Genomic DNA, 100,601 nt, shown 5'->3' with positions numbered 1-100,601 from the left:
CGCTGGCTGCGCGACGCGGCGATCGGCCCGGCCTTCATCGCGCCGGGAAGCCCTTGGCAGAACGGTTTCGTCGAAAGCTTCAACGGCAAGCTGCGCGACGAGCTGCTCAATCGCGAATGGTTCCGCAGTCGCACCGAAGCGAAGGTGCTGATCGAGCGCTGGCGGCAGTTCTACAACGAGCAGCGGCCACACAGCGCGCATCGCTACAAGACTCCGGCCAGCGTTCGCCAGGCGTGGCAGGAACCCGATACCATTCAATCCGGACTCACCGCCTGATTGGCTACAAGATCCGTACGCAGGTCAGCACGATTCGAGGAGATTCATCCGTGGGACAAGTACGCGCGGTGTTCACCTACGTTTTCTTCGGCGCGTCCATCGCCGTTTCGGGCGCGACCGCCGGCGGATCCGCTCCCTATTTCAGCCTCACGGATCTGGATACCCATAGCTTTCGGGACACGGCTTCGAGCGGGCTCGTACGGATCGAGAGTACGCAGGCAGGCTTACAGGATCTGGCGTTCAGCGTGCTCGCGCACGACACGTTTCTTTTCGTGGTAGGGCGTCGCGATAGTGAAATGCCCATCCTCAAGCAACAGATGCGGCTACCCGATGACGGCAGCCTGGTACGTGTGCTGCCAGCCCCCGGCTTAGGTTACCGCACCGTCCTGACGGTGGGCAGAGGTGGGGTGGCTCGCGAGTACGGCGGCGAACCTCTGGTCGAACGGCGTCAACTTCCCATCGTCCCCGGAGCGAGCGCTGCCGGAGCCGGAGATGTCGATGGCGACGGCATCGAGGATCTCGTCGTGTCGACTCAAACGGGCGTTTTCACGTATCGCCTGTCCGACGGCGCTTTGTCGCGTACGTACGCGTTCGCTGGCACGCAGGATCTGGCTCTGGCCCAACTCGATGCCGATCCGGCGTTGGAAATCGTGCTGGCCGGTGCGGCCGGTCGCGTGATCGACGGCGCCACGCAGGCCTTGGAATGGCAGTACATCGACGGATTCGGGTCGAGACTAGCGATCGGATCACTCGGTGGGATGTCCGCGGATCGATGGGTGTCGGCGGGTACCGGCAGTGCCTTTACGGCGTTTCGCTCGGGGCCCTGGTCACCCTTGTGGACGGCCTACACACCCTTCGAGGTATCGTTACTGGCGATCGCACCGTTCGGCGCTCAGGGCCATGGCTCGGTCTTCGTCGGCGACACGGTGTGGTCCGGTGTCGGGGTTCACGATGCCGCCACCGGTGCCGAGCTGACCCGGATTACATCGCCCAGGCCGACGGCGGTCAGTGACGTGTCGATGTTGGAGGTCGACAGGGCCGACTTGGCCATCGCCTCCCAACCGGTCGATCCAAATCCGGCCTTACTGCTGGCCAGCAGTCTGGACGGCAGCACTTTGTGGGGGTTGCGTGGATTGTCCGGTGCCGATCGCACCGCGATCCTGGACGACGTCGACGGCGACGGGCACCCCGAGCTGCTCACCGGTGGCTCCGCGATTACGACACTACGCGACGCGGCGAGCGGGCACATCGAGTGGACGGCGGAGGAGCGCGAGACGCTCACTCCGTTCCAGATCGCCGTGACGTCAGCGAAGGCCGACGCGTCCCGCCGCATCGCATTGGCCGGCAACGGTCCGGCCGGCGTGCTGATCGTCCTCGACGGCTCGACGCGCGAGCAGATCTTTCGCGTGGCCGATCCGTTCACCGGAAAAGGTGCATTCGGCTATTCCACGCGTGGACTGGTGGTTTCGGATGTCGACGCAGACGGCCTGGAAGATTACTTGTTCGCATCCCAATCCAACGTACTGGGAGGGTCGCCGGCGAAGCTGACCGCCGTGTCCGGCATCGACGGACACCAGCTGTGGATGACCGACGTACCGGGAAGCCCTTTCAACAAGATGAGCGGACTGCTGCTGATCGACACCGATGCAGCGCCGTCCGGAAAGGCAGCCGTGGTAGTCACGCGGCAAGCGTTGAATGCCTACGACGTAGCGACCGGGGCCGAATTGTGGACGATGCTCCTGGACAACCATGGTGCGTCCTACGTGTCGCACGGAGTGGATGGACGTCCGGAACTGGCCGTCTTCACGAACCACAGCAAAATGACCTACTTCGACGCCTCGACGCGTGCCGTTCTACGCAACTACCCGACCGGCGCTTCGGATCGCCTGGCATTGGCGCTGGGCGGCGACGTGCATCGCATGCTCATCGCCACGCAGGAGACGCTCGTCCTGGTCGACGGCTCAACCGGACAGACCTTGGCGACCAGCCCGGATCTGGGGCCGGTGCCTGAGGAAGGATTTGGACTTGCGGCCGCACCGATGGGCCGCAACGCATGGGTGCTCGGACTGTCGACCGAAAATGGACTCTATCGACTGCGCCTGGTTCTGGATGAGCAGCTGTTCTTCGATTCGTTCGAAGGACCCTGAGTGCGGTGACATCGCAACTGCTGCATTCCGGCGCGCTCAGGTATGGCCCAGGCGCGGATCGTCGTAGTAGTCGTTGACCTGGTTCGGGTTCGCGCAGCCGCCGGTGGTGCCGAGCATGCGCTCGTCCTCGACGCGCTGGAACGCCGGGTCCTCGTTGTAGACGTTGCGGTAGCTCGCGGTCAGCGCCAGCGGATCGGTCTCGAACGCGGCGGTCTCGCCGTCGTACTCGGCCGCGTCGCGCGCCGCGGTGTCGCCCGTGTCGAGGATGAAGTGGAGCAGCGTGTTGGTCGTGTTCGTGAAGCGCAGGTTGCGGTCGCCGTCGTAGAGCGCGGTCTCGAGCACGACGCCCTGCGGACCGGCCGCGTGCATCGTCAGCTTGGCGCCGCCGACCAGGATCGAGCGCCGCGAGCTGTCCCATTCGGGCTCGCCGCCCCAGTCCTTGATGTGCTTGCCGTTGAGGTTCTCGTGCGGATCGCCCCAGTGCTGCACGGTGTTGCGGCCGTGCGGATCGGTCACGGTGATCGTGTGCAGGTCGATCTGGATCGTGTAGCCGTCGTGCGTGACGTACCTCATCGGCGTGCCGGCACCGGCCGGCTGCGCCAGCGTGCCGCGCTCGAACGCATCGCGGAACACGAACGCCGGGCATTCGCTGCCGAGCATCAGCGGCACGCCGCCGAGCGGCAGCGCCAGCGTCCAGCTGTCCGGTGCGTCGGAAGCGTCGGCTGCCGCTGCGGTGCCGCAGCCGGCCGCCGCGATCAGGCCGATCAGCACGGCGGCGGACCGCGTCCGGCTACGGCGCTGCGCACGGCACAATTCCGCTCCGGCCGCGGCGGCCTCAGGTTCGGCAACGGCCGGCCGCGCGCCGGCGCAGACTGCGCCAGCGGGGTGCACGGCAACGGGCGGGCGTGGGGTCTTCATCGGGCCGATCCTCCGGGCAGGATGCGCCGTCGAGGCGCGGTCGGTCTCAATGCGCAAGGCGGCGCCCGATCGGCTCAGACCACGGCTGCGCCGCGCCCGTCGCGGCGGTGCGCGCTCAGCGCAGGGCGATGACGATGGCCGCCGTCACGGCGACCAGGGCGAGCGCCAGCACGCGCTGGCCCGGCGACAGCCGCGGCACGCTGCGCCGGTCGACGCTGCCCAGCTGTGCCGCATCGGGCCGGTCGGCGCCGGCCGCGAACTGCCACAGATACGCCGCACCGACCGTCATCGCGAACAGCACGCCGGCCACCACCGTGAAGTGCAGCGGCATCCATCCGCATTGCGCGGCGACGAAGGCGACCAGGCTGACGGCATGGCCGGTCAGCGTCGCGCGCAGCGCAGCGACGGCACCGATGCGGCGACTGAACAGAGCCAGCACGAAGACCGCGACCAGCGGCGGCGTGACGTAGGCGAAGGTCTGCTGCAGATAGGCGAACAGGCCCTGGAACCGGTCGATCATCGGCGCCCACAGGGCCGCCAGCGCGACCAGCCCCATCGTCAGCATCCGCCCCAGCCGCGCCATCGCCTGGGTGTCCATGCCGGGCCGGCGCGGCCGCACGAAATCGACCGTGATCAGCGTGGACGCCGAGTTGAGCGCCGAATCGATGCTCGACATGATCGCCGCCAGCAGACCGGCCAGGATCAGGCCGGCGATGCCGACCGGCGCGTAGCGTGCGATCAGCGTCGGAAATACCAGATCGGCGCGTTCCAGACCGCCCAGCAGCGGAATCGCCATGACGCCCGGCAGCACCATCAGGAACACCGGCAGCAGTTTCAGCGCCGCCGCCAGCAGCGATCCACGCGCGGCCGCGGTCAGATCGCGCGCGCCGAGCAGCCGCTGCGACACGTACTGGTTCATCGTCCAGTAGTAGAAGCCCAGAATCGGCAGGCCGAGCAGCGTTCCGGTCCACGGCAGGGATGGATCGTCCGCCGGCCGGATCAGCGACAGCTTCTCCGGCGCCACCGCCGTGCGCACTGCTTCCCAGGAATAGTCGAACTGCCCCCAGACCAGGACGAACAGCAAGGCCGATCCCAGCAGCAGCACGATGCTCTGGACCACGTCGGTATAGGCGACCGCGCGCAGGCCGCCGGCCGCGGTGTAGAGGCCTGCGAACAGCGCGATCGCCGCGCAGGTCGGCGCCAGGGCCAGCCCCGGAAAGAACAGCGTCAGAACCAGGGCGCCGGCGTAGAGACTGCCGGCGGTGTCCAGGACCAGCGCCAGGAACACCGTCACGCCCGACAGGTAGCGGCGCATGCCGCGGTCGAAGCGCTGCTCGAGCAGCTCCGGAACGGTGGTCAGGCGGCGCCCGATGAAGACCGGCACGACGAACCAGAGACTGAAGATCAGAACCAGCGCGGCCATCCACTCGTAATTGGCTACCGAGATGCCGTGCTCCCACGCCGCACCGGGCAGCCCGATCAGCGTGGTCGAGGAGATGTTGGAGGCGAACAGCGACAGGCCCACGACGCCGGCCCCGAGCGAGCGGCCGGCCAGGAACAGTTCGTCGGCATCCGGAGCCCGCCGCACCGTGCGCGCGCACACCACCAGCACGATCAGGACGTAGGCCGCCAGCACGGCATAGTCCAGTGGATGCAGCGACACCCTCATCCGGTGCGGTCTTCCCTCGAAGCGGTCGTCGGAGGCCGCAGGAAAACACGCTCGGCCGGATCGATCAACCCACCGCGTCGCCGGTTGCGGCCAGACACTGCTCGGCGAAGCGCGCGACGGCGCCGGACAGCAGCTTCTTCTCGTGGTGGATCACCGACAGCTTCCGCGACAGGCGCGGCAGCGTCGTCGGCAGCACCGTCAGCCGGCCGAGGTCGAGCAGATCGCGCACCACGCTGCGCGACAGGCAGCTCACGCCGAGCCCCGCCGCGACCGCGTTCTTGATCGCCTCGGAACTGCCCAGCGTCATGTCGGCCGGCAGATGGTGCAGATGCGGCAGCAGCGCCTGCTCGACCGCTTCGCGCGTGCCCGAGCCCGGCTCGCGCAGCAGCCAGCGCAGCTCGCGCAGCCGGCGCAACGGCAGGCGCTCGCCGCCGCGGGCCAGCGGATGATCCGGCGCCGCCACGATCACCAGCTCGTCCTCGCGCCACGGCCGCACGCGGATCGCATCGGCGTGGCACGGCCCCTCGATGAAGCCCAGATCGACCTCGAACGCGGCCACCGCCTCGACCACCTCGCGCGTGTTGCCGACGCGCAGATCCAGCCGCGCGTCCGGATGCGCCGTCCGGAACCCGGCGAGCAGGCCCGGCAGCACGTAATGGCCGATCGTCGTACTGGCGGCCAGGCGCAGGTCCGCCGCGCTGCCGCCCGGACCGAACGCGGCCTCGATGTCGCGCGCATCCTCGAGCAGCGCCGTCGCCGCCGGCAGCAGCGCGCGACCGCGGTCGTTCAGCAGCAGACGCCGTCCGACCCGGTCGAACAGCCGAGTCTCCAGCGCGCGCTCCAGCTCGGCGAGCGCCACGCTGGCCGCCGACTGCGACAGCGCGACGCGCTCGGCCGCCGCCACGGTGCTGCCGGTCTCGGCGATCGCGCGGAAGATCTGCAGCTGGCGCAAGGTCAGGCGCATCGGGGCTTCATCGAGCGGTGAGGGCAAGCGGTCCGGCCGTTCGTCCCGTTCATGACCGCAAGCTCAAGGCCCCCATCCGCCGCCGCGACCCGCAGCAGACCGTCGGCCTCGGCGTGGACGGCTGCGCCGGCCCCGAGCGGCAGGCCGGCGACGGACGCCGGCTTGCACGATCGGTTCGCCGCCGCAGCAGGGGGACCGATGCCGGGCACGACGCGTCCTTTCTATTCAATAACCGCATCGATTCTATTGGAATAATCCGTTTCATGTATAGACCGTGGGCGCGCAGAGTACGCGCCTCGTCCTCGCCACGCCCCTGATCCGTGCGTCCGCTCGTCCCCACCCTGATTCGTCCGTCGATTCCCGCCCGCCTGCCCGGCCTGCTGCTGGCCGCCGCGATCGCCGCTGCCGGCATCGCCGCGGCCGCCCATCCGCTCCTGCAGAGCCGCGGCATCGGTGCGCTGACGCTGGCGATCGTGATCGGTATGGCGCTCGGCAACCTCGCGTCGGCGCGCTGGCTCGACGCGGCCGCTCCGGGACTAGCCTTCGCCAAGCAGACGCTGCTAAGGCTCGGCATCGTGCTGTACGGCCTGCGCATCGGCTTGCACGACGTCGCCGCGATCGGCGTCGCTGGCGTGGCGATCGACGCGCTGGTGCTGGCCGGCACGTTCGCGCTGGCGGCGCGGCTCGGGCCGCGAATGTTCGGCCTGGACAGGGCCACCTCGATGCTGGTCGGCGCCGGCGGCGCGATCTGCGGCGCCGCCGCGGTCATGGCGACCGCACCGGTCGTGCGCGCACGCGACGAGCAGGTGGCCGTCGCGGTCGCGACCGTGGTCGTGTTCGGCACCGCGGCGATGTTCCTGTATCCGGCGTTGTACGCGCTCGCCGTCGCACTCGGCATCGGCGCCTCGCCGCTGCACTACGGCGTCTATGCCGGCTCCACCGTGCACGAGGTCGCCCAGGTCGTCGTCGCCGGCCGCGCGGTCGGCGAGCAGGCCGCCGACATCGCGGTCGTCACCAAGATGGTCCGCGTGATGATGCTGGCGCCGTTCCTGCTGCTGCTCTCGGCCTGGCTCACGCGCCGCGCCGCGCAGCCGGCCGCCGACGCGCAGCCCAGGCGGCTGCACGTCCCATGGTTCGCGCTCGGCTTCATCGCGGTCGCCGCCGTGCATTCGACCGGCGTGCTGCCCGAACGCGCAGTCACAGTCGGCATCGAGCTCGACGGCCTCATCCTCGCCACCGCGATGGCCGCACTCGGCGCTGGCACGCGCCTCGACGCGATCCGCCGTGCCGGACTGCGGCCGCTCCTGCTCGCCGGACTGCTGGCCGTGTGGCTGATCGTCGGCGGGCTGGCGATCAATGCGGCGGTATGGGCGCTGCTCGGCTGAGCGGCCGACCGGGGCCTTGGCTGAGGCCACGCGTCATTTGCACGCTGTGTATTGCCATCTGCGCCATGCATCCCGCGTCCCCGGGTGATGCCAGGATCCTCCGCGCGGCATTGCCTGGCGAACGCTGCGCGAAGTCGCCGCATCCGGCGACGCCGCTGCACGACCGGGCCAATTCAGTATGCCGGTGAAGCCCTCGACGCGTGCGCATCCCGGGTCGCCCTGCGAGTAGAGTGGCGCGATCGAACAGCCAGTCATCAAGAGGAAATCCCGGATGGGCGTCACCCGCTTCATGCTTGCCAGCGTCGTCCTCGGTTTCGGTGTAGCGGCCGTGCCACTGCTCGCAACAGACCTTCCCAAGCCGACGTCTTCGACCGAAGTTCCGGACATCGCGTTGCCGGCGGAACTCGACCGCGTGCTCCGTGACTACGAGCGCGCCTGGCGCGCCGGCGACGCCGCGGCCCTCGCGGCGCTGTTCACCGAAGACGGCTTCATCCTGCAGAGCAACCGTCCACCGACGCGCGGACGCGCTGCGATCCGCGCCGTCTACGAGAGCCAGGGCGGCGCGCCGCTGCGGCTGCGCGCACTGGCGTTCTCGGCCGGCGACACGATCGGCTACATCATCGGCGCCTATGGCTACGGTGCAGGTCCGGGCGACACCGGGAAGTTCACACTGACACTGCGCCGCGAGCCGGGCGGGTCGTGGCTGATCTTCTCGGATATGGACAATGCGAATGCAGCACCGCGACGGCCGAACACGCCAGCGTCAGCTGAGCCGCACCAGGCCGCTAAGCCGGCGATCGGCTGATCCTGGTCGAGTCCGACGAAGAATATGAAGCTTTCGAACGTCGACGTCTCACTCGAAATGCGAGTAACCGGCTTCATCGCGACCGCTACCGCGCTCCTTGCACTCGCGCTTGTCGCGGTCGGCCTAAACCAGATCGCTGCCCTCGTCGCAGGATTTGGCTTTCTCGCGATCCTCGAACGCCTGCGTCAGCTCTTTACTTTCTTCCGTAGCCAACAGCGGCACGTTGCGTGCGTGGTCATCGCATGTGTCGCCTTGTGCGCTCTTGCCGCCGTGTGCTGGACATCCTATCTCGGCTCTCCGCTGTACAGCCGCAGATCACCATGATCCCTGTCACGCGCGCAGCCGGCTGATCCCGCGATCGCTCAGTCTACGTAGCGACTCTACGGATCTCGTGATTTGCTCATTCTTTGTGAGGTACACCATCCTGTCCCGATGCGACGGAAACGTCATTGGAGGTCCAATTGCATCCGCAGCGCGGGCAGATTCAGTACTAGACAGGCGTGAGGCAACGAATCCGCGATCAGCTATCGCCGATCCCCGAGACGGATGCCCTCAGGCAATGTACTCGTAGACGTACTGACAATGGTCGAGCACGCCGTTGACGTAGCCGCATCGCAGGCGTCCGGCGAGTCCGCCTGAAGGCGGCCCACTTCCGCCGCTCCCGCTGCCGGTACCGCCAGCGGGCGGCAGCTGCGGCACCCGAGTTCCGCCTGCGTAGGTCCCATTCGCGTTCATGGTGTAAGGAACGCAGTAGGAGTTGTTGCAGATGATGAGGATATCGCCAGGGCTGACCGGGAGGTCGGGATAGACCGCGTCCCAGTTCTCCTGGTTGCTAATGAGACTATTGTTGGTTTGCGGATCCGGAATCGGTGTCGCCACTCCGCAGCTGGGGCATAGGAAGATGCCGATGGTCCGCCCCGCCGAGACTGGGCAGGACAATGCGAGGCCACATACGAGCGCCAAGAAAGGAGCAAGCTCAAAGACTTTCATCCTGGTTTCCTTGTCATGGTCGAGAGGGGGCGCAGCAGCGACGCTGCAGTTCCATCGCGAGTTGCTGGCCCTGCAGAATCTGTTCGTGCGTCAGCGTGGCTCCTGCGGCCTGGACGATGGCCGGGGTAGTTCCTGAGATGCGATTGGCGAGATAGGCGTAGGCATAGGCCTTGACGGGATCCGGGGCCACGAGTATCCCCGCACGATAGGCCGTGCTGAGTTGCACCATGGCCGATACATCGCCGCGGTCCGCGAGCCCCGTAAGGAATCTCAGCGCCTTCTGCCGGTAGTCTTCGACGGCGCGCGGGTTCGCCAGCATCTGCGAGGCACCGCCAAGGATCAGGTCCGAACTGACCGCGTAAGTCAGTTGCGCCAGCGGGTCTCCGCCCTCTGCTGCCAGGGTGAGCCATTTCACCCGCGTGGCGATGAGCTCATCGGTGAGCCCCTCGCAGTCTTCGAGCTTCCGCAAGGTCTCGGTCATCCACGCTCGTTGTGCAGCTCGAATCGCTTCGTCCTTTGACGATTGCGCGGAAGTCGCTCCTTCCATGGCCCACTTGCAATCGTTGATCTTGATGAAAAGCTGATAGGCCGCCTCCGCATCGCCACGCTCGGCTTTAGGGACCAGCTCCATCAGCACATCGGACAGCTTGCCGGGAACAGGCGCCTGGCGACTGATGAGCTCTTCATCCGTCAGGGGTCGACGTGAATGGGCTCGAGTTTCTGCAGCAGGCGAATCGCGCCCGGTTGCGACCGGACTTTCGACCTCGGGCAGGGTCGATGCGAGCGGGTCGGCCTTGATTGCCGGATCGTCCGCGAGCGACCTGTCATGCCTGGATGCGTACCACACGACCGCGATCAGAATCAGCGCCGCTGCCAGTGCCCGCCATATCCAACGTCTCACGCTTCATCTCCTATGGCGCTTGTCGTTGCGAACGCTGTGCCGGATGCACCTGCATCGGGGTATCGGCACATACGAGCTGGACGCGCTTGGCCCGATTCGGCAATCCCTTAAATGCTGCTGGCGCAGCGAAGGCTCCGGCAGCGTACGCTGGGCGACGACCTTGTCAACACTGAAGATCGTGAATCTTCGCTCGCTGACTGAACGCAGCGTGCTCAAGGAGCAGCGCGCTACCTCTTTGCTTCGAAGCAGCCCGGGTCGCAATCCACCATCACAGTCGACTCATGCGAAAGCACCTCACCTGTGTCCCTACACCCGCGCCAACTTCCACCGCCCCCGCGTAAACAGCCACAGCGTAAACAGCCCGACCGAGGTCTCGGACACGAACACGCCCCAGAACACGCCGAGCTCCTGCCAGCGGAAGTGGATCGCCAGCAGGTAGCACAGCGGAATCTGGATCAGCCAGAAGAACACCAGGTTGATCTTGGTCGGCGTGATCGTGTCGCCGGCGCCGTTGAACGCCTGCACCGTCACCATCCACCAGCCGTAGACCCACAGCGCGTAGGACAGGATACGCAGCCATTCGGCGCCGACCTTGATGACCTGCGCGTCGCTGCTGAAGAAGCCGACCAGCGGCTGCGGAAACGCGAAGAACAGCACCGATACGCCGACCAGATACGCCATGTTGTACCAACCGATCCGCCATACGGCGGCCTCCGCGCGATCGGCATGGCCGGCGCCGAGGTTCTGACCGACCAGGGTCGCGGCCGCGTTGGACATGCCCCAGGCCGGCATCATCGTGAACATCATCAGGCGGATCGCGATCGTCGCACCGGCCACGGCCGCGCTGCCGATCTCGGCGAGGATGCGCATCAGGAAGATCCACGCCGTCATCGCGACGATCATCTGGCCGACGCCGCCGAGCGAGGTGCGCACGATGTTCCACAGCATCGCGCCGTGCCAGGCCAGCTGCGCCAGGCTCACGCGGATGTGCTTGCCGCCATGGAACAGCATCCACAGCTGGTACAGCACGCCGCAGCCGCGGCCGATGTTGGTCGCGATCGCCGCGCCCTCGATGCCGAGCGCCGGTATCGGTCCGAAGCCGAAGATCAGCAGCGGGCACAGCACGATGTTGAGGCCGTTGGACAGCCACAGCACGCGCATCGCGATCGCCGCATCGCCGGCGCCGCGGAAGATCGCGTTGATCACGAACAGCAGCACGATCACCGCATTGCCGCCGAGCATCCACTGCGTGTAGCGATAGCCGTGCTCGATCGCCCAGGCGTCGGCGCCCATCAGCCGCAACAGGTCCTGCGCGTAGAAGATGCCGATCAGCGCCGGCAGCACCGAGACCAGCAGCGCGACGAAGATCGCCTGCACGGCGGTGATCGCGGCCTCCTCGCGCTTGCCCTCGCCGATACGACGCGCCACCACGGCGGTGACCGCCATCGACAGCCCCATCGCGACCGCATAGAGCAGGAACAGGTAGCTCTCGGTCAGGCCGACCGTGGCGACCGCCGAAGGCCCGAGCTTGGCGACGAAGAAGATGTCGACCACCGCGAAAGTCGACTCGAGCACCAGCTCCAGCACCATCGGGACCGCCAGCAGCAGCACCGCGCGGCGCAGCGGAATCCGCGTGTAGTCGGCGTCGGTGCCGCATACCGCGTCGCGCAGCTCGCGCCACAGCGATTGCGGCGGGTGGACCGCGGCGGACTCGGTCGTATCGGACGTCATGGCAGGCTCCTGGGTGTCGGTCGCGCCGGCGCAGGCTGGCGCGCCGGGGGAGAATCGTCGGTATCGGCCACACGACGATCCACCAGGGGCGAAATCGACAGGCGTGCGACGACGCGCATTCTCGCCGACCCTGCTGCAGGGTTGACCTGCCGCGCTAAAAATCATGCCCGGACCGCCGTGGCGACGAAACACCACGGCGGCCGGACGGTGCCGCGGGCCGGGGCGGCCCGCGACGCCGGACGCCCGATCAGGCCTGAGCCGAGGGCTTGACGTCGTTGTAGTTGACGACCGTGTAGTTGTAGTCGTAGTCGTAGTGATCGGTGCTGACGCACATCACCTGCACGAACCACTGGCTGGTCTGGGCCGATGAGTACACGTACTGGAAGCTGGTGATCGGGACGTCGAGCACCGGCATCAGCGAGATCAGTCCGATCACGGTACCGAAGTTCTGGGTGACCTTGCTCTGCCGGGTCTGCACCTGCAGGTCGCCCATCAGCGGCGCCACGGCGCTGATTCAGAGCCGTGCCGTGGAGAGGGGCGCGGAAACTGCTATCGAGCGGGTAGCGCCTGCGCCGCTGCTGAAGCGCTATCCGAGGCTTTGCAACCGCCGGTTGCGTTCTGCGCGTCGAGTATGGCTTTCAGGATGGCTTCGGAGCGGCGCTGGCCGTAGCCGTGCCCGTAGGCGGAGGACGTGACTGCCACGACGAGGCGACAGGTCGGCACGACATAGATCTTGTTGCCGCCATTGCCCGATGCGAACGACACCGGTATGCGGACATCGGCGACGCGATATTCCTTGCGATACCAGAAATAGCCGTATCCGTCCGCATAGGGATCGTCGGCCGCGATGTTCACTTTCGGCGCGAGCATGTCGGTGATCCATTGTGCGCTGACGACGCGGCGACCACGCGACTGCCCGCCGTTCCGTACCATTTCGCCGATCGCCGCCAGGCCGCGCGTCGCCAGCCACAGGTTTCCCTGCCCCTTCGTCACGCCGGCAGCATCGGCGTCCCAGCGCCAGCGCGTGATTCCCAGCGGCGTGAACAGACGGAGACCGGCAAAATCGCTCATGCGCATGCCCGTCGCCTCGGCGACCACGACGCCGGCCACGTAGGCGGTCACCGAGTTGTAGCGATAGCGCGAACCGGGCGGATCGCCGCGCGGCACCGCAAGCGCGAACGCGCGCGGATCGGATGAAGCGTCCATCAGATCCTCGTTGCCCGGCGATGCGGGATCATCGTCGAACGCGTCCAGTCCGGAGCGCATCGTCAGGACGTCGGCCAACGGCACCGGGCCAACGGCACTGTCTGCCGCTGCCGCCCAGTAGCGGGCAACCGGATCGTCCACCGATTGGATCGATCCGCGATCGATCGCGATGCCGACCAGCAGCGCCGTGATGCTCTTGCCGGCCGAGCGGATGTCGTTGAGATCCTCGGGCGTCGCGCCGTTGTAGTAGCGCTCGGCGAGCGGCTGTCCGTCCCACAGCACGACGACGCCCCTGAGGCCGGGATGCTCGTCGTGGTCCCAACGGGTCAGGACCGTGCCGATGTCCTGGGCCGCGAGCTGCGGAGCGGCCGCGACGATCAATGCAGCGGTAAACAGTTTCGCCAGCGCAGGTGTCGCCATGCCACCGTGTCTCCTTCGTCATCCGGAAGCGACGCGCGTATCCGAGGTCCAAGAAAGCGCGCCGCATGTCCGAGCAGAGTGGAACACAACCTGATGCCCCACGAACGAGAAGTCGGCAGGCGCCGCGCAACCCGATCCGCATCGGAGCCGGCCTGCAGGCACGTGGGACGCCCAGGTCCGGCATAGAGGGGGCCGAGTCAGCTTCTCTTCGAGCGTCGCATCAGGCCGATTCGAGAGCTCGCTGGCGGGCTGTTCCATACGAGGTCTGGACGACTGATTTCCCGTAAGAACCGATCGTCATCGCGCAATCAGACAGGCCTAAGAGGGATGGGTCAGCACGCCGAAGCACTTGGTCGTCGGCACGCACTCGCTGAGCCGGTCCTCGATCATGCGCCACGGAGACCAGCGGCTGGCCGACGGAATCCAGTCCCTTCCATAGATCGTCGTGCGCTCGTAACCACCGCCGGTCTGGTGGTAGGTCACGCGGCTGACCCCGGACGGCGTATTGCCGGGCGGCGGGTCCGGCGTCTCGGGCGGCAGACTTCCATCGCCATTGGTGACGACGCTGGAAGACGACCGGAAACTGTGAGCGGCCGCATCCATGTAATAGGTCTCGGAAGACTCTTTTCCGTCCGGCAGTATCGAGACCTCCGTCACCTTGATCGCGCCGACGGCCTGCTTCGATTGGATACCGCTGCTTCCTCCCGGCTGGGCGTCGACTTGAGAGGCGCTCCCAATCCCCGACAACGCACTGACCACCAGCGCGAACAGCCATCTCGCTGTGCTCATCGTCGGTCCTCACGTGTTTGATCTGCTCGAGCTCACCACGATGACAAAGCTAATGACCGGTCTCGGGACACGCGAGTACCCAAGCCCTCCTACTGATCGAAATATGCAGCGTGTTCAGTTGATTGTGCCTTTGATGCGCCCGCCTCGACCGCAGCCGCGCACGTATCGGGTAACGCTCCTGGAGTCGAGCGATGACTCGACAGCGAATGCGGCGCAGAAACCCGGTACTCAGATCGGTATTCGCCCGACGACGATCACCGATGCCGGCCGCCCGGTCGCCGGATGCAGGGGCTCGCGCAGCGCCTCCAGCATCAGGCCGTGACGCAGAAGCAGTCCCACCCAGCTCTCCAGCGTCCGGAAGTACCACGGCGGCGCATCCGTGAAATCACCATCGATGCCCGCCCAGGACCCTTCGCGCCAGCCGTCGCGATACGGCCCATCGCCGCAGGCGATCAGCGGATGCAGGGTCTGCACGATGCAACGGCCGCCCGGCACCAGCAGGGCCGGCAGCGCCGCGAAGACCTCCTCGACCGACTGCTCGCCGAGCAGCGAGAAGTTGCAGACCACCGCGTCGAACGGCGCGCCGGGCACGGCGGCGGCGAGCTGCTCGTAGGCGACGACGTGGAACGCGCCGCCGCCGTGGCGGCACGCGGCCTCGATCAGCTCGGGCACGGCGTCGACGCCGGTGACGGCGATGCCTTCGGCGCTCAGCGCACGGGCGAGCCAGCCTTCGCCGCAGCCGAGGTCGAGCACGCGGCGCGGCGCGGCGTCCTTGACGGCGGCGACGATCGCCTGGTCGGTGACCAGACGGCGGCTTTCGATGCGCTGCTCGCGCACGGCCGCTTCCCAGGGCGCGGCGTTGCGCAGCCAGGCGGCCAGGATCGCCGCATCGGGGGATGGATCGCTCATCGCTCGCTCCGGCGGCCGTTGCGGCCGGTCTGTCCAGGCCGCCGAGTCTACTGCGCGCGACCGGCGCCAAGCGCCGGCTAACCGGACCGCTTCGGGGTGCATCCTAGGGGCATGGCAGACGACGAAGCCGCCCGGCTGGAACGGGCCGTCCAGGGAGACACGCAGGCATTCCGGCAGCTGATCGACGCGCACGTCGACCGGCTGTATCGGGTCTGCGTGCGTGTCGCCGGCGATGCCGGGCTGGCCGAGGACGCGCTGCAGGAGGCGTTCTTGAATGCGTACCGGCACCTGGGCACGTTCGACGGGCGCTCGGCGTTCTCGACCTGGCTGCACCGGATCGCCGTCAATGCCGCCCTCGAGCAGCTGCGCCGGCGCAGCCGGCACGAGGTGCTGCAGTCCGACAGCGACGAGGACGACGTGCTCGCGGTGAGCGAGGCCGCGCCGGGCCCGGAACGCCACGCGGCAAGTGCGCAGATCGGCCGCGGCATCCAGGCCGTGCTGGCGCGCATGAGCGCGACCGAGCGCACGGCCTTCGTGCTGCGCCACCACGAGGGCCAGTCGCTGGAGGACATCAGCGCGACGCTCTCGCTCAATGTCAACGCCTGCAAGCAGGCGATCTTCCGTGCCGTGCGCAAGCTGCGCGCGGCGATCGAACCCGCGGGGTGAACGCGATGCCGCCGATCAGCGACGAGGATCTGATCCTCTACTACTACGACGACGGACTCGATCCGGCCGAGCGCGCGGCGATCGCCGGCGCGCTGTCCGGCTCGCCCGAGCTGCGCGCACGACTGGCCGCGCTCGAAGCGGTGCTGGCCGCGGCCGACGCCGCACCGCCGCCGACGCCGGACCCGGGCTTGCGCGATCGGCTCTGGCTCCGGCTGGAACCGCAGCTGCGCGCGGAAGCGGTTCCGGCGCGCCATCCGCCCCGCGCCGCGCGGCGCACGCATTCGGCCGCACGGCCGAGGCGGCTGGCCGCCTGGAGCGCGGCGGCCCTGCTCGCGCTGGCGGTCGGCGTCGGCTTCATAGCCGGACGCCACAGCGCGCCGGAGGTCGATGCGCAGGTGCAGGCACGCGCCGACGCGGCGGCGCTGCGCGTGCTCGAAGCCTATGTCGCCGCGCATCTGCGCAGCACCGAGGGCGTGCTGCTGACCGCCGGCAACGGCGGCGAGGCCGGCATGCTCGACGGCAATCGCGCCTTGGCCGCGTCGCTGGTCGAGTCGAACCGGCTCTACGCGCGCGCGGCCGAGCGCGCCGGCGATGCCGCGCTCGCCGATTTTCTGCGGCGGCTGGAACCGGTGCTGCTGTCGCTGGCTAACCAGACGCCGGCCGCCACCGTCGAAAGCGACGAGGGCCTGCGTGACTACCTGCGCGAGACCGACCTGCTGTTCCAGGTCCGCGCCTTGCAGACCCGTCTTGACCACTCGCGCGTGCAGCGCCTTTGAACGCTTTCCCGAGGACACCCGGCATGACCTTCATCCGACCTTCCCTGCTCGCTCTGGCGCTGGCGTTCACCGCCGCGCCGGCCTTCGCGGTCCTCGACGACGGCGCGATGGCGCCGTCCGACCAGGCCGCCAATCGCCTGTACTGGCAGGCGCAGTCGGCGCTGCGCGAGGCCGACTGGTCGACCGCGCTGCAGCGCTTCGAGCAGCTCGAGCAGCAGCTGCGCGAGCGCGAGCCGCAGAGCGCCGACGCCGCGCTGTACTGGCGCGCCTACGTGCTGGTGCAGCTGCGCCGCACCACCGAGGCGCGCACGCTGGTCGAGCGCCTGCACCGCGAATATCCGTCCAGCCGCTGGGGCAAGGACGCCGACGCGCTGCTGACGCCCGGGAAGCCGGCCGCGGCGGCCGCCGGCAAGACCGCGACCAGCGGCGAGGACGACCTGGCCGACGCGGCGGTCGAGGCGCTGCTGACGGCCTCGCCGGAGCGCGCGATTCCGCTGCTCGACAAGGTGCTCAAGAGCCAGCGACCGCTGCGCACGAAGCAGCGCGCCCTGTTCGTGCTGAGCCAGATCGGCGACCCTCGCGCGCTCGATCGCGTGATCGAGGTGACGCGCAGCACGAACGATCCGGCGCTGCGCGCCGAGGCGATCCGCATCCTCGGCATCGGCGGCGATGCGCACGGCGTCGAGCGTCTGCGCGAGATCTACGCGAGCAGCCAGGATGCGAGCGAGAAGCGCCAGGTCATCGACGCCTGGCTGATCGCCGACCGCAAGGACCTGATCCTGGCGGCCGCACGCACCGAATCCGACGCGACGCTGCGCGCGCATGCCGTGCAGATGCTCGGCGCGCTCGGCGCGACCGACGAGCTCGGGCAGCTGTTCGACGCGACCGCCGATGCCGAGTCGCGCGCCGCGATCGTGCGCGCGCTCGGCATCGCCGGCGAAGGCACCCGCGTCGCCGCGATCGCTGGCGACGCGAAGCAGCCCGAATCGGTGCGCGCCGCCGCGCTGGAAGCGGTTGCGTTGTCCGGCCACGGCGCCGAGCTGCTCGGCGGCCTCTACGCGAAGGCCGGTAGCGAGGCGCTGCGCGACGCGACGCTGCGCGCGATGCTGATCGCCGGTGACAGCGCCGGACTGCGCCGGCTCTACGGCGAGGTCAGGACGCCCGAGGAGAAGAAGGCCGTGCTGCGCATGCTCGGCACGCTCGACAGCGACGCCACGCTGGACCTGATCGAGCGCGCGCTCGGCGACTGAGCGCCCGGCGCGGGCCGCGCTCTGCGGACCGGGGCCGATCGCGTCGTCTGCACGGACTCTGGCGCAGGCCGGGCAGAGGCCTCGCCACGGCCCCTGATCGCAAGCGGGCGCCCTGCCGGCCCGGCCGTGGAGACGCGGCGTGCGATCGCATCGCCAGCGAAAGCGGCGCGAGGACCCGGCGACGTACGCGCAGCAGCCCAATCGATACCCACCGACACGACGGCCGCGGCACTGCGGCCGGAACCCACACCGGCGGCCGTGCCGACACGGCCGCTCCACACGAGGAGAACGACGATGAACCTTTCCAAAGCCGGCCTGTGGTTGCTGGCCGCCCTCTGCACCGGCAGCGGCCTGGCCGCCGAGCCGGACCTGAAAGCCCGCATCGCCGCGGCCGACGGCTGGGTCGGCTACCGCATCGCGGCGGCGGCCGATGCCGGCGAATCGTGCTGCTACACGATCGCGCGCGGCGGCCAGCGCACGGCCGGCTGCCGGCTCGACGGCAAGGCCGCGCACGGCAGCACGATCGACACCTCGGCGCGCTCGCCGGGCAGGGAGACGCTGGCAGTCTATCTGCACGTGACCGGCGGCACGATCGACCAGGTGCGCGCCTGGTCGGCAAGCTGCCCGGTCGAGGATGCCGATGCAGTGCGCTGGATCGATCCGGTCGAGCCGGCGCAGAGCGTGGCCGTGCTCGACCGCGCGACCGATCGTGACGGCGACGTCGGCGAGCAGGCCCTGGTCGCGATCGCCCAGCATGGCGACGCCGGTGCGACGGCGGCGCTCGAACGCAACGCCGGCCCGGGCCGGCCGCGCGAGCGGCGCGAGCAGGCGCTGTTCTGGCTCGGCCAGACGCGCGGCGCGGACGGGCTGACGGCGATCCTGCGCCAGGCCAGGAATGATCCGGATCGGAAGCTGCGCGAGCACGCGGTGTTCGCGGCCTCGCAGTCGCGCGCCGACGGCGCCTATGCTGCGGTACATGCGATCGCGCGCGAGGATGCGGCCGCATCGGTGCGCGGCCGCGCGCTGTTCTGGATGGCGCAGATGGATGCGCCGGGCGCCGATCGCGACATCGTGGCCGCGCTGTCGCGCGAGACGTCCGAGTCGGTCCGCGAGGAGGCCGTGTTCGCGCTGTCGCAGCTCGACGACGGACGCGGTGAAGACGCCCTGATCGCGGTGCTGCGCGGCGACCAGCCGCGCGAGGTCAAGCAGCGCGCGCTGTTCTGGCTCGGCCAGTCCGACTCGCCGCGCGCCCTGGCGTTCTTCGACGAGGTGCTGCACTAATCGACGCCGCGGGCGGCCAACGCCGCCCGCGGCGCCGAACGCGGACGCGTGCCGCTCCGGTGGTACGCGCAGGGCTTCATTCCGCTGGTGATGGCGCCGGGATCCTCAGGTTTCCCGTCCGCGCGGCTACGCGGCTACGTGGTCAGGCTCAGTCAGTCGTGTGCAGGCCGTTGCCGCTCCAGCGCGCGCCGGGCAGGGTCCACATCGGCGGCAGCTTGGCGAACGGCGGCCGCCGATGGATCGCCAGCGCCGCGGCCAGCCGGTCGTCCACGCCCAGCTTGTCGTAGACGATGCGCAGATGGCTTTTCACCGTGTCCAGGCGGATGCCGAGCAGCTGCGCGATCGATTCGTTGGACTTGCCTTCGGCGATCCAGCGCGCCACGTCGCGCTGGCGCGTCGTGAGGTCCGGACACAGATGGATCAGCCGTTCCACCGGCGGCATCGTGCGTGCGGTCCGTTCCAGCGCCTGGCGATAGAGCCGGGCCACATGCCCGCGAAGCTCCTGCATCCGGTCGCGCTCGGTGTCCGAGAACGCCGGCTCCCCGACCACCCGGTGGGCGGACACGGACAGCGCATAGCCTTCGTTGACGACGAGGAAGGCCATCTGCCGGTGTGCCCCGCTCGGCAAGTAGGCCTCCTGCGCGATCGGCAGCGCCATGTACTCGGCATCGCTGAAGAAGTCCGACTCGCGCAGCACACGCTCGCCGAAGAACGCCGGGTCCCGGGCCCAGAAGGGGTGGCTGCGGGCATGCCGCATGTAGGCGGCCGCCAGCCGTGCGCGCCGTTCCGGATCGGGGTCCGGCCGCGAGAACTCGGCGCGGAACTCGCCGGAGCCGGCATGGAACTCGGTATAGGCGACGATCTCGCTCCGGGCCGCCACGGACACGCAATCGAACACCTCGCGCGGCAAGGCATGCAGGTCCGGCTCGGTCGCGTACAGCGCGACCACCCGGCGCATGAAGCCGGCCTCGGTTTCACTGTGATCGGCTTCTGACTTCGTCATCAACTCACCCCAACGTGTGATAGCCCGGATCGCCGTGTAGGCCTACCCTCGCCTCCGTAGTCGATGCCGCATTTGCGCGGGTTTCCACATTCGCACCGGGCAGCCGCTGTGCGGCGTCGCCGTGGGCGCTCGCGGGGCCGCGGCGTGCCGGCGAAGCGTATCGGCATTCGGTTGCGGCCGGATTCGAAGTCGGTCACGGCTTCGCAACGGTTGCCCGGTGCCGCGTTCAGCCTGGGGCCGCGGTCCGGGCCGAGGGTGTGATTTCCCGTTGACCCGGTCCCGAGGAAGCCGACGATGGCCGCGCCGAACACCCGATTCCTTCGACGTGCCCCGCTGAGCGGGGCCCTGCTGCTGGCGCTGGCGCCGCTGGCCCCGCCGGCGGCGACGGTACCCGTCACCTCGCCGCCGCCCGGCCCGAGGGCGCGCACTGCGACATCGGCGCCGTCGAGCCGGACCTGATCGTCCGCGACGCCTTCGACGGCGCGAACGCATGAACCCCAGGACATCCCCCATGAGATCGATCGCGCTCCTGCATGCCGTCGCCGCGCTCGCGGCCCTGGTTTCCAGGCCGGCCCTGGCCGACTACGTGATTGCGCCGTCGGGTGGGGACATCACCGGCGCGCGCCTGTCGGCGCTTCTGGCCGGTGGTGACGTCACGCTCACCGCCGCGTCGGGCGATGTCGTCGTCAACGATACGGTGAGCTGGAGCGCGCACACGCTCACGCTGTCGGCGCCTTCGGGCAACGTGAACGTGAACGCGGTGATGACCGCCGCAGGCTCGGCCGGCCTGTCACTTGAAACCGACGCGTCGGAAGCCGACGGCGGCGTGGCCATGGCGCTGACCGGCGGCGGCTTCACCGGGCGCGTGGATTTCACGGGAACCGGGCAAAGCTACCGCGTCAACGGCACGCCCTACACGCTGATCCATACCATGGCCGAACTGGAAGCCATTCGTCCCGCCAGCGGCACCATCAACGGCGCCTACGCGCTGGCGGCCGATGTGGACTGGAGCGATGTCATCAGTACCACGCCGCTCGGTATTCTCGGCGGCAGCGATCGGTTCGACGGCCTCGGCCATCGGCTGCTCGATCTCGTCATCCCCGGGAATACCGACGATACGGGACTGTTTTCCAGCGCTGACGGGGGCGCCGTGATCCGCAACCTCGGCGTGCGCGGCGGCAGCGTGTCGGGCGGCGGGTGGGTCGGTACGTTGGTCGGCAACAGCTCCGGCGTCATCGCCCGCGTCTATTCCACGGCCGACGTCTCGGGCACTCTGTTCGTCGGCGGTCTGGTGGGCTTCCACAGTGGCAGCGGCAGCCTGATCGCCGATGCCTGGGCCGGCGGCAATGTGACCGGCACGGGCGCGGTCGGCGGCCTCGTGGGCACCACCTATCCCGGCAGTGCCGTCGACAATGTCTGGGCCAGCGGCAACGTGACGGGCACCTCGTCCAGCATCGGCGGGCTGGTGGGAGCCGCCGACGTCGGCAGTACCCTGCGCAACGCCTATGCCACTGGCAATGTGGCGGGCAGCCTCGAGGTCGGCGGCCTCGTGGGCTACAACCGGGGCCTCGTCGAGCATGTCTTTGCCACCGGCGGTGTTTCGGCCAGCAGCAACAGCTATGTCGGCGGTCTGGTGGGCCACACCCCAGCCGGTGCCGGCGGCAGCGTCAGCGACGGTTGGTTCGCCGGCGACACGCCCGGCGCGCACCCGGACAATGGCGCCGGCACGGCGATTCCCCTGGCGAACCTGATTTCGGCGTTGCCGGGCGGTTTCGACGCCGCCGTGTGGGCCAGCCAGAACGGCAAGACCACGCCGTACCTCAAATCCGTGCCCGGCGCGGTGTACGTGAAGGCGGAAAGCGCCAGCGCCGGCAGCGCGCGGGTCTACACGCCGGTGACCACGCTGGAGCAGTTGCAGGCGGTCGGCAGCGATCTGGCCGGTCACTTTGCGCTGTTCGACGACATCGACGCCACGGCCACCCGCGACTGGAACGGCGGCGCGGGCTTCGTGCCGATCGGCAATTGTGCCGGCGGCTTCACCGGCCGGTTCGACGGCCTGGGGCACGTGGTCGGCAACCTGACCATCGACCGGGGCGACACGCTCTGCGTGGGCCTGTTCGGCGCCATCGACGCCGGCAGCGTGGTGCGCAACATCGGCGTCGATGGCGGTTCGGTTACGGGGATTTCCATGGTCGGCGGCCTGGTGGGCTACAGCGCGGCGGGGATCATCGACCATGCCTTCGCCACGGCCGAGGTGGCCGCGGACATCCAGTACGGCGGCGGCCTGGTGGGTTTCACCACCGGCGAGGTGAGCGACGCCTACGCCACCGGCCGCGTGACGGTCGCGGGCGACGGTGCCGGAGGACTGACCGGCGGCAGCCGCGGCGCCATCAGCCGCACCTGGGCCAGCGGCCGGGTGACCGGCGGCACCTACGTCGGCGGACTGGTCGGCCTGGCCATGGACGGCACCGTCAGCGACGCGTACTGGGACCGCTTCAGCACCGGCCAGGACAGCGCGGTCGGCTTCGTCAACGCCAACGCCAGCGTGACCCGCCTCAACCCCGTCACCAGCGACCCGGCGCAAAGCGGCGCGGCCGACTACGCGTTCAGGCAAAGCGCCTATGACGCGGCTTCGGGCCAGTTGCTCGGCACGTTCGGCGGTACGCCGGGCAGCGCGACCTGGACGATGGTGGACGGCGCCACGCGTCCGTTCCTGCAGATGGAATACGCGACGCGCATCGGCACCGCGCATCAGTTGCAGTTGATGCACATGGCGCCGGATGCGCACTACGCGCTGGCGCGCCACGTCGACGCCGGCGAAACCGGCCGCAACGACGGCACGCCGGCCAACAGCGCCGGCATGTGGCCGAGCACCGGCTTCGTGCCGGTGGGCAGCGACGCCACGCCGTTCAGCGGCAGCCTCGACGGCCGCTACCGGGTGGTCGGCGACCTGCGCATCGCCGCGCGCAGCGCGGCCGACTTCGGCGTGGCCGGCCTCATCGGCGAACTGAACGGCGGCACGATCCGCCGCATCGGCCTGCTGCGTCCGCGCATCGAGCTGACCGGCAGCGGCAGCTACGCGATGGCCGGCGCCCTGGTGGGCTATATCAAGGACGCGGGCGACGTGGAAGAGAGCTTCGCGCTCGATGCCGACGTCAGCGCCGTCAGCGGCAACCCCTATGCCAACGTCGGAGGGTTGGTCGGCCACAACCAGGGCACGATCCGCAATGCCTATGCCACCGGCGTCGTGCGGGCGACCGCGGCGGACATGGCGGCGGCGGGCGGCCTGCTCGGGGTGCACCAGGGCGCGAGCCTGGATCGCACCTATTCCACCGCCATGGTGTCCGCGTCGAGTGCCACCTTCACGCCCTACGTCGGCGGCCTGGTCGGCAGAAACCTCGGCGGCGACACCACCGACAGCTTCTGGGACACCGACGCCAGCGGGCAAGGCGCCAGCGCGGGCGGTACCGGCCTTTCCACGCTGCGCTGGCTCTCGCAAGGCCCGATCGCCACCGGCCTTTGGGACACGGCCACGACCTGGGTGACCGGCTATCCGTATCCGGTGCTCAAGGGCTTTCCCCACGTGCGCCTTGTCGCGCAGGGCGCGCACGTGATGCAGGGCGTAGCGGCGGTGAACGTGGATGCATACGCCGTCGTCGACCAGGACGACGTCGATGCGAGCACGCTGGTCGACGGCACGCCGTCGTGGTTCGCCGATCCGGCACTGGCGGCCGGCGAGACGGCCAACGTCGGCGGCACCGGCGTGACGGTGCGCGATTCGGTCCATCAGCGGACCTACATCGGCTCGGGCGTCGTGACCTCGACGGCCCACACGGTCGGCGGCACGGTGACGGGACTGGCGAGCGGCCAGAGCGTGCAGGTACAGATCAACGGCGGCGATACGCAGCTCGTCTCGGCGGATGCGCCGGTGTTCACGTTTGCACCGCTGGCCGACGGCACGGCGTGGACGGTGACGGTGTCGCAGCAGCCGGCCTCGCCGCTGCACCGCTGCGCGGTGACGTCAAACGCGAGCGGCGTACTGGCGGGCGCGGACGTGGGCGACGTCGGGGTGACGTGCACGACGGCTGCCCTGACGCTCACGCTGACGCAGGCCGCCCCTGGCTACGTGACCTACGGCCGGATCGTCGACTACATCGTCACGCTGTCCAACAGCGGCAACGGCCCGGCAGTAAATGCCGCCGTGAACGCCCGCTTCGGCGGCGGCGCGGACGTGGGCGCGGCGACGTGGCAGTGCATCGCCGGCAGCGTCAATGCGCACTGCACGCCGTCCGGCGGCGGCCCGATCGACGACAGCGTGACGGTCCCGCCGGGCGTGTCGATGACCTGGCTGATTCACGTCCCGGTCGCCATCCACACCGCCGCCGGAACGCTGGACTTCCGCTTCGAGGCCGAGGGACTCGATCCGGTCACCGACGCGGCGACGATCGTGCTGTTCCGCGACGACTTCGAGGGCGCGCCATGACCCGCCCCGTCGCGAACCCCGTGTCCGGCCGTCCCCTCCACGCATCGATCCGGGAGCATGCCATGCACCTCGCCGTCCGCGCCGCATTGATCGGCTGCACGCTCTGGATGCCTGTCGCCGCCGCGGGCGAGCCGACGCTCGTGGCGACCATCGACGACGCGCACGACTATGCGCGGTACGGGCAGACGATCACCTACGTCATCACCTTGACCAACGAGGACCCGGCGGCCGCGGCGACGGTTCCGGTTGCCGTGACGCTGTCGCCGGCCTTCGATGGCGATGCGGCGACGTGGCAGTGCTTCCCCGGCGTCGACGGCGTGGTCTGTGCGTCTGCGGGCTCGGGCCTTCTGGCCGATAACGCCGTGCTGCCGCCCGGTGCGCGGGCCACCTGGCTGTTCAGCGTGCCGATACAGGCCACGCCCAGCGAAACGACGGCCACGCTGACGTTCGCGGCCGGCGACATCGCGCCGCTGACGGATACCAACACCTTGGTGATCTTCAAGGACCGCTTCGACGTGCCCTATGCCGACGGCACCGAGGCCCTGCCGCTGCAGGACGGCGTGCGCGATGTCTTCGCGCTCGCGCCGGCGCAGGGCACGGCGATCGAGACCGTGCGCCAGTGGCGTCTACCGGACGACAGCCGCGTTCGGGTCGATCGCCTGCGGCTCGATACGCAGGACCTCGTCCGCCTTCGCCTCGCGCCGCGCGCGGGCGCGGCACGGGGCAGCGCCTGGGCGGCCGTGCACCCGGGCGCAGCGCTCGCGTTCGTCAGCGTCGACGGCCTGGTGGTGCTCGAAGGCGCCGAGCATGCGCTCCTCGTCGACCGAGGTGCCGAAGCGCGGCGGTGAGGTGCATCCATAGAAGGGGCGTTCCGGCAGGGACCGGCCCGTGCAAAAAAGCCGGGCCTGCGTGCGCTGGCTGACCCCGCGTACGGCCCCTGCCGCACGCGGGGTCACGCTCAGGAGCGCGTACCGATCAAGCGGAACGAAAAGTCCTTACCCTGCTGGATCGCGCCGAGGCAATAGGTCAGCGTGTTCCAGGTCGGGCACGGCGCGACCTGCGCCAGCACGCCGCCGCCCGGGTTACGCCAGACCGCCTGGCGGCCGCTGATCGGCAGGTTCGGCTGCCAGAACGAGTAGTCGTTGACGAACGAGACGCCGAGCCAGTAATCGCCCGGCGCGAGCATGCACGGCATGGACAGCGGTGCCGAGACCAGTGCGCGCGGGCCGTCGCTCGGATACGTGAACGGCGTCGCCGGCATCGCGCAGGCCGGCGTGTCGCCGGGCAGGCCGCCGGCGTCCGGATAGATCGCCATGTCGACCAATTGGCTGGCCGCGCCGCCGATCAGCTGGATCTCGGTGATCGTCCAGCCGGCGCCGTCGACGCTGAAATCGTCGGCGCCTTCGGACGACCAGTCCGGGCCCGGGCCGACGCCGGCGTCCCAGCGCACCGCATAGGCGCCGCCGCCCTCGCCGATGTAGCGGATCTGGTCGTACAGCACCGGCGAGACCAGCGCGGGTCCGGCAACGAATACGGTCGTCGCGGTATGGCCGTTGCCGCCGTTCTGCGTGTGCACGCTGCCTTCCGGCACCGCGATCGTATGGCTGCCGGCCTGCGTCGCACGGATCGCGAACTCGATCGTGCAGCTCATCTCGACGGGCACGCGCACGCCGGCGCGGACCTCCACCTGGCCGGCACCGGGATCGGCGCGCACGAACGCATCGGGACAATCGCTGTGCACGGCCGGTACGTCGGCGACGCCGACCGAGGCGGGCAGCGTGATCGTCCACGGCTCGGTCAGCACGATCTCGCCGCTGCCGAGGTTGCTCAGGCGCAGCAGCAGCGGCGTGGCTTCGCCGGCCGGCACGGCGGCCGGCTCGGCGATGTCGACGCCGAGGCGGAAGTCGTAGGCGTCCGCGCCGTTGAAGCCTTCGGCGAACAGCACGTCGGGGCCGCGGTTGGCGTCGGCGATCGACAGGAAATGCACGTTGACCAGGCCGGCATCGCCGACCAGCGTGCCGCGCGCGGTCTGCCGGTCCAGCGTGAACGCGTAGCTGTGGAAGTGGGTCGAGGTCGGATCGGTCTCGTAGTCCCAGCGGGTCGCGACCAGCCACAGCGTGCCGTCGGCCGAGAAGCCGAGATCCGCGCCGGGCAGCATGACGCCTTCGGGTATCGTCGGCGCGAGGTCGAGCATGCCGATCGTCTCGTAAGCACCGCTGCGCTTGTCGATCTCGAGCAGGCGGCCGCTGAGCTCGTCGTAGCCGACCATGCGGCCATGCGGGTCGATCGCCATCGGCCGCACGATCGTGCCGGGCAGCGGCTCACCGACCGGATGCGCGGTGCCGGCGACGGGGTCGATCGTATAGACCCGGCTCGAATACGGCGCATTCCACGGATCGATCGCCATCGCGAACAGCGTGCGCGTGGTCGCGTCCCACTGCAGCGAGGACCAGCACGGCGTCGCCATCGTCTGGTAGCACCACAGCCACGGCTGGTCGGCCGGCTGCAGGCGTTCGTTGAGCGGCGTCAGCGCGCCGTTGCCGGTGTCGAGCGCCGCGAAGCGTCCGCCCGGTCCGAGCAGGAACTGCAGCCCGAAGCTGTCGTCGATGAACGCGCCCATGCCGTAGTTCTGGAAGCGCTCGGCGGCCAGCCCGATCGGCAGCGACTCGACCACCGTGAAGCCGGTCGGCCAGTTCGAAAGAGAGCGCAGGTCGAACGAGGCGTAGGCGTCGTCGAAGGTGGCGCTGCGGTCGTCGTCGATGCCGGCATAGGCGCGCAGCGCCGGCGGTGCGCCGAGCTCGGTGGCGGTACAGACGGCCGATGAGCCGGCGGTCAGCCCCGCCAGCAGCATGATGATGGCCTTGTTCATGGCACTCCCCAGTAGATGTCGTTCGTGGATGTCGTTCTTGGAAACTTCGCCGGCCGCCCGGCCTGCCGCCGCGCGGTGGTGCGGCGCCGGCCTGCCGTGGCCATGCGTCAGCCTGCGGTGGCCGCACATGACAGTCATTCGGTGACGGCGACAAACCAGTGACGGTGCGGTGACACGGCGGCACCGATGGCCGCCGGGGCGCGGTCTGCGGCGGCTGCGGAGATGACGCGGGACGCGCGCCGGTGCGCGGTCGCTGCTCGGCCGGGCACGGCGAGGGCGACGTCACGGGCAGGCCTGCGACGGCCGCGCGGCGGCACGCGACGAATCCGGATGCCGCCGCTTTGCGCCGGCGGTCGCGGCCTGTCATGCGACGCCGGCGATCAGGTGCTGCGGCGCCGCGTGCCGAAGCGCATCCGCTTGCGCCGCGTCGACGAGAACGGCCCCCCGAGCGGCCGGCGCTACACGCCACCGGGTGTCGGCAGGCGGCCGACCCGGCGCGTCCATGCCGCGCAACCGGCCGGTCGCCGCGGCTCAGCGCGCCGACGCCGCCGTGCCGTCGGCCGGCCAGGTCGCCCAGGCGGCCGGCACCACGCGCTCGCCGGCCAGCCTCTGCGCCGTCGCGAGCGCGTCGCGCCAGGCCTCGTGCGCGTCGCGCGCCTGCCACAGCGCGACCTGCAGCACGGCGCAGTCGTAGTCCTCGCCGGCCCAGGTCGCGGCGCGGCCGGCCACCGCGGCGGCCTCGTCCGGTCGCCCATGCGCGAGCAGCCACGGCACCCAGGCGCCGGCGACGGCGGCGATCTGGGCCGGCGTGCCGGCCGCGTCGACGCGGCGCCAGGCCGTCTCGAACAGCGCGGCGGCGTGCTCGGTCCGCTGCGCACGGTCGTTCCATTCGGCGGCGGCCAGCGTCAGCAGCGGTGAGGCCTCGGTAGTGCCGGCCGCGGCGTAGGCGGGCTCCTCCGGCAACTCCGCGCCGCCGAGCGCGATGCGTGCCTGCTGGCGCAGCCGCAGCAGGCGCGCGTACCGATCGTTGCCGGGGCCGCTCGGCCAGGTCGCCAGCGCGCGATCGGCCGCGGCCAAGGCGTCGGCCCAGCGGCCGCGCCGCGCGGCCAGGTCGGACTCGAAGTCGTACAGATAGCGCAGCACCTCGGGCCGTACGGCGTCGCGGCCGACGGCGGCTTCGGCGAACAGCGCCTCGGCCTCGCCGTAGCGGCCGAGCGCGAGCAGTACGCGGCCGCGTCGGCAGGCCACGACCAGCGAGAACGCCGGATCGGCGATGCGCTCGCGCAGGTCCCAGAGCCGATCGCTGGTCGCCAGCGCATCGGGCCAGCGCAGCAGGGCGGCCTGTGCGTCGTAGGTCGCGGTCAGCACGAACAGCAGCCGCTCGGCCGCACCGAATGCTTCGAAACGCTCGGCCGCGGCCGCCAGATACGGCAGCGCGCGCTCGGGGCGGTCGCGCAGACTCTCGAGCACGCCGAAGTTGGCCTCGACCTGGGCCGCGCCGAGCGGATCGGCGGCCTGGCGCATCGCCAGGCGCGCCTGGCCGAGATCGGCCGAGGCCGCCTCGTAGCGGCCGAGCGCGGCACGGGCGGCGCCGCGCGTCGCCAGCGCATCGCCGAATTCCTGCGCCGAGGGGCCGTTCGCGAGTGCCGGAATCGCCGCGTCGAACGCACGCTCGGCGGCGTCGAAGCGGCCGCGCCGGAACTGGATCTTCGCGCGCAGGGCCAGCGCGCGCGCCTGCAGCAGCGGATCGGCGCCCACGTCGGGCCGCGCGAGCAGATCGCTCAGCGCCGCGTCGGCGGCGTCGAGCCGGCCGGCGCGGTAGTCGACGTCGGCCAGACGCTGGCGCACCTCGGGGCGGTCGGCGGCGGCCGGATCGAGCTGCTGCAGGATCGCACGCGCGGTATGGAGCGCGTTGGCGAGCACGGCCGCCTGCACCTGGGCCAGCCGTTCACGCAGCGCGTCTTCGCCGGGCAGCTCGCCGGGCGGCGTGCGGCCGAGCGCGGCGAGCAGACGGTCGCTGGCCTGGCGCGCGGCCTCGACCACGTCGGCCGCGCGGGCCTCGGCGCGCTGCGCTACGCCGGCGGACGGCTGCGCCGTCAGGGTGACCGTCCAGGCACCGTCGGCCAGCTGCGCGCGGCCTTCGACCAGGGTGCCGGCCTCGAGCAGACGCGCCAGCGCGGCGCGATCGGGCACCGAACCGGCATGCCGGTGCAGCGCGGCGACGACGGCCTCGCTCGGCGCGACCGGCAGCGCGGCCTCGCGCAGCCGGCCGGCGACCAGATCCATCACGCCGAGCCGCACCCAGTCCTCGGCCGGCCCGGCGGCGACCGCGACCGGCAGCACCGCGACGACCGGATCGGCCGCCGGCGCCGGCGGTACCGCTGCGTAGCGATGCAGCGCGGCGACGAGCGCGACCAGCACAGCCAGCGCGGCGAGGCCCCAGCCGGCGCGGCGCGGCGGGCGCCGGGCGCAAGGCGTCGCGGCGGAAGACTCGGGAAGCGGCAGATGCGCCGATTCCGCATCCGGCGGCGGCGCGGCCGGTGCGTCCGCATCGGCTGGCGCGACAGGCGATGCGACCGGCACTTCGTCGATCTCGCCGACCGCGACCGGCATGATCCAGCGGTAGCCGAAGCCGGACACCGTGCGGATCGCGCGCTGGGTCTGTGCATCGTCGTCGAGCATGCGCCGCGCACGCACGATCGTCTGGTTGAGATGGCCGTCGGAGACGTCGACGCGGCCCCACACCGCCGCGACCAGCTCATCGCGGCCGACCGCGCGATCGCGGTGCTCGAGCAGATAGGCGATGCAGTCGAACACCGGCCGCGTCGGCGTGCACAGCACATCGTCCTTCCACAGCTCGCGCGCGGCCGGATGCAGGCGAAACGGGGCAAAGCGATAGACGACGCGGCTCACGCGCGCACCTTATCGCGTCCGTGGCCGTCGTAGAAATGACGATGCCCGCCTGCCCCGATCGCAAGACGCCTGCAGCGTGCGTATCGGCATCGCCACGCGCGGACCGGGAGCAAGCCGGACACCGGTGATGCCCAGCGGCCGGTTCGAGCACGGCTACGATTGGCGGATCCTCGCCGGAACAACGGCAGCACCTCGTGAACGGCTGCCGGCTTTCGTGCGGTCGGGCTGCCCGTCCGTTGGCGCGCCCGTCCCGCGAAGCGAACCGGAGGCGCCTCGATACGGGATCGACGCACCGATGGACCGATACGCGTGCGGCGTCCGCGGCTAGCTCGCCGCCAGCGCCTCGACCTCGGCGATCAGGCGCGCGCGCACCTGGTCGAGGCTGTAGTGATCGAGCACGTAGCGGCGCGCGCGATCGCCCTGGCTGGCGCGCGCAGCGGCGTCGAGCGCGGTCGCGGCGTCGAGTGCGGCGTCGAAAGCGGTCTGGTCGTGGTAGACGAAGCCGGCGCCGCTCTGCTCGACGTGGTCGGCGAGAATCTCGCTGCGGCCGTTGACGATGTTCGGCGTGCCCTGCGCCATCGCCTCCAGCGCGACGATGCTGAGGCTCTCGTACGGCGAGGGTTGCACGAACGCGACCGCGCCGGCCATCAGCGCGAACTTGCGCTCTTCCTCGACGAAGCCGAGCACGCTGACGTGGGCGTCGTCGGCCACCTGCATGATGTTGTGGCCGGTCATCAGCAGGCGCAATGGAGATTGCGGCCGTGCCGCCTTGTACGCGGCGAACCAGGCCAGCAGATGATCGCAGCCCTTGTTGACGTCGATGCGGCCGCAGTAGAGCAGGTACGGAAAGCCCTCGTGCGCCGGCGCGGCCGCTTCCGTCGCGACCGTCATCGCGACCAGATTGCCCGTGTCGCGGTGCCACAGCCGGCCGCCGAGGCGGCGCTCGGCCTGCGTGTTCCAGAGGATGCGCGGAATGTCGCGCGCCATCTGGCCGATCGCGCGCAGATAGGCCGGCGGCTCGTCGTGCAGCGTCGGCACCAGACCGAAACGGCGATGCGGCATCGCGCGCACGCCGTCGAACGTGGTCGGATACAGATAGGTCAGGAAGATCACGGCGGCGTAGTCCTCGCCGTGCGTGCGCAGGTGCTCGTACAGCCCCGGGCAGACCGGTCCCTGCGAGCGGATGAACTCCTCCTCGAGCGCCTCGGGCCAGCCGTAGCGGTCCTCGTCGGGCGCGCCGGCGGTGGCCTCGAAGCGGTCGAGCACGCGCCGGTGCAGACGGCTGAAGTACGAAGTACGGCCGCGCTCGACGCGGAAGCGCCGGATCGTCACGCCGTCGCGGCGCTCGACGCCGGCCGGCAGGTCGTTGTCCCAGCGGATGTAGTCGAGCGCGGTGGAGGTCAGCACGTCGACCTCGTAGGCATCGGCGAGCAGCGTGGCGTATTGCCAGGCATGGGCTTCGGCGCCGCCGACGAGCTTCTCGTGGCAGCGCTGGACGACGATCGCGACGCGGCGTTTCACAGCACCGGCTCCAGGTAGCGCAGGAACCGCTCGCGCAGGACGCGGCTCGCATAGGTGGACTGGTAGCGCCGCGACGCGGCCTCGCGCAGCGTCGCGCGCAGGTCGCCGTCGCCGAACACGCGCGCGGCGCTGGCGGCGTACAAGTACGGGTCGGCGCCGTCCCAGGACAGGCCGGCATCGGCCAGCGTCTCGGGGATCGCGCTGGTCGCGCGCGCGACGATCGGCGTGCCGAGCGCCATCGACTCGGCCAGCGGCACGCAGAAGCCTTCGTGCTCGCTGAGCAGCATGAAGACGTGGCTGGCCAGGTATGCGGCCTTGAGCTGGCCCTCGCTGGCGCCGTTGATCCAGCGCACGCGGCCGCCGAGGCGGTGATGGTCGATGCGCGCACGGATGCGGTCGGTGTAAGCCGAAAGGCGCGGATCGATCTTGCCGAGGATCACCAGCCGCGCCGGATCGCCGTAGGCGTCGACGTAGGCGGCGAACGCGTCGACCAGGGCGACGTGGCCCTTGTTCGGCGCGATGCGGCCGACCATCAGGAAGTTCTTGGCGCCGTCGTCGAGCTCGTCGATCAGGTCGAGGTCGGCGTCGGCCTCGGCCAGCTCGTCGATGCGGTGGAACGGCGCGAGCACGCCGCCGCGCTCGGGCGGCAGGCCGGCCTCGACCAGCTCGCCGAGGTTGTAGGCCGACGCGCCCAGATACAGCTCGCAGCCGAGCGTCGCGATCGCGGCGATCTCGTCGCGGCCGCCGCGGCAGGCCGCGACGTAGTCGGCGGCGATGCCCTCGAAGAACTCGGGCGGCGTCACGTTGTGGTACTTGACGACGCGGAAGCCGCGGCAGCGCCCGAGCAGGTCGATGCCCTTCTTCCAGCCCATCGAGTAGTGGTAGATCACCAGATCGCCGCTGCCGCCGGCGAACGCGGGCAGGCGCTCGGCCGGATAGGTGCGCTCGCCGATGTCGCCGGCTGCATCGCAGAAGATGCGCGTCTCGATGCCGGCGGCGACGAGGATGCGGAACATCGCCATCGCGTCGGCACCGACCGCGTCGCGGCTGGCGATGTTCGGGATCAGGATCGCGGCTTTCATCGGCGCAGGCTCCGCGCGGGGCGCGCGTATCGGAAGGAACGGCCATCGCGTCCGCGCGGGACGCCGGGGCCGGCCGTGGACGGATCGCGCCGCATGCCGTCAGGCGAACCGGCGCATGACGGCGGCCAGCTCGCGCTCGAGCACGGCCGGCGCGAACGTGTCGCGGTAGCGCGCCTGGCCGCGCGCGATCAGATGCTCGCGCAGCGCCGGGTCGGCATAGAGGCGGCCGACCGAGGCGGCGATCAGATGCGCGTCGCGGTCGTCCCAGATCAGGCCGGCGTCGCCGAGCGTCCACGGAATCGCGCTCGATCCGTAGGCGATCACCGGCGTGCCGAGCGCGAGCGCCTCGATCACCGGCACGCAGAAACCCTCGTGCGCGCTCAGCATGACCAGGGCGGTTGCGGCCGCGTAGGCGGCGCGCAGCGTCGGGCCGTCGGCGTCGTCGATCAGGGTCACGCGCTCGCGCAGGCCGAGCTGGTCGACGCGATGCCAGAACGCCTCGCCGTAGCGGGCCAGCGCCGGCGCGAGCTTGCCGACCAGCAGCAGATGCGACTGCCCGTCGACCTCGCGCACGCAGGCGGCCAGCGCCTCGGCGAGTTCGAGATAGCTCTTGTTCGGCACGATGCGCCCGACCATCAGCAGCAGCGGCGCGCCGCCGTTGTCGGGGATGCGCCGCGCGTCGGGCTCGGTCGCGGCCAGATCCTCGACCGGATGGAACGGCGCCAGCACCGCCATGCGCGCCGGATCGACGCCTTCGGCCGCGAAGTCCTCGAGATTGAACGGCGAGCAGCCGAGATAGAGCTCGCAGCCGAGCCGCGCGAACGCGGCGATCTGCTTGCGGCCGTTGCCGCAGGCCGACACGTAGCCGTCGGACCAGCCGCGGAAGAAGCCCGGCGGCGTGACGTTGTGATAGCGCACGATGCGCCGCGCGCGGATGCGCCGGAACAGCTCGAGCGGGAAATCCCAGGCCGTGCAGAAGTGATAGATCACGATGTCGCGCGGCGAGCTGATCCACTCGGCCAGCGCCTCGTGCGAGAGCACCGGCTCGTCGATGCCGTGCGCCTCCATCGCGAACAGCGCGACCTCGTGGCCCTGGCCGCGCAGCGCGGCGGCCATCTGCCGCGCGTCGTTGCTGACCGCGTCGTAGGCGCGCAGCCCCGGCACCAGCACGGCGATTCTCATGCCGCGGCCCTCATCCGGCGCGCGCGCTCATCGGCGGCGCGCGAGCAGCGCGGGCGAGCCGTCGGCGGCGTCGCAGCGGCGCACCTCGGCGAAGCCGGCCGCCTCGAGCGCCTGCGCGAACAGCGCCGGATCGGCGTCGAAGCCGCCGCGGCCGTCGAGCCGGTCGGCGATCGAGACCGGGCCGTCGGTGAACGCGATCAGCAGCATGCCGCCGCTGCGCAGTGCGCGCTGCGCGGCCGCGAACAGCTCGGCGGCCGGCAGCCGGCGCAGCACGGCGGCCGCGTCGAGCAGGCTGAGCGCGGCCAGTTCGCCGTCGCCGCTGCGCGCCAGCGCGGTGGCCGGATCGTCGAGGAACGAGGGCAGACCGCCGGCATCGGCGCCATCGACCGCGAGGTTCCGCGCAGCCAGCGCGGCCTGCCAGTCGGCGCCGCTGCCGAGGTCGAGCACGCGCCCGCCGCCGGCGATTTCGGCGGCCAGCGCATCGCGCCAGGCGGCCAGCCGCAGCGGACGCAGCGGGTCGCCGCCGAGGCGGCGCTCGGCGACCGCGGCGGCCAGCGTGCGCGCCGGCTGCTGCGCGTCGGCGTCCTCGAGTGCGGCGACGCTGCGCCGCAGCGAGGTCAGCCAGTGGTTCATGCTGAGCACGTGATGGCGCAGCTCGTCGATCTGGGTCTGGATGCGCGAACCGGACAGGTCGCGCACCGCGTCGAGCGCGCCGTCGAGCGCCGCAAAGCGGCGCTGCGCGACCTCGACGAAGCCGGCCAGCTCGGTCTGCACGCGGCGCAGGTCGTCGCTGCCGCGGTTGAGGCGGTCGAGCTGCTCCTCGATCAGCTTCTGGTGCTCGGCGATGTCGCGCGTGTGGTCGGCGAAGCGCGCGTCGATCGCGGCCGCCGTGTCGCGCGCGCGCGCCGCGTTGTAGGTGTCCGAGGCACGCAGGTGGTGCATCAGTTTGGGCAGGCCGGCCAGCGCGAGCAGCCATTCGGCCAGATAGCCGATCACCGGCACGCGGAACAGCTTGGTCAGCAGATAGCGCGGACGCAGGCCCGGAATCTCGACGCCGACCTCGCGCCCCTCGGGCGAGTAGCGCAGATTGCCGAGGATCTCGACCTTGCTGGCGCCGGCGGCGAGCAGGCGCAGCTGGACCAGCTCGCCGGGCCCGTCGGGCGGCCGCTTGAGGATCGCGCGGAACGCGCCGTGCAGGAAATCGAGGTGGTGCGCGGCGGACAGCTCCGGAATCGTGCGCACGCGCGGGCTGTCGGCGGCGGCGGTCGGATCGGGCGCGGCCGGCGGCGCCTCGCGGCGCGGCAGCGGCGAGCGCCCGCGCGCGGCGTCGGCTTCGGCGCGGATCTCGTCCTTGATGCGCGCCAGATAGGTGTCGTCGGTGTGCACGGGTCTCGAGCGGGCGTGAAATCTTGGGAAACGGCGGAAGGGGCGCGGGCCGGGCCCTGCGCGCGGACGGATCAGTCGCCGGGCGGGCGCTCGTTGCGGCTGCCGGCCCCCACGGCGAGCGGCATGATGCCATAGGCCCGCGCCGCGGATACATCGATGACCATGTGGCCGGGCCGCGCGCCGGCCGCCAGATGCGGCAGCGCCCGCCGGTAGCGCGCGCGGCCTGCGGCGCGCGCGGCCGCGAACGAGCCGGCCGGGGCGTCGCGGCCGGCCAGCAGCGTGGTCTCGACGATCTCGGCCTCGCGGCGCGCGGCGTCGACGTAGAAGCCGACCAGCGCATGGCCGGGCACCAGCACCAGAAAGGTCGGCACGCCGAGCCGCTCGAGCACCGAGGCGATCAGCACGCTGGCGTCCAGGCAGTGCGCGCTGCCGAGGCGCCAGGTCTCGTCGGGCAGCTGGACGCGCTGGCTGTACAGGCGCGGGCCGCTCTCGAGCGCGAGCACGTCGGCCGAATAGCGCAGGCCGCGCCGCACCAGCTCGGCCCAGACCGCCTCGGCCAGCGCCAGCCGGCGCGCGCGCTCGGCGGCGGCCGGCAGCGGGTGCTGCGGCGCCGCATCGAGGCCGGCGCGCGCGAGGATCGTATCGACGGCCGGGCTGTGCGGATCGACGTAGGCGGCGAAGATGCCGGCCAGATCGACCGACTGGCCGTCGCTGCGCACGTAGTAGAGCGCCTCGTCGAGGCCGTGCAGGCGCACGTCCAGACGCTGCGCGGCGACTGCGATGCCGCCGGCCTCGGCGCTGACGCGCAGGTCCTGCCGGCGCGGCGCGGTCAGGCCCTGCAAGGCGGCGGCGTCCCAGTCCAGGCGCGGCCACCAGGTCCGCTGCTCGCCGGGCGCCAGGGCGAGGTCGAGCCCGGCCGGCACGCGCAGGCCGTCGCTGTCGACGCGCAGGCGCAGCGCGGCCGCCTCGCCGCGATTGCGCACCGTCACGCGCAGCAGGCCGGTGCCGCCGCCGAGCATCGGGTCGCCGCGCGGCGCCTGCGAGAGGTCCAGCGCCGGATACAGCTCGCCCGGCGGCGTCAGCGCGACCTCGATCACGACGTCGGGCACGCGTTCGCCCGCCGCGGCCGCGAGCGGCGCGAGCGAGGCGGACAGCACCGATACGAACAGCGACAGCGCCTGCCGCCGAGTTGCCAGCCGGACCATCGGGCGACTATCGTTGCCGCGATCACGTCTTGTCCAGCATGCCCGCCGCCCCGCGCGGCGAGCCCCGTCCCGACCGTCCCGGAGACATCCGATGCAACGTCCTGCCCTGTCCCTGCTGGCCCCCTTGTCCCTCGCCGTCGCGCTCGCCCTGACCGGCTGCGAACAGAAGCCGGCCGAACCGCCGGCCGAACCGCCGGCCGCACCAGCCCCGGCCGCGCCGGCTCCCGCCGCCGAAACCGCCGCCGCCCCGGCCGCGCCGGCGACGCCCGCCGCGATTCCCGAAGGCGACTGCGGCGACCAGAGCGCGCTGCCGGCCGAGGAACGCATCGCCAACACGCCGCGCTGGAGCACCGCCAGCGAGCAGGACAACTTCGGTTTCGAGGTGTTCCGCAGCGAGAGCGAGAACGGCGAGTTCGTGAAGCTGACCGCCACGCCGATCCTCGGCGCCGGCACCACCGACGAATCGCACAAGTATTCCTACCGCGACGACACGATCGATCCGTGCAAGGAGTACTGGTACTACGTCGAGTCGATCTCCACCGCCGGCGTCCGCGAGAAGTTCACGCCGACGTTCAAGGCACCGGCCAAGCGCGTGCCCAAGTCGACGCCGTGACGCAGCCGTGAGCGCCGCGCCCGGACCGGCCGCGGCTCGCCGGGCCGGGCGTCGGCGCGTCTGGACGTTCGCTGCGCTCGCGCTGCTGGCGGCCTCGCAGGCGCTGCTGTGGTGGGCCTGGTACGGCCAGGGCCCCAAGCAGCTGATCGGCGACGAGGGCGCCTATCTCGCCGCCGCGCAGACGATCCTCGCCGGCGGCCCCTGGCACGCCAGCACGATCTGGCCGCCGCTGCAGCCGCTGCTGATCGCCGCGGTGCTGGCGCTGGCCGGCCCGCACCTGATCGCGGTGCAGCTGGTGCAGACCGCAATGCTGATCGGCTGCGCCGCGCTGCTGCGCAGTCTGTGGCGCGGCATCGACGGCCGCGTCGCCGCCGCCAATCTCGCCGCGGCGCTGTTCCTGCTCAATCCCGGCACCGCGGCCTACGCGCACTGGCTGTGGCCGGAGGTCGTGCACCTGCTGCTGATCCTGGCGCTGCTGCGCCTGCTGGCCAGTGACGCACTGCGTCCGGCGCGCGCCGCGCTGGCCGGCGCCTGCACCGGCCTGGCCCTGCTCGCCAAGAGCCTGCTGGCCGGCTTCTGGCCGGTGCTGCTGCTGGCGTTCGCCGGAAGCGGCCGCCGCCGCGCGCGCCTGCTCGCGGCGGCGGCGTTCGTCGTCGCGGCCGGCGCCGTGACCGCACCGGCCTGGATCCAGGGCTGGCGCGACTACGGCAAGCCGATGATCGCCGACAGCTCGGTCTACAACCTGTGGATCGGCCTGACCGACCGCTGGCGCAGCGACTACGTCGAGGACATGGGCGGCCTCACGCTGCCGGCGTTCATGGCCTCGGGCGACACGCCGGCGGCACGCAACGCCGCGACCTGGGAGCAGATCCATGCGCTCATCGCCGAGCGCGGCCTGGTGCCGATCGTGCTCGACCAGCTCGGCCGCCAGTACTTCCGCCTGTTCAACGCGAAGACGCCGCTGGTCTCGCAGCTGCCGGGCCCGGCCTGCGCAGGGCACCTGTCAGCGTATCGCTCGGCACCGTGGCTGACCGCGACGCTGACCGCCGCGAACGGCGCGTTCCACAGCCTGATCCTGGCCGCCGCCGCGTTCGGCCTGATCGCGTGGCGGCGGCGCCCGGACCGGATCGGCTGGCTGCTGGTGCTGTTCGCCGCGTATCAGCTGGCGCTGATGCTGCCGCTGCACGTCAAGGCGCGCTTCCTGTTTCCGCTGCTGCCGCTGCTGTGCGGCCTGGCCGCGAGCTGGCTGGCCTCGCTGATGCGGCCGCATGCGGCCGATACCGCGTCGGGTCCGATCGCGTTCACGCCGCTGCGCATCGGCATCGGAGCGACACTGGCGGCGCTGGCGCTGGCGCTGGCCTGGCTCGGTCCGGTCCTCGACGGAACATGCCCGCCGTGATTTTTTCGGTATCCTGCGCGGCCTGAACCGACCGACCCCCGGCATGCGACAACACGTCATCGAGCTGATCCTGTTCAGCACCTACGCCGAACTGCGCGCCGAACGCGCCCGCAACTACCTCGGCATCATCTGGTGGGTGCTCGAGCCGGCGATGATGATGGGCGCGTTCTGGCTGGTCTTCGACGTGATCCTGAAGACCGGCGGTCCGGACAACCTCGCGTTCCTGCTGACCGGCCTGACGATGTGGCAGTGGATGAAGTCGTGCATCACGCACGGCGGCTACGCGATCTGGTCCAATCTCAACCTGATCCGCCAGGCGCGGCTGCCGCTGATCGTGTTCCCGCTGGTGCAGATGCTGGCCGACACGGTCAAGTTCTTCTTCATCTTCCTGCTGCTGGTGGTGATCCTGTGGCTGCTCGGCCATCCGCCGAACAAGGCCTGGGCCGCGCTGCCGGTGATCTTCGTCGCGATCTTCCTGTTCGCGGCCGGCGGCGGCTTCATCCTGGCCGCGATCGTGCCGTTCGTGCCGGACGTGCGCTTCGTGATCGAGCAGGTGCTGACCGTGGTGATGTTCCTGTCCGGCGTCGTGTTCGCGCTGACCAACATGCCCGAGCACGTGCATGCGGTCATGCAGTGGAATCCGGTGGCCGGCCTGGTCGACGCGACGCGCGGCGTGGTCATGTACGGGCGCTGGCCGGACTGGACCGCGCTGGCCAAGGTGGCCGGCGTGTCGGCACTGGTCCTGGCGCTCGGCATCGCGATGATCGTGCGGCTGACCCCGCGCTACCCGAAGCTGGCGGCCTGAGATGAGCGGCGAGACCCTGATCGAACTCGAGCACGTCGGCGTCGCGTTCAGTGCGACGCGCAGCGTCGGCGGCGGCCGCTACTGGGCGCTGGAGGACGTCAGCCTGCGCCTGAAGCGCGGCGAGCGGCTCGGCGTGATCGGCCGCAACGGCGCCGGCAAGAGCACGCTGCTGCGCGTACTGGCCGGCATCCTCGAGCCGGACCGCGGCCGCGTGCGGCGCGGCCCGGTGTCGTGCCAGCTGCTGTCGCTGGCGCTCGGCTTCATGCCGTATCTGACCGGCCGCGACAACGCCGTGCTGTCGGGCCTGATGCTGGGCCTGCGCCAGCGCGAGATCGTGCGGCGCCTGCCGGCGATCCGCGAGTTCTCCGAGCTCGGCGATTTCTTCGACGAGCCGATCCAGAGCTATTCCAGCGGCATGGTCATGCGCCTGGCGTTCTCGGTCGCGATCCAGGTCGAGCCGGACGTCATGCTGATCGACGAGGTGCTCGCGGTCGGCGACGCCGAATTCCAGGAGAAGTCCGGCACCGCACTGCGCGAGCGCATGCGCCAGGGACACACCGTGGTCCTGGTCAGCCATTCGGAAAAGGAGGTCACCGCGCTATGCGACCGCCTGCTCTGGATCGAGCACGGCCGCAGCGTCATGGAAGGCGACCGCGACAGCGTCTACGAGGCCTATCACCAGCAGCTGCATCTCGGCGAGGCGGCGACATGAGCCGCGAGGCCGCCCGGCGCCTGGCCGCCGCCGCGCGCCGGCGCGAGCTGACGCCGCGCCAGCTGCTGGCGCTGGCGATGCAGCACTGCGAGGGCGGCGCGCCGCTGCTGCGGCCCGGCGCCGACGCGGCGGCCGACCTGCTGCTGACGCCGCCGGCGCGCTACGCGCGCGACGACCTGCCGCGCCTGCTCGACCGGCTCTGGCCGGACGCGCCCCGGGAGCCCTGAGGTGCGCGGCGCGACGCTGATCGTGCTGGCCTGGAACCAGTGGCCGCTGACGCAGCGCTGCCTGGACTCGCTGCTCGCCAGCGCGCCGGCCGAGGCCTCGATCCTGGTCGTCGACAACGGCTCGACCGATCAGACGCCGCAGGCGATCGGCGCCTATGCCGACCGCCTGCGCTATCTGCGCCTGCCCGAGAATCTCGGCTTCGTGCGCGGCATGAACGCCGGCATCGCCGCCGCACCGGCGGATGACGACGTCGTCCTGCTCAACAACGACCTGGTCTTCACCCAGGCCGACTGGCTCGACCGCTTGCGCGACGCGGCCTATGCGGCGCCCGAGCACGGCATCGTCGGCTGCCGCCTGCTCGGCGGCGGCGAGGACGACCGGCTGTTCCATACCGGCGGTTTCATCGAGCCCGAGCAGCTGTGGGGCCAGCAGAGCGAGTCGGGCCTGCAGGAGCTGGACATCGGCCAATACGCGCGCACCCGCCGCGTGCAGGCGGTCGCGTTCGCGCTGGCCTACATCCGGCGCGACTGCATCGATCGCATCGGCGTGCTCGACGAGGCGTTCCACAGCTACTACGAGGACACCGACTACTGCCTGCGCGCAGCCGAGGCCGGCATCGCCAGCGTCGTCGCCGGCGCGGTCACGCTGCGCCACGTCCAGCACGGCTCGACCCAGGACGACGGCGGCTTCCGCGCGCGCCTGTGGCAGGACAGCCGCCGCGCGTTCGCGGCGCGCTGGCAGGACCGGCTCGGCGCGGCCTATCGCGGCACCGTGCTGTGGCAGGGCACGACCGCCGAGCCGGCCGCGCATGCGCAGCTGGCGCGCAAGCTGGTCGGCCGCCTCGATGCGCGCGGCCTGCGCATGGCCTACGCGCCGGTGCGGCGCGAGCTGCTCGACGCACAGGACTTCCGGCTGGAACTGGCCGCACGGCGCACGCTGCCGGCGCGTCCCGATGCGGCGCTGTACTGCGCGGCCGAGCCGCCGCGGCAGGCGCTGGTCGGCCGGCGCCGTTTCGCGCTCGCATTCGGCGACTGGGACCGGGTGCCGGCGGCCTGGGCCGAGCGCTACGCGCAGTGCGACCGGCTGATCGTGCCGGACCGGTTCCAGGCGCAGGCGTTCGCGAGCGCCGGCTACGACCGGCCGATCGACGTCGTGCCGCTCGGCATCGACCGCGACTACTTCCATGCCGGCGCGCGCGCGCCGCGCCGCCCGGCGGACCGCACCGTGTTCCTGAGCGTCGTCGAACACCTGCAGCGCGACGCGCCGGGCCTGCTGGTCGCCGCATTCGCGGCGGCGTTCGACGCCGGCGATCCGGTCGAGCTGCTGATCCACGTGCGTCCCGGCGACGACGAGCCGGCGATCCGCGCGACGATCGAGCGCGCCGCCGCCGCACCGGGCGCGCCGCGCATCACCGCGGTGTTCGGCTGGGCCTTTCCGGCGCAGCAACGAGCAGCGCTGATCGCGGCGGCCGACGTCGTCGTCAGCGCGCAGCGCGGCGCCGGCTGGCAGCCGCTGGCGTTCGAGGCGGTCGCCTGCGGCCGGCCGCTGGTCGCGCCGGCCTACGGCAGCCAGCAGGATCTGGTCGAGCGCTACGGCCACGCGGTCGAGTACCGCATGGTGTCCGATCCTTCGCAGCGCGGCGCATTGTGGGCCGAGGTCGACGTCGAGGCGCTCGCGGCGCGTCTGCGCGAGGCCCTCGAGCGGCGCGAGACCTGGGCCGCGCAGGCGCTGGCCCAGGCCGAGGCCTTCGCCGCCGCGCACGATCTGGACGCCAGCGCCGACCGCCTGCTCGAACGCCTGGCCGATGGCGGCACGTTCGCCGCCGCGCGCATGGCGCCGGCGCCGTTCCGGCCGGCCGAGCTGCAGCGCCCGGCCGGCGATCAGATCGTCGTGCTCGGCATGCACCGCTCCGGTACCTCCAGCGTCGGCGGCCTGCTCGCGACGCTCGGCGCCTGGCCGGGTCCGGACGAGCGGCTGCTGCGCGGACCGGACAACCCGAAGGGCCATTACGAGCACACCGAGCTGCACATGGCCTGCGTGCGCCGGCTCGCCGCCGCCGGCGGCGACTGGAAGCAGCCGCCCGACACGGCGCCGGCCGCCACGATCGACGCATTCCGCCGCGAAGCCGCAGCCGTGCTCGACACGCTCGAACCGCGCCGCCCGTGGTTCGTCAAGGAACCGCGCCTGTGCCTGCTGGTACGCGAGCTGCTGCCGCTGCTGACGCGCCCGGTATTCGTGCATGTGGTGCGCGATCCGGTCGAGGTCGCCGAGTCGCTGGCGCGCCGCGATGGCATGCCGCGTCATCAGGCGCTGGCGCTGTGGGAGCGCTATACGGTCGAGGCGTTCAACGCGAGCCTCGGCCAGCCGCGCGTGCTGGTCGACTACGCGGCGCTGGTCGACGCGCCGTTCGACACCGCCAGGCGCCTGCACGAGGACCTGATCGCGCTCGGCGTGAGCGGCCTCGCCGCGCCGCAGGCCGAGCGCGTCGCCGACTGGATCGAGCCGGGCCTGCGCCACGGCCGCTCGCATCCGGCCGCGCTCGACGTGCTGACGCCGAGCCAGCGCGCACTACACGCGGCGATCGCCGATCGCAGCATCCTGACCGAGCGCGACGCGCGCCCGCTTCCGATCGCCCGCGACGGCCGGTCCGCGCTTCGCGCCAGCTGACGATGGCGCCGCCGCGCCTGCCGCTGCTGCTCGACGCCGGCTGGGACGGCCGCCGCCTGACGCTGCGCGTCGCCGCCGATGCGGCGTCGCTGCCGGAGCGGCGCCTGGCGCTGGACCTCGACGGCACGTACTTCTGCGATCTGCCGGTGGACGCGCGCGGCGTCGCGTCGGTCGTATTTGCGTTCGCGCCGGCCGGCCGCTCCCGCCTCGCGGTGCTGCCGCGGCAGCGGCGCGACGGCGCGGCCCTGCTGCCGGCGCCGCTGCCGCTCGATCTGGCCGATGCCGGCGACGGCGCGCTGCTGCCGGCGCCCGGCACCGACGCGATGGCGCCGCAGGTCGCGATCGTCGTGCCGGTCTACGACGCGCCCGACGAGGTCGCGCGCTGCCTGGCCTCGGTGCTGCGCCACACGACCGGCCGGGCACGGCTGATCGTGATCGACGACGCCAGTCCCGATCCGCGGATCGCGCCGCTGCTCGACCGCTACGCCGGCCTGCCCGGCGTCGAGGTGCTGCGCAACGCGGCCAATCGCGGCTTCACCGCGACCGCCAACCGCGGCATCGAGGCTGCCGGCACCGCCGACGTCGTGCTGCTCAACGCCGACACCGAGGTCGGGCCGCACTGGCTGACCGGCCTGCGCCGCGCGGTCGCAAGCAGCCGCGACATCGCCAGCGCGACCGCGGTATCGGACAACGCCGGCGCGTTCTCGGTGCCGGAGCTCGAATGCGAGAACGCGCTGCCGGCGGCCTGGTCGTTCGACGACACCGCGCGCGCACTGTGGCAGCACGCGGGGCTGGCCTATCCGATGCTGCCGACCGGCAACGGCTTCTGCCTGTATCTGCGTCGCGCCGCGCTCGATGCGGTCGGCATGTTCGACGCCGAGGCGTTCGCGCAGGGCTACGGCGAGGAGAACGACTGGTGCCAGCGCGCGGCCGCCGCCGGCTGGCGCCACGCGATCGCCGGCACCGTGCTGGTGCGTCATGCGCGCAGCCGCAGCTTCGGCCATGCGCGCCGGATCGCGCTCGGCGTGGCCGGCATGGCGGTGCTGCGCGCGCGCTGGCCGCGCTACGAGGCCGACGTCGGCGCCAGCCTGTACTCGTACGAACGGCGCGTGCTCGACTGGCGCATACGGCGGCTGTACGCAGCGGCGACCGCTGCGAACGCGCCGCGGCCGCGCCGGCTGCGGCTGGATGGATCGGCCGATGGCGACGCCACGGTCGAGACCTGGTCGCTTGCGTCCGATGCCGGCGGCGCGCAGCTGCGGCGCGTCGGCGAGGACGGTGCGCTCGGCACGATCGCCGCGGCCGGCGGCCCGCTCGAGCGTCCGCTCTGGGACTGGCTGCAGCGGCACGCGATCGAGTCGATCGCAGCCGGCACGGCCGATGCGGCGCTGACGCAGATCGCGCGTGACGCGGCCGCGCGGCTCGGTATCGGCTGGTCGGAACCGGGTCGCATCGCCGACAATCCGCGCTCCTTCGGAGATCCCCCGCATGACTGACCCGGCCGCGCCGCTGCCGTACGCCCGCGCGCTGATCACCGGGATCGGCGGCCAGGACGGCGCCCTGCTGGCGCGGCATCTGCTCGCCGCCGGCATCGAGGTCGACGGCACCTATCGGCCCGGCGGCGCGACGCCGGCCTGGCGGCTGGCCGAGCTGCGCATCGGCGCCGAGCCCGGACTGCATCTGCATGCGCTGGACCTCGCCGACGCGGCCGCGGTCCGCGCCCTGGTCGCCGCGACGCGGCCGCAGGCGGTCTTCCATCTGGCCGGCCAGTCGCGCGTGGCCGAGTCGTTCGCCGATCCGCTGGCGAGCATCGCCGCCAACGGCGGCTCGACCCTGCATCTGCTCGAAGCGCTGCGCGCCGAGGCTGCCGACGCGCACCTGGTGCTGGCCGCCAGCGCCGAAATCTTCGGCCGGCCGGCCGCTCCGCTGCTCGACGAGACGACGCCACCGGCGCCGGCGACGCCGTACGGCGTGTCCAAGCTGCTGGCGCATGCCGCGGTCGGCGCCTGGCGCGCCAGCTACGGCCTGCGCGCGAGCAGCGCAATCTTGTTCAACCACGAGTCGGAATGGCGCGACGAGGCCTTCGTGACGCGCAAGATCACGCGCGCGGTCGCACGCATCGCGCTCGGCCGGCAGGATCGCGTCCTGCTCGGCAATCTCGATGCCGCGCGCGACTTCGGCTACGCGCCCGAGTACGTCGCCGCGCTGGCGCGCCTGGCCGCGCTGCCGGCCGGCGAGGACGTCGTGCTCGCCACCGGCCGCGCCGCGACGATCCGCGAGTTCGCGAGTGCCGCGTTCGCGGCCGCCGGCCTCGCGCTCAGCTGGCACGGCCACGGCGCGGACGAGACCGCGGTCGACGCCGAGGGCCGGGTCCGCGTCGGCATCGATCCGGCGCTGCTGCGGCCGGTCGACGCGCCGGTCCTGGTCGGCGACGCGGCCAAGGCGCGCCGCCTGCTCGGCTTCGCGCCGCAGGTGGACCTGGCAGAACTGACACGGCGCATGGTCGCCGCCGACCTCGAACGCGAGCAGCGCGCATGAAGGTGATCTTCAACGTCGACGCGATCACCGCGCCGCTGACCGGTATCGGCCGCTACGCGCTCGAGCTCGCGCGCGGACTCGCGCGTCATCGCGAGATCGAGACGCTCAAGCTGTTCTCGGCCTATCACTGGGTCGACGATCCCGAACACGCATTGCGCGCGAACCGCACGATCGCGACGCTGCGCAAGCGCCTGCCGTTCAAGACCGCCGCGCTCGAGGTCTACACGCAGATGCGCGGCGCGCTGTTCCGCGCGCATACGCGACGCATGCGCGGCTTCCTGCTGCATACGCCGAACTACGTGTTGATGCCGTTCGACGGGCCGACGCTGACGACCGTGCACGACCTTTCGTGGATGAACTATCCGGAGACCCATCCGGTCGAGCGCGTGCGCTTCATGGACCGCCACCTGCCGCCGTCGCTCGAACGCGCGCGCTTCATCCTGACCGACTCGCAGTTCATCGCCGACGAAGCCGTGCAGCGTCTGGACGTGCCGCGCGAGAAGCTGCGCGTGGTGCCGCTCGGCGTCGATCCGGTCTATCGGCCGCGCCGGCCCGAGGAACTGGCCGAGGCGCTGGCGCGGCACCAGCTCGAGGCCGGCCGCTACCTGCTGGTGGTCGCGACGCTGGAGCCGCGCAAGAACCTGGTGCGCCTGGTGCGCGCGTACGCGCAGCTGCCGGCGCCGCTGCGCGCGGCGCATCCGCTGGTCATCGTCGGCGCACGCGGCTGGCTCAACCGCGAGCTCGAACGCGCGCTCGGCCCGCTCGAGTCGGCCGGCGCGGCGCGCCGGCTCGGCTACGTCGACGAGGCCGATCTGCCGCTGATCTACGCCGGCGCCGGCGCGTTCGCGTTCCCGTCGCTGTACGAGGGCTTCGGCCTGCCGGTGCTCGAGGCACTCGCCAGCGGCGTGCCGGTGCTGACCTCGAACGTCTCGTCGATGCCCGAGGTCGCCGGCGACGCTGCGCTGACGGTCGACCCGCTCGACGAGACCGCGATCCGCGACGGCCTGGTCCGCCTGCTCGAGGACACACCCTGGCGTGCCGGCGCGATCGAGGCCGGCCTGGTCCGCGCGCAGGCGTTTCCGTGGTCGCGCTGCGTCGAGGACACCGTCGCGGTCTATCGCGAGGCGCTCGCGCACTAGCGTCGCGATCGCTGCGGCGGGCCCGCCGCGACCAGTGCGGCACGGGTCGCGGCCGATCGTGCCGTGAGCAGATGGTGCGGTGACGTGGCCTTGCGCCGCTCGCGATGCCTGCGCGCCGCGTCCGATCAGATCGGGCGATCTCACCCCCATCCGCCACCCAGCCCGGGCGCGGCCGCGCGCCGCGGTCCGCCTGTTGACACTCAAATGAGAATCGTTATCATTCACACCACTCATCGCAACGGGAACGGTTCCATGCTCACGACGTCCAGCCTCTCTACGGGATCGGCGCACGATGCCGCCCCGGTCCGCATCGCCACCGCCGACGCGCCGCGTCCGGCCCGCAGCGAAACGCGCACGCCGCGCATCGACAGCCACCGCCTGCTCTCCGGCGGCCGCGAGCTGGTCATCGACCATGCCGGCCAGGAATACCGTCTGCGCCTGACGCGCAACGACAAGCTGATCCTCACCAAGTAATCGCGATCGGCCCGCAACGGCCGCCGTACCGGATCCTCGGATGCGCCTGGCGCATCCGCCTGCGCTCCAACGTCGCCCAGCCAGCCGGAAACCGTCCCGCCATCCACGGTTGCCATGCCAGCCAGCGTGCGTTCGTGCGATGCCGGTCGCCGCGGCACGCCGTGCCGGACGGCAACGGGCCGTTCGCGGCGACGCCGTAACCGGGCGCCGGATGCAGGCAGGAGACGTGCATGAGTGACGGCTATCCGTTACACGAACCGGCCCTGTCCTGGGAGCCGGCCACGACCGGGTTCGAGCCGATCCCGGCCGCCAACGACGCGCCGCCGCGCGTCCGTGACGACGACCTGCTGCGGCTGGCCGACTGGCTGCCGCGCCTGGGTCCGGTGCTGTGGATCCACCGCGATCCGCGCCATCCGCCGCAGGACCGGGCCTGCGTGACCGCGCGCGGCGTCGTGCTGATCGACCACCCGGCCCTGCTCGCGCTCGGCCGCGCCAGCGATCTGGTCGCCGGCTCCACGGTGACGCCGCACGGTCCGCGCGAATGGCTGGCGCTGCGCGATGCGCAGGGTCGCATGCTGGCCAAGCTGTTCCTGCTGCCCGATACCGACTACCTGGCCTGGGACCGCATGCTGGCCGACTTCGGCGAGCGCCTGCAGCGCGAGGAACCGGCGCCGGCCTGCGGCCGCTGGCAGGCGCCGATCGGCTACCTGCGCGGCATGCTGACCCGCCTCGGCGCACCGTGGCGCGCACAGCTGCTGACGTTCTCGGTGCGGCGCCTGCCATGGGTGCAGGCGCTCGGCGCGCAGCGCCCGGCCACGCTGTCGGCGCTCGGCCGCAGCCTGGCCGAGGCGATCGCCGCCGACGAGCGCGCCGACGGTCCCGGCGCCGCGTCCGCCTGAGATGCACGCTCCGCCCGCCGCGCGGCTCGCCCGCCCGCGCACGTTACCCTGCACGCGGCGCGCCGGTCCGGCGCCGCGCGCCTCCACCCTTCCATCCAGAGGATTCCTCTCATGCGCCTGCCCGCCATCGCCGCATCGGTCGTACTGCTGACCGCCTGCGCCGGCACTCCGCCGAAGAAGCCCGCATCCGCCGCCGCCACGCTGCCCGCCGCGCCGGCCCGGTACACGCCGCCCTGCGCCGGTCTGCCGCCGGCCGAACGCAGCGGCTACGAATGCGACCGCCGCAGCATCCTGGCGATGGCCGGCGAGTTCCGCGTGCGCTTCGTGTTCGACGAGACCGCCGCGCTGGCGCCGGGCTACCAGCCCAAGGCGCCGCAGCGCTCGGGCGGCACCGAACTGGTCGAGGTGGTCCGCGACGACGGCGACACGATCGTGCTGCAGCACATCCTGGTCATGAAGATGGGCGAGGACGTGCACGTCATCAAGCACTGGCGCCAGGACTGGCACTACCAGCCGGCGAGCCTGCTGCGCTATCGCGGCAACGGCCGCTTCGAGACCGAGGCGGTCGATCCGGCCGTCGCCAGCGGCGCCTGGTCGCAGGTCGTCTACGAGGTCGACGACGCGCCGCGCTACGCCGGCATCGGCCGCTGGCGCCACGAGGCCGGCGTCGACGCCTGGGAGTCGGACCTGACGCGCCGGCCGCTGCCGCGCCGCGAGTTCACCAAGCGCAGCGACTACCAGGCGCTCGACGTCGTCAACCGCCATACGCTGACGCCGGCCGGCTGGGTGCACGAGCAGGACAATACCAAGGTGGTGCTGCACGCTGACGGCAGCGAGCAGGCGCTGGCGCGCGAGCACGGCATCAACAGCTATACGCGCATCGGCGACCACGACTTCGGCCCCGGCCGCGAATACTGGCGCAAGACCCAGGCCTACTGGGCCGACGTGCGCGCCGAATGGGCACGCGCCTTCGCGCTGCATCCGAGCTTCGTGCTGAGCCCGGAGCCGAACGGCGAGGCGCGCATCGGCGAGTTCTTCGCGCAGGCCGAGCGCGCCGGCAACGGCGAGACGATCAGCCGCGCCGAGATCGACGCGGTACTGACGCGCTACGGCCTGGCACTGCCGGAGAGCGCGACCACGCCATGACCGGAAGCGAGCGCGCGCCGGCCGTTGCCGGCACGCCGCGAGGGCCGGCATCTGCATGCCGCCCGAGATCCCACGCGCTGCGGCGCCGGTCCTGCACGGGCGGTCCCGCGCGCGTTCGCCCGTAGCCGCAACGCACGGCGCATCCGCAGGCCGGCCGGTCGCGCACCGCCGCGCGCCGTATACTCGCGGCCGGACGGCCCGCCGCCGCGCATCCGCCCGGCGGCGCCCGTCCGCCAACAGGGGAAATGCCGATGTCAGGTCCGATCCGCAGCGCGGCGTCGCTCGCGCTCGCTCTCGCTTTGTCCGCCGGGGCGGCACTCGCCGCCAAGAGCGATTCGAAGGTCATCTTCGTCAACCAGTCCAGCTGGTCGATCAACGAGCTGTACTTCGCGCCCTCGCGCGAGGCGGACTGGGGCGAAGATCACCTCGGCAAGCACACGCTCGACCAGGGCGATCAGCTGACGCTGACCGGCGTGGCCTGCGGCACCTGGGACGTGCGCGTCGTCGACGAGGACGGCGACGAGTGCATCATCGAACAGGTGGCGCTGTGCGGCGACACCGACAAGTGGGTCATCGAGGATGACGACCTGCTAGCCTGCCAAGCCGCCAGCGAGTAAGCGCGCCGCGCCGGCCGCCGTACACGGCGGCCGGCATCGTTCCGATCCGAACCGAGCTCCGCCATGCCGTCCTTCACGCGTGCCATCCGTCCCCATGTCGACGCCGAACTGCGCGCCGCCGATGCCGCGCTCGTGCGCGGTCAGGTCGATCGCGCCTTCGTGCATCTGCAACGCGCGCATGTCCTGGGCCAGGCCTCGACGATCGAACACGTGCGCGTCCACCTGCGCATGCTGCGCTGGGGCATCGCGCAGCGGAACGCGCGCGAGATCGCCGGCCAGCTGCTGCGCATCGTCGGCGCGGCGAGCAAGACTGCGATCGGTTGGGTGCCGCACGGCAACACCGGCGGCGCCGACGTCAGCCCGTTCCGGCGCATGCCGGTGCCGCCCGATCTCGACGCGCTGATCCGTCGCGCGCGCGGCGGCTGAGCACACGCGCCGCGCGCGATCGGCGCGCGGGCACCGGCGAGCCGCCGACACCGGTACGCCCGGCCATCCGCGCGCATCGATCGGCCGCGCAGCCGCACCAACGCCGCGTGCTGCCCGGATGCCGAGGCGGTCGCGCGCTGCGACCGATCACCGGCAACCGGGACCGCAGCGGTCGAACAGGCAGCCGGTGCCGACGCCCGAGTCGTTCGGTCCCTGCTTCGCGCAGATGGCCGTGAAGAGTTGCCGGTCTCGTCGCCGTAGGCGGCGCCGCCGGCCGCGGGTTTGCACCGCGTTGCTGACGCCGCCGCGCGCCGGTGTCCTGCGCCGGCCCCGTCTTGCGCTTGTCGAGTCGACCCCGCGTTCGGGGCAGCCATTCGTTCGAAGGAGGACACTCGCCATGCATCCGCGACTGACCGGCCTTGCGCTGTGCGCGCTGGCCTCGCCGCTCCATGCCGCCGTCTATGCCGTCGGCGGCGGCAGCGGCTGTACGCACCCCTCGGTGCAGGCCGCCGTGACGGCGGCGGCCACCGACCCGGCAGGGCCGCATCTGATCCGCCTGCCGGAGACGACCTTCACGGATTTCACCGGCGTCGTCATCGGCAACCCCGCCGCCGACATCACGCTCGAAGGGGGCTATGCCAACTGCACGGCGCAGGCGCCGCAGACCGGCGCTGCGACGACGCTGGACGCCGGCGGCTCGGCCCGCCATCTGCGCATCGCCCATGACGGCCCTGTCCAGCGCCGCGTCACGCTGCGCCAGGTCGTGCTCGATCGCGGCAGCGCCGACATCGGCGGCGCGATTCGCGTCGACGGTCGCGTGCTGCTGGTGCTGGAAGCGGACGCCGGCGTGCGCCGCAGCGTCGCCGATCGCGGCGGCGGCATCGCCGCGGGGGTCGGCAGCGGCCCGACCCAGGTGCTGATCCGCGACGGCGCGTCGCTGCGGCAGAACCGGGCGAACGACCTCGCCTGGGGCGGCGGCGGCCTGTTCGCAGGCGCCCAGGCGCAGGTGACGCTGGGCAGCGGTGCGCGCATCGAGCAGAACGACGCCAGCGGCCACGGCGGCGGCCTCTACCTGGACGGCCCCGGTCCGGGCGGCCTGGTCGTCACGCCCGGGTCGGGCGACCCGATTACGATCGGCAACAATCGCGCGCACTGGGCGCAACCGGTCGCGTTCAGCGCGGCGGGCCGCGGTGGCGGCCTCTATGCCTACCGGCGCGACGTTCTCGTCGATGCGCCGCCGGACGGTGCCAACCGTCACGGTCTGATCATGATCGGCAATCGCGCGCTGTCCGGCGGTGCGATCGCGCTGAGGAACGACGCGAGCACCGGCACCGAACCGGTCGCGAGCATCGCCAATGCGGTGTTCGGCCTCAACGAGGCCGGGCTCGCCGGCGGCGCCATCGACGCCGACGGCCGGCTGCTGATCGGCATCGGCCATGCCGCCCGGGCACCTTGCCCGGCGTTCTGGCTGTTCGGCTACACATACAGCTGCTCGACGTTCTATGGCAACCGCGCCGGTGCCGCCGCCGGTGTCGCGCCGGCCGTGCAGCCGGGAAGCGGGGCGATCTACGCGCGGCCGGGCAGCGCCCCCTCGTCCGTGCTGACGATCGCCCGCACCGAGTTCCTGGGCAATGCGAGCGGCGGCTCGGTCGCAGCCGTCGCCGCCTACAGCGACAGCCTCGGCGCGAGAACCCGCATCGTCCGCTCGACGTTCCGGAACAACGTGGCCGAGGCGGCCGATGCCGGCGGCATGCGCATCCTGCTGCGGCTGACCGGCAGCCAGGTTTCGCAGTTCAACTACAACACCGTGCTCGACAACGACGTCGGCCAGCTGTTTCAGACCGAGCACCTCGACCTGCAGGGCAGCATCCTGTGGAGCACGACGACGCCATCCACGTTCTTCGGAACGGTCGGCTCGATCACGCACAACGACTGCCTGATCGTGCGCAGCGGCGACCAGGTGCCGGGCTTCGGCGATCCGAGCCGCGTGTTCGCGCTCGATCCGCGGGTGGAGACCATCGACTACCGACCAGCACCGGCCTCACCGGCGATCGACGCCTGCGACGCGCTCGGCTACAGCCCCGAGGAGGATCTGCATGGCGCTGCGCCGTTCGTCGATACGCCGGGCGTGCCCGACCGCTTCGGCCCCGCCAGCGGCTGGCACGACCTGGGCGCGGTCGAGCGGGGCGACGTGCTGTTCTACGGTGGCTTCGGCCAACGCATACCGGCCTCGAGCGGCCCGCACGAATCGTGATGCGCCGCCCTGCGCCGGCGCGGCAGCGGCGCGAACGCCGGGCTGGCTTCGCCCCCGGCGAGCCGCGACAATGCGCCTCTTTTTCGATCCCTCAGGTGTCCCATGAGCGACGCTTCCGCTTCCGTCCCGGCCGATGCTTCGGTCAAGCCGATCTCGTTGAGCCGCTTCCTGATCGAGGAGCAGCGCGACAAGGGGCAGATCAATGCCGATCTGCGGCTGCTGATCGAGGTGGTCGCGCGTGCCTGCAAGCGGATCTCGATCGCGGTTGGCAAGGGCGCGCTCGGCGGCGTGCTCGGCTCGGCCGGCACCGAGAACGTACAGGGCGAGACGCAGAAGAAGCTCGACGTGCTGTCCAACGAGATCCTGCTCGAGGCCAACGAATGGGGCGGCCACCTGGCCGCGCTGGCGTCGGAGGAGATGGACGACCCGCACCCGATCCCGAACCGCTACCCGAAGGGCGAATACCTGCTGGTGTTCGATCCGCTGGACGGCTCGTCGAACATCGACGTCAACATCTCGGTCGGCACGATCTTCTCGGTGCTGCGCTGCCCGGAGGGCGTCACCGATCCCGACGAGCGCGCATTCCTGCAGCCGGGCACGCGCCAGGTCGCGGCCGGCTATGCGGTCTACGGATCGAGCACGGTGCTGGTGCTGACGCTCGGCGACGGCGTCTACGCGTTCACGCTGGACCGCGAGCAGGGCGGCTTCGTGCTGACCCAGTCCAGGCTGACGATCCCGGCCGACACCGGCGAGTTCGCGATCAACATGTCCAACCTGCGTCACTGGGAGCCGCCGATGCGGCGCTACATCGACGAACTGCTGGCCGGCAAGACCGGGCCGCGCGGGCGCGACTTCAACATGCGCTGGGTCGCCTCGATGGTCGCCGACGTGCATCGCATCCTGACCCGCGGCGGCATCTTCATCTACCCGCGCGATCTGAAGGACACCTCCAAGCCCGGCAAGCTGCGCCTGATGTACGAGGCCAATCCGATGGCGTTCGTCGTCGAGCAGGCCGGCGGCGCGGCGACGACCGGACGCGAGCGCATCCTCGACGTGGTGCCGACCCAGCTGCATCAGCGCGTGCCGGTGTTCCTCGGCTCGCGCAACGAGGTCGAGCGCGCGACGCGCTATCACCTCGACGCGGACGCGTCCTGAGGCGGCGATCGCGGACGGCGCTGCTGCGTGCCGTCCGCAGCGCCGCCATTCGAGGCCGCCGCGCCGCCCGCCCGGCCGGCGAGCGTCCAGCCCCGTGCGTGCACGTCCGGATGGCGGCGGCGGCGATCTAGCGCGGCTTGACGCGGGCGCGTCCGGCGCCGCTGCGCCGGATCGCTTGCTTCGCGGCCGCCTTCTTTACAGCCGCCTGCCCGGCCCCGGACTTCTTCGCGACCGACCGCGTGGCGCTGCGCTTCTTCGCGCGGCCCGTTCGGGTGGCGGCCTTCTTCGCGGTGCCGGCGCCCGCCAGAACCGCATCGACGGCCGGCACCCAGAAGCGGTCGACCAGATGCTGGAAGCCCGGGCCCTCGGGATGAATCTCGTTGTCCCATCCGGCCGGATCGGTCAGCTCGCCGCGCGTGTCGAGCACGACGAACGCATGCGTGCTCCTGGCGACGAAGGTCAGCATGCGGCAGAACGACTCGAGCAGCCAGCGCGACAGCGCACGCTGTTCGCCGGCATCGGTGAGCCCGAAATCGCGCATCGGCTTCCACAGCCACGGGCCGCTCGTGAAGCCGATGAACGTGTACGGCACGTCCATCGGCGTGACGTCGCCGTAGGTATGCGTCAGGATCGCCGCCTGCGGCGCATGGGTGTCGCGCAGCAGGACGACGCCCTCGTAGAACGCCTGCACCGTCGCGAACGACCGCTTGAGCGCCTCCAGGCGGATGTGCCGCTGCACGACCGGCGGGATCGCCGGATGCCAGGGCCAGCTCTGTCCGTCGGGCGCATCCTCCGCGCGCTTGAGGTGCAGCGCGAAGTCCTGGCCGATGATGTCGTTGCCGCCCATCGAGACCAGGAACAGATCCAGCGGCGTGCCCTGCTCGGCCAGATGGCGCGCGACGCCGCTCCAGCGCGGCAGCAGCGCGAGCGCTTCCTTGGCGTCGCGGCCCGGATAGCTGTCGTCCAGGGTCAGCAGGCGCCGGCCGAAATGCCGCGACAGCTTGGTCTCCAGATCGCCGTAGCGGCGCAGCGGATACTGGAACCACGAATCGCCGAACGCCATCGCGCGCGCGGCGCCGGGGTGCTTGGCAACCTGATCGAGATACGCCTGGAGCCGGTTGTACGGTGTGCTCATCGCGACGTCCTCCCTGATGCGAACGCGGCGCCGGCATCGTGATGCGGCGCGGCGGCCGGAATCCGGACGCCGCTGCCGCCGTGGCCGGCGGGCGCCGCGACCGCGGCGCGTCGCGATCATGCGGCGCGATCGACGGCCCCTGCAAGCCCGACCGCGCGGTGCGCGGATGCGGCCGGCCCGGCAGCCGCCTCGACGCGGCGCCGCGGCAAGCGCCGTGCCGGCGGATGCACGCTGCGGCGGTAACGGTGCGGCTGCTACGATGCGGCTTTTCGGCGATGCGGCCATGACGGACGATTTCATCGAGGTCTACGAGAACGCGATCGACGCGGCCACCTGCCAGGCGCTGATCCGGCGCTTCGATGCCAGCGGCAAGGCCGTGCGCGGCGCGACCGGCGGCGGCGTCGACACCCAGCTCAAGGACAGCTGGGACATCTGCCTGGACGACGACGCCGAGTGGCAGGACGCCGTGAACGTGCTCAATACCGCGATGCTGCGCTGCCTGATGCAGTACCTGCGCAAGTATCCGTACACGGCGCTGGCGCCGCTGTCGCTGCGCATGCCCGACGGCAAGGGCGGCCTGCGCATGCTGAGCGCGGAGGATCTGCGCGCGCTGCCCGACACGCTGCTGCAGCAGCTGGCGGTCAAGGTGTTCCGGCCCGGCACGATCAACGTCCAGAAGTACCTCGCCGGCCAGGGCGGCTATCCGTACTGGCACTGCGAGCTGTACCCGAAGGTCGGCGATCCGGGCGGCGAGACGCTGCACCGCACGGTGCTGTGGACGGTCTATCTCAACGACGGCTTCGACGAAGGCGAGACCGAGTTCTTCCATCAGGCGCGCAAGATCACGCCGCGCACCGGCGCGATGCTGATCGCACCGGCCGCCTATACGCACACCCATCGTGGCAACCGGCCGCGCGGCGGCGACAAGTACATCGCCACCTCGTGGGTGCTGTTCCAGCGCGCGGAGGTGCTGTTCGGCGCGCCGGCGGCGGGCTGAGCGCCGCCCCGCTCCTGGAACGGCGCGGACCGCACTCCCCCCGCTCCGATCGCCGGATCGCTTGGCTGGGCTCGATGCCGGCGCGCGCCTCGCGGGCCGCGCCGGCGCGCCTCACCCGGCGTCGGCCGGGGCCGGCTCGGCGCCCTCGGCGATGTCCAGTTCCTCGCGCACCGTGCGCAGCAGGATCGGCACCGATACCGGCTTCTCGACGAAGCGGATGCGCTCGACCGGCGGCAGGCCGTCGCGGTCGATCCGGCGCTCGGGACGCTCGAGCAGGACCAGAGGGCCGGCGAAGCCGCGCTCGAGCAGGGCCGCCATCGTGCGTATCCCGGTCATCTGATTGAGATCGGCGTCCATGACCAGCAGCTGCGGCATGCCGATCGCGGCGATCTTCTGCAGTGCCTCGGTACCGCTCTGCGCGGTGGTGACCGCGTAGCCGTTGAGGTCGAGGCAGTCGAACAGCATCGTCAGCTTGCCGGCCTTCTCGGCGACCACCATCACGCGTTCGCCGCGGCCGCGCGACAGGACGGTCGCTTCGGGTACGGTCTCGATCGCCGACAGCGGCAGATACAGCGTGAACGTGGTGCCCTGGCCGAGCGCGCTCTCCACGCGCAGGTAGCCGCGATGATTGGTCAGGATGCGCTTGCACGACAGCAGGCCGAGGCCGGTGCCGTCGCTCTTGGTCGTGAAGAACGGCCGGAACAGGTTGCTGCGTACCTGCTCGGACATGCCGATGCCGGTATCGCGGACCGCGAGCTTCAGATACGTGCCCGGCGCCGGCGACTCGTCCTCGCCGAAGAACGTCTCGTCCAGCTGCGAGGACACCGCCGACAGCGTCAGCGTGCCGCCGTCCGGCATCGCCTGCAGCGCGTTCAGGCACAGGTTCAGCAGGCACTGCTGCAGCTCGGTCTGGTTGCCCTCCAGGACCAGGTCCTCGTCGGGCCGTTCGAAATTCAGCGTCACCGTGCGCGGCACGCTGCCGCGCAGCAGCATCGCCAGCGCGTCGAACAGGGCCGCCAGGCGCACGCGTTCGATCTCCACACGCGCGCCGCGCGCGAACGACAGCATCGAGGCGACCATTTCCAGACCGCGCCGCGCGCAGTCGCCGACCAGTTCGCCGTGCTTGCGCAGCTCCGGATCGTCGCTGGAGGCGATCATCGAGGACGTCATCAGCAGCGGCTGCAGGATGTTGCGCAGATCGTGGCTGAGACCGCCGGCGAGCAGGGCCAGGCTCTCGAAGCGCTGCGCACGCAGCAGCTCCGATTCGGCGCGATCGCGCGCCTGGGCGTCGGCCGCCTCGCGCAAGGCCCGGCGCACCGCGGCGGCCATGCGTGCCAGGCGTCCCTTGAGGATGTAGTCGGTCGCGCCGCGCCGCAAAGCCTCGACCGCCGCGTCCTCGCCGATCGTGCCGGACACGAAGATGAACGGCGTGCGCGGGGCCTGCTCGCGCAGGATGTCCAGCGCGCGATACCCGCTGAAGCCGGGCATGCTCAGATCGGACAGCACGACATCCGGCTCGAACGCGGTCAGCGCATCGCGGAATCCCGCTTCGTCGTCGACCACGCGCGACGCGAACACCATTCCGTCGCCGCGCAGCTGGTCCAGGACCAGTTCGGCGTCGAGCGGATCGTCCTCGACCAGGAGGACACGCAGCTTGAGACCCGGATCGGCAGCCATGGATGCCCTCAGACGGATTCGGGGAATTCGTTGAGCACGGCCCAGAACTGACCGAGCGTCCGCACGGCCGCGAAGAACTGCGGCACGTCGACCGGCTTGACGACGTAGGCGTTGACGCCGAGATTCCAGCTGTGGGCCAGATCGCTCTCCTCGCGCGAGGACGACAGGATCACGACCGGCACGCGCCGGAAGCGCTCGTCCTCGCGCATGCGCTTCAATACTTCCAGACCGTCCAGCCGCGGCATCTTGATGTCGAGCAGGACCACCGCCGGATTGCCGCCCGGCCGGCCCTCGTAGGCGCCGCGCGCGAACAGGTAGTCCAGTGCCTCCACGCCGTCCTCGACGTGGACCACCGGATTGGCGAGCTTGGCCTCGCGCAATGCATCGAGCGCCATCTCGGCGTCTGCTGCGCTGTCCTCGGCCAGCAGGATGGTGCGGATTTCGCGATTCATACGATGACACTCCCGGGTGGCAAGACCGCGCCGGTCGGCGCCGGCAGCGAAAAGTAGAAGATGGCGCCCTGATCGGGCACGGCCTCGGCCCAGGTGCGGCCGCCGTGGCGCCCGACGATGCGGCGCACGTTGGCCAGCCCGATACCGGTGCCGGGGAAATCCGAGGCCTTGTGCAGGCGCTGGAACACGCCGAACAGCTTACCGGCGTATTCCATGTCGAAACCGGTGCCGTTGTCCTTGACGAAGAACACCGGGCCCTCGGTGGACGTCATCACGCCGACCTCGATCAGCGCATGGGCACGGCGCGCGGTGTACTTGACGGCGTTGCCGAGCAGATTCTGCCAGACCTGGCGCAGCATGCTCTCGTCGCCGACGACGACCGGCAGCACGCCGATGCGCCACTCGATGTCGCGGCCGGTGGCCTCGGTGGTCAGCATCGCGCGCATCTCGGCGACCAGGGCCTGCATGTCCACCGGCTGCATGCGCAGCGCGTTGCGGCCCAGGCGCGAGTAGAGCAGCAGATCCTCGATCAGCGAGGACATGCGCTGCGCCGACTCGACGATGATCGACAGATAGTGTCGCGTCGTATCGTCGCCACGCTCGCCGAGGTGGCGCTCGAGCTTGCCGGCGAAGCCGGCGATGTGGCGCAGCGGCGCACGCAGGTCGTGCGAGACCGAGTAGCTGAAGGCTTCCAGTTCGCGATTGACTTCCGATACCTGCTCGACCTGCAGCTCGAGCTCGCGGTTGAGGTCGCGGATCTGCGTCTCGGCGCGCTTGATCGCGCTGACGTCGTTGACGGTCAGCAGGATCGCCGGCTCGTGCTCGGACAGCAGCATGCGCCGCGCGTTGACGAAGACGACGCGCACGATGTCCTCGCCGGTGCGCTGGGTCAGCTCGTAGTCCCACAGCTCGCGGTCGCGGACCGCGACGTCGACCAGCCGCTGGTGCAGCGCCGCGTCGGACCAGGCGCCGCTGCCGATCTCGTCGAGCGCCGCACCAGCCGGGTCTTCGCCTTCGACGCCGTACACCTCGCGGAAGGCCTTGTTCATCATCAGCACGCGCAGCCCGTTGTCGAGCACGAGGATCGGCTCGCGCAGGCTCTGCACGATCGTGCGCGAACGCACGATCGCCTGGCGCGCGCGCGATTCGGCCTCCAGACGCTGGCGCACCTGGCGCTCGGACGCGTAGATCACCGCGCCGAGCAGCACCAGCTGCACCAACAGCATGCCGAGCGCAGCCCAGGTCGCCTGGCGCTGACTGGCCTCGGTCTGCGCGCTGCGCTCGACGTAGAGATCCTCCTCGGCCGACAGCACCTGCATCGCCGAGCCGCGGAACGGGAACAGGTCCGCCGCCTGCTGCAGGGCGACGGCGGCGGCGTCGCGCTCGCCCTGGCCGAGGTGGCGCATCGCATCGTCGATCAGCTTGGCCCGCCCCTGGATCAGCGTCTCGAGGTTGCCGATCCGGTTCTGCTGCTCGGCGTTGTCGCGGGTCGACTCGGTGAGGCGGTCGAGCAGCGGCAGCAGTCGCGCGCGGCGGGACTCGTAGTCGGCGCCGTTGGCGGGCGCAGCCAGATCACCGTAGCGGGCGAGCGCGAGGCTTTCGAGCTCGCCCATCGTCGACATCAGGTCGTAGATCGCCTCCTTGATGCCGGCGCTGTGCAGGACCCAGGCCGAAGCCTCGGCGGTGGCTTCGGCGTTGCGGCGCAGGATCAGATAGGGCAGGGTCAGGCTGGCCGCGACGGCGACTGCGAGCAGCACGGCTCGCAGCGGAAACTCCGCTTGGGTGGTCAGTTTCGACCAGGGCATGCACGCTCCAGTGGAAAAATGTACCGGCCGGAACGCGGCGGGCCGTCGCTGAACGGCCGCCGGGTCGCATGGACGGCGAAGCGCCGAGCATAGCATTCCCGTTTCGCGCGGCGTGGGCGGCCGCAACGGCCATCCGGCGGCGATCGGACCGCCGGTGCGGCGCTGGCGGAAGCGGCGATCGCGCTTGCTAGAATCGCGCGCCCCTCCCGCCCCTGCGAGCCGAGCCCGTTCCATGTCGCCCCCTACCGTGCCGTCCCCGATGCGTCCCCTGCCGCGCCTGATCTTCTTCTCGCGCTGGCTGCAGCTGCCGCTCTATCTCGGCCTGATCGTCGCGCAGGGCGTGTACGTCGTGCTGTTCCTCAAGGAGCTGTGGCATCTGATCCACGGCGCGGCCAGTTTCGGCGAGCAGGAGATCATGCTGATCGTGCTCGGCCTGATCGACGTGGTGATGATCTCCAACCTGCTGGTCATGGTGATCGTCGGCGGCTACGAGACCTTCGTCTCGCGGCTGCGACTGGAAGGCCATCCCGACCAGCCCGAGTGGCTGAGCCACGTCAACGCCTCGGTGCTCAAGGTCAAGCTGGCGATGGCGATCATCGGCATTTCCTCGATCCACCTGCTCAAGACCTTCATCGCCGCCGGCACGCTCGAGGGCCTGCCGTTCTGCACGCCGGAAGTGCTCGCCGCGATGAAGGAAGCCGCGCTGAGCGCGTCCAACAGCCGCGGCTGCAGCACGCTGACGCCGACCGGCGTGCTCTGGCAGACGATCATCCACTGCGTGTTCATCCTGTCGGCGATCGGCATCGCCTACACCGACAAGCTGATGCAGGCCACCAAACCGGGCAACGGCAAGGCGCACTGAGCGCGAGGCGGCGGCCCGCCGCCGTCGTTCTCGCAGGACCGGCCCGCGCGGCGCCGGATCGCGTTGCCGAAGGGCGAAGCGCAGGTCCGCCCGGCGGCGGCATGACCGTCCCCCGGCCGGCGCTCCGCGGCGAGGCTACAGATGCGGCGGCCAGCGCCGCTCCGGCGGCCGCCAGTTGGCCAGCGCCTCGCGCGTGCGCTGGCGGCCGAGCTCGATCAGGTCGGCGGCGCGGTCGAACGCATAGAACGTCGCCGCGCTGCGCGGGATCGAGATCAGCAGGTCCGGCGGCTGCGCGGCCAGCTTGAGGCGGCTGATCGTGCCCTGCACGGTCTCGAGCGAGCGCGCGAACAGCTCGATCATGCCCAGTTCGCGCTCGCGCCGGGCCGGCACCGTCACCTCGCGCTCGAGCAGGCCGAACAGGCTGCCCAGGCGGGCGGCGAGGCCGCGCAGCGGTGCCGGCTGCAACGGCGCGACCGGTTCCAGCGGCATGTCGTCCGGCGCGTCGACGTCGACCGCGATCGTCAGATCGGTCAGGTCGCGCAGCGTCGCGGAGACCGGCAGCGGATTGAGCAGGCCGCCGTCGACCAGCAGCCGGCCCTGGTAGTGGTGCGGCCGGAAGATCGTCGGGATCGCGATCGAGGCGCGGATCGCGTCGAACAGCGAGCCGCGCGAGAACCAGACCTCGCGCTGCGTGTCCAGATCCACCGCGACCGCGGTGTAGGCGATCGGCAGATCCTCGATCGCGACGTCGCCGATCAGCTCGCTGAGCACGCCGATGATGCGGTCGCCCTTGATGAAGCCGCCGCCGCTCAGCGTCCAGTCGAGCAGCCGCCACATGCCGATGCGCTGCAGCGGCAGCACGAAGTCGCGATAGACCGGCAGCTTGCCGGCGGCGTGGATGCCGCCGACCAGCGCGCCCATCGAGCTGCCGGCGATCGAAGCGATCGTGAAGCCCTGCGCGGTCAGTTCCTCGATCGCGCCGATGTGGGCGTAGCCGCGCGCGCCGCCGGAGCCGAGCACCAGCGAGACCGAGCGGCCGGGCGCCGCCGCGCCGGTGGCCTCCAGCGCGTTCATGCGCCGGCCTGGTACGCGCCGAGCGAGAGCTGCAGCAGGATCTTCATCTCCTCGCGCAGCGAGACCGGCGCGACGACCTCGGCATCCGGGCCGTACTTGAGCACGTCCATCAGCAGCTCGCGCGAGTTCGAATACGGCAGCTTGAGCTCGTAGCGGCCGTCCGGCAGCCACTGGCCCTGCTGCTGCGAATGCCAGTGCTCGTCGGCGACCCAGCGCGCCGCATGCGGCGAGAAGCGCAGCGTCGCCCAGGCCTTGGGCGGGCCGGAGAAGATGCCGTAGCTCGAGGCCAGATGCGCGTCCAGTTCCTCGGCCGGCCGGTCGAGCGCGGCCTCGCCGAGCACGACCGGATCGCGGATGCGGTCCAGCGCGAAGCTGCGCAGGCCGTCGCGGCCGTGGTCCCAGGCGTCGAGGTACCAGTTGTCGCGGTAGTGCGCCAGGCGCTGCGGCGAGACGCTGCGATCGGTCAGCGCGTCGGTGGAGCGCGCGCGATAGCGAAAGCCCAGGCGCTGCCGATTCAGCAAGGCGCCGGCCAGCACGCGGAACACGCCCTGGTCGAGCCGGCGCGCGCCGCTGGCGATCACGCGGATGCGCTCGATCGGCAGCGTACGGCCGCTGTGCTGGTCCGACAGCAGCCGCTCGATGCGCGCGCGGAACGGCGCCAGCGCGCCGGCGAGCACGCCCGGATCGGAACGCCCGAGCAGCTCGTTCAGAGCCAGCAGCGCGGCCAGCTCTTCGCTGGTCAGCCACAGGCCCGGCAGCTCGAAACGCTCGCCCTCGTCGGCGGCGTAGCGGATCGCGGCCTGCTCGGCGTCGCTCTCGATCGGCGCGCCGAGCGCATCGCGCAGGAACGCGACGTCGCGATACAGCGTCGCGCGCGAGCAGGCCAGCTCGTCCTTGAGCCGCGCCATCGGCACCGGGTAGCGCGCGGACTTGAGGATGCGGTGCAGGGTCAGGATGCGTTCGTAGCGATCCATGGCGAGGGACGAGGGCCGGTGAGGCCGGCAAGTGTGTCACAAGCCTCCGTCCGCTTTCGCGACCGGCACGCGCGAGCCCCGGCGGCCGACCGGCCGCCGGGGTCATACCGGAAGAAGCGGAGCCGGCCGGTAAGCCGGGTTCTGTCGTGGACAGTCATTCCTCTGGGCCTTGCGTCGCCGCAAGGCTCGAGCGACCAACCCGGGGACGACGCGGGCCGCGCCATGGTCCCCCTATTTGGTCTTGCTCCGGGTGGGGTTTGCCGTGCCCTGCGGCGTTGGCCCCGCAGGCGGTGCGCTCTTACCGCACCGTTTCACCATCACCACGCACGTCTTGCGACGCCGTTCGGCTGTCTGTTCTCTGTTGCACTGTCCGTCGGCTCGCGCCGCCCAGGCGTTACCTGGCACCCTGCCCTGTGGAGCCCGGACTTTCCTCGGCACGCGATGCGTGACGCGACTGTCTGGCCGACTCCGCCGGGCAGTCTACCCGATCGCGCCACGGCCGGCCGCGCGCGCCGGAGTCATCGACCGCCAGCGGCAAGCGCCGGCATGACGCCGCGCGCGGCGCCGGCGCGCTCGGCGCTCACCGTCGACTCAACGTCGTCCGGCGCCGGAGGCCGCCACCGCGCGGACCTCCGGCGCCGGCAACGCGCCAACAGAAACGAGTCAGAACGGGCGAAGCCGCCCCGTCCCGCGCCGGCTTCGTTACGGGTCGAAGCCGTCGCGGAACAGGACGTCGCCGCCGACCTGTACCTCGAACGCACCGATGTCGGCCGCGGCACCGGCCTCGCGCGCGAACGCAGCGCCGCGCTGGTCGCCGATCAGGCTGGCCGTATTGCTGCCGGCGTCGATCGCCGGACTGCCGGCAGCCAGCGCATGGGTCGGCGTGTAGCCGCCGTTGTCGGCCAGCGGCAGCAACAGCGGATCGGTCTGCAGCGTATCGGGCGGCACCATCAGCGTGGCCTGCCCGATCAGGTTGTTCGCGCCGCTGACCGCAGCGTCGGCAGCGCCGCCGAGGTCGTTGTCGCCGTTGCCGGCGAGGATCGTGCTCTGGATGTCGGCGCCGGCGGTCAGATGCAGGGCGCCGGCCGCCTCGGCATCGAGGTTGAACGCGATCGTGCTGCTGACCAGCATCAGCGGCCCGCCGATCCGCGCGCCGCCGGTGCGCAGCGCGGCCTCGTTGCCGGAGATCGTGCTGTTGAGGATCACCACGCTGTCCTCGGCCGCCGAGCCGGCGCTCAGGCCGGCGGCCTCGCTGGCGCGATTGGCCGTGATCGCGCTGGACAGGACGACCGTCGATCCGACGATCGACGCGCCGCCGGCGCTCGAGACCGCGTAGGTGGACGTCGCCTCGTTGCCGCGGATCTGGCTGTAGAACGTCTGCAGACTGCCGGCGCGGGCGCCGCCGCCTTCGACGGTGCCGTCGGCGAGTGCGGTATTGCCGCTGATCGTGCTCCACAGCAGCGACAGCTCACCGTCGACCGCGAGGCCGCCGCCGCGGGCGCTGCCGCCCTCGCCGGCGATGACATTGCAGCCGGTCACGACTGCATGGTCGAGCATGACGCTGCCGGTGGACATGATGCAGCCACCGGCGGCGTCGCCGGCGGTGCTGTACTTGCCGTTGATCAGGCTGAGATCGGCGACCGTCAGCAGGCCGCCGCCATGGGCGAGGACGCGGCTGGCAAGGCCGGCATCGATCGCGAGCGCGTCGGCACCGGGGCCTTTCAGCGTGACGTCGCCGCTCAGCGCGATCTCGCCGGAGCTCAGCGTGATCGTGCTGCAGGTCAGCGCGGACAGGTCGATCGTGTCACCGGGGCCGGCGGACAGCGCGACCTCGCGCAGGCTGCCGGGGCCGGCGTCGTCGCAGCTGGAGACCGGCAGCACCGCGGCGCCGGCCGGCACGGCCGTGGCCAGGGCCAGCGCGCAGCAGACCGCGGCCAGCGGATGGCGGCGCAGCCGCCGCAGGGCGAGGTCGGACGAGGCGGGGTTCATCGCGCGGGCTGCGGGCGCCATCACGGCTCGAACCCGTCGGCGAACAGCGCGTCGGCGCGCGTGACCATGATGCGCTGCGTGTCGGGGCGCGAGACGATGCCCGCGTCCAGCCCACCGGCGATCAGCACGTCGCCGCCGCCGGTCAGCGCGGCGCTGTGGAACACCACCGGATGGGTCAGCTCGGCGATTACCTCGAACGCGTCGCGCGCCGGGTCGTAGAGCTCGACCGGCGCGACCGGCTGAGAGTTGCGGTTGCCGCCGGCGAACACGACGCGGCCGTCCGGCAGCGCGGTGGCGGTGTGGTAGTAGCGCGGAAACACCGGCTGCGCGGCCAGCGTCGAGAACTGGCCGGTGGCCGGATCGTAGACCTCGGCGACGCCGACCTCGAGGTCGCCGTTGAAGCCGCCGACGATCAGCACGCGGCCGTCCGGCAGGCGCGTGGCGGTCGCCGCGATGCGCGCGATCGCCATCGATCCGGTCGCACTGAACTGACCGGTCGCCGGATCGTAGAGCTCGGCCGCGGCCACCGCTTGGGCACCGGTGGTCTGGCCGCCGGCGATCAGTACGCGGCCGTCGGCCAGCTGGGTCGCCGTCGCGTAGGCGCGGCCGATCGCCACCGCACCGGTCGGCGCGAACTGGCCGCTGGCCGGATCGTAGACCTCGGCGACCAGGATCCACTGCGGATCGGCAGGATTGGAGTCGGTGCCGGTGGCGACCAGCACGCGACCGTCGGCGAGCCGCGTCGCGGTGTGCAGGTTGCGTGGAGCGCCCAGCGCGCCGGTCGCCGCGAACTGGCCGGTCGCCGGATCATAGATCTCCGAATTGGGCACGCCCTGGCAGACCTGGAAGCCGCCGGAGCTGCCGCCGAGGTTGACGCAGCCGCCGCTGACCAGGACGCGGCCGTCGGCCAGCACCACGGTGGCGGCGGCGGCGTACATGCGCCGGTACAGCATCGGCCCGGTGGCGGCGAAGGCGCCGGCCGCCGGATCGTAGATCTCGGCGGTGCGCAGGATCTCGGTGCCGTTGTTGCCGCCGGCGATCAGCACGCGGCCGTCCGCCAGGGTCGAGGCGGCATGGCCGTAGCGGCCGGTCCCGAGCATCGCGGTCGCGCCGCCGGCCGGCAGCGGGCCGGCGACGGCCGGCTGGACCTGCGCGGGCGTGCCCGGCAGGAAGGTCACGACCGGAGCGGCGTAGGCCGGAGCGGCGGCGGCGAGGACGGCGGCGATCAGAAAGCGTTTCGGATTCATGGCGATGGCGGGCTCGAAGTGGAAGCGATGATCACCCGCCGCGGCGGGCCGCCGCTGCGCTGCGGCGCCTCGGCATCTCATTAACGAGATCGTGCGCCGAACCCTGACACGATCGTGACCGAGCCCGTCGCGACGCGGCCGGCGAGGCTCAGGCCAGGCCGCTGAGACCGAAGAACGCCGGCCGCTGCGGCTCGCGCGCCAGCGCGCGCAGGCCGGCCTCGGCGCGGGCCCGGCGTTCGGCGTCGATGCCGGGGCCGCCGAGCTGGCGGTCGAGCGCGTCGAGCAGCAGGTCCAGCTGCCAGACCTGGACCACGTCCTCGGCGCCGAGCGCGGCGACCAGGGCTGCGCGCCGTGCGGCCAGATCGGCGAGCCGGCCACGATCGGCGCCGGCCAGCGCCGCGGCCCAGTCGCGGTGGATGCGGCTGCGCACGATCGCCGGCGCAACCGGATCCTGCGCCGCCTCGAGCTCGGCGACCGCACGATCCAGATGCGCGATCGCCGCCTGCGCGCGGCCCTGGCGGATCAGGCAGCGGCCGAGCGTGTCCTCCAGATCGCCGCGCAAGGCGCTCGGCGTGGCGCCGTACATCGCCTGCACGTCGGCCAGGCCGCGCTCGATCAGCGGCATCGCCTCGGCGCAGCGATCGGCCTGCAGCAGGGCCTCGGCCAGCACCCAGCCGGCACGCGGCACGTACGGCCACGGCGTGCCGAGCGCCTCGGCTGCGGCCAGGTTGTCGCGCGCGGCCGGCAGCGCACGCGCCAGGCGCAGCGCGTAGAGATCCAGGCGGTTGCGCGTGTCCTGGAAATGCACGCGCTGCACCGGCGTCAGCACGCCGCCGCCGGCCAGCGCGGTCGCGGCCGCGTCGAGCTCGGCATCGGCCGCGGCCAGGTCGCCGCGCCCGGCGTGGCACAGCGCGAGCGAGACCTGGGTCATCACGGTGCGGTTGTTGGCATCGCCCAGGTGTTCGCGAAAATCGGCCAGCACTGCCTCGAGCCCGGCCACGCCGGCCGCCGCGCGGCCGAGCTGGCAGGTCTGCCGCGCGATGATCTCGCGCGTGACCATGCGGTCCTTGCGCGTGGCGTCCGGTGTGCGCGCCTGGATCGCCGCGGACTGCTCGAACAGTCCCAGCGCGCGCCGGTACTCGCCGCGCTGGCTGGCCGCCAGCGCGCGATAGAACAACGCGAACGCGGTCTCGGCGCCGGGCGGCCCGCCGTGACGCGCGAACGCGGCCAGCGCGGCGTCCAGATCGGCCTCGGCGGCCGCCGCGTCGTCGCGCTGCAGCTGCGCATAGCCGCGGTGCATCAGCAGTACGCCGGCCCACGGCCGCTCGGCATCGCCCTCGGCACGTGCCACCGGCAGCGCCCGCGCGATCAGCGCGAACTGTTCGTCGACGCGGCCCTGCTCGCGCAGCGCGCCGATCAGCGCGTCGACGCTCTCCAGATAGTCGCGGCGCTGCCGGTCGCGGACCGGCTCGAGCAGCGCGACGGCACGCTCGGCCAGCGGCAACATGCGGTCCTCGCGGCCGAGTGCGGCCATCACGCCGGCGATCTCGCGCAGCAGCGCGGCGCGGGTCAGGTCGTCGACATCGGTCCGGCCGTCGAGCGCGCGCGCGGCGCGCTCGAACAGCTCGACGGTGCCAGCGCCGGCGGCGTCGGCGTTCTGCGGATCGCCCTGGCGGAACACGTCGCGCACGAACGACAGCACGGTCTCGGCGCGCTCGCGCTGGCGCCGCTCCCGATAGGCGCGATCGAGCGCGTAGCCGCTGGCGACCAGCAGGCCGATCGCCAGCACCGCGATCGCCGCGGCAGCGGCGGCATGGCGGCGCAGCAGCTTGCCGAAGCGATAGCCGAACGAGCCGCGCTGCGCGAGCACCGGCAGACCGCCGAGCCAGCGCTCGAGATCCTCGCCGAGCGCCTGCGCGGTCTCGTAGCGCTCGCGCGGATCGGCCGCGGTGGCCTTGGCGACGATCCGCTCCAGGTCGCCGCGCAAGGCGCGGCGCAGCGCCGGCGGCGTCAGACCGCGATCGGCCGCGACGCGCGCCCCTGCGTCCGATGCCAACTGCGCGTAGGCGGCCTCCAGCCGCGGCAGGCCGGCCTCGCGCGCGAGCGCGCCGTGGCGGCGCAGCGCATGCGCCGGCACGCCGGCCAGGAGTTCATACAGCACCAGGCCGAGCTGGTAGACGTCGCTGGCGATCGTCAGCGGCTCGCCGCGCAGCTGTTCGGGCGCCGCGTAGGCCGGCGTCATCGTGACCGTCTGCGTGCTGTCCGGCGCGGTGTCGTCGAGCAGCTTGGCGATGCCGAAGTCGAGCAGCTTCGGCGCGCCGTCGGCGTCGACCAGGATGTTGGACGGCTTCAGATCGCGATGCAGCACCAGATTGCGATGCGCGAACTGCACCGCGCGGCACACCTGCACGAGCAGGCGCACGCGCGCGCGCAGCTCCAGGCGGCGCCGATCGCAGGCACGCGTGATCGCGATGCCGTCGACGTACTCCATCGCGAACCACGGCGTGCCGCCGGCATCCAGGCCGCCGTCGGTCAGATGCGCGATGTGCGGATGGCCCAGCCGCGCCAGGATCTGCCGCTCGCGGACGAAGCGCGTCGCCAGCGCGGCGCTGGAGCCGCGCATCGACTTGAGCGCGACGCGCTGCTCGATGCCGTCGATGCGGTCGGCCAGATAGACCTCGCCCATGCCGCCCTCGCCGATCAGGCGCACGATGCGGTAGCGGCCGCCGACGATCGCGCCCGGCGCCAGTCCCGCGGCCTGCGGCGCGGCGGGCTCTTCGGCGCCGTCGTCGACGGTGGCCTCGAGCAGGCGCCGCACCGCCGCTGCGAGTGCCGGATCGGCCGCGGCGAGGCGTTCGCGGCGCTGCTCGGGCGCGGCCTCGACCAGGGCGTGGAACAGCGCACGCACATCGGCGTAGCGCGTCTGGAACAGGTCCTCGCTCATGCTTCCAGGCGCGTGCGCAGCCAGCTGCGCGCCAGCGCCCAGTCGCGGTAGACGGTGCGTTCGTCGACGCCGAGCACGCCGGCCACCTCGGGCACGCTGAGGCCGACGAAGTAGCGCAGTTCGACGATGCGCGCCAGGCGCTCGTCGATCCGTTCGAGCAGACCGATCGCCTCGTCGAGATGGCCCAGGTCGGTGCGGTCGGGCAGCGGCAGGTTCAGCGCCACGGTGATGTCCTCGCGCTGCCAGGCGCCGCCGTGCTTGTCGGCCGCCGCGCGGCGCGCGCGGTCGACCAGGATCTGGCGCATGGTGCGGCCGGCCAGGCGGAACAGGTGCTCGCGGTCGGCGATCGCAAGGCGGTCGGCGTCGAACAGGCGCAGGAACATCTCGTTGAGCAGCGCGGTCGGCTGCAGCGTGCGCTGCTCCGGATGATCGGCCAGACGGCGCGCCGCAAGCGCGCGCAGATCGCCGTAGATCGCCGGCAGCAGCGCATCGAGCGCATACGCGTCGCCGTCGCGCCAGCGCCGCAGCATCAAGGTCACGTCCGTCCCGTCGCCCATCGATCGTTCAACCCGCTACCAGTGCGCCGCGGCGCCGCGTCGCCGGCCGCGCGCGATTCGACGCGCCGGTCCGGGATGCCCGATCATGCCATCAAACCCCTGCCCGAGAGCGCCGATGACCGACCCGACCGCCGCCTGCGATGCCGAGCGCGCTGCGTTCCGTTTCGTCGCGCACGGCGATGTGCCGTCTGCCGAGGACGTGGCCGCCGTGCTCGCGTTCTGGACGCGCGAAGGCGCGATCGCCGAGGCGGCGGTCCGCGAAGCGCGCGTGCGCGAGGTCGTGCTGCATGCGCGCGATGCGGCCGGCGAGGTCGCCGGCGTCTGCACGGCACGCCCGCTCACGCTGGCCCAGATCGGCCAGCCGCTGTACTACTGGCGCACCTTCGTCGGTGCGCGCTGGCGCACGACGCGGCTGGCCTACGCGCTGCTGCAGCGCTCGTTCGCGCTGCTCGAGGCGCAGGCCGCGACGCGGCAGCCGGCCTGCATCGGCGTGCTGCTGGAACTGGAGAATCCGCGCTTTCGCGACCGGGGCCGCGCGCCGGTCTGGCGTAACGGCTACGTCTACGTCGGCCGCAGCCCGCGCGGCCTGGAGCTGCGCGTGCGCTACTTCCGCGGCGCGCGGCTGCTGCCGCCGACGCCGGCTTCGGCTCCGGAGCGCTGAGCCGCCGGCCGATGCGGCGGACCCGGCGGCGGCGTGGCAGGTGCACGGTTTTTCCAGTCGGGAGAATCCGGCGTCGCGGTCGGCAGGCCGGCGACGGTCCGGACGGCGTGTCCTGTCGCGTCCGCCCGCCGCAGCATCGGTGCGCGAATCGGGCGACGGCCCGGAATCGGCGTCGCTGGCCGCGTCGCGCGCCGCCTCGCCAGCGGACCGCGGACAGCCCGCGCGTTCGCCCGCCGGTAGACCGGCCGGTCGAGCCACACGCCGCGTGCATGAGCCGGCGTGACTCGATCTCTGCCCGACGCGCTAGGATGCGGTGATCGTGCGCCGCCGCACAGCGAGCGGCACGCGGCGGCCTCACCGCATTGGGATTCGGCGGGCCGGACTGCGTATCGGTGATCGACCGACGAGGAGAACACCGCATGTCGATTCGCGCACGGGGCCTGCTGCTGGCGCTGCTGACCGGCTCCGCCGGCGCCCATCCGGCCTGGGAGCCGGTCTGGACGACCACATGGAACGCCGCGGACGCGTCCGCGACGTTCCCGGGCGTGCTGCGCCGCGCCGACGACGGCGCGCTGTTCGTCGGCGTCGAGCCGTTGCGCAGCGGCAGTACGCGCGCCGGCGTGCTGCGGCTGGAAGCCGACGGTACGGTCGGCTGGGTCCACGAGCGTCCCGACCGGCCCGGCCCACCCGCCGACGTCGTGCTGCTGGCCGATCATCGCGTGGCCCTGGTCGGCGGCTTCACGGCGCCGTTCGTGCGCACGATCGACGCCCTCAGCGGCGCCCTGGTCTGGGAGGCCGGCGCGAGCGATGCCGTGCTCTGGGTCGAGCCGAGCTTCTTCCAGACCCGGCAGCTCGCGCAGACGCCGGCCGGCGAGCTGCTGATGCGCGCCGACGACGGCACCGACTTCGTCGTGCCGCGCTTCGACGCATCCGGCCAGGCACTGCCGGCCTGGCGCTGGACCGCTGCCGACGAGGTCGCCACGGCCGATTCGATCGTCGCCCTGCCCGACGGCGGCGCGATCGTCGCCGGCCGCGGCGACACCATCGGCGGCGGCTACCGGACCGTGCGCTTCGGCGCCGACGGCGGCATCGTCTACACCGACACCGAGCTCGGCGAGATCGGCAACCCGCTCGGCGCCGCCTGGCTGACGACGATGGCGGACGGCGCCGCGCTGCTCGTCGGCTCGCCGGAGACGCACCTCGGTACGCCCGGCGTGATGGCCTGGAAGATCGGGGCCGACGGCAGCCGGCTGTGGACACGCGTGCTGTCGAATCAGTCGCAGCAGTCTTCCACGTTCACGGGCTGGACGCCCGTGCTCGCGCCGAACGGCGATCTGCGCATCGCCGTGCATCCTCCGGAAGTGCTGCGTCTGCTGCGCATCGACACGGCGACCGGCGACACGCTCAGCGACGTGGCCTCGGCAGTGGCGGGCTTGCCGATGGCCCAGGCCATCGCGCCGAACGGACGCAGCCTGCTGGTCGGCTACGCATTCATCCCCGGCGGCGGCGGCCGCACCTACGCGACGATGGCCGAGTTCGACGCGGACGGTGCGCTGTGCCGTCAGCGCAGCAGGCTGCCCGACCTCGGCAGCCTGAGCGGCGCGGTCGCCGGTGCCGAAGGCTGGACCGTCGTCGGCACCAGCGACGCCGGCAGCGTCGTCGTGCAGCGCTACGACGCGGACGGCGCCTGCGGCGAGAACCTGTTCGCCGACGACTTCGAGCCGCGCTGAGCGGACGCAACCGTGCGACGGTACGCCGCGCGCTGGCGACCGCGCCGTTCACGACGTCGCTGCGTGCCGGCGACGAGGAGCGCTGAGACGGAGCTCCCGACGACGGCGCGCAACGCCGGTGCCGCGGCCTCGATCGCGTCGCCGATCGCATGTGGGCCGACCGGACGTCAACGCATCTGCGCCGCAACCGGCACCGGCGGCCTCACGAAACCGGACTGCTTGCTCGCCGCGCGCGTCGCCGCGAGGACGCGCGCGGCCTGTGCTCAGAGCGAAACGATCGGCTTGAAGCCGCCCCAGAACATGCGCTTGCCGTCGAACGGCATCGTCTGCGGCGTCAGATGGGCCAGACGCGGATCGGCCATGACCTTCTTGTTGATGCGGTCGCGCTGCGCGCGCGAGGCATAGACGATCCACGAGAACACGACGACCTCGTCCGGCTTGAGCTTGACCGCCTGCGGAAACGAGGTGCGCTTGCCGGGCTTGACGTCGTCGGCGACGCATTCGACGTACTCCAATGCGCCGTGTTCCTTCCAGATCTTGCCGGCCTTGCGGGCCAGCGCGCGGTACTCGGCCAGTTTCTCCTTCGGCACCGGCAGCACGAAACCGTCGACGTAGCTCATGACGCGTCTCCTCGTGATCGGATGTGCCGGCGATCATACGCCGCGCCGCCGGCAACGGAACCGGAAAGGCCGCGGCGCCGCCGCGGCGAGGGCGATCGGGAACGCAGTCTTCGCCGATGCCGGCACGGACAGTCGGGTGCGCCGCCGTGCTCGGTTACACTCCGGCCCCTTTTCCGTTGCGAGGCTGCCGTGGACGAATCCACCACCGAAACCACTGCCGGTCCCGCGCCGCTGAACGCGATCGAGGCGCGCATCCTCGGCTGCCTGATCGAGAAGGCCGCGATCACGCCGGAGGTCTATCCGCTGACGCTCAACGCCCTGGTCGCCGCGTGCAACCAGAAGACCAGCCGCGAGCCGGTGCTGCAGCTCGATCCCGGCGCCGTCGCCCATGCGCTGCGCGACCTGGAGACGCGCGAGCTGGTGCGCGTCGCACCGTCGTCGCAGCGCGTATCGCGCTACGAGCACCGCTTCGACGCCGGCTTCAACGTCACCACCCGCCAGCGCGCGGTGCTCGGCCTGCTGCTGCTGCGCGGCCCGCAGACGCTCAACGAACTGCTGACACGCAGCGAGCGTCTGGCCGAGTTCCCCAGCGTCGAGGACGTGCGCGACACGCTCGACCGTCTCGCCCAGCGCGAACCGCCGCTGGCCGTCAACCTCGGCCGCGCATCGGGACAGCGCGAGGACCGCTACATGCATCTGCTGTGCGGGCCGGTCGATGCGGACGCCTATGCGGCGACGGCGGCGGCCGATGCATCGGGTTCGGCGCGCGGAGGACTGGCCGAACGTGTCGCGCAGCTGGAAGGGGATCTGGAAGGTTTGCGCGCGGAGCTGGAGGAGATGCGTGCGCGGCTGGGGGCGGCGGGGATTTGAGGTCGCTGTTTTGGGTTCGCCTGCGGGCGAGCGGGGTGGGTTTCGGCTGTTACCCACCTGTAGGTTTCGATTCTCAGGTGTGCGGCATCCGTGCCTTTTTCCGCTCGCCTCCGGGCGAGCGGGTCACTTTCTCGCGTGCCCACAGCGCCGCTGGAGCGGCGAAACCGGTTCGATGTTTGGGTGGTTGTTGCTTCGTAGGTGGTCGGCATCCGTGCCTTTTTCCGCTCGCCTCCGGGCGAGCGGGTCACTTTCTCGCGTGCCCACAGCGCCGCTGGAGCGGCGAAGTCGGTTCGATGTTGGGGTGGTTGTTGCTTCGTAGGCGGTCGGCATCCCTGCCTGTTTTCCGCTCGCTCCCCCGTGGATGGGTTTGGGTTGCTGCCGATCCGCGGTTTCGCTTCGTAGGCGGTCGGCGTCCCTGCCCTTTTCCGCTCGCCTCCAGGCGAGCGGGTCACTTCTCTTTGCGTGCCCAAAGAGAAGTAACCAAGAGAAAGGGCACCCCACAGACGTGCCCTGCGGGTTCGTGGGCCGGAGCCGAGGTTCGTCGACAGCACCTCCTGTGCTGACGACGAACGCGCGGGCCTCCCTGCCCGCGCCCCTGCGGGCTTTTCGGCCCCGTCCCACCACGTCTGACGGGACCCGAGAGCGCGCTTCCTGCGCGCAGAAGATCAAGCAACAGCAAAAGCGGCGTCGATTGCGCCCTGCCCCTGCTCTTTCGCTGTCGCTTTCAATTCAAGTTCCGCTTTCATCAACACTCACTCATTCTGCGCAGGCAACCGCGCCTCTTCGCTCTCGCTCTCGCTCTCGCTTGAGCGCGCAGGACGCGCGCCCACGGGGCCCCTGTGCCGCGGCGAAGGTGCGCAGGAAAGGCCCGAAGGGTGGGCCACAGGACGTGGCCCAGTCCGCTGTCGGCGCAGGATGCGCCGTCAGCGGACCCCCGGAGCGCCTTCGCGCAGTCGAAGGGCAGGATGCCCGGAGACCGCGGTACCGGGGTGGCCTTTCTTTTGGTTACTTTTCTTGACTCCGCGCATCCTGCGCTCCGCCCTTCGGGCCGGCTTCGCCGTTCGCGCCGCTCCTGCGGCGCTGTGGCCACGCAAAGAAAAGTGACCCGCTCGCGGGAGCGAGCGGAAAACAGGCAGGGATGCCGACCACCTAAGAAGAAACACCCGAGTCGTTCGTTCGCGAACGAACGTCGATCGTTCGCTCGAAGACGAACGGCGAAGATGGACGGGCGCCAAGTGCCGACGAAGTCAGATCCCGACCACCGGCGACGAGACGCAGGTCGCCGGCGGCGCGATGCAGCGCGACACCGGACGGTGCCATCAGCCGCGTGCGAACGCCGCACGACCTTCGGCATCGAGCGCCGCGAACGCCGCATCGTCGAGCGCGACGTCGACCGCGGCGACGTTCTGCTCCAGATGCGCGACCTTGCCGGTGCCCGGAATCGGCAGCATCACCGGGCTGCGCTTGAGGATCCACGCCAGCGCGATCTGGCTCGGCGTCGCGCCGTGCTCGCGCGCGAGGCGGTCGAGCAGCGAACCGGGACGCGCCAGGTCGCCGGCGGCCAGCGGGAACCACGGAATGAAGCCGATGCCGTGGCGCTCGCAGTGGTCGAGCACGGCCTCGCTGGTGCGGTCGACCAGGTTGTAGCGGTTCTGCACGGTCGCGACCGGGAACACCTTCGCGGCGGCCTCGATCTCGGCGACCGAGACTTCGCTGAGGCCCGCGTGGCGGATCACGCCGGTGTCGATCAGCTCCTTGACCGCGCCGAACTGCTCGTCGCGCGGCACCTTCGGGTCGATGCGGTGCAGCTGCCACAGGTCGATGCGCTCGACGCCGAGCAGACGACGGCTCTTGTGCGCCTGCTGGATCAGGTATTCCGGACGGCCGAGCGGAATCCAGCGGTCCGGGCCGGTGCGCGCGAGGCCGCCCTTGGTCGCGACGACGAGATCGCGGTACGGATGCAGCGCTTCGCGGATCAGCGGCTCGGACACGTCCGGTCCGTAGGAGTCGGCGGTGTCGATGAAGTCGATGCCGAGCTCGGGCACGCGGCGCAGCGTCGCCAGCGCCTCGGCGCGGTCGGGCGGATCGCCCCAGATACCCGCGCCGGTGACGCGCATCGCGCCGAAGCCGAGGCGGTTGACGGCGAGATCGCCGCCGATCGTGAAGCGGCCGGAACGGGCCGCGGTCGTCGTGGGCATGAGGTTTCTCCGGACGGGAGCCTTCGACGTGGGCCGGCCGCAGGCGAATTCAAGCCGATCCGGTGCATGAACGCCGGACCGCATCGCGTCCGTGCCCGACGCGAACCGGCGCTAAGCTGGCCGCGACGTACCACGGAGCGATTCGATGAAACTGCCGGTCCGGACCGACTTCCCGCTCACCGAGATCCGCCGCTACCTCGAGCCCGGACCAGTCGTCCTGGTCAGTTCCGCCTGGAAGGGCCGCCGCAACATCATGACGATGGGCTGGCACATGATGCTCGGCTTCGAGCCGGCCCTGTTCGGCTGCTACATCTGGGAGGCCAACCACAGCTTCGGGCTGATCCGCCGCAGCCGCCAGTGCGTGATCAACCTGCCGACCGCGGCGATGGTCGACACCGTCGTCGACATCGGCAACTGCAGCGGCGCGGAGGTCGACAAGTTCGCGCGCTTCGGCCTGACCGCCGCGGAGGCGACCCATGTCGACGCGCCGCTGATCGCCGACTGCCACGCCAGCTTCGAGTGCCGCCTGGCCGACGGCAGCCAGATCGGCCGCCACGGCCTGTTCATCTGGGAAGTGGTCAAGGCGCACGTCGCGGCGCGCCCGCGCGTGCCCGAGACGCTGCACTACCGCGGCAACGGCGAGTTCCTGATCGGCCGCCGCACGATCAGCCGGCGCGGACGCTTCAAGCCGGAGATGCTGTAGCGGGCGGCGCCGTCGCGGCGCAAGCGCCGTCTCATCCGGTGAGACGACCGCCGGCGATAAGCCAGGGTTTCGCCGAAGGCCCGCTGCATGCTCCCCGAACGCGCCGTACTGACCGCCCAGCGGGCGGACCTCGGGGTCCGCTCCGCCGCCTCGCTGGCCGAACGGCTGCGCGAGCGCTACGGCGACCGCATCACCGGTGCGTTCACGCTGCCGGCGCGCGCGGCGCGTTACGCCGCGTTTCCGGACGATCTCGGCGACGGCGTGCGCCGCGCATTGGCCGCGCGCGGCATCGAGCGCCTGTACAGCCACCAGCGCGAAAGCTGGGACGCGCTGGCGCGCGGAGAGCACGTGGTCGTCGTCACGCCGACCGCGTCGGGCAAGTCGCTGTGCTACCACCTGCCGGTGCTCGAGACCGTGCGCCGGCGCGAGGGCAAGGCGCTGTACCTGTTTCCGACCAAGGCGCTGGCGCAGGACCAGGTCGCCGAGCTGCTCGAGCTCAACCGCGCCGGCGACCTCGGCGTGCGCACGTTCACGTTCGACGGCGACACGCCGAGCGACGCGCGCCAGGCGATCCGCCTGCACGGCGACGTCGTCGTCAGCAATCCGGACATGTTGCACCAGGCGATCCTGCCGCATCACACCAAGTGGGCGCAGTTCTTCGAATCGCTGCGCTACGTCGTGATCGACGAGATACACACCTATCGCGGCGTGTTCGGCTCGCATGTGGCCAACGTGCTGCGCCGGCTGCGCCGGATCTGCGCGTTCTACGGCGTCGCGCCGCGCTTCGTCGCGTGCTCGGCGACGATCGGCAACCCGCGCGAGCACGCCGAGGCGCTGCTCGGCGTGCCGGTGCAGGCGATCACCGAGAGCGGCGCCGGCTGCGGCGAGCGCCACGTGGTGCTGTGGAATCCGCCGGTCGTCAATCCGGACCTCGGCATCCGCGCCTCGGCGCGCTCGCAGTCCACGCGACTGGCGCGCCACGCGATCCGCGCGCGCCTCAAGACGATCGTGTTCGCCTCGTCGCGGCTGATGGTCGAGGTGCTGACCAAATACCTCAAGGACGTGTTCGACCACGATCCGCGCAAGCCCGAGCGGATTCGCGCGTATCGCGGCGGCTATCTGCCGACCGAGCGCCGCGCGACCGAGCGCGCCTTGCGCGCCGGCGCGATCGACGGCGTCGTCAGCACCTCGGCGCTCGAGCTCGGCGTCGACATCGGCGCGCTCGACGTCGCGGTCCTCAACGGCTATCCGGGCTCGATCGCCGCCACCTGGCAGCGGCTGGGCCGCGCCGGCCGCCGCCAGCAGCCCTCGCTCGGCATCCTCGTCGCGTCGAGCCAGGCGCTGGACCAGTACGTGGTGCGCCATCCGGAGTTCTTCGAGCAGGCACCGCCGGAGACCGCGCGGATCGCGCCGGACCAGCTGCTGATCCTGCTCGACCACATCCGCTGCGCGGCGTTCGAGCTGCCGTTCGGCGCCGGCGAGCGCTTCGGCGGCGAGAGCGCCGATCCGTTCCTGGAGGTGCTGGCCGAGTCGGGCGTGCTGCATCGCGAAGCGGACCGCTACGACTGGATCGCCGACAGCTATCCGGCGCAGGCGGTCAGCCTGCGCGCGGTCGCCGACGGCAACTTCGTCGTCGTCGACCGCACCGACGGCCGCCAGACGATCCTGGCCGAGGTCGACTACAGCGCCGCCGCGCTGACGCTGTACGAGGGCGCGATCCACCTGATCCAGTCGCAGCCCTACCAGGTCGAGCGGCTCGACTGGGACGGCCGCAAGGCGTTCGTGCGGCGCACCGAGGTCGACTACTACACTGACGCGATCGACCACACCAACCTCAAGGTGCTGGACCGCTTCGACGGCCGCCGCGCCGGCGCCGGCACCTGCCATCACGGCGAGGTGCACGTCGTGCGCCACGTCGCCGGCTACAAGAAGATCCGCTTCTACTCGCACGAGAACATCGGCTACGGCCCGGTCAACCTGCCCGACCAGGAACTGCAGACCACCGCGGTGTGGTGGCAGCTGACGCAGGCCGCGCTGGCCGACGTGCTGCCGTCGCGACAGCAGGCGCTGGACGGCTTTCTCGGCGCCGCGTACGCGCTGCACACGGTGGCCTCGCTGCGCGTGATGGCCGAGGCGCGCGACCTGCGCCAGGCGGTCGGCTCCGGCGACGCGGCCTGGTTCGCCGGCCGCGACGCCGGTGGCCGCGCACAGTGGCGCGCCGCCGCCGGAATCGATCCGGCCGCGGCCGCGTTCAACCCGACGGTCTATCTCTACGACAACCATCCGGGCGGCATCGGCCTCAGCGAACCGCTGTTCGCGCAGGCCGCGGCGATCCTTGCCGACGCACAGGCGCTGGTCGCCGATTGCGCCTGCACGGCCGGCTGCCCGGCCTGCGTCGGTCCGGTGCTGGCGCTGCCGGACGCCGGTCCGACGCCGCGCATGCTGGCCGCGACCGTGCTGCGGCTGCTGGCGCCGTGAGCGCGCTGGCCGATCGCCTGCGCGCGCTGGCCGCGCAGGCCGGCGCGGCTGCGCCGGCACGCTCCGCGACCGCTGCTGTGCCAACGGCGACCGCGGACCGTCTGCGCGCATTGATCGCCGGCCGCCAGCGGCGCAGCCGCGCCAGCCTCGCGCCGCCGGCCGGGCGGACACTCGCACCCGGTGTGCAGGACGTCGCGGCGGACCATGCCTGGCCGGCCACGCCGACCGTGCGGCTGCCGTGGGGCGAGGACGGCGAGGTCGCGCGCGAACGCCTGGTCTGGTTCGACACCGAGACCACCGGCCTGGCCGGCGGCGTCGGCACACGCGCGTTCATGATCGGCGCAGCGCGCTGGCACGGCGGCGTGCTGCGGATGCGTCAGTTCTACCTGACCGCGCTGGCCGGCGAGCCGGCGATGCTGGCCGCGTTCGCCGGCTGGCTGCCGCCCGCGGCGATCCTGGTCTCGTACAACGGACGCTCCTACGATGCGCCGCTGCTGAAAGGGCGCTTCCGGCTCAACCGGCTGCCATGTCCGATCGAGGGACGCGGCCACTGCGACCTGCTGTATCCGACGCGGCGGCGCTACCGCGGCCGCTGGGAGAACTGCCGCCTGGCGACGATCGAGCGCCAGGCGCTGGGCGTCGTGCGCGAGGACGACCTGCCCGGCGCCGAGGCGCCGGCGGCCTGGCTGAGCTATCTGCGCGGCATCAGCGCGACGCCGCTCGGCCGCGTGCTCGACCACAACGCGCAGGATCTGCGCAGCCTGGTGCTGCTGCTCGATCACCTGGCCGCGGTGCCGGCGGCCTCGTAAGCGCACCGCACGAGGACGATCCTCCGTACGGACGCATCGCGCCGGGCGGCGGACGCCGCTCCGGCCTGCCGCGCGGATCGGTCCGGCAGACCGCGGGCCGGATTCGCGGTTTCGCTCGCCCGGTCGAAGCGGTCGGCGCGTCGAGCCGGCCCTGCCCGGCCGCCGCGGCGCCGCCGATACGCCGGGCGCGCGACCGGCCGGCTCGATCGTCCGCGCGTGCGACGCGCAGTCGTTTTGCGTGACGCGGCCGACGCAGCCGGCGTGATCCAACGCACAGCGCCGCGGTCGACCGACGCACGATCGGCTCGCGCAGGTCGCTGCTAGACTGCGCCGATCCTGACCTTCGCGATCCCGGAGCGCTGATGGCCGACCCCGGCGAACACGACGTCACCCGGCTGATCGCGGCGTGGCGCGGCGGCGACGAGGGCGCGCGCGAGCTGCTGATGCAGCGTGTCTACGCCAACGTGCGCGCGATCGCCGCGCAGTCGATGCGGCGCATGCCGCAGGCGACGCTGAGCGCCACCGACATCGCCCACGAGGCGTTGATCCGCCTGCTTGGCGCCGGCGCGGACTGGGAGAACCGCCGCCATTTCTTCCACGTCGCGGCCCAGGCCACGCGTCAGGTGCTGGTCGATGCGGCGCGGCGGCGCCAGGCCGACAAGCGCGGCGGCGACGCCGAACGCATCGATCTGGACGCGGCCCGCGACGTGGCCCAGCCGGAGAACGACGCCGAGCTGATGCGCATCGACGCGGCGCTGCGCAAGTTGTCCGAGACCGATTCGCGCCGCGCGCAGATCGTCGAGCTGGTCTATTTCGGGGGCTTGAGCCGCGCCGAGGTCGCCGCCGCGCTCGAGGTCTCCGAAGGCACCGTCGACCGCGATCTGCGGCTGGCGCGGGCCTGGCTGCGCACGGCACTGGACGCATGACGCCCTCGCCGCTCGACCGTTACGCGACGCATTTCGAGCGGCTGCGCCTGGTCGCGCCCGACGCGCGCGAGCAGGCGATGGACGCGCTGTCGCTGACCGCCGAGGAGCGCGAGCAGCTGCGCCGGCTGCTCGCCGCCGACGCCGACGCCGAGGACGATGCGATCGAGGCGGCGGTCGCGGCCGGCGCGATGCGCCTGCGCCGCATCGGCGACGGCCGCCTCGGTGCCTGGCGCCTGCTGCGCGAGATCGGCGCCGGCGGCATGGGCACGGTGTTCCTGGCCGAGCGCGACGACGGCAGCTTCAGCCAGCAGGTCGCGATCAAGCTGCTGCGCGGTTTTCCGACCGAGGACGGCATGCGCCGGCTGCGCCAGGAACGGCGCATCCTGGCCACGCTCGACCATCCGCACATCGCGCGCCTGCTCGACGGCGGCGAGAGCGCCGACGGCCAGCCGTGGCTGGCGATCGAGTACGTCGACGGCGTGGGCCTGCTCGAATACGTGCGAACCGCCGCGCCGGCGCTCGATGCGCGCCTGCTGCTGTTCCGCGCGATGCTCGACGCGGTCGAGCACGCGCACCAGCGCCTGGTGATCCATCGCGATCTGAAGCCGGCCAATGTCGCCGTGACCCATCAGGGCGTGGTCAAGCTGCTCGATTTCGGCATCGCGCGCCTGGTCGAGTCCGATGACTCGGCGCGTCGCGAGACCTCCACGCGCGTGTTCAGCCAGGGATACGCCAGCCCCGAGCAGCGCGCCGGCGCGCCGATCACGACCGCCAGCGACCTCTACAGCCTCGGCGTGCTGCTGCGCGAGATGCTGACCGGCCAGCGCGAGGCGCGCGGCGACGGCGAGCCGAGCGTGCCGCCGCTGCCGCTCGACGTCGAGCTGGCCGGCGTGATCGCCAAGGCCTGCGCCGAGCGGCCCGAGAATCGCTACGCCGGCGCCGCCCAGCTGCGCGAGGACATCGACCGCTATCGCGAAGGCCGCCCGGTGCTGGCCGCGGCGCTGACGCGGCGACGCCGGTTCGCGAAGTTCGTCGCGCGCCATCGGCTCGCGGTGACACTGGCGCTGGCCGCGCTGGTCACGCTGGCCGCGTTCGTGGTCGGTCTGGAGCGCGAGCGCCAGCGCGCGCGCGAAGCCGAGGCCGGCGCGCAGCGCGCCCTGGCCGCATCCGAGCGCGACGCCGCCACCGCGCGCGCGTCGCTGGATTTCCTGACCGCCGCGTTCACGGCGGCGTCGCCGGACCAGGCGCTGAGCCGCCAGGTCAGCGTGCGCGACCTGCTCGACGCGGCACGCGCCCAGCTCGACCGCGAAGGCGCCCATACCGAGCTGCGCCAGTCGGTGCAGCGGCTGCTGGCCGGCCTCTACAACCAGCTCGGCGAGGTATCGACCGCGCTGGACCTGATGCAGCGCGGCGTCGACGGCGTCGTGCCGCGCGACGGCGTGGAGGCCCTGCGCCTGGCCGAGGACTACGACGAGCTGGCCAGCCTGCGCGGCCAGCGCTTCGACGGCGGCGGCGCGCTGGCGGCGGCCGAGCAGGCCGCGGCCTGGCGCGCGCAGTACGCACCGGACGATCCGCTGCAGCGCATGCGCAGCCTGCACACGCTGGCGATGGCGCAGCATCGCAGCGGCGACAACGACCGCGCCGTCGCGCTGCTGCGCGAGTCGTTGGCGCTGGCCAAGGCACGCGACGTGCACGACGCCGATGCACTGATCCAGGCTTCGGCGACGCTGGCCTCGCTGCTCGGCGCACGCAGCGAGTGCGAGGAAGCGCTCGAGGTGACCGCCGAAGGCTGGCGCCAGGGCGCCGAGCGCGCGGCCGACTCGCCCGATCGCGTGCTGCTGATGCGTGCCGAGGCCTCGGCACTGAGCGCCTGCGGTCGGCTCGACGAGGCCGAGAGCCGGCTGCGCGAGGCGATGGCCGTGCAGGAGCGTGTGATCGGCCCGGGCGGCGCGCGGATGATGCTGCTCGCCAACGACCTGGCGCTGGTGCTGAACGACCTCGGCCGCTATCAGGAAGCCGTGCAGATGCTGGCGCGCTCCGAGGCGCTGACTGCCGAGATCGACCTGGGGCCGGCCGATGCGGCGATCGGCTTCGGCAACCGCGGCGGCCTGCTCGAGAACGCCGGCGACTATCCCGGTGCGCTGGCCGCGTTCGCGGCCGCGCGCGAGCGGCTCGACGCCGGCGGCGTCGAGGCCGACTCCGACGTGCGGCGTCGCATCGAGCGCTCCGAGGCGCGCACGATCGGCATCGCCGGCCGCCATGCCGAGGCGCGCCGGCGCCTGGAGGACCTGCGTGCGCGCGCGGCGCGCCTGGACGGCGTGGATTCGGCCGAGTACGCGCTGCTGACGCTGCAGCTGGCGATGCTGGCCACGCGCATGCACACGCCCGAGGAGGGACTGGCCTGGCTCGACGAAGCGCGCGGGCGCTTCGGCGCGCTGGTGCCGCCGACCCATCCGGTGTTCGCACACCTGCATCGCGCCAGCGCCGCGTTCGCGATCCAGCGCGGCGACTATGCGCAGGCCGAGCGCGATCTCGATACCGCGATCGCCGCGTTCTCCGACGGCCAGACCTTGCCGATCGACCTGGCGGTCGCGCGGTCCGAGATGGCCCAGCTGCGGCTGCGCCAGGGCCGGCCCGACCAGGCGCGCACGCTGCTCGCACAGGCGCTGCCGGTGCTGCGCGCGAGCCTGATGCCCGAGGCGATCAACCGCGTGCCGGCCGAAAAGCTGGCGCGCCAGCTCGGCGGATTCTGAGCGGCGCAGATCGCGACGGCGCCGCGTCTGCGCGACGGTGCCGGAGCGCGCATCATCAAGGCTCGAATCCGCTGACGAAGATCGCATCGCCCGCGGCGGCCAGCCGGATCTCGTCGATGAAGACCCATTGCGCATCGCCGCCGCCGATGCCGCTGGCGTCCTGCAGGTCGATGCGGTCGAAGGCGCCGGCATAGCCGAGCGGCGCCGCCGCGAACGGGATCACGACAGCCTGGTACGCCCCGTTGCCGATCGTGCCGCCGGCGACGAAGATCTCCAGCGGTGCCGACGCGACGACGCTGCCGCCCGACTGCAGATGCACGGTCAGGCGCTCGCCGCCGGCGTCGCCGCGGATCCAGAACATCAGCTGCGGATACTCGGCCGTCGTCAGCGGCTGGCCGGGCCGGCCGAACGACAGGCCGTTCCAGTCGTGCGCCTTGTAGAAGATCGTGCAGGCGCCCTGATGCACGTGGAACGTCGCACAGTAGTTCATGTCGGGATTCGGCAGCGGTCCCGGCCAGGACAGATCGACGAAGCCGTTGCGCAGCGCGTCGTCGTAGATCAGCAGATCGGCGGCGGCGTCGCGGACGGCGAAGCACAGGGCGAAGGCGAGCGCGGCGCGCAGCGGGATCGAGGTCATCGGACGGCTCCGGTTCGTGAGGGGATGCAGCGGTGTACGAGAGAACGCCGTTGCGGCGGCCATTGCGCCACGCTGCGACGCCACGACGCAGCGCGGATGCCGCGGGCCGCGCCTACACTGCGACGGTGGACACCGCTTCCCTGCCGCTCGGCGATTTTCCCGGCCGCGACCGCCTGACCAGCGGCATCGACGCGGCCATCGACGCCGCCGCCGGCGATGCGGCACGCACCGTGGCGGCGATCGGCGGGCTGCTGAACGCGCTGCAGGCTGCGGACGGCCTGAGGCTGCCGGCCGCCGTCGCCGAGCCGCATCCGGACCACTACGCGCGGCGCGAGCTGTATCGCAGCGCGGCGCACGGCTACTGCATCGTCGCGATGACCTGGGCGCCGGGCCAGGACACGCCGCTGCACGATCACGACGGCCTCTGGGGCGTGGTCGCGGTCTGGCGCGGCCGGCTGACGATCACCGACTACGCGCTGCTCCGCAGCGACGGCGAACGTGCCTGGTTCCGTCCGCTGCCCGAAGCGACCGGCGTGCCCGGTGCGATCGGCCGCGTCGTGCCGCCGGCCGAGCACCACCTCATCGCGAATCGCTCGACGACCGAGCTGGCCGTCTCGGTCCACGTCTATCAGCGCGCGGCCGAGGCCTGCACGATCTTCGTGCCGCAGGCCGACGGCAGCTACGCATGCGAGCGCCTGCGGCTGACCGCCGAGCCCTGAGCCGGATCGCGGTCCGGGCCCGGCGGTGCCCGGAGCGGGCGTGCCGCGGACGTCCGGCCGGAGAACCGCACGGCGCGCATCCCCGGTCCGGACAGCTCAGTTCGCCTCCAGGTCGTCGCCGAAGATCCGGTCGGCGATGAAGCGACCGGCCAGGAAGAGCAGGCTGTTCTCGCCGGACTGCATGTTGCCGGCCACGACCACGCGGCCGGCCGAATCGACGCTCATGCCATAGACGATGCTGTCCTCCCGAACATTCGTATGCGGTGAGATCGCCCGGTGCGAACGCAGATCGGCCAGCGCGCCGCCGTTGGCGCGCACCGCCGCGAACAGCACGTCGCCGCGCAGCTCGTTGGTGTCGAACGTGCGCCACTGGCGCTGCCCGGCGATCACCAGGTGCTCACCGCTGATGCCGATGCCGCCGCTGGGCAGATCGTCGCCCGAGCCGATGATGCACACCGGTATGCTGCCGCTGCCGCCATTGCTGCCGCCGATCACCATCGCACCGGTGCCGTTGCCGCCGAAGGTCGTGACCGCACCGCCCGCATCGGCCAGCTTGACGATGCCGATGCCGTCGTTGCAGCGCTGCGAGACGCGGCCGGCGAGGAACACCTCGTCGTACGGGTTGGACAGGCCGCCCTGACGGCGTGCCGCGATCCCGGTCAGCAGGTCGGTGCGATCGCTGTCGGCGTCGACCGCGAAACGGCGGATGCCGCCGTCGCCGAAGTCGCTGACCAGAGTGCCCGAGCGTGTCACGCGCATCGCGGCGAAATCCCAGTCGTCGCCGTTCCAGTGGATCGACCCTCCGATGTAGATCCGTTGCGGCGAGGTGGCGAGGAACACGCTGCCGGTAGTCACGACGCCGGCCACCGACATCGAACACGGCCGTGCCGAGCCGGCGCAGAAGCGATCGGGTATGTCGATCGGCCGCAGACCGACCGAGGCGTCGCGGGTCAGGAGCGTCGGGGAGGTCCAGCTCGCACGCGAGAACACCGGCTGGGTCCGGCCGCCGACGGTCTGCTCGCCGACCACGATCACGTAGTTGGTGACGCCCGAGGACGTCACCACCTGGTAGAACGCCAGCCCGCCGCCGCGTTCGGGCGCGGTCGTGCCCATGCCGTTGTAGCGCGTGATCAGATGGCCGTCCAGATCGAAGACCAGCACGTCGACGTCGGTGTCGGTGCCGGAAAAGATGCGCGTCGCCATGACGTACAGACGATCCCCGAACAGCTTGAGATCGTTGACTTCTGTGTATGAATTGCCGTTGGCGTCCTGGTGGATCACGTGCGGCTGGCCGCTGGCCGGCCACACCGCAAACTGCCCGCTGGCGCTCTGCCGATTGAGGACGACGTTGTAGGTACCGCCGGTCGTGACCCGCCCGGCAGTCACGACGTGACCGTTGTCGAGCGTGACCGAGCGGTTGAGGACCGCCCCGCCACCGATCAGCAGACCGGTGGCGCCGAAGTGGAACCCTGCGTCCGGTGCGTACGGATGGTGCGTATAGGCGGCCGGTTCGGCCGGTGCCTCGACGCCGTCGGGCATGTCCGGCAGCGCAAACGGATCCCCTCCGGGCAGGGTCACGGGACCGGGACCGGCAACGGCGAATGGGGCCGTCACGAAGGCGATCAGGACGGCCGCATCGCGAAGGCCGGGCAACCAGGAAAGGAACGGACGAGGTTTCATGAGCTGACTCCGTGATCGCCCTGCGTCGCAGACCCGCGTCCAAGGGCGGGATACATGCCCGGTTACGAGAAAGCGGCGCCGCATCGGACACGCCGCGATGTCCCGACCGCCGACCCGATTGCGTGCTGGTGTCCTCGACCCCCACCCATTCGAGGAATTGCCATGAAGACCGCCCTGCTCTGCGCCGGCCTGATGCTGACGGCAGCCGCATCGGCCGGCCCGGCCGAGGATCTGCCCTCGGCACCGGCCGGCAGCTTCGCGCCGAGCGACCTCAGTCCGGATCCGGCGTTCTCCGGCGACGGCCTGCAGACGATCGACTTCAACGACGACTTCAGCGACGCCGACGTGGCCAAGCGCGTGTTTCCGGCCGACGGCGGCGGCTATTGGGTCGTCGGCGTGCACGGCACCGGCATCAACGAGCCGCCGCGCGCGGCGATCGCCAAGCTGCTGCCCAACGGCAATCTCGACACCGGCTACAACGGCGGCGGACGCACCGTCGCGATGCCGATGGACCTGATCGAGGACGTCACGCAAGGACCGTTCCAGACGCTCTACTTCACCGGCCGCTATACCCATCCGCAGGCCGGCGACCTCGACTTCGGCGTGTTCTGCGTCGATGTCGACGGCGATCCATGCCAGGGATTCGGCACGGGCGGATTCAAGTCGGTCGCGTTCGATCTCGGCAGCGGCAGCGAGCATCACAACGACGTGCCGGCGCGGATCGTCTATGCGTTCTCGAACCTGTACGTCGGCGGCAGCTGCGGATCGGGTTCGGGCACGAGCTACAACGACGCGGCCTGCGTGACCAAGCTCAGTGCTGCCACCGGCACCCTCGACAGCGGCTTCGCCGAAGCCGGCCGCTACAGCCGCAACTTCGATTTCGGCGGCAACCGCCGCGATGCCGTGACCGATCTGCTGGCCTACTCGCCGCAAGCCGGCCAGGTGCGTCTGGTCATGATCGGCGACATCATGGTCAATGCGCCGTCCGATAGCGACGGCTTCATCGCCAGCCTCGATGGCATCAGCGGCCAGGAAAGCTCGCAGTTCGGCGGTGCCGGCTTCTCGCGGCTGTTCTTCGACCTCGGCAGCAGTCGCGCCGACCACGCCACGCGCGTGATCCGCCGCGCCGACGGCGGCTTCGTCGTCGCCGGCTACGCGGTCGACGACGGCGCCGCGCCGGCCCAGGAGCAGATGTTCCTGGCCGCGTTCGAGCCGTTCGGCAGCTTCGATACGCGCTTCGGCAACAATGGCACCCTGAGCCGCCTGGTCCTCAGCGGCATCAACCGCCCGTTCGCGCTGGCCGAGCGGCCGCGCAGCGGCGACCTCGTGGTCGGCCTGAATGCACGCGCCGACCTGTTCGGCGACGGCCATCCGATCGCGACCGCGGTCCAGTTCAGCCGCCTCGGCAACAGCGCCCATGCCCTGGCCGCGCTCGACGTGCCGGGCGAGGGCGGCAGCTATCTGTCGACCGGCGGCGGCGACCTGCTCATCGACGGATCGGACCGTGTCGTGGTCGTCGGCAACCGGCAGTGGAGCGGCCTGGACTACGACATGGCCGCCGCGCGCTACATCGCGACCGACCGCATCTACGCCGACCATTTCGGCAGCGTGACCGCCGACCACTGACCCCTGTGCGGCCGCTCGCGCCCATGCGACGCTGTGGCGAACCGACTGCCGCGACCGCCATGGACCTCGACCGCAAGCGCCGCCTGTACGCCCTGGTCCGCAGCGCGCTCGATGCCGATCCGGCCGAGCGCGAGGCGCTGATCGGCGCCGTCGCCGACGACGACGCGGCACTCGCCGCCGAGGTGCGGGCTCTGCTCGGCGAACAGACCGGCGGCGTGCTCGACCGCTGCGCCGCCGACGTGGCGGCGCGGCTGGCCGACGTCAGCGGCGATGGCGACGGCACCCTGCCGCCGGGCACCGTGATCGGCAGCTGGCGCATCGTGCGGCCGCTCGGCAGCGGCGGCATGGGCACCGTGCATCTGGCCGAACGCGACGGCGACGGCTACGTCCAGCAGGGCGCGCTGAAGCTGATCCGGCGCGGCATGGACAGCGATGCGGTGCTGGCGCGGTTCCGCCGCGAGCGGCAGATCCTGTCGCGGCTGGACCACCCGCACATCGCACGGTTGCTCGACGGCGGCGTCGCCGCCGACGGCCGGCCGTATCTGGTCATGGAATACGTCAACGGCGAGCCGCTGGCGGCCTGGAGCGCCCGTACCGGCGCCGGCCTGGCCGAGCACGTCGCGCTGTTCCGCGCGATCTGTGCCGCGGTCGCCCATGCCCATCGCCAGCTGATCGTCCATCGCGACATCAAGCCCGGCAACGTCCTGGTCGACGCCGACGGCCATCCGAAGCTGCTCGACTTCGGCATCGCCAAGGTGCTCGAGGACACCGCCGGCGAGGACCGGACGGCGACCGGCGTGCGATTCCTGTCGACCGCGTACGCCGCGCCCGAGCAGGCCGCCGGCGGCCTGGTCACGACCGCCGCCGACGTCTACCAGCTCGGCGTGCTGCTGTTCGAGCTGCTCGCCGGCGCGCGCCACCATGCGTTCGCATCGGCGATGCGGCCGGCGCTGCGGCTCGCCGCGGCGCGCCAGCAGGCCGGCGGCGCCGGTCCGCGCGGCATCGCGCCGCGCGCGCTGCGCGGCGATCCGGGCATCATCGTCGCGCGCGCGACCGACCCGGAGCCGGCCCGGCGCTACGCCAGCGTCGAGGCGCTGTCCGACGATCTGGCGCGCTGGCAGGCCGGGCAGCCGATCCTGGCGCGCGCCGACAGCGCGGCCTATCGCGCGCGCCGCTTCATCGGCCGCCATCGCGCCGCGGTCGCGCTCGGCGTGCTGGCCGTCGCCGGCCTGCTCGGCGGCACCGCGCTCGCGGTCTGGCAGGCCCATCGAGCCGAAGGCGAGGCACGGCTGGCGCGCGCCGCGCAGTCGTTCCTGGCCGGCGTGTTCGACGCCTCGGCGCCGGACAGCGCGGCCGGCGACCGCGTCACCGCGCGCGAGCTGCTCGACCGCGGCGCGATGCGCATCCGCAACGACCTCGGCGACCAGCCGCAGCTGCGCGGCGAGATGCTGCTGACGCTGGCGACGCTGTACCGCCAGCTCGGCCAGTTTCCGCAGGCCGCGGACCTGCTCGCCGACGCGCGCGACGGCGATGCCGCGCAGCGGCTGCCGACCTACTGGCCGGCGACGCTGGAGCTGGCGGTCGTCGAGCGCGAGCGCGCCCGGCTGGATGCCTCGGCGGCGCTGCTCGACGCGGTCCTGGCCGCCGACGTCGCGCCGGCCCTGCGTGCACGTGCGCTGACCGAACGCGCGCTGCTGCGCGAGAAGCAGGGCGCCTTCGCCGATGGCATCGAGGACGTGCGCGCCGCGCTGGCGATCGATACCGGCCGCGGCGCGGAAGGCCGCGTCGACCGCGCGCGCGACCATCACGCCCACGCGCTGCTGCTGACCCGGCTCGGCCGCTTCGACGAGGCCGCGGCCGCGTTCGGCGAGGCGATCGCGCTGGCGACCGCCGCGCTCGGCGAGGACGACACGCGCGTCGCGCAGATCCGCAACGATTACTCCGTACTGCTGCTGAGCCGCTCGCTGCCGGCCGAGGGCGAGGCCGAAGCGCGCAAGACGCTCGAGGCGCGGCGCCGCCGCCTCGGCGACCGTCACCCGGCCGTCGCCGAATCGCTGCAGGTGCTCGGCGCCGCGCTGCGCCAGCAGGGCAGGCTCGACCAGGCGCAGGCCGCGTTCGAGGAGGCGCTTTCGATCCAGCGCGCGACGCTCGGCGACGATCACGGCGACGTCGCCAATACGCTCAATTCGCTGGCGATCCTGGCCGCGAGCCGGTTCGACTTCGCGGCGGCCGAAGCACGCATGCGCGAATCGCTGGCGATCCAGCACCGCATCGGCCAGGGCGAAACCTCCGCGGCCGCGGCGACCGCGACCAATCTCGGCTCGGTGCTGATGCGGCAGGGCCGCTACGAGGAGGCGCAGAGCCTGCTGACCGATGCGCTGGCGGTGCAGCTGGCGACGTTCGGCGAGCGCCACCCGGCGATCGTCAACAACACCCATACGCTGGCCCAGCTGGCGCTGCGCCGCGGCGACTTCGCCGAGGCCGAGCGCCAGGCGCGCCGCGCGGTCGAGATCGCCGAGGCGGTGCTGAAGCCGGGCCGCGAGATCGGCGCGGTGCGCCAGACCCTGGCCGAGGTGCTGCTGCGCGCCGGCCGGCCGGCCGAGGCGCTGGAGGCCGCCAGGGCCGCGCAGGCGCAGTTCGTCCGGATCGGCGCCGAGGCCGAACCGCGCGCGCTGCAGATCCGGGGCATCCAAGCCGATGCGCTGGCCGCGCTCGGCCGTGCCGACGAGGCCCGGCCGCTGGCCGAACAGGTGCTGGCCGGGCTCGCCGGGGCCGATCCGAACCGGCGCGCGGCCGCTTATGCGGTGCTCGGCCGGATCGCGCGGACCCAAGGCCATGCGCAGGAGGCCAGCGCGTTCCGCCGCCGCGGCCGCGAGGCGCTGGCCGGCGTTGCCGCACCCGATCCGGAGCTGCTGCGCGACCTGGCGCGCGATTGACGGCGCGACGCCGCTGCGGCCATGCTCGGCCGCAGGCGACGCTGGCGAAATGGTCCGATGGACGAAGGCTGCACCCAACTGCTGATCGCCGCCGGCCGCGGCGACGCCGAGGCATCCGGACAGCTGTTCGCACGGCTCTACGAGGAGCTGCGCCAGTGCGCGCGGCGCCAGCTGCGCGGGCGCGCCGGATCGCTGGTCTCGACCACGGTCCTGGTCCACGAGACCTATCTGAAGCTGATCCACGCCGAGCGGCTCGAGGCCGGCAGCCGCGGCCATTTCATGGCGCTGGCCGCCCGCGCGATGCGCCAGGTGCTGGTCGACGACGCGCGCCGCGTCGGCGCCGAGAAGCGCGGCGGCCAGGCGCTGTTCGTGACACTCGACGAGCGACTGCCCGGCGCCGTCGACGAAGCGCTGGAGGTGCTCGCGCTCGATCGCGCACTGACCACGCTCGAAGCGGTCGACGCCCGCGCCGCGCGCGTGGTTCACCTGCACTTCTTCGCCGGTCTCACGTTTCCGGAGATCGCCACGCTCGAGAATCTCAACGAGCGCACGATCAAGCGCGACTGGCAGGCCGCGCGCGGCCTGCTTGCCGCCGAGATGAAGACCGGCAGCGACGATGCCGCCGCCCTGGCATGAGCAGCCGCGTACGCAGATGCAAGCATGCGTGGCGTGCCGGGTCTCCGGCCACCGCACCGGTATCGACGCACGGACCGGTGCGGCCGGCGCGCCTCATTGGCACGCTCGCAGCGCTGGCATCGATCGCCGTGCTGCTCGGCGCCGTCGCGCCGGCCGCCGCGAAACCGCGCAGCGGCGAGACCGCCTGGGGCCGGCTCGCACTCGGCTACGACGCGGCCGGCCGCCCCGAGGTCGAGCGCACGCCGCTGCCGTGGCTGCTGCCGACGATCGGCTGGACCGTGCCCGGCAATCCGTACGGCACCGCCGCGCTCGCGTTCGGCGTCGCCGACGCGCCGCAGCCGCCCGGCGCGCACGGCCAGGCGCTGAGCTTCCTGTTCTACTCCGACGGCTACTTCGCACAGAATCCCGCCGCGCACATCGCGATCGTGCTGAAGGGCCGTTGGGCGCACGACGATCCGGTCACGCCGGTCCGCGAAGGCGAGCTGTCCGGCCGCGGCATCGTCATCGGCAACGTCAGCGCACGCGCCGACGGCTGCCGGCTGGCGCCCACGGCCCAGGTCGAGAGCTTCTGGCGCAGCGGCAACGCGCTGTTTCCGGACACCTGCTCGCAGCCGCTGCAGGATCGGCGCTGGTACCGCATGCGGATCCTGGCCAGCAATGCGCGCGGCGTCGCCTACCGGATCACCGACCCGGACGGATCGACGGTCTACGCCGATCACGCGATGCAGGATTCCGGCGCGCATATCGACGAGACGCTCGGCGGCTTCGCGATCCTGCAGGTGTTCGAGAGCGTGCGCGCGCCGACCTGGCGGCTGTGGTTCGACGAAGTCACGACTGGGTGGTACTAGTAACAGACCGAGCGATGACTGTTGCCGGTTCGGCCATCGAGCGGTGTTAGTGACGCTCGTGCACCTGCTTCCGGGATGCAGCTCTTCACACGTATCGACGTGCAGCACAGCGCCTGCACGATCGACGATGCGGCGGTCGATCGCTGGAACGCACCGGCGACGGTTTCGCGTCAACCTGCCGTCCGAACGGCGCGTGACGGGCGGCAACCGGCCGCTACCTGCACCGGCGCAGCAATCGTCGAGCGGCGGACGCAAGCGTCGCCGAGCGACACCCACGCGCTGCGGCTACGCCTTCTCCGCGGCATGACATGGCGCGGTGCCGCCGGTAGCATGCCGGGCATGATCGCGCTCACCTCACCTCGGCGCCTGCGCGGCGCGTCCATACCGTTGCGGCTGGCCGTTGCGCTGACCGCGTTCGCCGCCGGCCCTGCGTTCGCCGCCGAGCGGCTCGTCGCGAGCGTGCCTGGCGTCGATTTCGACGTCGGCGCCACGCCGGTCGTGCAGACCGTCGCGTTCGACGCGACCGTGCCGATCAGCGGCGCCGGCTTCACCGCGCGCTGGACCGCCGTCGTCGCCGACGAGGAGAACGGCCTGGCGCCCTGGTCGCTGGACCTTGCCGCGACGATCACCGCGCCGGACGGCAGCTCGACGCTGAGCTGGCCGCGCTTCGGCGGCGACCGCACCTATGCCGACTATCCGCTGCAGGATTTCGTCACCGGTTTCGCCGACGTCGCCGGCAGCGGCGATTTCCAGTGGCGCTTCACGTCGGTCGGCCCGCCCTGGGTGGCCGGCCTGCGCGACGTGACCTATCACCTGACGACGCGCGTCGACGACGTCGTCGGCACCTATCCCGGCTCGGTCGCGAGCGGGCCGACCTGGAGCCGTCCGTACTACATCGGCGGCATCTCCGGTCTCGGCCCGGTCGCCTATCAGGCCACCGCGTTCGAGGTGCCGGTGTCCGGCGGCTACTACTTCGAGAGCGTCGTGACCCAGGGCGACCACTTCCTCGCGCTGTACCAAGACGCGTTCGACCCGAGCCAGCCGCTGGCGAACCTGCTCGACTACGAGGCCGGCAACGGCTCCTCGCCGAACGGCCCGCCGCGCGGCACCGCGCGCATCAGCGCACTGCTGTTCGCCGGCCGCAGCTACCACCTGGTCGCCTCGCAATGGAGCGCGAGCTCGCCCGGCCAGAGCTACGTCACGACCGTGACCGGGCCGGCCGCGCTGCTCCTCGACGGCGACGACACGCTGTTCGCGGATGGGTTTGAGTGACGAACAGCTCGCATGTGGTTTGGATGGCCGGATGCGTCCGAAGCGGCCTGCTCACGCGAAACGGCGATCAAGTACCCGCTTGACGATCTCACCGTCAGGCACGCAGTGACCATTCGACAATCAGCTCCCGTCGACGGGCAGGCGCATGCCCGCACGTCGGAGCCGTAACGTGCTGCCCTCCGTCCTGCAAAGGGATCTGGCGCGCTCAAAAGGATCAGGGGATGCCTTCTGTTCTTCAGTGCTCTTTCGGGAACCAAACCCCCCTCATTGCCGGGTTACCCATGTTGGGCAGAACGTGATTCCCGTCTAGTTTCGATATGTCGATATTTTCTATACAACTGACGACGGTGAGCCTACCAGATTTACTGAAAACTCTAGATTCCAGTAAATATCCGGCATCTGCCTCTCCATGAGCGGTAATGCCGCAGCCAAGAGCCAGCGGGGATAGAGAACTTTATCGGAGAACTCAAACCAGAATCTTTTTAGATCGCTCATGTCATTGTACTTGAGTAGGCCCAACAGATTTCCTGCTGCGCCCGACTATTCATTAAGCCAGAGATCTGGACTCTGGATGGACCGACTGACCCGCATCCGGTACGACCGGATCCATGCTCATGAGCCGTCCCATCAGCTGGTCGTAGTAGCGCGCCTGCGCGTAGGTGACCCGAGTCAGGCTTTCCAGCACGTGAGCACTACGCCATGCCCTGCGGCCACTGCGGTGCGCGCGTCGTCACTTCCAGCGATTCGCCAAACGGCTCGTAGACCCGGTCCTGCACCCGCACGCCCAAGGCGTCGGTCTTGCGTGTCACGCTGCCCAGCGCGTCGGTGTGCACGTACGTCAGCGCCGATCCGTTCTTGCGCTCGGCGATCAGGTGGCGCCCCAGATACAGGAACTCGGTCGTATCGCCCGGCACCCCACCCACGCTCGTCGTCTCGTACACCAGCTGACCGGCCTGGTTGTACATCTGCAGCCGACGGGTCGCCCCTTCCGTCATCCGTACCCTGCGGCCGTTGCCGTCGTACTCGGAAACCGCGTAGATGACACCGTGCGGAGCGCGCTCTGGCATCTCAGAGAGCGGCTTACCAAACGAAAGCCCGGCGTTAGGCCGGGCTCTGTAAGAACCGTGCTAAAGGGCGATATCTCCTCTGCGTGTCGAACCGGATTAAATCAGTAGCCAAAAGGAAACCAAAAACCCCTCAAAACTGGGTTACCTAAATTGATTAAAACATGCTTCTTATCTAACGCGGCCACGTCTACATCTTCAATACAACGAGCAATAGTTAATTTTCCTGCTACGCTTAATACTTTAGTTTCTAATATACTTACCGCGTCATCCTTGTCGAAGGCCGTTATCCCGCATCTGAAATTTAACGGAGAGTAAACTTTACTATCTGAAAATTCGAACCAGTATCTTCTTACATTTTTCATGTAATCAATCCTGGCTCAAATCTGACTGCCGGACAGAATACTCTGATTGCTAAAAACCTAGCCGCCATCAGTTCGCAAGGTCGTGCCGAACTCGCGCCACTATACGCACTATCCAGGCGGATAACTTTAAGAACTCATCGGCCACAGGGATATGAGCAGGCCCCAATATCAACCTCTCAACCTCTGCTGATATTTTTCCTCCGTATTTCTCCCACGGCCCTTTTGGAGAAAAAGAAGCCGATTTTGAATCCAAATCTATTTCTACAACACCGATAATTTCTGGCTCGAAATTATCTGAAAACTCCCGTGACGCAATAGAGTAAACTATTACGCGACCCTCTCGTCTTTCCATTTCGAAAATGGCGTTAGCGATATTCATAATTAATCAGACCATCCAAAGCCAGGATAAGCCTTAATCATCTCAGGCGTATAAAGCAAACGATCATATCCCTTGAAATACATGCCCTGCGCTTTGAGTGTCTCATAATGAGCACTATCCTGAACTTTTAAGTACTCTGCCGCACTCGGATTTCCCGATATCCTGCTCTGGAGTATAGATATTTCAAGCACCTCGCGCCTAAAGAAATTCATTGTGTAGTCATCTGAATTTCCCAGTATTACCCTAAGCGGCATCTCTCTATTCGGACCGAAATCATCACCCGCCCAAAAGCCAACAAACTGAGCACTAGCTAATTTCTCCAAGTGTTCATAGATATCAATAATGTCTTGCGCGCTGTATGAGACTCGAGTTATTGAGCCCTCAGGATCTGTGACGCGCGCAACCGCACCGAGTCTATCCCGTAAACCATCCACCTTTCCTTGGGCCGCGGCTGCACCCGGCCTATAATTTCCTGCAGAGGAACCACCCCTATCGCCCCTCGCGATATTACACCCCGTGTCACCGACCCTGCATGCCTCAGGCTTTTTTGCATTCTCCTCCGCTTGGCGTCCATCACGATCGACATTGCTGAACGGATTATTGTTGGCATACCAGTATCGATTGAAGCTGCCCGCGTCCGGTGCAACCGGATCGACGCTCATGAACCGACCCATCAACTGATCGTAGTAGCGCGCCTGGGCGTAGGTGATGCGGGTCAGGTTGTCCAGCACATGGCCCGTGTACGCCATGCCCTGCGGCCACTGCGGTGCGCGCGTCGTCACTTCCAGCGATTCGCCAAACGGCTCGTAGACCCGGTCCTGCACCCGCACGCCCAAGGCGTCGGTCTTGCGCGTCACGCTGCCCAGCGCGTCGGTGTGCACGTAGGTCAGCGTCGAGCCGTTCTTACGCTCGGCGATCAGGTGGCGCCCCAGGTATATGAACTCGGTCGTATCGCCCGGCACCCCGCCCACGTTCGTCGTCTCGTACACCAGCTGGCCGGCCTGGTTGTACATCTGCAGCCGACGGGTCGTGCCTTCCGTCATCCGCACTCGACGCCAATTGCCCTTGCACGGTGGCGCAGATACGCTGACTGCAGTGTGCATCATGCATCACGCGAATGGATTACTTATGCGAAAGCCCGGTACAAGACCGGGCTTTACATGACTCTCATACGAGATAGTGAGACACCATTATTCAATCTTGATCCAAGCTTATAATGTCTGAGAAAACTCCGGAATCTTTTATGTGATATACGAGGTGATCTATCTCGTCTCTAAGAACCTGAATAAAATCGCAAGATGGCACATCTGACTGACCGCCATTTGTCTTACGTAAGAGATTCAAGATGTTCGCCATTTTCTCCGCGGACTCGCATATCTCGACAATGGAGTAAGCAACTCTATGCGCTCCCGGCTCGCCGTCCAGATCATACTTGGAAATCTCATCACCATACTGGTGATCTAGAATGGCAGCCATTCTTACGACTAAATCGCCATAATGCTTATCAACTAACATGGTTTAATTTGAAATCCTATCGTGGCAGAGCAGAAGCTTATCAATTGCACTTCGAATCGCGTTAAGTTCTTTGGTGCGACCACACTAGTTCTGGCCTGCCGACAGATATCCTTGAGCCGAACGCCGCATCGCCTGCTTGAGGATCGAGACGATCTGCTTTTCGGTGAACCTTGAAGTGCGTATGGAGCCAAATTTACATTTTTGACGTGACCTTCAGATTTTCAATGAACTCCTTGATCTGAGCATTTTGCATTCCAGCGTACCGAGCATCTTTTAATCTGATATCCGCGTCATCTAAATAGTGCCATAGGAAATGCGGGACATTGAGGTCTCCACATTCTATACTTATTAAGTTCTTGACATTTCCTGCCATCTCATACCATTCGGGCAAATCCTCTTTTTTGCCAGGCTCTCTTTCCATAAGATCTAAAAGCGCTTCTCGCAGCTTCAAAACAACCTTTTCATTCGACATTAGTCTTTCCTTCCAAACCAGCGGGGGATCAAATAGAACGATATGATTCGCCTCTCCACGCCCCAGAGGTCCGATATTAATGTGAAGAATTGGTATATTTCCGCTATTTATTGGATGCAGATCGAGACGCGCCCCCCACTGACCTCCTTTCCAACGAACCCCTAACAAACGCCCATTAGCGTGCGCTGCGCCCGGTGATGGCCCATCAAAGGAAATATTCTTCCAAGCATTTTTGACACCGGATGCCATCGCACCAGACGCGAATATTGCGTATGGAGCAGCCACGTCAATCGCAACAGCCCCTCCACCAACGGTGGCTGCAGCGGCTATGAATTGCCCCTCTCTTTTAAGCTGCTCAGGCGTTCTAGTCGCGGTGTACTCCCCCGTCCTTATACTCAAGTTCTAAGCGCAACACCCTGGACAGGGCAGGGTGTCGCAATGGCAAGACCGTATCAGCATCTGAGCGCAGAGGAGCGCGCGGTGATCCAGATCGCGCGGAGCAACGGATCGACGCTGCGTTCGATCGCCCGTCTCCTGGGCCGCAACATCTCGACGGTTTCGCGCGAGCTTGCGTGCAACAAAGGGCAAGTCGCGACGGACATGCAAGTTCGCTACGACGAGAAGACGGCGGGCATGGTCTATCGCATGCTTCGAGCACGCAGCGCGCGTCCGTGCAAGCTGGCTGAGGGCGGCTGGCTGCACGGGCATGTGCGGGATCGTCTGATCTTCGACCGCTGGTCCCCTCGTAAGCTCCCCCACCTGACAGACACCGCATAAGTAGATCTTTCTGGCATCGGTTCCAAGCCAGGAGGTTCCATGCGCACATCCAGGTTCAGCGAGACACAGATCGTCGCGACGCTGAAGCAGGCCGATGCTGGCGTGCCCGTCAAGGACATCTGCTGCCAGATCGGCATCAGTACGGCGACGTACTACCAGTGGAAAAGCAAGTACGGGGGCCTTGAGGCCTCCGAGTTGCGGCGGATCAGAGAGCTCGAGGCCAAGAATTCCAAGCTCAAGCGGATGTACGCCCGAGCTCGCGCTCGACAACGCGGCCATGAAGGATATGTTCGCATAAAAAGAGCTCTAGGGCCCGGCACGCAAGCGTGAGGCCGTGCGGTACCTGATCGAGGTGCACGCACGACCGCTGCGTCGGTCCTGTGCATGCGTCGGGCTTGCGTGCGCAGCGTGGTACGCACCACCGCTCGACTGGACGATGCGCGATGCCGAGCTGATCGCGGCCATCGCACGTGTCGTCGAAGATCGACCCAGCCGAGGATTCGGGAAATGCAGCGATGTGCTGCGCAGAATGCGTCCCGACTGGAACCCGAAAAGAATCTATCGCGTGTACAAAGCCATGCGGCTCAACCTGCGCCGCGCTGCGAAGCGCCGCCTACCCAAGCGCGATCGTGTCGCGCTGTACGTCCCGCGGCTCCCCGACACCGTCTGGTCGGTGGACTTCACGAGCGACGCTATGGCCTGCGGCTGGCGCTTCCGCACGTTCAACGTGGTCGACGACTTCAACCGCGAGGTGCTGCACATCGAGGTCGACACGTCGATCAATTCGCATCGCCTGGTACGCGCGTTCGAGCAGCTCAAACGCGATCCCGGCTTGCCGCCCCTTGTCCGCTCCGAGCGCAAAGCTGCCCTCGGGGCACAACGGCCCGGAATTCCTTGGCGAAGTGTTCACGAGCTGGCTCCAAGCCAACGGCATCGCGATCCGGCACATCGAGCCGGGCGAGCCGAACCAGAACGCGTTCGTCGAACGCTTCAATCGCACATTCCGCGAAGAAGTGCTCGACCAGCACCTCTTCGCTCAGTCCGACGACGTCCGCGAAGCAACGCACGGGTGGATGATCGATTACATGAAGAACGACACCACGATTCACTCGGTGGACTAACGCGCCGGGTTCCGCAACCGATACGCCAGAAGTTCTACTTTTGAAGTATCTGCTTGACGGGGGAGATTACGCTGCCATGCCATTTAGACATATTATCAATAATCCAATTTAGAACCCACCTCTCCGCCCCAGGTCTTTTCACCTACACACGTGCTTAGGCGGCCAACCCAATATTCACTTTCCTTTTTTCTTTGCGCCTTTATAAATCTTGAATAGTCATCTATGCCAACGCAATAATTTTGCTCGGCGGAAAGCCTCAGCCAGAATCCCCCCTCAAAAGCGTCAGAAACTCCGTCAATGTAATACATGCTCAACCAATATGATGCTCTATAATCTCCAGCGATAGCGCTTCGCTTAGTTTCATCTATATACTCATCTTCAACATATGATCGTGGATCTGGATAAGAACTTGCGCAACACCATCCACTGGTTAAAAATAAAATAATAGAAATTATTTTCATAATTACTCTCTAGGCTTGAATATTTTCCACTCGCCTGGCGATTCATATACTGGAAGCCACCCTCTCGGCCCCCCTTCACCCTGAATTCTGTCATATGAAGCGGCCGTCCCATCATTCCACCAAAAGACGTACTTATTTGTCGCTCGTACCGAAGTCCGCAGCTCATTTGCCAACTCTTGAGCAAGTGGCAGCATGCCATACCCTGGATCAGTTCCGCCATGACAAACAACTAGATCTATCGGCTGACCATTTTGCCAACCGCTTTTCCTCACATCCTCGGCTATCTCGTCAGCGTACTTAACCTTCTTTCCATTTGGAGATTCGCGGCGATCATCGACACGCCGCGAACTGCCATGCCCCGTTATTACGAAGGCCCCTTGCACGGGCGATTGATACTTGCTTGCTCCTACACTTCCCGGATCAGTTGAATGAAAATAACTTAACCTTCCATCACTCGACCCACCCCGTCGCCTCTAGCCAAGTTGCACCCGGTATCACCAGCCTTGCACGAACCATGCTTTTCCGTAGCCGCCGCTTCCGCCTGCCGCCCATCCGGATCGATATTGCTATACGGATTATTGTTGGCATACCAGTATCGATTGAAGCTGCCCGCATCCGGCGCGACCGGATCGACACTCATGAACCGGCCCATCAGCTGATCGTAGTAGCGCGCCTGGGCGTAGGTGATGCGGGTCAGGTTGTCCAGCACATGACCGGTATACGCCATGCCCTGCGGCCACTGCGGTGCGCGCGTCGTCACTTCCAGCGATTCGCCGAACGGCTCGTAGACCCGGTCCTGCACCCGCACGCCCGAGGCGTCGGTCTTGCGCGTC

The 100,601-nt window shown here is 70.5% G+C and carries 83 protein-coding genes, 1 other RNA gene and 2 pseudogenes; 45 read left to right on the top strand and 41 right to left on the bottom strand.

All coding sequences use genetic code 11. From position 1 onward, the window contains the following. The coding region (locus tag VMR06_RS04140) for a transposase (RefSeq protein WP_325373306.1) at window positions 1-276 on the top strand (276 nt) is incomplete at its 5' end. 50 nt (window positions 277-326) lie between these two features. Continuing rightward, window positions 327-2,423: a hypothetical protein gene (locus VMR06_RS04135; protein ID WP_325373304.1), complete on the top strand. Its 2,097-nt coding sequence runs from the start codon at window positions 327-329 to the stop codon at window positions 2,421-2,423. A 36-nt stretch (window positions 2,424-2,459) separates the two neighbouring features. On the opposite strand, the gene VMR06_RS04130 is transcribed toward VMR06_RS04135, so the two are convergent. The 3 genes from VMR06_RS04130 to VMR06_RS04120 form a co-directional block, all read right to left on the bottom strand. Beyond that, window positions 2,460-3,194 carry a hypothetical protein gene (locus VMR06_RS04130; protein WP_325373302.1) on the bottom strand — a complete coding sequence of 245 codons (735 nt, stop codon included), beginning with the start codon at window positions 3,192-3,194 and terminating at the stop codon, window positions 2,460-2,462. A 262-nt stretch (window positions 3,195-3,456) separates the two neighbouring features. Beyond that, window positions 3,457-5,010, bottom strand: a complete 1,554-nt coding sequence (locus tag VMR06_RS04125; RefSeq protein ID WP_325373300.1) for an SLC5 family protein — start codon at window positions 5,008-5,010, stop codon at window positions 3,457-3,459. A gap of 64 nt (window positions 5,011-5,074) precedes the next feature. Continuing rightward, window positions 5,075-5,974 (bottom strand): LysR family transcriptional regulator, encoded by a 900-nt coding sequence (locus VMR06_RS04120; RefSeq protein WP_325373298.1) that lies wholly within the window; start codon window positions 5,972-5,974, stop codon window positions 5,075-5,077. Window positions 5,975-6,294: 320 nt separating this feature from the next. Here VMR06_RS04120 and VMR06_RS04115 point away from each other — a divergent pair, with 320 nt between their 5' ends. The 3 genes from VMR06_RS04115 to VMR06_RS04105 all read left to right on the top strand — a co-directional run bounded on the left by VMR06_RS04115 (window position 6,295) and on the right by VMR06_RS04105 (window position 8,488). Further along, entirely contained in the window at window positions 6,295-7,359 is a 1,065-nt protein-coding gene (locus tag VMR06_RS04115; RefSeq protein WP_325373296.1) for a YeiH family putative sulfate export transporter, read from the top strand. A 271-nt stretch (window positions 7,360-7,630) separates the two neighbouring features. Then, window positions 7,631-8,164, top strand: a complete 534-nt coding sequence (locus VMR06_RS04110) for an SgcJ/EcaC family oxidoreductase (protein ID WP_325373294.1) — start codon at window positions 7,631-7,633, stop codon at window positions 8,162-8,164. A 24-nt stretch (window positions 8,165-8,188) separates the two neighbouring features. Further along, entirely contained in the window at window positions 8,189-8,488 is a 300-nt protein-coding gene (locus VMR06_RS04105) for a hypothetical protein (protein ID WP_325373292.1), read from the top strand. 228 nt (window positions 8,489-8,716) lie between these two features. Here the strand turns inward: VMR06_RS04105 and VMR06_RS04100 are convergent, their stop codons facing one another. From VMR06_RS04100 to VMR06_RS04070, 7 genes are all read right to left on the bottom strand, one after another. Beyond that, the gene (locus VMR06_RS04100) at window positions 8,717-9,154 is read right to left on the bottom strand and encodes a hypothetical protein (RefSeq protein WP_325373290.1); all 438 of its coding nucleotides are present in this window, start codon (window positions 9,152-9,154) and stop codon (window positions 8,717-8,719) included. A gap of 13 nt (window positions 9,155-9,167) precedes the next feature. Then, a complete protein-coding gene (locus VMR06_RS04095) occupies window positions 9,168-10,055 on the bottom strand; it encodes a hypothetical protein (protein WP_325373288.1) in 888 nt (295 codons plus the stop codon). A gap of 306 nt (window positions 10,056-10,361) precedes the next feature. Further along, window positions 10,362-11,786, bottom strand: coding sequence for an MATE family efflux transporter (locus tag VMR06_RS04090; RefSeq protein WP_325373286.1), 1,425 nt, complete (start codon window positions 11,784-11,786; stop codon window positions 10,362-10,364). Window positions 11,787-12,033: 247 nt separating this feature from the next. Next, window positions 12,034-12,291, bottom strand: coding sequence for a hypothetical protein (locus VMR06_RS04085; protein ID WP_325373284.1), 258 nt, complete (start codon window positions 12,289-12,291; stop codon window positions 12,034-12,036). A 44-nt stretch (window positions 12,292-12,335) separates the two neighbouring features. Beyond that, a complete protein-coding gene (locus tag VMR06_RS04080; protein ID WP_325373282.1) occupies window positions 12,336-13,412 on the bottom strand; it encodes a serine hydrolase in 1,077 nt (358 codons plus the stop codon). Between the two features lie 318 nt (window positions 13,413-13,730). Beyond that, window positions 13,731-14,201: a hypothetical protein gene (locus VMR06_RS04075; protein WP_325373280.1), complete on the bottom strand. Its 471-nt coding sequence runs from the start codon at window positions 14,199-14,201 to the stop codon at window positions 13,731-13,733. A gap of 228 nt (window positions 14,202-14,429) precedes the next feature. Continuing rightward, window positions 14,430-15,110 carry a class I SAM-dependent methyltransferase gene (locus tag VMR06_RS04070; RefSeq protein ID WP_325373278.1) on the bottom strand — a complete coding sequence of 227 codons (681 nt, stop codon included), beginning with the start codon at window positions 15,108-15,110 and terminating at the stop codon, window positions 14,430-14,432. Between the two features lie 111 nt (window positions 15,111-15,221). On the opposite strand from VMR06_RS04070, the gene VMR06_RS04065 reads away from it, so the two are divergent. The 4 genes from VMR06_RS04065 (at window position 15,222) to VMR06_RS04050 (ending at window position 19,083) form a co-directional block, all read left to right on the top strand. Further along, window positions 15,222-15,776: an RNA polymerase sigma factor gene (locus tag VMR06_RS04065; protein ID WP_325373276.1), complete on the top strand. Its 555-nt coding sequence runs from the start codon at window positions 15,222-15,224 to the stop codon at window positions 15,774-15,776. A 5-nt stretch (window positions 15,777-15,781) separates the two neighbouring features. Further along, window positions 15,782-16,552: a hypothetical protein gene (locus VMR06_RS04060; RefSeq protein WP_325373274.1), complete on the top strand. Its 771-nt coding sequence runs from the start codon at window positions 15,782-15,784 to the stop codon at window positions 16,550-16,552. Window positions 16,553-16,575: 23 nt separating this feature from the next. Then, window positions 16,576-17,802: a HEAT repeat domain-containing protein gene (locus VMR06_RS04055; protein ID WP_325373272.1), complete on the top strand. Its 1,227-nt coding sequence runs from the start codon at window positions 16,576-16,578 to the stop codon at window positions 17,800-17,802. A gap of 294 nt (window positions 17,803-18,096) precedes the next feature. Next, complete coding sequence (locus tag VMR06_RS04050) at window positions 18,097-19,083, top strand: HEAT repeat domain-containing protein (protein WP_325373270.1); 987 nt, start codon at window positions 18,097-18,099, stop codon at window positions 19,081-19,083. A gap of 148 nt (window positions 19,084-19,231) precedes the next feature. Here the strand turns inward: VMR06_RS04050 and VMR06_RS04045 are convergent, their stop codons facing one another. Then, a complete protein-coding gene (locus tag VMR06_RS04045) occupies window positions 19,232-20,086 on the bottom strand; it encodes a helix-turn-helix transcriptional regulator (protein ID WP_325373269.1) in 855 nt (284 codons plus the stop codon). Window positions 20,087-20,597: 511 nt separating this feature from the next. Here VMR06_RS04045 and VMR06_RS04040 point away from each other — a divergent pair. Further along, window positions 20,598-24,569, top strand: a complete 3,972-nt coding sequence (locus VMR06_RS04040; RefSeq protein ID WP_325373267.1) for a beta strand repeat-containing protein — start codon at window positions 20,598-20,600, stop codon at window positions 24,567-24,569. After that, a complete protein-coding gene (locus tag VMR06_RS04035) occupies window positions 24,566-25,417 on the top strand; it encodes a hypothetical protein (RefSeq protein ID WP_325373265.1) in 852 nt (283 codons plus the stop codon). The genes VMR06_RS04040 and VMR06_RS04035 overlap by 4 nt, the downstream gene beginning before the upstream one ends. A gap of 110 nt (window positions 25,418-25,527) precedes the next feature. Here the strand turns inward: VMR06_RS04035 and VMR06_RS04030 are convergent, their stop codons facing one another. From VMR06_RS04030 to VMR06_RS04000, 7 genes are all read right to left on the bottom strand, one after another. Then, window positions 25,528-27,438 (bottom strand): hypothetical protein, encoded by a 1,911-nt coding sequence (locus tag VMR06_RS04030; protein ID WP_325373263.1) that lies wholly within the window; start codon window positions 27,436-27,438, stop codon window positions 25,528-25,530. A gap of 531 nt (window positions 27,439-27,969) precedes the next feature. After that, window positions 27,970-30,351 carry a winged helix-turn-helix domain-containing protein gene (locus VMR06_RS04025; RefSeq protein WP_325373261.1) on the bottom strand — a complete coding sequence of 794 codons (2,382 nt, stop codon included), beginning with the start codon at window positions 30,349-30,351 and terminating at the stop codon, window positions 27,970-27,972. Between the two features lie 324 nt (window positions 30,352-30,675). Beyond that, window positions 30,676-31,872: a glycosyltransferase family 4 protein gene (locus tag VMR06_RS04020; protein ID WP_325373259.1), complete on the bottom strand. Its 1,197-nt coding sequence runs from the start codon at window positions 31,870-31,872 to the stop codon at window positions 30,676-30,678. Further along, a complete protein-coding gene (locus VMR06_RS04015) occupies window positions 31,869-32,954 on the bottom strand; it encodes a glycosyltransferase (RefSeq protein WP_325373257.1) in 1,086 nt (361 codons plus the stop codon). The genes VMR06_RS04020 and VMR06_RS04015 overlap by 4 nt, the downstream gene beginning before the upstream one ends. Before the next feature lie 99 nt (window positions 32,955-33,053). Next, window positions 33,054-34,136: a glycosyltransferase family 4 protein gene (locus VMR06_RS04010; RefSeq protein WP_325373255.1), complete on the bottom strand. Its 1,083-nt coding sequence runs from the start codon at window positions 34,134-34,136 to the stop codon at window positions 33,054-33,056. A gap of 27 nt (window positions 34,137-34,163) precedes the next feature. Beyond that, window positions 34,164-35,522 carry a hypothetical protein gene (locus VMR06_RS04005; RefSeq protein WP_325373253.1) on the bottom strand — a complete coding sequence of 453 codons (1,359 nt, stop codon included), beginning with the start codon at window positions 35,520-35,522 and terminating at the stop codon, window positions 34,164-34,166. Between the two features lie 71 nt (window positions 35,523-35,593). Then, the gene (locus VMR06_RS04000; protein WP_325373251.1) at window positions 35,594-36,727 is read right to left on the bottom strand and encodes a hypothetical protein; all 1,134 of its coding nucleotides are present in this window, start codon (window positions 36,725-36,727) and stop codon (window positions 35,594-35,596) included. 91 nt (window positions 36,728-36,818) lie between these two features. On the opposite strand from VMR06_RS04000, the gene VMR06_RS03995 reads away from it, so the two are divergent. The 16 genes from VMR06_RS03995 (at window position 36,819) to VMR06_RS03920 (ending at window position 53,799) form a co-directional block, all read left to right on the top strand. Further along, window positions 36,819-37,340, top strand: coding sequence for a hypothetical protein (locus VMR06_RS03995; protein WP_325373249.1), 522 nt, complete (start codon window positions 36,819-36,821; stop codon window positions 37,338-37,340). 7 nt (window positions 37,341-37,347) lie between these two features. Next, window positions 37,348-38,739: a hypothetical protein gene (locus tag VMR06_RS03990; RefSeq protein WP_325373247.1), complete on the top strand. Its 1,392-nt coding sequence runs from the start codon at window positions 37,348-37,350 to the stop codon at window positions 38,737-38,739. A 43-nt stretch (window positions 38,740-38,782) separates the two neighbouring features. Further along, a complete protein-coding gene (locus tag VMR06_RS03985) occupies window positions 38,783-39,544 on the top strand; it encodes an ABC transporter permease (RefSeq protein ID WP_325373245.1) in 762 nt (253 codons plus the stop codon). 1 nt (window position 39,545) lies between these two features. Further along, on the top strand, window positions 39,546-40,256 hold the full coding sequence (locus VMR06_RS03980) for an ABC transporter ATP-binding protein (protein ID WP_325373242.1): 711 nt from the start codon (window positions 39,546-39,548) through the stop codon (window positions 40,254-40,256). Next, the gene (locus VMR06_RS03975; RefSeq protein ID WP_325373240.1) at window positions 40,253-40,483 is read left to right on the top strand and encodes a hypothetical protein; all 231 of its coding nucleotides are present in this window, start codon (window positions 40,253-40,255) and stop codon (window positions 40,481-40,483) included. The genes VMR06_RS03980 and VMR06_RS03975 overlap by 4 nt, the downstream gene beginning before the upstream one ends. Window position 40,484: 1 nt before the next feature. Further along, a complete protein-coding gene (locus VMR06_RS03970) occupies window positions 40,485-43,151 on the top strand; it encodes a glycosyltransferase (RefSeq protein ID WP_325373238.1) in 2,667 nt (888 codons plus the stop codon). 2 nt (window positions 43,152-43,153) lie between these two features. After that, a complete protein-coding gene (locus VMR06_RS03965; protein ID WP_325373236.1) occupies window positions 43,154-44,647 on the top strand; it encodes a glycosyltransferase family 2 protein in 1,494 nt (497 codons plus the stop codon). After that, window positions 44,640-45,689, top strand: coding sequence for a GDP-mannose 4,6-dehydratase (locus VMR06_RS03960; protein WP_325373234.1), 1,050 nt, complete (start codon window positions 44,640-44,642; stop codon window positions 45,687-45,689). Before VMR06_RS03965 ends, VMR06_RS03960 begins: the two co-directional genes overlap by 8 nt. After that, window positions 45,686-46,828: a glycosyltransferase family 1 protein gene (locus VMR06_RS03955; protein ID WP_325373231.1), complete on the top strand. Its 1,143-nt coding sequence runs from the start codon at window positions 45,686-45,688 to the stop codon at window positions 46,826-46,828. Before VMR06_RS03960 ends, VMR06_RS03955 begins: the two co-directional genes overlap by 4 nt. Before the next feature lie 252 nt (window positions 46,829-47,080). Next, entirely contained in the window at window positions 47,081-47,302 is a 222-nt protein-coding gene (hemP, locus tag VMR06_RS03950) for a hemin uptake protein HemP (RefSeq protein ID WP_325373227.1), read from the top strand. A gap of 230 nt (window positions 47,303-47,532) precedes the next feature. Then, a complete protein-coding gene (locus tag VMR06_RS03945) occupies window positions 47,533-48,201 on the top strand; it encodes a hypothetical protein (protein WP_325373223.1) in 669 nt (222 codons plus the stop codon). A 111-nt stretch (window positions 48,202-48,312) separates the two neighbouring features. Further along, complete coding sequence (locus VMR06_RS03940) at window positions 48,313-49,347, top strand: DUF6607 family protein (protein ID WP_325373220.1); 1,035 nt, start codon at window positions 48,313-48,315, stop codon at window positions 49,345-49,347. 251 nt (window positions 49,348-49,598) lie between these two features. Beyond that, window positions 49,599-49,964, top strand: a complete 366-nt coding sequence (locus tag VMR06_RS03935) for a hypothetical protein (protein WP_325373218.1) — start codon at window positions 49,599-49,601, stop codon at window positions 49,962-49,964. Window positions 49,965-50,027: 63 nt separating this feature from the next. Continuing rightward, the gene (locus tag VMR06_RS03930) at window positions 50,028-50,390 is read left to right on the top strand and encodes a DUF3703 domain-containing protein (protein ID WP_325373216.1); all 363 of its coding nucleotides are present in this window, start codon (window positions 50,028-50,030) and stop codon (window positions 50,388-50,390) included. Between the two features lie 397 nt (window positions 50,391-50,787). Beyond that, the gene (locus VMR06_RS03925; protein ID WP_325373214.1) at window positions 50,788-52,644 is read left to right on the top strand and encodes a hypothetical protein; all 1,857 of its coding nucleotides are present in this window, start codon (window positions 50,788-50,790) and stop codon (window positions 52,642-52,644) included. A 102-nt stretch (window positions 52,645-52,746) separates the two neighbouring features. Next, complete coding sequence (locus VMR06_RS03920; protein ID WP_325373211.1) at window positions 52,747-53,799, top strand: class 1 fructose-bisphosphatase; 1,053 nt, start codon at window positions 52,747-52,749, stop codon at window positions 53,797-53,799. Between the two features lie 127 nt (window positions 53,800-53,926). On the opposite strand, the gene VMR06_RS03915 is transcribed toward VMR06_RS03920, so the two are convergent. After that, window positions 53,927-54,934, bottom strand: coding sequence for a hypothetical protein (locus VMR06_RS03915; RefSeq protein WP_325373208.1), 1,008 nt, complete (start codon window positions 54,932-54,934; stop codon window positions 53,927-53,929). A gap of 283 nt (window positions 54,935-55,217) precedes the next feature. Between VMR06_RS03915 and VMR06_RS03910 the strand changes: the two genes are divergently transcribed. Continuing rightward, complete coding sequence (locus VMR06_RS03910) at window positions 55,218-55,931, top strand: 2OG-Fe(II) oxygenase (RefSeq protein ID WP_325373206.1); 714 nt, start codon at window positions 55,218-55,220, stop codon at window positions 55,929-55,931. Between the two features lie 111 nt (window positions 55,932-56,042). Here VMR06_RS03910 and VMR06_RS03905 read toward each other — a convergent pair whose 3' ends face one another. Genes VMR06_RS03905 through VMR06_RS03895 form a run of 3 tightly spaced genes read right to left on the bottom strand, consistent with a single transcriptional unit; the run spans window position 56,043 to window position 59,865 of the window. Next, window positions 56,043-57,608, bottom strand: coding sequence for a hybrid sensor histidine kinase/response regulator (locus tag VMR06_RS03905; RefSeq protein ID WP_325373204.1), 1,566 nt, complete (start codon window positions 57,606-57,608; stop codon window positions 56,043-56,045). Window positions 57,609-57,616: 8 nt separating this feature from the next. Further along, window positions 57,617-58,060 (bottom strand): response regulator, encoded by a 444-nt coding sequence (locus tag VMR06_RS03900; protein ID WP_325373202.1) that lies wholly within the window; start codon window positions 58,058-58,060, stop codon window positions 57,617-57,619. Then, window positions 58,057-59,865, bottom strand: a complete 1,809-nt coding sequence (locus VMR06_RS03895; protein WP_325373200.1) for a sensor histidine kinase — start codon at window positions 59,863-59,865, stop codon at window positions 58,057-58,059. The genes VMR06_RS03900 and VMR06_RS03895 overlap by 4 nt, the downstream gene beginning before the upstream one ends. Window positions 59,866-60,097: 232 nt before the next feature. Here VMR06_RS03895 and VMR06_RS03890 point away from each other — a divergent pair, with 232 nt between their 5' ends. Continuing rightward, window positions 60,098-60,727, top strand: a complete 630-nt coding sequence (locus VMR06_RS03890) for a TIGR00645 family protein (RefSeq protein WP_325373198.1) — start codon at window positions 60,098-60,100, stop codon at window positions 60,725-60,727. A gap of 135 nt (window positions 60,728-60,862) precedes the next feature. Here VMR06_RS03890 and VMR06_RS03885 read toward each other — a convergent pair whose 3' ends face one another. The 7 genes from VMR06_RS03885 to VMR06_RS03855 form a co-directional block, all read right to left on the bottom strand. Further along, on the bottom strand, window positions 60,863-61,801 hold the full coding sequence (locus tag VMR06_RS03885) for a patatin-like phospholipase family protein (protein WP_325373196.1): 939 nt from the start codon (window positions 61,799-61,801) through the stop codon (window positions 60,863-60,865). Then, window positions 61,798-62,775: a YafY family protein gene (locus VMR06_RS03880; protein ID WP_325373194.1), complete on the bottom strand. Its 978-nt coding sequence runs from the start codon at window positions 62,773-62,775 to the stop codon at window positions 61,798-61,800. Before VMR06_RS03880 ends, VMR06_RS03885 begins: the two co-directional genes overlap by 4 nt. 114 nt (window positions 62,776-62,889) lie before the next feature. Continuing rightward, window positions 62,890-63,245, bottom strand: an RNA gene (rnpB, locus tag VMR06_RS03875) — RNase P RNA component class A. A 232-nt stretch (window positions 63,246-63,477) separates the two neighbouring features. Next, window positions 63,478-64,764, bottom strand: a complete 1,287-nt coding sequence (locus VMR06_RS03870) for a choice-of-anchor Q domain-containing protein (RefSeq protein ID WP_325373192.1) — start codon at window positions 64,762-64,764, stop codon at window positions 63,478-63,480. Window positions 64,765-64,784: 20 nt separating this feature from the next. Next, the gene (locus tag VMR06_RS03865) at window positions 64,785-66,011 is read right to left on the bottom strand and encodes a Kelch repeat-containing protein (RefSeq protein ID WP_325373190.1); all 1,227 of its coding nucleotides are present in this window, start codon (window positions 66,009-66,011) and stop codon (window positions 64,785-64,787) included. Window positions 66,012-66,159: 148 nt separating this feature from the next. Further along, window positions 66,160-68,955 (bottom strand): serine/threonine-protein kinase, encoded by a 2,796-nt coding sequence (locus VMR06_RS03860; RefSeq protein ID WP_325373187.1) that lies wholly within the window; start codon window positions 68,953-68,955, stop codon window positions 66,160-66,162. Then, window positions 68,952-69,512 (bottom strand): ECF-type sigma factor, encoded by a 561-nt coding sequence (locus VMR06_RS03855; RefSeq protein ID WP_325373185.1) that lies wholly within the window; start codon window positions 69,510-69,512, stop codon window positions 68,952-68,954. Before VMR06_RS03855 ends, VMR06_RS03860 begins: the two co-directional genes overlap by 4 nt. Before the next feature lie 115 nt (window positions 69,513-69,627). On the opposite strand from VMR06_RS03855, the gene VMR06_RS03850 reads away from it, so the two are divergent. Continuing rightward, on the top strand, window positions 69,628-70,173 hold the full coding sequence (locus tag VMR06_RS03850) for a hypothetical protein (RefSeq protein ID WP_325373183.1): 546 nt from the start codon (window positions 69,628-69,630) through the stop codon (window positions 70,171-70,173). A 419-nt stretch (window positions 70,174-70,592) separates the two neighbouring features. Beyond that, complete coding sequence (locus VMR06_RS03845) at window positions 70,593-71,903, top strand: hypothetical protein (protein ID WP_325373181.1); 1,311 nt, start codon at window positions 70,593-70,595, stop codon at window positions 71,901-71,903. Between the two features lie 263 nt (window positions 71,904-72,166). Here the strand turns inward: VMR06_RS03845 and VMR06_RS03840 are convergent, their stop codons facing one another. Further along, a complete protein-coding gene (locus VMR06_RS03840) occupies window positions 72,167-72,523 on the bottom strand; it encodes a DUF1428 domain-containing protein (protein ID WP_325373179.1) in 357 nt (118 codons plus the stop codon). A gap of 189 nt (window positions 72,524-72,712) precedes the next feature. On the opposite strand from VMR06_RS03840, the gene VMR06_RS03835 reads away from it, so the two are divergent. Beyond that, window positions 72,713-73,393, top strand: coding sequence for a YceH family protein (locus VMR06_RS03835; protein ID WP_325373177.1), 681 nt, complete (start codon window positions 72,713-72,715; stop codon window positions 73,391-73,393). A 1,319-nt stretch (window positions 73,394-74,712) separates the two neighbouring features. Here the strand turns inward: VMR06_RS03835 and VMR06_RS03830 are convergent. After that, complete coding sequence (locus tag VMR06_RS03830) at window positions 74,713-75,591, bottom strand: aldo/keto reductase (RefSeq protein ID WP_325373175.1); 879 nt, start codon at window positions 75,589-75,591, stop codon at window positions 74,713-74,715. 145 nt (window positions 75,592-75,736) lie between these two features. On the opposite strand from VMR06_RS03830, the gene VMR06_RS03825 reads away from it, so the two are divergent. From VMR06_RS03825 to VMR06_RS03805, 5 genes and pseudogenes are all read left to right on the top strand, one after another. Continuing rightward, window positions 75,737-76,294: a flavin reductase family protein gene (locus VMR06_RS03825; protein ID WP_325373173.1), complete on the top strand. Its 558-nt coding sequence runs from the start codon at window positions 75,737-75,739 to the stop codon at window positions 76,292-76,294. Between the two features lie 87 nt (window positions 76,295-76,381). Continuing rightward, window positions 76,382-78,763: pseudogene (locus tag VMR06_RS03820) on the top strand (DEAD/DEAH box helicase); the annotation flags it as partial. Between the two features lie 5 nt (window positions 78,764-78,768). Further along, on the top strand, window positions 78,769-79,581 hold the full coding sequence (locus VMR06_RS03815; RefSeq protein ID WP_325373171.1) for a ribonuclease H-like domain-containing protein: 813 nt from the start codon (window positions 78,769-78,771) through the stop codon (window positions 79,579-79,581). A 362-nt stretch (window positions 79,582-79,943) separates the two neighbouring features. After that, the gene (locus VMR06_RS03810) at window positions 79,944-80,507 is read left to right on the top strand and encodes an ECF-type sigma factor (RefSeq protein WP_325373169.1); all 564 of its coding nucleotides are present in this window, start codon (window positions 79,944-79,946) and stop codon (window positions 80,505-80,507) included. Beyond that, on the top strand, window positions 80,504-83,260 hold the full coding sequence (locus VMR06_RS03805) for a serine/threonine-protein kinase (protein WP_325373167.1): 2,757 nt from the start codon (window positions 80,504-80,506) through the stop codon (window positions 83,258-83,260). The genes VMR06_RS03810 and VMR06_RS03805 overlap by 4 nt, the downstream gene beginning before the upstream one ends. Before the next feature lie 55 nt (window positions 83,261-83,315). Here VMR06_RS03805 and VMR06_RS03800 read toward each other — a convergent pair whose 3' ends face one another. Further along, window positions 83,316-83,897 (bottom strand): hypothetical protein, encoded by a 582-nt coding sequence (locus VMR06_RS03800; RefSeq protein WP_325373165.1) that lies wholly within the window; start codon window positions 83,895-83,897, stop codon window positions 83,316-83,318. Between the two features lie 125 nt (window positions 83,898-84,022). On the opposite strand from VMR06_RS03800, the gene VMR06_RS03795 reads away from it, so the two are divergent. Next, window positions 84,023-84,616, top strand: coding sequence for a cysteine dioxygenase family protein (locus VMR06_RS03795; protein WP_325373163.1), 594 nt, complete (start codon window positions 84,023-84,025; stop codon window positions 84,614-84,616). 96 nt (window positions 84,617-84,712) lie between these two features. On the opposite strand, the gene VMR06_RS03790 is transcribed toward VMR06_RS03795, so the two are convergent. Then, window positions 84,713-86,194 (bottom strand): hypothetical protein, encoded by a 1,482-nt coding sequence (locus VMR06_RS03790; RefSeq protein WP_325373161.1) that lies wholly within the window; start codon window positions 86,192-86,194, stop codon window positions 84,713-84,715. A gap of 264 nt (window positions 86,195-86,458) precedes the next feature. Here VMR06_RS03790 and VMR06_RS03785 point away from each other — a divergent pair, with 264 nt between their 5' ends. The 5 genes from VMR06_RS03785 (at window position 86,459) to VMR06_RS03765 (ending at window position 93,614) form a co-directional block, all read left to right on the top strand. Continuing rightward, on the top strand, window positions 86,459-87,922 hold the full coding sequence (locus tag VMR06_RS03785; protein ID WP_325373159.1) for a hypothetical protein: 1,464 nt from the start codon (window positions 86,459-86,461) through the stop codon (window positions 87,920-87,922). Between the two features lie 59 nt (window positions 87,923-87,981). Further along, window positions 87,982-90,858 (top strand): serine/threonine-protein kinase, encoded by a 2,877-nt coding sequence (locus tag VMR06_RS03780; RefSeq protein WP_325373157.1) that lies wholly within the window; start codon window positions 87,982-87,984, stop codon window positions 90,856-90,858. Between the two features lie 57 nt (window positions 90,859-90,915). After that, window positions 90,916-91,494 (top strand): ECF-type sigma factor, encoded by a 579-nt coding sequence (locus tag VMR06_RS03775; RefSeq protein ID WP_325373155.1) that lies wholly within the window; start codon window positions 90,916-90,918, stop codon window positions 91,492-91,494. 128 nt (window positions 91,495-91,622) lie between these two features. Beyond that, window positions 91,623-92,342, top strand: coding sequence for a hypothetical protein (locus VMR06_RS03770; protein WP_325373153.1), 720 nt, complete (start codon window positions 91,623-91,625; stop codon window positions 92,340-92,342). A 339-nt stretch (window positions 92,343-92,681) separates the two neighbouring features. Then, window positions 92,682-93,614, top strand: a complete 933-nt coding sequence (locus tag VMR06_RS03765) for a hypothetical protein (protein WP_325373151.1) — start codon at window positions 92,682-92,684, stop codon at window positions 93,612-93,614. 692 nt (window positions 93,615-94,306) lie between these two features. Here VMR06_RS03765 and VMR06_RS03760 read toward each other — a convergent pair. The 6 genes from VMR06_RS03760 to VMR06_RS03735 all read right to left on the bottom strand — a co-directional run bounded on the left by VMR06_RS03760 (window position 94,307) and on the right by VMR06_RS03735 (window position 97,658). After that, window positions 94,307-94,681, bottom strand: a complete 375-nt coding sequence (locus VMR06_RS03760; protein WP_325373149.1) for a hypothetical protein — start codon at window positions 94,679-94,681, stop codon at window positions 94,307-94,309. A 101-nt stretch (window positions 94,682-94,782) separates the two neighbouring features. Beyond that, the gene (locus VMR06_RS03755) at window positions 94,783-95,043 is read right to left on the bottom strand and encodes a hypothetical protein (protein WP_325373147.1); all 261 of its coding nucleotides are present in this window, start codon (window positions 95,041-95,043) and stop codon (window positions 94,783-94,785) included. 67 nt (window positions 95,044-95,110) lie between these two features. Then, window positions 95,111-95,422, bottom strand: coding sequence for a hypothetical protein (locus VMR06_RS03750; RefSeq protein ID WP_325373145.1), 312 nt, complete (start codon window positions 95,420-95,422; stop codon window positions 95,111-95,113). 2 nt (window positions 95,423-95,424) lie between these two features. Beyond that, window positions 95,425-96,465, bottom strand: a complete 1,041-nt coding sequence (locus VMR06_RS03745; RefSeq protein WP_325373142.1) for an RHS repeat-associated core domain-containing protein — start codon at window positions 96,463-96,465, stop codon at window positions 95,425-95,427. Window positions 96,466-96,616: 151 nt separating this feature from the next. Further along, window positions 96,617-96,937, bottom strand: coding sequence for a hypothetical protein (locus tag VMR06_RS03740; RefSeq protein WP_325373140.1), 321 nt, complete (start codon window positions 96,935-96,937; stop codon window positions 96,617-96,619). 193 nt (window positions 96,938-97,130) lie between these two features. Beyond that, a complete protein-coding gene (locus VMR06_RS03735) occupies window positions 97,131-97,658 on the bottom strand; it encodes a hypothetical protein (protein WP_325373138.1) in 528 nt (175 codons plus the stop codon). Between the two features lie 189 nt (window positions 97,659-97,847). Between VMR06_RS03735 and VMR06_RS03730 the strand changes: the two genes are divergently transcribed. Beyond that, a complete protein-coding gene (locus tag VMR06_RS03730; RefSeq protein ID WP_325373136.1) occupies window positions 97,848-98,186 on the top strand; it encodes a helix-turn-helix domain-containing protein in 339 nt (112 codons plus the stop codon). Window positions 98,187-98,225: 39 nt separating this feature from the next. Next, window positions 98,226-99,364 (top strand): annotated as a pseudogene (locus VMR06_RS03725) (IS3 family transposase). 38 nt (window positions 99,365-99,402) lie between these two features. Here the strand turns inward: VMR06_RS03725 and VMR06_RS03720 are convergent. Together VMR06_RS03720 and VMR06_RS03715 are read right to left on the bottom strand one after the other, a co-directional pair. Beyond that, window positions 99,403-99,768 carry a hypothetical protein gene (locus VMR06_RS03720; protein ID WP_325373134.1) on the bottom strand — a complete coding sequence of 122 codons (366 nt, stop codon included), beginning with the start codon at window positions 99,766-99,768 and terminating at the stop codon, window positions 99,403-99,405. 439 nt (window positions 99,769-100,207) lie between these two features. Continuing rightward, the coding region (locus VMR06_RS03715) for an RHS repeat-associated core domain-containing protein (RefSeq protein ID WP_325373132.1) at window positions 100,208-100,601 on the bottom strand (394 nt) is incomplete at its 5' end.

It is taken from the genome of Dokdonella sp. (genome assembly GCF_035511235.1).
In the GTDB taxonomy this organism is placed as follows: domain Bacteria; phylum Pseudomonadota; class Gammaproteobacteria; order Xanthomonadales; family Rhodanobacteraceae; genus Dokdonella.
The sequence above is the reverse complement of the archived record's forward strand: the minus strand, read 5'-3'. Positions and strand labels throughout refer to the sequence as shown.

Excerpts from the sequence above, each read along its gene's own strand:
- VMR06_RS04125 (WP_325373300.1), bottom strand. The coding sequence starts at position 5,010 with ATGAGGGTGTCGCTGCATCCACTGGACTATGCCGTGCTGGCGGCCTAC.
- VMR06_RS04120 (WP_325373298.1), bottom strand. The coding sequence starts at position 5,974 with ATGCGCCTGACCTTGCGCCAGCTGCAGATCTTCCGCGCGATCGCCGAG.
- VMR06_RS04110 (WP_325373294.1), top strand. The coding sequence starts at position 7,631 with ATGGGCGTCACCCGCTTCATGCTTGCCAGCGTCGTCCTCGGTTTCGGT.
- VMR06_RS04105 (WP_325373292.1), top strand. The coding sequence starts at position 8,189 with ATGAAGCTTTCGAACGTCGACGTCTCACTCGAAATGCGAGTAACCGGC.
- VMR06_RS04100 (WP_325373290.1), bottom strand. The coding sequence starts at position 9,154 with ATGAAAGTCTTTGAGCTTGCTCCTTTCTTGGCGCTCGTATGTGGCCTC.
- VMR06_RS04090 (WP_325373286.1), bottom strand. The coding sequence starts at position 11,786 with ATGACGTCCGATACGACCGAGTCCGCCGCGGTCCACCCGCCGCAATCG.
- VMR06_RS04080 (WP_325373282.1), bottom strand. The coding sequence starts at position 13,412 with ATGGCGACACCTGCGCTGGCGAAACTGTTTACCGCTGCATTGATCGTC.
- VMR06_RS04075 (WP_325373280.1), bottom strand. The coding sequence starts at position 14,201 with ATGAGCACAGCGAGATGGCTGTTCGCGCTGGTGGTCAGTGCGTTGTCG.
- VMR06_RS04070 (WP_325373278.1), bottom strand. The coding sequence starts at position 15,110 with ATGAGCGATCCATCCCCCGATGCGGCGATCCTGGCCGCCTGGCTGCGC.
- VMR06_RS04065 (WP_325373276.1), top strand. The coding sequence starts at position 15,222 with ATGGCAGACGACGAAGCCGCCCGGCTGGAACGGGCCGTCCAGGGAGAC.
- VMR06_RS04060 (WP_325373274.1), top strand. The coding sequence starts at position 15,782 with ATGCCGCCGATCAGCGACGAGGATCTGATCCTCTACTACTACGACGAC.
- VMR06_RS04055 (WP_325373272.1), top strand. The coding sequence starts at position 16,576 with ATGACCTTCATCCGACCTTCCCTGCTCGCTCTGGCGCTGGCGTTCACC.
- VMR06_RS04050 (WP_325373270.1), top strand. The coding sequence starts at position 18,097 with ATGAACCTTTCCAAAGCCGGCCTGTGGTTGCTGGCCGCCCTCTGCACC.
- VMR06_RS04045 (WP_325373269.1), bottom strand. The coding sequence starts at position 20,086 with ATGACGAAGTCAGAAGCCGATCACAGTGAAACCGAGGCCGGCTTCATG.
- VMR06_RS04040 (WP_325373267.1), top strand. The coding sequence starts at position 20,598 with ATGAGATCGATCGCGCTCCTGCATGCCGTCGCCGCGCTCGCGGCCCTG.
- VMR06_RS04035 (WP_325373265.1), top strand. The coding sequence starts at position 24,566 with ATGACCCGCCCCGTCGCGAACCCCGTGTCCGGCCGTCCCCTCCACGCA.
- VMR06_RS04030 (WP_325373263.1), bottom strand. The coding sequence starts at position 27,438 with ATGAACAAGGCCATCATCATGCTGCTGGCGGGGCTGACCGCCGGCTCA.
- VMR06_RS04015 (WP_325373257.1), bottom strand. The coding sequence starts at position 32,954 with ATGAAAGCCGCGATCCTGATCCCGAACATCGCCAGCCGCGACGCGGTC.
- VMR06_RS04010 (WP_325373255.1), bottom strand. The coding sequence starts at position 34,136 with ATGAGAATCGCCGTGCTGGTGCCGGGGCTGCGCGCCTACGACGCGGTC.
- VMR06_RS04000 (WP_325373251.1), bottom strand. The coding sequence starts at position 36,727 with ATGGTCCGGCTGGCAACTCGGCGGCAGGCGCTGTCGCTGTTCGTATCG.
- VMR06_RS03995 (WP_325373249.1), top strand. The coding sequence starts at position 36,819 with ATGCAACGTCCTGCCCTGTCCCTGCTGGCCCCCTTGTCCCTCGCCGTC.
- VMR06_RS03985 (WP_325373245.1), top strand. The coding sequence starts at position 38,783 with ATGCGACAACACGTCATCGAGCTGATCCTGTTCAGCACCTACGCCGAA.
- VMR06_RS03980 (WP_325373242.1), top strand. The coding sequence starts at position 39,546 with ATGAGCGGCGAGACCCTGATCGAACTCGAGCACGTCGGCGTCGCGTTC.
- VMR06_RS03975 (WP_325373240.1), top strand. The coding sequence starts at position 40,253 with ATGAGCCGCGAGGCCGCCCGGCGCCTGGCCGCCGCCGCGCGCCGGCGC.
- VMR06_RS03965 (WP_325373236.1), top strand. The coding sequence starts at position 43,154 with ATGGCGCCGCCGCGCCTGCCGCTGCTGCTCGACGCCGGCTGGGACGGC.
- VMR06_RS03960 (WP_325373234.1), top strand. The coding sequence starts at position 44,640 with ATGACTGACCCGGCCGCGCCGCTGCCGTACGCCCGCGCGCTGATCACC.
- VMR06_RS03955 (WP_325373231.1), top strand. The coding sequence starts at position 45,686 with ATGAAGGTGATCTTCAACGTCGACGCGATCACCGCGCCGCTGACCGGT.
- hemP (WP_325373227.1), top strand. The coding sequence starts at position 47,081 with ATGCTCACGACGTCCAGCCTCTCTACGGGATCGGCGCACGATGCCGCC.
- VMR06_RS03945 (WP_325373223.1), top strand. The coding sequence starts at position 47,533 with ATGAGTGACGGCTATCCGTTACACGAACCGGCCCTGTCCTGGGAGCCG.
- VMR06_RS03940 (WP_325373220.1), top strand. The coding sequence starts at position 48,313 with ATGCGCCTGCCCGCCATCGCCGCATCGGTCGTACTGCTGACCGCCTGC.
- VMR06_RS03935 (WP_325373218.1), top strand. The coding sequence starts at position 49,599 with ATGTCAGGTCCGATCCGCAGCGCGGCGTCGCTCGCGCTCGCTCTCGCT.
- VMR06_RS03930 (WP_325373216.1), top strand. The coding sequence starts at position 50,028 with ATGCCGTCCTTCACGCGTGCCATCCGTCCCCATGTCGACGCCGAACTG.
- VMR06_RS03925 (WP_325373214.1), top strand. The coding sequence starts at position 50,788 with ATGCATCCGCGACTGACCGGCCTTGCGCTGTGCGCGCTGGCCTCGCCG.
- VMR06_RS03920 (WP_325373211.1), top strand. The coding sequence starts at position 52,747 with ATGAGCGACGCTTCCGCTTCCGTCCCGGCCGATGCTTCGGTCAAGCCG.
- VMR06_RS03915 (WP_325373208.1), bottom strand. The coding sequence starts at position 54,934 with ATGAGCACACCGTACAACCGGCTCCAGGCGTATCTCGATCAGGTTGCC.
- VMR06_RS03910 (WP_325373206.1), top strand. The coding sequence starts at position 55,218 with ATGACGGACGATTTCATCGAGGTCTACGAGAACGCGATCGACGCGGCC.
- VMR06_RS03905 (WP_325373204.1), bottom strand. The coding sequence starts at position 57,608 with ATGGCTGCCGATCCGGGTCTCAAGCTGCGTGTCCTCCTGGTCGAGGAC.
- VMR06_RS03900 (WP_325373202.1), bottom strand. The coding sequence starts at position 58,060 with ATGAATCGCGAAATCCGCACCATCCTGCTGGCCGAGGACAGCGCAGCA.
- VMR06_RS03895 (WP_325373200.1), bottom strand. The coding sequence starts at position 59,865 with ATGCCCTGGTCGAAACTGACCACCCAAGCGGAGTTTCCGCTGCGAGCC.
- VMR06_RS03890 (WP_325373198.1), top strand. The coding sequence starts at position 60,098 with ATGTCGCCCCCTACCGTGCCGTCCCCGATGCGTCCCCTGCCGCGCCTG.
- VMR06_RS03885 (WP_325373196.1), bottom strand. The coding sequence starts at position 61,801 with ATGAACGCGCTGGAGGCCACCGGCGCGGCGGCGCCCGGCCGCTCGGTC.
- VMR06_RS03880 (WP_325373194.1), bottom strand. The coding sequence starts at position 62,775 with ATGGATCGCTACGAACGCATCCTGACCCTGCACCGCATCCTCAAGTCC.
- VMR06_RS03870 (WP_325373192.1), bottom strand. The coding sequence starts at position 64,764 with ATGAACCCCGCCTCGTCCGACCTCGCCCTGCGGCGGCTGCGCCGCCAT.
- VMR06_RS03865 (WP_325373190.1), bottom strand. The coding sequence starts at position 66,011 with ATGAATCCGAAACGCTTTCTGATCGCCGCCGTCCTCGCCGCCGCCGCT.
- VMR06_RS03860 (WP_325373187.1), bottom strand. The coding sequence starts at position 68,955 with ATGAGCGAGGACCTGTTCCAGACGCGCTACGCCGATGTGCGTGCGCTG.
- VMR06_RS03855 (WP_325373185.1), bottom strand. The coding sequence starts at position 69,512 with ATGGGCGACGGGACGGACGTGACCTTGATGCTGCGGCGCTGGCGCGAC.
- VMR06_RS03850 (WP_325373183.1), top strand. The coding sequence starts at position 69,628 with ATGACCGACCCGACCGCCGCCTGCGATGCCGAGCGCGCTGCGTTCCGT.
- VMR06_RS03845 (WP_325373181.1), top strand. The coding sequence starts at position 70,593 with ATGTCGATTCGCGCACGGGGCCTGCTGCTGGCGCTGCTGACCGGCTCC.
- VMR06_RS03840 (WP_325373179.1), bottom strand. The coding sequence starts at position 72,523 with ATGAGCTACGTCGACGGTTTCGTGCTGCCGGTGCCGAAGGAGAAACTG.
- VMR06_RS03830 (WP_325373175.1), bottom strand. The coding sequence starts at position 75,591 with ATGCCCACGACGACCGCGGCCCGTTCCGGCCGCTTCACGATCGGCGGC.
- VMR06_RS03825 (WP_325373173.1), top strand. The coding sequence starts at position 75,737 with ATGAAACTGCCGGTCCGGACCGACTTCCCGCTCACCGAGATCCGCCGC.
- VMR06_RS03810 (WP_325373169.1), top strand. The coding sequence starts at position 79,944 with ATGGCCGACCCCGGCGAACACGACGTCACCCGGCTGATCGCGGCGTGG.
- VMR06_RS03805 (WP_325373167.1), top strand. The coding sequence starts at position 80,504 with ATGACGCCCTCGCCGCTCGACCGTTACGCGACGCATTTCGAGCGGCTG.
- VMR06_RS03800 (WP_325373165.1), bottom strand. The coding sequence starts at position 83,897 with ATGACCTCGATCCCGCTGCGCGCCGCGCTCGCCTTCGCCCTGTGCTTC.
- VMR06_RS03785 (WP_325373159.1), top strand. The coding sequence starts at position 86,459 with ATGAAGACCGCCCTGCTCTGCGCCGGCCTGATGCTGACGGCAGCCGCA.
- VMR06_RS03780 (WP_325373157.1), top strand. The coding sequence starts at position 87,982 with ATGGACCTCGACCGCAAGCGCCGCCTGTACGCCCTGGTCCGCAGCGCG.
- VMR06_RS03775 (WP_325373155.1), top strand. The coding sequence starts at position 90,916 with ATGGACGAAGGCTGCACCCAACTGCTGATCGCCGCCGGCCGCGGCGAC.
- VMR06_RS03765 (WP_325373151.1), top strand. The coding sequence starts at position 92,682 with ATGATCGCGCTCACCTCACCTCGGCGCCTGCGCGGCGCGTCCATACCG.
- VMR06_RS03760 (WP_325373149.1), bottom strand. The coding sequence starts at position 94,681 with ATGCCAGAGCGCGCTCCGCACGGTGTCATCTACGCGGTTTCCGAGTAC.
- VMR06_RS03755 (WP_325373147.1), bottom strand. The coding sequence starts at position 95,043 with ATGAAAAATGTAAGAAGATACTGGTTCGAATTTTCAGATAGTAAAGTT.
- VMR06_RS03750 (WP_325373145.1), bottom strand. The coding sequence starts at position 95,422 with ATGAATATCGCTAACGCCATTTTCGAAATGGAAAGACGAGAGGGTCGC.
- VMR06_RS03745 (WP_325373142.1), bottom strand. The coding sequence starts at position 96,465 with ATGACGGAAGGCACGACCCGTCGGCTGCAGATGTACAACCAGGCCGGC.
- VMR06_RS03740 (WP_325373140.1), bottom strand. The coding sequence starts at position 96,937 with ATGTTAGTTGATAAGCATTATGGCGATTTAGTCGTAAGAATGGCTGCC.
- VMR06_RS03735 (WP_325373138.1), bottom strand. The coding sequence starts at position 97,658 with ATGGCATCCGGTGTCAAAAATGCTTGGAAGAATATTTCCTTTGATGGG.
- VMR06_RS03730 (WP_325373136.1), top strand. The coding sequence starts at position 97,848 with ATGGCAAGACCGTATCAGCATCTGAGCGCAGAGGAGCGCGCGGTGATC.
- VMR06_RS03720 (WP_325373134.1), bottom strand. The coding sequence starts at position 99,768 with ATGAAAATAATTTCTATTATTTTATTTTTAACCAGTGGATGGTGTTGC.